The sequence below is a fragment of the Pseudomonas sp. UF-293 genome, assembly GCF_058245595.1.
The window spans coordinates 54,591-167,647 of record NZ_JBSICA010000008.1; the positions used below are offsets into that span (position 1 = coordinate 54,591).

Sequence of the window (113,057 nt, forward strand, 5' to 3'; positions counted from 1 at the left end):
TGCGGCGGGGACGGGAAAGTTTCGGTGGCGTTACGGACGGTCGCGATTGGCGATTGCCGCCGATTCATTGTGGGAGCGAGCCTGCTCGCGAATGCGGACTGTCAGTAGACGATCCATCGACTGACCCAGCGCTTTCGCGAGCAGGCTCGCTTCCAGTGGATGTGTGTGGGCCTGATAGCTGAACTTGCCGCGCAATTACCGATCAGTTCCTTACCAGGGTCAGCCACGGGAGATCGGAGTTTTGCGCCATTTCAGGATCGCCATTTTGCTGGGAGCGCTGCTGTGCTTCGGCGTCAACACATCGCAAGCCGCCGCGCTACCGGGCGTTCCGGCTGCCGCTGAGACGACGGAAAAACCCGCCGAACCGGAACCGCTGGTGCAGGGCGGTCTGCTCGGGGCGATCAGTACGAGCATTGACGATGTGCAGGAAAAACTCGATCTCAATGAACACTTGGTCGACGCTTGGCGGCTGCGTGCCGATCGCGCGGCGGATGAGGTCGACAGGCTGGTCAAGCAGCCGTCGAACCGCTCGGGCTGGAGCGTGGCCGGGGATTTCCTCACGTTGTCGGGCGTATGGCTGGGCAGTTTCGCCCTGCTGACCGTGCTCGGCAGTTTGCTGGCCAAGCGTCTGCGTGAGGGGCGCTGGTTGCGCACCCGCCAGCGCAGTCAGGATCTGCTCGGCTACGTGTTGCCGTACACCGTGCCGGCGCTGATCTGCCTGCCGCTGACGCTGTATGTCAGTCATTTTCTGCAAGCTTCGGTGGGCCGTGCGCTGGCGCTGTGCCTGGCCTACGCCACCAGCAGCGGCATTTTTTCCACCTCGATGTTGTTGTGCGTGGTGGTGATGTTCAACGTCGGCCACAAGCGCACCGCTGCGCGAATCATCCGTGAGTACTGCCCGCGCCCGCTGTTCCTGATCGGCTTTCTCGCCGCCCTCAGCGATGCCCTGACCAGCCCGCAGATCGCCCGGCAACTGGGCGGCAATATCACCAGCAGCATCGCCGTGTTCACCGGGCTGATTGCCTCGGTGATTTTCGGTTTGCTGGTGATTCGCCTGCGCCGGCCGGTGGCGCACCTGATCCGCAATCGCCCGCTCAGTCAGCGTTTGAAACAACCGTCGCTGCAGGAGTCGCTGCGGATATTTTCCGGGCTGTGGTACTGGCCGATCGTGCTGATGGTGCTGGTTTCGGCGGTCAGTCTGATTGGCATCGGCGAGGACAATCAGAAAGCCTTGCGCTGTGCCTTGTTGACCACCGTGCTGCTGATCGCCACGGTGTTTCTCAGCACTGTGTTGCAGCACCTGTTCAAGTCGCGCAAAGTCGAGGCAATCCAGCGCAGCAGTGCCTACAAGGAACGTTTCCTCAGCCTGTTGCATGCATTGTTGCGTATCGTCATGGCGATTGTGTTCATCGATATTCTCGGGCGGATCTGGGGCGTGTCGTTGCTCGATTTTGCCCAGAGCAGCACCGTCGGTCGAGCGATCAGCAATGCCTTGAGCAGCATCGGTCTGATCTTCCTGGTGACGTGGCTGCTGTGGGTGGTGCTCGACACGGCGATTCAGGAAGCGCTGAAACCGCCGCTGAGCAAACGCGCGGCACGCCAGCCGAGCACGCGGGTGAAAACCATCCTGCCGCTGCTGCGCAACGCGATCAAAATCATCCTCGTGGTGATCTGCGCGATTACCACCATGGCCAACCTCGGCATCAACGTCGCGCCGCTACTGGCCGGTGCGGGCGTGGTCGGTCTGGCGATCGGTTTCGGTTCGCAGCAACTGGTGCAGGACGTCATCACCGGGCTGTTCATCATCATCGAAGACACTTTGTCGATCGGCGACTGGGTGGTGCTCGACTCCGGCCACGCCGGCACGGTAGAGGGTTTGACCATCCGCACCTTGCGTCTGCGCGACGGCAAGGGTTTTGTGCACTCGGTGCCGTTCGGTCAGATCAAGGCTGTGACCAACCAATCACGCCAGTTCGCCTTCGCGTTTTTCTCGGTGCAGTTCACTTACGACACCGACGTCGACAAGGCCATCGAGCTGATCCGCGAGGCCGGCGATTCGATCCGCGAAGACCCGTTCCTCAAATACAACCTGCAAGGGCCGCTGGATGTGTTTGGCGTGGACAAAATGGATCTCAACGGCGTGGTGCTGACGGCGCAATTTCGCACGGTGTCCGGCGGGCAGTATGCGGTGAGCCGCGCGTTCAACCAGCGCTTGAAGAAGCTTGTGGATAACACAGCGAATGTGCATTTTGCGCAGACTTATCCACAGCAGGTTCTGTTGCCGAAGCGACAGGAGGAGGGGGCGGTGGTTACGGGTGAGGTGCCGCAGGAGTCGCGGACCTGAAGCATGATTTTGGGGTGCAGGGCCGGCCATTCGCGAGCAGGCTCGCTCCCACAGGGGAAACGGGATTGAACTGTGGGAGCGAGCCTGCTCGCGAAGACGCCGGTGCGAACACTCTCAATGCCGGATCAGCTTGGCATGCAGTTGTCCCATGGCTATCGGATCCAGCTCTACCCAAACCTGCTGCTTGCCGGCAATCACCGCCGCCACCGGCACCCCATCGCGATACACCAGCCGATTGCTCACCAGCGCCGGCACTTTCACCCCGGGCAACAACGTCCCGGCCAGATTCAATGGATCAACCCCACACACCGCCACCAGGCTGCCGTCCTGCGGGCGTCGGCGTACTTCGCGCAGCAAGGGAATGGCTTCGGGCAGGGCAAACTGCTCGCCTGCCAGACCACTGACAAACCGCCCGCCACGAATCTCGCCCCGCGCCTCCAGACGATGAAAGGTGCGCAGCAATTCCCGCCAGCTCGGCAACCAGTCCGCTTCGCGTTCCAGCAGACGCCAGAACACCACACCGTAGCGGCGCAGCAGGGTCATGGCCACATGTTCGAGCGTCTCGCCCGCATCCACGGTCGATCCACGGCGCAGCAATGCCCAGCGTCCGGCATCGTCCATGCCGCCGATAAACGCCCCGCGTCCGCGTCGACTGCTGCGCTGCTGGCGCTTGCTTGCGGGAGTGATCAGCGCGCGCAGACCGGCGAAGCTGTCGGCGTTCACCAAACCTGCGGCGACCAGTTCCTGCAAGGCGATTTCCAGTTCGCTGCGCAGCAGGCGCGCTTCATGAATCAACTCATCGAAAAACAGCGCGCCATGCTGACTCAGCGCCTCGAAGACTTTCTGTGTTTTGGGCGATAACTCACTCACCGGCGTCTGTTCTGCCAATGCACTCCACAAACCCACCTGGCTACGCGGCAGCAGCACAATCGGTGTACTGCGCAATGCCGAGCCGCTGACCTTCTGCCGCGCACTGATGCGCGTCCACACCAGTTTGCCGTTGCGACATAGCTCGTCCAGCCAGCTCGGCGAATAGTCCTTGAGGCGGGCCGGCAGGATGTCGCTGTCCCACGCCGAAGCTGCCGCCGGGTAGCCTTCGAACTGGCCGACAATCGCCGGCAACACCGCGCTGCCCTGGCCTTGGGTGGCTGGCGTCAGATGCTGCCAGTCGAACAGAAAGCGCATGAAGTCCTGCAATGCCACCGGTTCGATTTCCCGGCGCAGGCGCTTGACCGTGTAGCGATGGATGCGCGCCAGCAGATGGCGTTCGCACCATTCTTCAATCGCGCTGTTCGGCGTGAACTGGCCGCGCAACACATAGCCTTCGCGTTCCAGTTGCGCGAGGGCCTGATTGACTTGTGCGACTGGCAGGGCGAGCGGTTCGGCGATGGCGGGCAACGGGATTGGCCCAAAGGCGCCGAGGCGGGTGCGGATCACTTCGACCAGTGCCTCATCGAATGCCCATGCGTCGTCGAAACCGGTCAGCGTCACCGCTTCAGTCAGCAACGTGGCCTGTGGATAAAGTGCCTGCAGACAACTCAGGCGTTCGCGAGCCAGCCATAACTGATGCTCGGCGTCGATCTGCAACCGGCAGGCGCGCCCGCTGGTCATCAGTGTTTGCAGCCAGTCCGGCCAGCCCGCGTTGGCGCGCGCTTCGGTGTCGCTGATGCAGGCGAGGCTCATCAGCGCCTCGTGCATTTCATCCATCGAATTGGGCGACGGCCAGGCTTCTTCGCGCACTGCGGTGATCGCGCCGGCATCGAGCGCGCCGAGGTCATCGGTCGACTGCGGATCGCTCCAGCGCCGGTTGATCACCGCTTGCGTGCGGCGTTCCTCCAGCGGCGCGTCGTCGAGAAACGTGTACGGCCGGGCGCTGAGAATTTCTGCCGCCAGCGGCGACGGCGCCGGCAAATCCCGGGCGATCAGGCGCACCTCGCCACGCTCCATGCGCCGCAGCAGGGTCAGCCAGCCTTCGCTGTCCATCGCTTCGTGCAGGCAATCGTCGAGGGTCTGTTCCACCAGCGGATGTTCGGGGACTTCGCGCTCGCCGGCGAGGTTTTCCAGGCAGGCGATCTGGTCGGGAAACACACTGGCGATGAGGTCTTCGCTTTTCATCCGTTGCAGTTGCGGAGCGACTTTGCGCCCGCCGGTGAAGCGCGGCAACGCCAGCGCCACCCCGGCATTCCAGCGCCAGCGCACGCCGAACAGTGGCGCATCGAGCACCGCTTGAATGAGCGTGTGTTCAGCGCTGTTGCTGTGCAGATAACGCCAGACCTCGTCGAGCTCGAAGCTGTGACTGGTGGACAGCGACAGCACGATCGCGTCTTCGCTGGCGGCGGCCTGCAACTCGAAGTTGAAGGTGCGGCAGAAACGCTTGCGCAAGGCCAACCCCCAGGCGCGGTTGATGCGACTGCCGAACGGTGTGTGGATGATCAGTTGGGTGCCGCCGGACTCGTCGAAAAACCGCTCCATCAACAGCGTGTCCTGCGAGGGCAGGGCGCCGAGGGTCTGCCGCGCGCGTGCGAGATATTCGACCAGTTGCTCGGCGCTGGCGAGGTTGAGGCCGAGTGTGGCGGTCAGCCAGTCGAGCGCCGGTTGCAGATTCCCGGGGCTGGCGCTGAGCAGCTCATCGAGTTGCGCTTGCAGGCGCGCGACGGCCGCCGACAGTTCATCACTGCGCCCCGGCGCTTCGCCGAGCCAGAACGGAATGGTCGGCGGCATGCCCTGCGCATCCTCGACGCGCACTTTGCCGCTTTCCACCCGCAGGATGCGGTACGAGGTATTGCCGAGCTGGAACACGTCGCCGGCGATACTTTCCACGGCGAAGTCTTCGTTGACGCTGCCGATGTTCAAGCCCTGGGGTTCGAGCAGCACGCTGTAGTCGGCGTTGTCCGGAATCGTGCCGCCACTGGTCACGGCGGTCAGTTGCGCGCCACGCCGGCCACGCAAGGTGCGACTGACGGCATCGCGGTGCAGGTAGGCGCTGCGGATGCCCTGGCGACCGTTGTAGCCTTCGGCGAGCATGCTCAGCAGGGCCTGATAGTGTTTTTCGTCGAGATCGCGATACGGCCAGGCTCGGCGGAACATCGCCAGCAACGCGTCCTTCGACCATTCCTGGCAACTGACCTCGGCAATGATCTGCTGCGCCAGCACGTCCAGCGGTTTTTCCGGAATGTGCAGCGTATCGAGCTCGCCCCGTCGCACGCAGTCGAGCAGGGCGGCGCACTCGATCAGGTCGTCGCGGGTGGTGGCGAACAAACGACCCTTGGGCGTGCCGCCGACCTGGTGTCCGGAGCGACCGACTCTTTGCAGAAACGCGGCGATCGAGCGCGGCGAACTGATCTGGCAGACCAGGTCGACTTCACCGATATCGATGCCCAGTTCCAGTGATGCAGTGGCGATCAGCACCTGCAGCTCGCCGCGCTTGAGCCGTTGTTCCGCATCGAGGCGAAACTCTTTGGCCAGGCTGCCGTGGTGCGCCGCCACCGCCTGCTTGCCGAGGCGTTCGCTCAGATGCCGGCTAAGGCGTTCAGCAAGGCGTCGGGTGTTGACGAAAATCAGCGTGGTGCGATGCTCGCGGGCGAGTTCGGCGAGGCGCTCGTACACAAGTTCCCAGACATCGTTGGCCATCACTGCCGACAACGGCACCGGCGGCACTTCGATACCCAGGTCTCGTGGGCGGGCGTGGCCAATGTCGACGATTTCGCAGGGGCGGGCATGACCGACCAGAAACCGCGCCACGGCTTCCACCGGTTTCTGCGTGGCGGACAGGCCGATGCGGGTCAGCGGTTCGGCGCACAACGCTTGCAGCCGTTCAAGGCTCAAGGACAGATGACTGCCACGCTTGCCGGCGGCCATCGCGTGGATTTCATCGATGATCACCGTGCGCGTGGTGCCGAGCATCCTGCGCCCGGATTCCGAGCCAAGCAGCACGTACAGCGATTCCGGCGTGGTGACCAGAATGTGCGGCGCGATCTTGCGCATGGCGGCGCGGTCTTTCTGCGGGGTGTCGCCCGTGCGCACGGCGGTGGTGATGGTCAGCTCCGGCAGGCCCATTTCGCGCAGTTGCCCAGTGATGCCGGCCAGCGGATTCTGCAGGTTGATCTGAATGTCGTTGGACAGTGCCTTCAACGGCGAGACATAGACCACCAGGGTTTCGGCGGGCAAACCGTCAGGATGCTCCACACCTCGGTGCACCAGCTCATCGAGCACGGCGAGGAACGCGGTCAGGGTTTTCCCCGAGCCGGTGGGCGCGGCGATCAGCGTCGAACGGCGCTGGCGGATCAACGGCCACGCACGGGCCTGAGCGGCGGTGACCGCCGGGAAAGTCTTGTTGAACCAGGCGCTGACGGCGGGGTGAAAGCCTGCCAGCGCGCTGTTGGCGGGGAGGGGCAGATTCATGACTGAAGTTATGCGGGCGGGGGCGGGAAGATGCAAGTACCGTTCGGACGCCTTCGCGAGCAGGCTCGCTCCCACCTTGGAACCCGGTCCCCTGTGGGAGCGAGCCTGCTCGCGAAGGGGCCGGTCAAGACGCCGCAAATTCGCGGATCTACACTTTACGGATGACGGTTGCGCACTAAACCCGCAAAATGCAACGATTCCGGCAATTATCGACGACGGTTCCACGAGATCCGTCGCCAAAGCCATCGTTCCAATCAGACTGGGCCTGCTGACTCTATGCGAATGCGCCTTATGTTACTGGGCGGCGGAAATGCCCTTGGGCAGGCGCTGATTCGCCTCGGTGCGGAAGAAGACATCGGTTTTCTCGCCCCCCGCCCGCCCGAAAACGGCTGGGATGCCGCGAGCCTCACCCAATTGCTCGACGACACCCGTCCCGATGCGTTGATCAACCTCGCCTACTATTTCGACTGGTTCCAGGCCGAGAGCGTCAGCGAAAGTCGCATGAGCGGCCAGGAGCGCGCCATCGAGCGTCTGGCCGAACTGTGCCAGCACCACAACATTGTCCTCGTGCAGCCGTCGAGCTATCGCGTGTTCGACGGCTCGCGGGCCACGGCCTACAGCGAAAAAGACGAACCGGTGCCGCTGGGCCTGCGCGGTCAGGCCTTGTGGCGTATCGAGCAAAGTGTGCGCGCGACCTGCCCGCAACATGTATTGCTGCGCTTTGGCTGGCTGCTCGACGACAGCCCGGACGGCACCCTCGGGCGCTTCCTCGCCCGTGCGGAAAAACCCGAAGAGTTGTTGCTGGCCGATGATCGTCGCGGCAATCCGACTCCGGTCGATGACGCCGCGCGAGTGATCATCTCCGTGCTCAAGCAACTCGACTGCGCCGCGCCGCTGTGGGGCACTTACCATTACGCCGGCCACGAAGCGACCACACCGCTGGCGCTGGGCCAGGCGATTCTCACCGAAGCACGCAGCCTGCATCCGCTGGCGATCGAAGCACCGACCGCGCAGGCCCACGCCGCGCGCCCGGACGCTGCCGAAGAACCGCAACACGCGGTGCTGGCCTGCAAGAAAATTCTCCACACTTTCGGGATCAAGCCGCGCGCCTGGCGTGCCGCACTCCCAGGCTTACTGGACAGGTTCTATCGACATGGCTGAAGAAACGGTTCTAATCACTGGCGGCGCGGGATTCATCGGCTCGCACCTGACCGACGCGTTGCTCGCCAAGGGCTACGCAGTGCGCGTGCTCGACGACCTGTCGACCGGCAAGCGCAGCAACCTGCCGCTGGACAATCCCAAGGTTGAACTGGTGGTCGGCGATGTCGCCGATGCCGCTTTGGTCGCCCGCGCCATGCAAGGTTGCAACGCTGTCGCGCATCTGGCGGCCGTGGCCTCGGTGCAAGCCTCGGTGGATGATCCGGTGAAAACCCACCAGAGCAATTTCATCGGCACCCTGAACGTCTGCGAAGCCATGCGCCTGACCGGGGTCAAGCGTGTGGTGTACGCCTCCAGCGCGGCGGTGTACGGCAACAATGGCGAGGGCGAGTCGATCGACGAAGACACGCCGAAAGCCCCGCTGACACCCTATGCCTCGGACAAACTCGCCGGTGAGCAGTACTTCGATTTCTACCGTCGCCAGCATGGCCTGGAACCGGCGATTTTTCGCTTCTTCAACATCTTCGGCCCCCGCCAGGATCCGTCCTCGCCGTATTCCGGGGTGATCAGTATCTTCAGCGAACGCGCGTCAAAAGGTTTGCCGATCACCGTGTTTGGCGATGGCGAGCAGACCCGCGATTTTCTCTATGTCGGTGAACTGGTCGATTTGTTGGTGCAGGCGCTTGAAAAACCCGAAGTGCAGGAAGGCGCGGTCAACGTTGGCTGGAATCAGGCGATGAGCCTGAAGCAGATGCTCGAAGCATTGAAGTCAGTGGTCGGTGAACTGCCGCCCGTGAGTTACGGGCCTGCGCGTTCGGGTGATATCCGCCATTCGCGAGCGGATAACCGACGCTTGCTGCAGCGCTTCGAAATGCCGCCGCAGACGCCGATGAGTGTGGGCTTGGCGCGCTTGCTCGGGCGAGGATGAAACAAGCTTTCCTCCGAAACCTTCTTCCGAACGGTCGGACAGCGGACATGAAAAAGGCGCCCTTCATCAGGCGCCTTTTTCACGGCCGGAATATCGCTATCCCTGTGGCGAGGGAATGTTATCCCCCGGATCAACTGCGTACGGTCGTCGTCAGGTCTGTGCCTGCCCGCCACCACGCCTCATTCACCACCACGTGAACGTTCGGAAAAAATCAGCTTAGAACTTATAGCCCAAACCAACCATGTAGATGAACGGGTCGACGTCCACATTCACCCGCGCACGAGTGCCGGGGGCGACGGCGTTGTTCTCGACGGTCGCGCGGGTGTCGATATCGATGTAGCGCACCTGGGCGTTGAGCATGATGTTGTCGGTGATCATGTAGTCGGCGCCGACCTGCCAGGCCAGGCCCCAGGAGTTTTTCGCCTTGAAGTTGCTGAAGCCGTTGGCGCTGGCTTCGCTGCCAACGTGTTCGTCGTAGATCCAGGTGTAGTTGATGCCGCCGCCGACATAGGGCTGGAAAGCCGATTTCGAATCCAGCGGGTAGTAGACGACGCTGAGGGTCGGCGGCAGGTGTTTCAGGGTGCCGAGCTTGCCATTGGCGGCGGGCAGGGCGGTGCCCTTGAGCTTGACGTCATGCTCGAACGGCGTGGCTGCCAGCAGTTCGATACCGATGTTGTTGGTGAGCATGTAGGCGAAGTTCAGACCCAGTTGGGTGTCGCTGCTCATGGTCGTCTTGCCGCCCAGATTGGTGCCGCTCAGCGGACCCTGATCGACCTTGACGCTGGAGCTGTCGGCCTTCGGGTTGACGGTGATCGCGCCAGCGCGCACGAGAATGTCACCGGCTTCGTGGGCGTGGGTGAGCGGGGCTGCAAGCGCGAGGGCAAACAGCGAGGCGCTGAGCAAGGACTTGTTCATGGGGGCTCCGAAAGGACATAAAAATTCGATGTCCTAGGGTACGAAGCCGTCTGATACGGTGTTTTGACTCAGCTCAATGAAACAGTGATGAGAGGTCTGTGCCGGCCTATCCGCGAGCAGGCTCGCTCCCACCTTGGAATGTGATCACCTGTGGGAGCGAGCCTGCTCGCGAAGACGATAGATCAGCCAATACAAAACTACCAGGACTCACTCCGGCAGTTCATACGCATAAATCTTCTCCGCCTCCATCTGATACCCGGCATCGGCCAGCTCACTGCTGGAGGCTTTCACCTGCAACGGTCCTTCAACCCAATACGGCTGATACAGCTCATCGAGCTTCACGCCCAGTTCGCTTTTGACATGGACGATCTGGTTCGACGGCGGTGGCGGTACGTGGATGCAGGCGCCGAAATACGGCACCAGCAAAAAGTCCGTGGTGCGCCCCTCTTCACTGACTTCCAGCGGCACGATGTAACCCGGCAGGCGAATGTTCTGCCCATCGAGGCTCTTCACTACCGGCGCATTCGGCATGTCCTGCTTGGCCGCTGGTGCGGACTCGGCGGAAAGTGCGTCGCCCATCTTCGACAGATCGTGCAGCGGCGTCATGTTTGGCACTTCCGGCGCGGCGTCCGGCGGGATCATTTCCGACCAGGTCAGGTCTTTTGGCGCCGCCGCCCACACGGGCAGGGCGACCAGCATCAGCAGCGCAAGCAGGGCGCGGGGCATGGTGAGCATCCTCATAAACGGATCGACAGGCCATCGGCCAATGATTGGCGATACGCGCGCCAGGCCGGCACGCTGCCCATCAGCAGCGCGGCCGCCAGAATGCCACCGAGCAGCGTCCATTCATACTCGCTCGGCCATGCCAGTGGCAGGTACAAACCGTAATTGGCCTGCACGTACCCTTGCGCAGCGGCGATGCCGACGTACAGCAACGCCAGCCCGGCAATCACCCCGGTCAGCGCCAGGGCGAAGGCTTCCAGCACCAGCAGGCTTGCGATGTGCCACGGTCGTGCGCCTACCGAACGCAGAATCGCCATCTCGCGGCGACGCTCGTTGAGGCTGGTGAGAATCGCTGTGAGCATGCCGATCAACCCGGTCAGCACGACGAACAGCGAGACCACGAACAGCGCTTTTTCGGCGGTGCTCATCAGGCTCCACAATTCCTGCAAGGCCACGCCCGGCAGAATCGCCAGCATCGGTTCGCCACGGTATTCGTTGATCTCGCGCTGCAAGGCGAAGGTGGAAATCTTGCTGTTGAGGCCGAGCATGAACGCAGTGATCGCTTGCGGCGTGAGGTCCATGTTGCGCGCCTGATCGGCGCTGATCCGCCCGTTGCCGCGTGCTGGCACACCGTTGTGCCAATCAATGTGAATCGCCTCCATGCCGCCGAGGCTGATGTGCAGCGTGCGGTCCACCGGGGTGCCGGTGCGCTGGAGGATGCCGACCACGGTGAACGGTTTGTCGTCGTGCTTGACCAGGCTGATCGCCGCCACACCGTGGGCCAGCACCAGTTTGTCGCCGAGCTTGTAGTGCAGCGCTTCGGCGACTTCGGCGCCGAGCACCACTTCGAAAGGATCGGTCGCGAACGCGCGACCGTCGGCCAGCGCCAGGTGTTGCTGGCGCCCATATTGATAGTGCTCGAAATAGGCTTCGGTGGTGCCCATCACGCGGTAACCGCGATGGGAATCGCCGAGGGACATCGGGATCGCCCACTTCACTTTCGGGTTGTTGGCGAAGTGTTCAAAGCTGTCCCAGCGAATGTTGTTGGTAGCGTTGCCGATGCGGAAAACCGAATACAGCAGCAGGTTCACCGACCCCGAACGAGCGCCGACGATCAGGTCAGTGCCGCTGATGGTGCTGGCGAAACTGGCCCTGGCTTCGGTGCGCACGCGCTCGACGGCGAGCAGCAGGCACACCGAAAGAGCAATGGCGAAAGCAGTGAGCAATGCAGTGAAACGGCGGTTGGCCAGGCTGGCCATGGCCAGACGAAACAGATACATCTCAGACCTCGGCGGACGTAGCGGCGCGATTGAGTTCGGCCAGGGACAGATGACGGTCGAACAGCGGTGCCAGGCTCTGATCGTGGCTGACGAACAACAGACTCGATCCAGCCTCGCGGCACTCGGCAAACAGCAGGCGAATAAAGTTCTCGCGTGCGTCGTAATCCAGCGCCGAGGTCGGTTCGTCGGCGATCACCAGTTCCGGTTGGCCGATCAACGCACGGGCGGCAGCGACCCGTTGTTGCTGGCCGATGGACAAGGAGTCGGCGCGGCGACCGAGCAGGCTTTCATCCTTCAAACCCAAGTGCGCGAGCAGGGTGGCGGCGGCTTGATCGACGCTGCCGTGGCGCTGTTTCGCCCGTTGCGCACGCAGTTTCGAGAAGTGACACGGCAACTCAACGTTCTCGCGCACCGAGAGAAACGGCAGCAGGTTGAATTGCTGGAATATGTAGCCGGTGTGATCGACACGAAACGTATCGCGCTTGCCGGCAGACAGTTCGGTCAGCTCCTGACCGAGCAGGCGAATGCTGCCGCGAGCAGGTTTCTGCACTCCGCCGAGCAGGCCGAGCAGGGTGGTCTTGCCGCTGCCGCTGGGGCCTTTGAGAAACAGGGTTTCGCCGGGTTCCAGACGAAACGCCGGGATGTCCAGCAGCGTCGGGTGACCGGGCCAGTTGAAGCCAAGGTCGGAAAGTTCGATGAGTGCTTGGGTCATGGCACCGATTTCATGGTTGGACACGGACCCCTGTAGGAGCTGCCGAAGGCTGCGATCTTTTGATCTTGATCTGCACAATCAAAAGATCGCAGCCTTCGGCAGCTCCTACAGGGGATCTTCATTCGCTTCAGAATTTCAGCGCAGCCGATTTCGCCGTCACTTCGGTACCTTGCTGGCCGCTGGCGCTGATCAGTTGTACCTGAATCTTCTGCGTCGCCGGGAAGGTCTTGAAGATGTTGGCCAGGTTCAGCGTGTTCAGCGCCCCCGGTGTGGCGCAGTTGAACTGGTAATGCGCATGGATTTCGCTGTGGTCGTGGTGATGCTCGTGACCGTCCTTGTCCGCTTCAGCTTCGTCGTGATCGTCGGCGTCCGGTTTGTCGCCGAACAGCGGGCTTTCCAGTTCCTGGCTGACCACCTTGCAGCCGGCCGCTGCGGGCAGGCTGAACAGGGCCAATGGTTTTTCCAGCTGCGCACGAGCGGCAGCGACTTTGGCCTTGTCGGCATCCGACGTGGCGGCGTGTTCAAAACCGACCAGATTCATCGCCGGGCTTTCCAGCTCCAGCTCAAGGGTCTGACCATCGAGCGCGGCGTTCAGCCGACCCACACCATGTTCGTGAGCGCCGAGGCTGCCGTGCTCATGATCATGATCGTGCTCATCAACCGCATGGGCAGCGGCCAGCGGCAACAGGGCAAACGGCAAAGCGAGCAACAGACGACGCATGACGAACTCCGAGAAAAATGAAAGGTTTGTTATGTAATCTTATAACGAAAGTGCGCAGAGTGTGCCCGTGCGCTTGAGATTGCGCAAGACATGGCTAAGCACCGCCCGGGATGAGTTCGCGGGCGGTGCTGGGATTGGATGTCATGCTTGCAGAATCAGAAGCCTGCGCCGGGATAGTCGAACCAATAGTGTCCCGAAAGAACATCGTTGATCAGATTTGCGTCGAGCACGCTCGGGGCATCGCGACTGAAACGCTGTCGCCAAGCCGGAAGCCACCAGTAGTTGATGGCTGTTCCGCGCGGAAATACCACCAGAGTCAGCACCTCCTTATCCATTTTGCCCTGCGTGTAGAGTTGATGACTGCGATCCATCAGGGCCATGTACTGGTCGATTGGCAGTCTGAACATAAGTGCCATGGTGAAGATTTTTTCACTCTGACTGAACGCCGGACTCTGCAGTACCCGCAATGCTTCGCAAGTGTGTGAATTCGGTTGACTCGCTATGCTCTGGCCTTCGGGGGTTGAAAGTATGTCGAAACGATCATCCATGTCTCGCCAGTCGGTCCGGCTATTGCGCTCAAAGTAATCACGAATAACAAGGGTCAGTGGACCTGCAGTTTCCCCGTCAGCGGGACAAGCCGAAAGATCGGCAGGCAACCAGATGCGCCATGCCACGATGAGCAAAAACGGAATTATGAGGAGGAGCGAATAAGGGCGTTTCATTGTGGCGTGCTGTGTTTGTAGCGTCGGAAAATAGTGAAGTCATGGTCGCTGGGATTTGCATTACCGGTCGCATGGCGAAAACCTGCGTCGTTAACTTCAACTTTTTCCCACCCTGCAGAAATGCATACGCCCTTCGTTAGAACGAAGCCGACATGGCCGCTGGCGTCGGAATAATTCATTGCGTAAGCGCCGACGTCCCCGGGCAACGGCGTGCGCTCGACTTTCCAGCTGTTGAGCAATCGTTGTCCATTCGCCCATTCACCCGCGAGCGGAGGACTAACCTTGGAGAAATATGGCAGGTATTTCGATTTGCCATGTTCAATCAACGCCACGTTGACCCCAATTGCGGTCAGCACGTCGTAGACGAACAGATTGCATTTATTTGTGTTTGGTGGAAATTCCACGCTCTGCCTGAGAGTAGGGTGTGGCAGCGACTTTTTGCTTTTATTCCCTGCCCACTGTGTTGATCCCCGGTGTGACAGCGCCTCCATCAGTATCTTGCGCGGCATGTCCTGAATGACGACTTTCACCGTTCGGGTTTCATTTGTACGTTTCACACCATATTCGACTTCGTAGAACGCGTCGTTCGAGACAGCGCCGCTGGTCGTTAGCGGGACTTTTACCCACGGTGATATCGCTACGATCGAAAGAGACTTCCCTGGATTCAACGTAGCAGTGTGCATACCTTTTTTTGTACCGGAGTTCCCCACAATCTGAACCGTCACTTCGTGGGTGTCTCGGGTTTTGATCGACGGTAGTTCCTTGCCCGCGAGCGTTATAGCGATCTGGCCGTTTTTGGATATCAATGAATAAATGCGAGGCCTGTCATCGTTTTGAACGATGTTGTCATCTACGACCTGACCGTCGATAAGCAGCTGAAATTTTACGCCTGGCGGTGGCTGCATCAGAAAGTCTTTAAAGATGAGTTTGATTTCCGATTTCATGACAAATCCTGTGTCAGGGGCTCTTCATAGGCATAGAAAGTCCATTCGGAATCTTCCCCTACCAACAGGGTGTCGTAATCCGAAGCGTTTTTTACCGGGTGTTCGCAGCCTTCGCCTGTGAGGTTGCAAGTGCTGTCTTGTAAAACGGCAACCTTCGCCTTGTCCTTGAGTTTGTAAGCCAAACCTGGCTTTTCCGTGTCATCAAGGCGTTCGATGATGACCTGCAAGTAGCGATAAGAGGTCAGGGCAGCAATCGGTGGCCCCATGTCAATTGGAGCGGGCCGGCCAATTCCTGCGAAACCACTGTGTTGCTGAGTGAGCAGCTTATTGGTCATGGGCGGACAACCGCAGGCGACGTAGTCACCCTCTAGCGCAGCTGGTCCGGCAGGTAAAATCAGCGTTCTTTCACCCACTGCTACGATGGGGCCTTTGCCAGGCCCACAGACCGGACAACTGGCGAGTTGTCCAATGGAAGCGATTATTCTTCCTTCGATATTGAGGTTCTCATTTCCTTCAAGTATCACGCCACCTGTAGAGGTCGGGCCTCCTTTAGAGGCCAGTTTTCGTCCTGAAGACATTGGGAATCCTTCCCGCAAAAAGAGATTAATTTAGCCGATTAACCGGGAATTACCAGATGTGTTTGGCGCCCTTTACTTGGCGTTGCACAAGTCCCGTGGGAGCATGCAGGTCAGAAAAATGCAGGAGCGAACTTGATGTTGCGGATACGCGGAACGGTCGGCGAGTTGCCGGTGGATTTGACGGTGGAGCTGGATGACAGCGATTGGGCGAGGCTGGGTTCGGCGCTGAGCGGGCAGGCGCCGGTCGCGCAGTCTGAGGCAGTGGCGTCGGCCCCGGCGGCGAAGCCGGTGAATCAGGACGATGCGCTGTGGCAGGTGGCCAAAGACTTATTGCGCAACGCCGGGCAACTTAGCGGGCCGGATCTGCTCGATCAGCTGGAGGCGCTCACCGGCAGTGCGGCGGCGGGCAAGCGTTTGCTGGTGCGTCTGCGCCATAGTTCCGATGTGAAAGTGGCGAGCGGCGGGGATACGCCGCTCTATAGCTGGATCGGGTGAACCGCTAAAGATCGCAGCCTGCGGCAGCTCCTACATTGGAATGGAGTACACCCCTGTAGGAGCTGCCGAAGGCTGCGATCTTTTGATCTTAATAAAGCGCAGCAAACATCTTGCGGCGATACACCGTCACCAACGGATGATCATTACCCAGCAGTTCGAACACCTGCAGCAGGGTCTTGTGCGGCAAGCCTTCGCCGTAGCTGCGGTTGCGGATGAACAGTTTGAGCAAGGCGTCCAGCGCCGCTTCGTATTGCTGGCGCGCCAGTTGCTGGATCGCCAGTTGGTACACCGCTTCATCATCCTGCGGATTTTGCGCCAGGCGGCTCTTCAGGTCGGCGGCGTCCGGCAGATCCCGGGCGAGGCCGAGGAACTGGATCTGCGCCTTGGCGCCGGCGAGTGCGGCCTTGTGCTCATCGCTCTTGACCGCGTCGAGCACAGTTTGCGCTTCGCCCAGCTCACCGCGCTCGGTCAGGCAGCGTGCGTAAAGGATCAGCGCCTTGGTGTTGGTATTGTCTTCATTGAGCAGGGTCACCAGCACCGCTTCCGCCTCGGCGAAGTGTCCTTCGTCGAACATCGCCTGGGCCTGTTCGAACGGGTCGGCAGCGGCCGGTGGCGGCATCTGCACATGCGGTTCCAGCAGCGCGCGCACGGCGGATTCCGGTTGTGCCCCGGCAAAGCCGTCGACCGGCTGACCATCCTTAAACAGCACCACGGTCGGCAGGCTGCGAATGCCGAAGCGGGCGACGATGTCCTGCTCGATGTCGCAGTTGACCTTGGCCAGCAGCAACTCGCCCTGATAGCTCTCGGCAATGCCCTGCAGCATCGGCATCAACGCCTTGCACGGCGCACACCATTCGGCCCAGAAATCCACCAGCACCGGTTTGTTGAAGGAGGCTTCGATCACCGACTGGTCGAAATCGGCAGTCGTGGCGTCGAAGATATACGGCGTTTGCTGACTCATGGGGGATCTCTCTAAGCGTCAATGAACGCACTATAAGGGGTGGCGCAAAAGATCGCAGCCTTCGGCAGCTCCTACAGGGGAACGCGATCCAGAGTAGGAGCCGCCGAAGGCTGCGATCTTTTGGCGGCGTCAATCACGCCGCGCATGATAGAGGCTGACATGTCTGAACTCCTCAGGCTCGGCCAGATCCGGCAAGGTCATCGCCTCGAGCATTTCAATCCGCTCATACAACGGATGACGAAAATCCCGCACCCGCGAATCCGCCACCAGCGCTTCGCGTCCGCGAGTGAGAAACGCGTCGAGCAGCGGCAAGTTCGCCCGGTCATACAACACGTCCGCCACCAGAATCAGATCGAAGCGATCGGCCTCGGCAAAGAAATCCGTCGAGTAGCTCATCTGCACAGCATTGAGCTCGGCATTTGCCCGGCAAGCGGCGATCGCCAACGGATCAAGATCGCAGGCCACCACTTCCAGCGCCCCGGCCCTCACCGCCGCGATCCCGGCAATCCCGGAACCCGCGCCGAAATCCAGCACGCGCTTGCCGCGTACCCACTCTGGAAACTGCGCCAGATAACGCGCCACGGCCAAGCCGCTGGCCCAGCAAAAACTCCAATAGGGCGGTTCATGCAGGATGCGCTGGGTTTCTTCCTGGCTGAATTCGCGGGCCATGTTGTCGCCGTCGATCAACCACAGCTGCAAATCAGTGCCGGGCAACGCGCAGGCTTTCAGTCTGGCGTCGCCGAGCAATTCCCCCAAGGCCTGTTGCAGGTCGAGCGGTGCTGTCATGGCGCTTTGACGAATTGCAGCTGGCCCAACGCCTGAGTGGTTGGTTGAGTGATGGTCTGCGACGGCAGGTGCAGGATCAGTTGCCCGGACTGGCTGGCGCGACCGCGCAGCTCAACCCGTGCGCCGGCCGGAAATGCCTCGGGGTTGAAGCGCAGGTGAAACGGCAGGATCTGGTTGTTGCCGATCAGGCTGGAGCTGGCGAGCAATTGTTGCGGGCGATCCTTTTCATCGATCACCAGCAGCGCCAGTTCGACTTCGGCGCCGGCCGGCACGCCTTGCAGGGTGCCGCTCAGTTCGCGCTGATGCGCCGGCAGCGGGCCGAGTTCGGCGGCCTCTTTGGCTTTTTTCTGCGCCTGCTGCGGCGCGGGGCCTGGGGTCGGCGGTTGCGGCTTGGGTGCGTCGCTGCCACAGGCCACCAGCAGGCTGAAAAGACTGAGCAGAACGAGCGGACGTAACGGCATTGGAGGCTCCGGCAGAATGAATTCCATGGATCAGACGATCATGCCGTTCTGTATACCGCAAAGCCTATGGCTTGTCTTGCCACGGGGATGCGCTACCATGACCCTCCCATTTTTTGTTGCCAGCCACCATGCACTGTCCCTTCTGCGGTGCCAACGACACCAAGGTCATCGACTCGCGTCTGGTCGCCGAGGGCGAACAGGTGCGCCGCCGGCGTGAATGCCTGGCCTGCGGCGAACGTTTCACGACGTTCGAGACGGCCGAACTGGTGTTGCCGCGCCTGATCAAAACCGACGGCAGCCGCCAACCGTTCGACGAAGAAAAACTCCGCGCCGGCATGCAACGCGCGCTGGAGAAACGTCCGGTCAGCGTCGAGCGCCTCGAATCCTCTCTGGTCCACATCAAGCACAAGCTGCGCGCCACCGGCGAGCGCGAGGTCAAGTCCCTCGTGGTCGGCGAACTGGTGATGGCCGAGCTGCAAAAGCTTGATGAAGTCGCCTATATCCGTTTTGCCTCGGTGTACAAGCGCTTTCAGGACCTCAATGAATTCCGCGAAGAGATCGACCGCCTCGCCCGCGAACCGGTGAAAGAATGACCACCGCCGCCGAGCAGGCGATCCTCGACGCGCATTTCATGGCCCGCGCGCTGGAACTGGCGCGCAAGGGCCACTACACCACCCATCCCAATCCGCGAGTCGGTTGCGTGGTGGTGCGGGACGGGCAGATTATCGGCGAAGGCTGGCATGAGCGCGCCGGCGAACCCCATGCCGAAGTCCACGCCCTGCGCGCCGCCGGCGAGCAGGCCCGGGGCGCCACGGCGTACGTGACCCTCGAGCCTTGCAGCCATCACGGGCGCACGCCGCCGTGCGCCGACGCCTTGGTGACCGCTGGCGTTGCCCGGGTCGTGGCGGCGATGCGTGATCCCAATCCGCAAGTCGCCGGGCGCGGTTTGCAGCGCCTGGCTGACGCCGGTATCGCCACTGAAAGCGGGGTGCTGGAAGCAGAGGCACGCAAGCTCAATCAAGGTTTTCTGAAACGGATGGAACACGGCTTGCCGTTCGTGCGGGTCAAATTGGCCATGAGCCTCGACGGTCGCACAGCGATGGAAAGCGGCGAGAGCCAGTGGATTACCGGCCCGGCGGCGCGTTCTGCGGTACAGCGTTTGCGCGCTGAGGCGGCGGTGGTGCTGACTGGCGCCGACACGGTGCTGGCCGACGGCGCGCGGTTGACCGTGCGCGCGGACGAATTGGGCCTGGACACCGAGCAAACAGCACTGGCCATGAGTCGCCCGCCATTGCGCGTGTTGATCGATGGGCGCCTGCGGGTGCCGCTGGATGCACCGTTTTTCAAGGCCGGGCCGGCGCTGGTCGCCACCTGCGTCGCGGTCGAAGAGCAATACGCCAATGGCCCGGAATGCCTGATCGTGCCGGGTGACGATGGCCAGGTCGATCTGCATCAATTGCTCATCGAACTGGCTCACCGTGGCACCAACGAGGTGCTGGTCGAGGCCGGCCCGCGTCTGGCCGGAGCCTTTGCGCAACTGGGGCTGGTCGACGAGTTCGTGATCTTCATTGCCGGCAAGTTCCTCGGCTCCACGGCGCGTCCGCTGCTCGACTGGCCGCTGGCGCAGATGAAAGATGCGCCGGAACTGAAAATCACTGAAATCCGCGCGGTGGGCGATGACTGGCGAGTCACTGCGATCCCTGTCCCTTCGGCCCGCGTATAATTCCCGGCCATTGCGTAAGCGCTGGCCCTGTTCTCAAGGAGAACCCCATGTTCACCGGCATCATCGAATCCATCGGCAGTATCCGCGCACTGACCCCAAAGGGCGGTGATGTGCGGGTCCACGTCGACACCGGCAAGCTCGACCTGAGCGACGTCAAACTCGGCGACAGCATCGCGGTCAATGGCGTTTGCCTGACTGCTGTCGAGTTGCCGGGTGACGGCTTTGCCGCCGACGTCAGCCGCGAAACCCTTGATTGCACCGCCATGAATGACCTGAAAAGCGGCAGCCCGGTCAATCTGGAAAAAGCCCTGACCCCGACCACTCGCCTCGGCGGGCATCTGGTCAGTGGCCACGTCGATGGCGTCGGTGAAGTGGTATCGCGCAGCGACAATGCCCGTGCCGTGGAATTTCGCATCCGCGCGCCGAAAGAGCTGGCCAAGTACATCGCCCACAAAGGCTCGATCACCGTCGACGGCACCAGCCTGACGGTGAACGAAGTCGATGGCGCCGAATTCATGCTGACGATCATTCCGCATACCCTCAGCGAAACCATCATGGCTTCCTACAAGCCGGGCCGCCGGGTGAATCTGGAAGTCGACCTGCTGGCGCGTTATCTGGAGCGTTTGCTGCTGGGTGACAAGGCTGCAGAAAAGACCGCCGGCAGCACCATCACCGAAAGCTTTCTGGCCCAAAACGGCTACCTCAAATAATTCAAAAGAAGGGGGTGCCTTGTGGCGCTCAATAGCATCGAAGAACTGGTTGAAGACATCCGCCAAGGCAAGATGGTCATCCTCATGGATGACGAAGACCGCGAGAATGAAGGCGACCTGATCATGGCCGCCGAATGCTGCCAGGCCGAACACATCAACTTCATGGCCAAGCACGCCCGTGGCCTGATCTGCATGCCGATGAGCCGCGAGCGCTGCGAACTGTTGAAGCTGCCGCTGATGGCGCCGCGCAACGGTTCCGGTTTCGGCACCAAGTTCACCGTTTCGATCGAAGCTGCCGAAGGCGTGACCACCGGCATCTCCGCCGCCGATCGCGCGCGCACCGTGCAAGCGGCTGCCGCCAAAGACGCCAAGGCTGAAGACATCGTCAGTCCGGGCCATATTTTTCCGCTGATGGCCCAGGCCGGCGGCACCCTCGCTCGCGCCGGCCACACCGAAGCCGCTTGCGACCTGGCGCGCATGGCCGGTTTCGAGCCGAGCGGGGTGATCTGCGAAGTGATGAACGACGACGGCACCATGTCCCGTCGCGCTGAACTCGAAGCTTTCGCCGCTGAACACAACATCAAGATCGGCACCATCGCCGACCTGATTCACTACCGGATGATCCACGAACGTACCGTTCAGCGGATTGCCGAGCAGCCGCTGGACAGCGAACTGGGCCAATTCAACCTGGTGACCTATCGTGATTCGGTGGAAGGCGACGTGCACATGGCCCTGACGCTGGGCACTGTCTGCGCTGAGGAGCCGACGCTGGTTCGCGTGCACAACATGGATCCGCTGCGCGACCTGCTGATGGTCAAGCAACCGGGCCGCTGGAGCCTGCGCGCCGCCATGGCTGCGGTCGCCGAGGCCGGCAGCGGTGTGGTGCTGCTGCTCGGTCACCCGCTTGATGGTGACGTGCTGCTGGCGCATATCCGTGAAACCGGCGAGCAGGCAGCGCCGAAAAAACCGACCACTTACAGCATTGTCGGTGCCGGTTCGCAGATCCTGCGTGACCTCGGCGTGCGCAAAATGCGCTTGATGTCGGCACCAATGAAGTTCAATGCGATATCCGGTTTCGATCTGGAAGTTGTAGAATACGTGCCCTCCGAATAATGACCGGCTGTTTCCGGACTCCGATTCGCGGCAAATAATCACTGAGGGACGCGTAGCAGACGCGTCCCGGCTCTTTAAGAGAACTGACGAATGACCCTGAAGACCATCGAAGGTACCTTCATCGCCCCTAAAGGCCGCTACGCTCTGGTAGTGGGCCGCTTCAACAGCTTCGTGGTTGAAAGCCTGGTCAGCGGTGCCGTTGATGCCCTGGTTCGCCACGGCGTGAGCGAAAGCGACATCACCATCATCCGCGCACCGGGCGCCTTCGAAATCCCGCTGGTTGCGCAGAAAGTCGCCCAGAAAGGCGAGTTCGCTGCAATCATCGCCCTTGGCGCGGTCATTCGTGGCGGTACTCCGCACTTCGAATACGTGGCTGGCGAGTGCACCAAAGGCCTGGCCCAGGTCTCCATGGAGTTCGGCGTACCGGTTGCATTCGGCGTGCTGACCGTCGATTCCATTGAGCAAGCCATCGAACGTTCCGGCACCAAGGCCGGTAACAAAGGTGCCGAAGCTGCCCTGTCCGCTCTGGAAATGGTCAGCCTGCTGGCGCAGTTGGAGGCCAAGTGATTAGCGACGAAAGCGATCGTTTCAACCCGCGCGATCCGAAACCTGCGGATGCCGGCAAGCCGTCGAAGAGCGCCAAGCGTCGCGAAGCCCGTCAGCTCGCGACTCAAGCGCTGTACCAGTGGCACATGGCCCGGCAGTCGCTGAACGAGATCGAAGCGCAGTTTCGCGTTGATAACGATTTCACCGATGTCGACGGCGCCTACTTCCGTGAAATCCTTCACGGGGTTCCGCAGTTCAAGACCGAAATCGACACGGCCCTGACGCCTTGCCTGGATCTGGCGATCGAAGAGCTGGACCCGGTTGAACTGGCGGTACTGCGCCTGTCGACCTGGGAACTGCTCAAGCGCGTCGACGTGCCTTACCGCGTTGTGATCAACGAAGGTATCGAGCTGGCCAAAGTGTTCGGTTCGACCGACGGCCACAAGTTCGTCAACGGCGTGCTCGACAAGCTGGCCCCGCGCCTGCGTGAAGCTGAAGTGAAGGCGTTCAAGCGCTGATCGGCGCTTGAATACTTTTTCTCAGCCATGGGCGAGTTTGAGCTGATCCGCAATTTCTTCGCCGCCGCGCCTTGTGCGCAGGGCGGCGAAGGCGTTGCTCTGGGGATCGGCGACGACTGCGCCTTGCTGGCGGTTCCCGCAGGGGAACAGCTGGCGGTTTCCACCGATACGCTGGTGGCCGGTGTGCATTTCGCCGACCCCTGCGATCCGTTTCTGCTCGGTCAGCGCTCGCTGGCCGTCGCGGTCAGTGACCTGGCCGCCATGGGCGCCGCGCCCGTTGCCTTTACCCTTGCCCTGACTCTACCGACGGTGACTGCCGATTGGCTGCAAGCCTATGCCCGGGGTTTGAATCGCATGGCGCAAAGCTGCGGCGTCGCACTGGTCGGCGGCGATACCACGCGCGGGCCGTTGAGCCTGACGGTCACCGTGTTCGGCCGCGTACCCGCTGGCCAGGCCTTGACCCGTAGCGGTGCGCGGCCCGGTGATCTGCTCTGTGTCGGCGGCGAATTGGGCAATGCCGCCGGCGCCTTGCCGCTGGTGCTGGCTCAACGTGATGCCGAAGCGCATATCGCCCAGCCGCTGCTCGAGCATTACTGGTCGCCGCAGCCGCAACTGGCCCTCGGTCAGGCCCTGCGCGGCAAGGCCACGGCGGCACTGGACATCTCCGACGGCCTGCTCGCCGATTGCGGGCATATCGCGCTGGCGTCGAAGGTGCGACTTGAGATTGAACGCGAGCGTGTACCGTTGTCGGATGCTTTAGTCGCGTTTCTCGGTCAGCGCGGTGCCGAGCGCGCGGCCTTGAGCGGTGGGGATGACTACGTACTGGCCTTCACCTTGCCGTCCGCCGAGTTGCCGGCACTGCTGGCCGACGGCTGGCCGATCCATGTGATCGGGCGAGTGCTGCCGGGCCAGGGCGTGGTGCTGCTGGACCGCGACCGACGCGACATCACTCCGCAGATTCGCGGCTACCAACATTTTCAGGAGACACCGTGACAGATCACCCGAAACAGGTCCCTGCCGAATTCGTGCCTCCTTCGGTCTGGCGCAATCCGTGGCATTTCCTCGCGTTCGGCTTCGGCTCTGGCACCTTGCCAAAAGCGCCGGGCACGTGGGGCTCGCTGGTGGCGCTGCCGTTCATTCCGTTGTGGCAGATGCTGCCCGACTGGGGCTACTGGCTGATGCTCGGCATCACCATGCTGTTCGGCTTCTGGCTGTGCGGCAAAGTCGCTGACGATTTGCGTGTGCACGACCACGAAGGCATCGTCTGGGACGAAATGGTCGGCATGTGGATCACCCTGTGGCTGGTGCCGGAAGGCTGGTACTGGTTGCTCGCGGGTTTTCTGGTGTTCCGCTTCTTCGATATTCTCAAGCCGTGGCCGATCCGCTGGATCGACAAGCATGTGCATGGCGGCGTCGGCATCATGCTCGACGACGTGCTGGCCGGTGTGTTCGCCTGGCTGGCGATGCAGGGGCTGGTCTGGGTTTTCGCCTGATTCGACTCACGTGAGGAAACACGCAATGCTGCGACGCGGGTTGGCGCTGCTGCTTCTGGCTCTGCTGGGCACGTTCGCCCATGCGCAGGCCACCGCGCCTGTGCCTGCGGTCATCCATCTGGCCAGCGAAGACTGGGAGGATTACACCGCCGCCGATGGCCATGGTCTGGCCTGGGACGTGTTGCGCAAAGTGTTCGAGCCGGCCGGGGTGAAACTGGATATCCGCACGGTGCCGTATACCCGTTCGATCGGTCTGGTGCAGTTGAAGGAAGTCGACGCGCTGGTCGGCTCCTACCGCGACGAAGCCGAGCATGTGCTGTACCCGCAATTGAAGTTCGATTCTGATCACATCTACGCGCTGGGCCTGGCGAGCAGCCCGCCGCCGACCCAGGCGACCCTGGGCAAATACCGTCTGGCCTGGGTGCGCGGCTACCGCTACGAGAACTACTTGCCGAACATCCAGCGCTTCAACCAGATCGAGCGGCGCACCGGCATTCTGCTGATGCTCAAGCAGGGCCGGGCGGATTACTACATCGATGCGCTGACCGAGATTGAAGCGGTCGTGCGCGATGCTGCGGATCCGGCGCAATATCGCTATTCGCATCTGGCCGAACTGCCGCTGTTTCTCGGCTTCGCTGATACCCCACAGGCTCGCGCGTTGATGGCGCTGTATGACCGGCGCATGGCGGAATTGGTCAAGAGCGGGGAGTTGAAGCCGGTCTTCCAGAAGTGGCAGCAGCCGTATCCGTTCAACCCGAACTGAAGCCCAACGCAAATCCCTGTAGGAGCTGCGGCACGCTGCGATCTTTTGATCCTGATATCAAGCCAGATCAAAAGATCGCAGCCTCGTTGCACTCGACAGCTCCTACAGGGAGCGCCGGTGCTGGCGCCAGTGTCATCAAACTTTTTGATGGTTATGCCCGATAATTCAGCCTAAGCGTCCACAGGAACCTGCTGTTACAATGCCGGCCTGCGAATTTTCAGTCTTCTAGATCAGGAGCACATCGGTGCCTGTCGTCTTCGTCGCCGCTTCCAAGCTGCCAACGCCTTTTGCGCAATTCACCATGCACGGCTTTCTCGATGAGAGCACCGGGCGTGAGCACGTCGTGCTCAGCCTCGGTGAAATTGCCGATGGCGCCCCGGTACTTGGTCGCCTGCATTCCGAATGCCTGACCGGTGATGCCTTGTTCAGCCAGCGTTGCGACTGCGGCTCGCAACTGGAAGCTGCGCTGCAGGCGATTGCCCGCGAAGGCCGTGGCGTGCTGCTGTATCTGCGTCAGGAAGGGCGTGGCATCGGGCTGCTGAACAAGATTCGCGCCTACGAGTTGCAAGACGGCGGCGCCGACACCGTGGAAGCCAACGAGCGTCTGGGCTTCGCCGCCGATCAGCGCGACTACGCCATGTGCCTGCCGATGCTCGAACACCTGGGCGTGAAATCCCTGCGCTTGATGACCAACAACCCGCGCAAGGTCAAAGCGCTGACCGACATGGGCATCGTCGTCGCCGAGCGCGTGCCGCTGCACACCGGCCACAATCCGCACAACAAACTCTACTTGGCGACCAAGGCCAGCAAGCTCGACCACATGATGGGCAACGAACATCAGGGCGAGGTCGACCGCTCGTGACCCGTGGCCAGGTGCGGCGGCGGTTGGCGGTGGCCTGGTGGCAATACCTGGCGCTGGCGCTGTTGCCGCTGTTCGTGCTCAACGCACTGTTCGGCGAAGGCCAGGGCCTCTTGCCAGTGCTGGCGATGCCTTTGTTCATCGCCGGCGTCGCCTCGATGTTTGTCAGCCTGAAGTATTTTTCTCGCTACAAACATGCACTGATCGCCACGCAAAAAGCCCTCGATACCGCCGATGAACCCGCCGCCTGGATTGCCCTTGCGGCGCGTCGGCGTGCGGCGTTGCTGGTGGCGTCTTTGCCGGCCTGGATTGGCGCACTGGCGGTATTCGTCGGCCTCGAAGCCGTGCCGTTGATGCTGCTGGCGCTGTCCACCGCCGTGCTGTTCTACCTCTACCGTATTCCGCGTCAACTCGGTTGATGCCTCGCCTGTGGCTGGCGGTTGTGCTGCTCGCCCTGAGCGGCCCGGTGCTGGCTGCATTGCGGGTGGTCAGCCTCGCCCCCTCGCTGTCTGAAATCGTTGTTGAACTGGATTCCGCTGACCTGCTGGTCGGCGTGCTGGATGCGGGCGAGCGGCCGGCGGCGATTGCCGATGTTCCATCAGTGGGGCGCTACGGCCAGCTCGACATGGAGCGCTTGCTCAGCCTGAAACCGGATTTGCTGCTGCTCTGGCCCGGCAGCGTCGGCGCGGGGCAGCGCGATCAGCTCAAGCGCCTGAACATTCCTACCTTCGTCGCCGAGCCGCATACGTTGGCGCAACTGGCGACGCAAATTGAAGCGATCAGCAAACAGCTCGGGCGTTCTGAACGTGGGGCGAAACGAGCGGCCGAATTGCGCGAGCAACTGAATGATCTGCGCCAGCGTTATAGCCGTGACGAACCGCTGCGGGTTTTCTATCAAGTCTGGGACAAACCGCTATACACCGTCGGTGGCGGGCAGATCATCAGCGATGCACTTGAAGTGTGCGGTGCGCGCAATGTGTTTGCCGAGCTGAATCTGCCGGCACCGCAGGTGAGTATCGAGGCGGTGTTGCAGCGTGATCCGGAAGTGATTGTCGCCGGTGATCAGGCCCAGCTAGCGGCGTGGAAGGCTTGGCCGCAGGTGGCGGCGGTCAGGCAGGGGCGGTTGTTGCTGGTCAGTGACAAAGGTCTGGAAAGGCCCAGTGGTCAGATGATCAGTGCGACCACCAAGCTCTGCCAATTGATCGCGCCGGACATGTAGGAGCTGCCGAAGGCTGCGATCTTTTGATCTTGATCTTCAGCGCTCTTGGCACCTTCAAAAGCAAGGTCAAAAGATCGCAGCCTTCGGCAGCTCCTACAGGGAATCAGTGAACTTCAGGGGTCCACGTCACCCCGAACATCCACGCCCGACCTTCCTCGCGATAGCCATACTGCGCGCCGTCATAGCTGTAATTCGCCCGGCTGTAGCCCTTGTCCAGCAAGTTATCCACCTTCAGATCCAGCTTGATCTCCCGATTCAGCGCCCAACTGCTGCGCAGCCCGAGCGTGCCATAGCCGCCCAGCGACTGGGTATTGTTCAAGTCATCGTAACTGCCGCTGACCAATTGCCAACTGGCGCCGAGCCCCAAGCGATCAAACTGCCGGTCGACATCCCAACTGGCCGTGCGCCGCGCCCGTCGCGCCAGCGTATGCCCGGTATCGCGATCACGTGGATCGATGATTGCCACGCCAAGATTGCTCTGCCAGCCAAGCAGCTCCTGCTTCAGCGCTGCTTCAAAACCGTTGATGCGCGCTGACGCAACGTTCTGCGGGCGTGAGTTGCTGCCGAAGATGATCGCGTCTTCCAGGTCGGTGCGGTAAATCGAGGCTTCCAGGCGCGCGCTGTCGCTCAACTGGCTGCGCCATTGCAGTTCGTAGCTTTTCGAAGTTTCCGGTTTCAGGTCGGGATTGCTGAAATCCGGGTAGTACAGGTCGTTGAAGGTCGGCGCGCGGAAACCTTCGCTGTAGCTCAGCAGCACGTCGTTATCCGGATTGAGCGGCAGGGTGAAAGTGCCGCTCCAGGTGTTCTGGCTGCCGAACTGCTGATTGTCGTCGTGGCGCAGGCCGATCTCGGTGGAGAAGCTGTCGGCCTGATAGCGATGCTGGATGAACGCTGCGCGGTTCCAGCGGCTGTCCTCGTCGAATGCAGTGCTGCTGTTGACCCGGTCTTCGTACCAGTCACCGCCCACGATCAAGCTGTTGCGCGCATTGAGCGTCAGGTCGTTCTGCCAGTTCACCGAGTCGCGATAGGTGTTGAACACCGTGCGCTCGTCGCTGAGCTTGTCGAAAGTCTTCTCGCGGTTTTCGCTGTGGCCGAATTCGACACGGGTTTTCCAGCTTTCATTGACCCGCGCATCGACATAACTGCTGACGCTGCTGACATTGAAAGCACTGTAGGGCTGCTGTTGCACCGACTCGAAGGTGTTCATGTCGAAGCGGCCGAACGGGTTGTCGAATTCGCTCCTGCCACGGTTATCCAGCAGATTGGCGCCGATTTCGATGTCTTCGGTCAGCGCGTGGCTGAGGCTCAGGCTCAGGGATTTGTTGCGGTAGGCGTCATGGTCGCCGTCGCTTGGATACGACTCGTGGGTGCGGTCGATCCCGGCAGTTTCATCAAGGCTGGCGCCGAGGTTGAAGCGGGTTTTCTCGTCGCCGCCGGACAAGCCGAGGCTGCGTTCCCAGGTCTGCTGACTGCCGAAGCCCAGATGCAGGCGTGGCTGCAAGCCTTGCTCGCTGCCGCGCCGAGTGAAAATCTGGATCACCCCGCCAATCGCGTCGCTGCCGTAAATCACCGAGCGCGAACCGCGCAGCACTTCGACGCGCTCGATCTGCTCGATGTTCAGGTGCTGCAGGTTGCTGTCGCCGGAAGTCGAGTTGCCGATGCGCTGGCCATCGACCAGCACCAGGCTCTGCGCCGACTGCGTGCCGCGAATATAGATCCCCGGCAGGCTGCCGCGCCCGCCAGTCTGCGCCACTTGCACGCCCGGCACGCGCCGCAGCAGATCGGGCACGTCGCTTGGTTGCAGGCGATCGATGTCTTCGCGAGTGAATACAGTGTTGGCGGCGCTGCTGTCGTTGCGCGCCTCGACCTGACGATTGGCGCTGATCAGCGTGTCCGGCAGCTTCAGCGCCTGATCACGTTCGAATGTATCGGCAAGGGCGCTGGCGGTTGGTAGCAGGAGGAAGGGCAGGGCGAGGCGCGAGAGGTTCATGGCAATCTATGGTCTTTGCAAAACCCTGTAGGAGCTGCCGAAGGCTGCGATCTTTTGATTTTGCTTTTTAAAGGTTCCGGAGCTGCCGAAGAGCAAGATCAAAAGATCGCAGCCTTCGGCAGCTCCTACAAGGGATTGCGTCAGCTGTTGAGCAAATCCAGCCGCTGGCGAATCGATGCTTCGATCCCGGCCTCATCGAGCCCGCATTCGGCGAGCATCTGCGCCGGCTTCGCATGCTCGACATAGATATCCGGCAAGCCCAGATGCAGCATCGACTTGAGGATGTTCTCGCGGGCGAGGAATTCGCTGACCGCGCCGCCGGCGCCGCCCATGATCGCGTTCTCTTCGATGGTCACCAGCAACTCGTGGCCACCGGCGATCTCGCGCACCAGCGCTTCATCCAGCGGTTTGACGAAACGCATGTCGACCACAGTGGCGTCGAGCTTCTCGGCGACTTTCAAGGCTTCGCTCAGTTGCACGCCGAACACCAACATGGCGATTTTGCTGCCCTGACGACGGACGATGCCCTTGCCGATTTCGATCGCTTCGAGATCTTTTTCGATGACTGCATTCGGCCCGCTGCCGCGTGGGTAGCGCACTGCCGCCGGGCCGTTGTAGAGGTGGCCGGTGGTGAGCATCTTGCGCAGTTCGTTTTCATCGCTCGGGGTCATGATGACCATGCCCGGGATGCAGCGCAGGTACGAAAGGTCGTAGCTGCCAGCGTGGGTCGGGCCGTCTTCGCCGACCAGACCGGCGCGGTCGATGGCGAACAGCACGTCGAGGTTCTGCACGGCGACGTCGTGCACCAACTGGTCGTAACCGCGTTGCAGGAACGTCGAGTAGATCGCCACTACCGGTTTCGCGCCTTCGCAGGCCATGCCGGCAGCGAATGTCACGGCGTGCTGCTCGGCAATCGCCACGTCGAAATAACGCTCGGGGAAGCGCTCGCTGAACGCCACCAGATCCGAGCCTTCCTTCATCGCCGGGGTGATCCCGACCAGACGCGGATCGGACGCTGCCATGTCGCACAGCCACTCGCCAAACACCGCCGAATACTTCGGCCCGCTGGCGGCTTTCGGCGCAGCGGCCGGAGCGTCCAGAGGTTCGAGTTTGGTGATGGCGTGGTAACCGATCGGGTCGACTTCCGCCGGGGCGAAGCCTTTGCCTTTCTTGGTGACGATGTGCAGGAACTGCGGGCCTTTGAGATCGCGCATGTTGCGCAGCGTGGCGATCAGGGTTGGCAGGTCGTGGCCGTCGATCGGGCCGATATAGTTCCAGCCCAGCTCTTCGAAGAGGGTGCCAGGGACCAGCATGCCCTTGGCATATTCTTCGGTGCGACGGGCGATTTCCCAAGCGCCGGGCAGGCGCGAAAGGACTTTCTTGCTGCCCTCGCGCATGCTCGCGTAGGTGCGGCTGGAAAGGATCTTCGCCAGATAATTCGACAGCCCGCCGACGTTGCGCGAGATCGACATGTCGTTGTCGTTGAGGATCACCAGCATGTTGGCGTTGACTTCCGGCGCATGGTTGAGCGCCTCGAAAGCCATGCCGGCGGTCAGCGCGCCGTCGCCAATCACGGCGATGGCCTTGCGATCGCTGTCCTGCAGACGGGCGGCAATGGCCATGCCCAGCGCGGCACTGATCGAGGTGCTGGAGTGGCCGACGCCAAAAGTGTCGTACTCGCTCTCGGAGCGGCGCGGGAACGCGGCAATGCCGTCCTTCTGACGCAGGCTGGCCATGCGCTCGCGGCGACCGGTGAGGATCTTGTGCGGATACGCCTGATGCCCGACATCCCACAGCAGACGGTCGTCCGGGGTGTCAAAGACGTAATGCAGCGCGATGGTCAGCTCGATCACGCCCAGGCCGGCACCGAAATGCCCACCGGTCTGGCCGACCGTGTAGAGCAATTCCAGGCGCAACTCATCGGCCAGGGTTTCCAGCTCGGCTTCGCCTAACCGGCGCAGGCCGTCCGGCGTGTTCGCGCGGTCGAGCAGGGGCGTGGTCGGGCGCTTGCGGGGAATCTCATGAAACGTCGTGGGCATCAGGCGAATCGTTATAGGTATAAAAGATGCGGCAGTTTACCTGATGCATCGGCCCCTGCCCACGCGTTGGTCTTTTTTGGCCGATACGCCGTCAGTTGCGCCGCTCGACGATATACCGCGCCAGCTCGCGCAACGGCTCGGCAGCCGCGTCAAACGGTCGCAGCGCCTGCAAGGCCTGATCGCGCATTTCCAAAGCGTAGGCCTTGGCCGCGTCGAGGCCGAGCAGGGCCGGGTAGGTCGGTTTGTCGCGGGCAATGTCGGCGCCCTGGCGTTTGCCGAGGGTAGCGGTATCGCTTTCCACGTCGAGGATGTCGTCCTGCACCTGAAAGGCCAGGCCGATGGCCTGTGCATAAGTCTGCAATGCCTGCAGTTGATCAGACTGGGCGCGGCCGCTGGCCAGGGCACCAAGCTTGACGCTGACTTCAATCAGCGCGCCGGTCTTGTGCCGGTGCATCTGTTCGAGAGCTGCTTGATCGAGTTTGAGACCGACCGAACCCAGATCAATGGCCTGACCACCGACCATGCCCGCCGGACCGGCGGCGTGGGCCAGCGCAGTCACCATCTGCAGACGGATTTCGCTGCTGCAATCGCTCAGGCGCGGGTCGAGCAGGGCGCTGAAGGCCAGGCTCTGCAAGCCGTCACCGGCGAGGATCGCGCAGGCTTCGTCGAATTTCTTGTGGGTAGTCGGCTGGCCGCGACGAAGGTCGTCGTCGTCCATCGCTGGCAAATCGTCATGCACCAGCGAATAGGCATGGATCAACTCGACCGCACAGGCCGCGCCGCTGGCCTGTTCAGCCTGGCCACCGAGGGCTTCGCACGCGGCGTATGCCAGCAACGGGCGCACGCGTTTGCCGCCGTTCATCACGCTGTAGCGCATCGCTTCGTAGAGCCGCGCCAGTTCCGGCAGCGGCGCATTGAACAGAGTCTCCAGCGCCGCGTTGACCCGGGCCTGACTGCTCGCCGAATACGCCGCGATCATTCTGGCTCATCCGCGTCGAAGGGTTCCTCGGCGAGCTCGCCATCGCGCTCCAGCAGCACCTGCACTTTCTGCTCGGCCTGGGCCAGCGCCGCCTGGCAGTCACGGGTCAGACCGATGCCCTGCTCGAAAGCGGTCAGCGAGTCTTCCAGCGACAATTCACCGTTCTCCAGACGCTCGACCAGTGTTTGCAGGTCGGCGAGGGATTGTTCGAAATCCAGTGCAGCTTTTTTGCGGGCCATGGCGGCAATTTCCGGTAGACGTTAAACCGGCGCGACACTAGCAGATAGGGGGGGTATGGGCAAATGAGACGCCCCACCCAAAGCCGCGCACATGACCCCGTGGCGAGGGGATTTATCCCCGCTGGGTTGCGTAGCAACCCTAAAACCAGACAACCGATACTCTCAGGAAAATCGAAGTCGCCGGTTTACGACTGCTGCGCAGCCGAGCTGGGATAAATCCCCTTGTCACAAAGTTAATGTGAAGTTTCGGGGCTGAGGCTTATTCGGCTCACTTTATGAGCCGAATAACTTCGCTATTCGGCTCACGCCCTCTCGAAAGCGCGATTCCTACAGCAATCACACATGTATCCGATTGTTAAAAAACTGCCGAATCGCTAATCTTCGCCGCTTCTACGGCCCCGACAGTTGCGGGGCATTCAGACGAAACGCAGTTCACCGCTGTGAAGTACCGAGGATCGGGTGCAAGGTTTCGTTCAAGGCATGGCAGGAGGCGTCACATGCGTTCATTTCTTTTGCTGTTGATCGGCCTCGCCTGCGCGCCTGCGCTGTGGGCGGCGCCGACTGCGCAGTTGTCCGAGCCAGTCGGCGGCTGGCGTTATCACGGCTTGCTCGATCGCTCGGAAAATCCGCAGGTCGCCTACCCGACGCCGCCGATCGATCGCGGCATCCAGCGCAATCGCACGATGATCCAGGGCCAGCTCAAGGCTCTGGGGCACATGCGTGCGCCGCACAGCCTCGCCGTCAACGGCAATCCATTGAATCTGTACACCGATGATCAGGGACGTTTTGCCCGACCCTATGCATTCGGTGCGGGCTCCAACAGCGTCGAAGTGATCAGCGCCGAAGGCCAGTCGCTCAAGCGTGTGCAATTTTATGAAGCAAATAATCTGCGCACGCCGGCGAAGATTCGTCTTGTCTTGGGATGGGACGACCCGAAAGCCGAACTGGATCTGCATATTGTCACCCCCGACGGTCAGCATGCGTTCTGGGCGCGGCCGGCGCTGAGCAATGGCGGCGGCCTCGACCCGGATGGTGTCGACGGCCCCGGCCCGGAAATGTTCACCATGACCGCGCCGCTGCACGGCACCTATCTGGTCTACGTCAACTATTGGGGCAACTACGGCGATGGTGGCTATAACTTCGAGGAGACCAGCAATGAGAACGAGGTGATCACCTCGCAAATCACCCTGGTGCTCAACGAAAACACCGTCGACGAAAAACGCGAAACCTTCATCGTGCCCCTGCGGGCGATCGGTGATCTGCTGCTGGTCAAGACTTTCAACTATTAAGCATCCCGCCACGGATGAACTCGGATGTTGTGAACATGAGCGATAACACTGTGACTCCAACTGCCGCGACACCGGCGGCCAAACCTTCGCGGCGCTGGCCGCTGGTCGTGCTCGGCCTGTGCCTGGTGGCCGGCGTGGCGGGCGGTTTCGGCTGGCTGCTGCTCAAGCCCAAAGCGCCGCCGGCGACACTTGCCAGTGACAAGCTCGGCCTCGGCCGTCCGGACGCCTTGCTCGAAACCCGTTCGCTGAGCCAGTTGCCCAAGGATCTGCTGACGGTGCCGTTCCTCAAGGCCACGCTCACCGAGGATTTCGTCTTCTATTACGAAACCCACGCCGATCGCCTCGGCCTGATCGGCAGCCTGCGCCGGATCATCTACGAGCATGACCTGAAGTTGCAGGACAGACTGATCGAGCAGCTTTTCGATCAGCCGGCCGATGTTGCGCTGTGGCGTGGCGCCGATGGTCGCTTGAAGGATTTCCTGCTGGTGATGGATCGCGGCGGGTTGGCCAAGCTGCTCGAGCCATTGGCCAAAGTGGCGCTGGATGACACCCAGCTCAGCGTCTTCGGCAATCTCAAGGTCGGCAGCGACGAAGTGCCGCTGTATCAACTCAGCTACAACGCCAGCAAATCGCTGCTGTTTGCATCGCGCGGCGACAAACTGGTGGTGTTGTCCAATCCAGCGAAGTACTACGACCCGGAAAGTGGCGTCTCGGAAGAATCGGGCCGCGTCTCCGCGCAAGCGCTGGCGGCGTTGCTCAACGGTGAAAAACTTTTCCCCGAAGCGTTCGGCTTGCCGGCGAAAAGCCCGGAAACCAAGCAGCGTCTGTCGGTCAATTCCAGCGTCCTCGCCATGGGCTATCAGCGCTTCATCCCGAATTTCGCCGGGCTGCGTTTCGACATGGACGACAAGGGCTGGCACAGCTATCTGGCCATGGACGAACTGGAAAACCAGCCGGATTTCGATTTCAAACCGGTCTGGCAAGCGATGCCGCTGGGGGCGAGCGCTTGCGTGACACTGCCGGTGGCGGCCGAACCGCAGAAGCCGATCCTGATCAAACTCGGCGCCGACGAAGCGGTGGCGCAGACCCTCACCGAACACGTCGCCGGTGCGGCGGGCCTGTGCTGGTACGCCGATTCGCGGCTGTACACGCCATTGCTGGTCGCCAGCCTGAAAGACGAAGACAGCAGCAAACTCGACGCTGATCTGGGCAAGTTGTTCGGTTCGATGGTTGGCGCGTTCGAAGCCAACGTCGCCGAAAGCGTATTCCCGGTGATCGACAAGCAGGAAGGCCGGAGCCACGTGTGGCAGCGTCAGGTCAGTTCCAATTTTGGTCCGTACGCGGCGAAGACCGCTGAAACACCGGAGGCGATTTCCGGCAAGGCCTTCATGAAAGTCAGCCTCGCCCGTCACGGCTCGACGCTGCTGTTTTCCCTCGACGACAAACTCGTCGATAAAGCCCTCGGCACCCTCGACAAGCGCTTCCCGCCGATGGCCGACGTTTTGCCAAAAGATGTACTGATGCCGATCTACTTCGGCCCGGACGCGATGGCGCAACTGATGCAGCGCGAAACCCTCGACAGCCTGCCGCAGGACATGGAGCCGGTGTTTTATAACGCTGCGCAAACCTACCTGATGCCGAAACTGCGCACCCTCGGCGGCTACGGCAAATATGCTCTGACCCTGCCCGAAGGCAGCGAGCCTGACGGCCACTGGCAATGGCTGCCGCTGGAATGGAAAGCGCTGTGAGCGCACTGATCCGCAGCCTCGGCCTGCTCGCGTTGCTGCTGAGTGCAGGCGCCCGTGCGGTTGAAGCGCCAGCGCTTGATCCGGCGCAATCCCAGGTATTCCGCGCCTGGTTTGTGCGCATCGCTCAAGAGCAGCTCAGCCAAGGCCCGAGCCCGCGCTGGTATCAGCAGGACTGCGCCGGGCTGGTGCGCTTTGCCGCCAACGAAGCGCTGAAAGTCCACGACGACAAATGGCTGCGCAGCAATGGCCTGTCCAATCGTTATCTGCCGCCGGAACTGGTGCTGAGCGACGCGCAACGCAAGCTCGCGCAACAGTGGCAGCAGGGCGGCGGCAAGGTCGGGCCGTACGTCAACGCGATCAAACTGATTCAGTTCAACAGCCATCTGGTCGGCCGCGATGTGTCGCAGGCGCGGCCCGGTGACCTGATGTTTTTCGATCAGGGCGACGACCAGCACCTGATGATCTGGATGGGCCGTTACATCGCCTATCACACCGGCACCACCACCCCCACTGACAACGGCATGCGTTCGGCAAGCCTGCAGCAACTCATGACATGGAAGGACACCCGATGGATACCCGACGCAGCCAACCCCAACTTCATCGGCGTCTATCGACTGAACTTTCTCTCCCAATGACCGGAGCCCGCATGTTGCGAATCTGCTCTCGAATTGCATTGATGCTGGCGTTGTTCCTGCCGTTTACCTGCGTCAACGCCGAAGACTCGGTGGAGCCGAGCAATTACACGCCGGTCGCTGGTGAGAGTTTCTTTCTGCTCGCCGACAGCAGTTTTGCCAGCGACGAGCCGGCGATGGTCCGCCTCGAAGCCCCGGGGCGTGACTACCGGCGTTTCCGCATGGGACCGTACGGTGGCGCCGACATCCGCGTGTATCGCATCGACAAGCCGCTGGACTTCCTCAAGCGCCAGAAGAACCTGCACCGCGTCGTCAGTGACGGCCAGTTCAAGGGCGAAGGTTTGTCCAACACTCTCGCCTATCTGTGGGACAACTGGTATCGCAAATCCCGGCGGGTGATGCAGCGTGCGTTCTCTTACGAGTCGCGCAAGCAGGTCACCGAAGAAGTGCCGGAGCTGAAAATGGGCGAGGCCATGGTGGCGCCGACGCCGTACGACGCGCAGCCACAATTCGCGCTGATTCCGGGTCTGCCGGTGGTCAGCCAGTTCCGTTATCCGCTGTGGCAAGCAAAACCGATCCAGCCACCGGCCGGGGTCAATTTGGCCGGCTCGTCCAGCGACTTCGTCAGCGTCGCACCGGGCAATGTGTACATCCCGCTGGGTAACCTGAAGCCAGGGCTGTATCTGGTTGAAGCACTGATCGGCAAGTACCGCGCAACTACCATGGTTTTCGTCTCCAACACCGTCGCGGTAAGCAAGATTGCCGGCGACGAATTGCTGGTCTGGGCCGCGCGCAAACACGAAGGCAGCTCGGTGCCGAAGGTCAATGTGCTATGGACCGATGGCCTCGGCGTGATGAGCAGCGGAGCTACCGATGCCGACGGTCTGCTGCGTCTGAAGCACGTCAGCCCGGAGCGCTCGTTCGTCATCGGCGAGGACGAAGAGGGCGGCGTGTTCGTCTCGGAAAACTTCTACTACGACAGCGAAATCTACGACACCAAACTTTACGCCTTCACCGACCGGCCGCTGTATCGTCCGGGCGATTGGGTGTCGCTGAAAATCGTCGGTCGCGAGTTCAAGAATGCCCGGGATTCGGTGCTGCCGGGCGCAGCGGATGTCAGTGTCAGTGTGTTTGATGCCACGGGGACCGAACTGCAAACCCTCGCTCTGAAACTGGATTCCAGAGCCGGTACTCAGGGCCGTTTCCAGTTGCCGGATAACGCCGTGGCCGGCGGCTACGAGATCCGTTTCAACTACAAGGATCAGGCCTACAGCAGCGCCTTTCGTGTGGCTGAGTACATCAAGCCGCACTTCGAGATCTCGCTGAATCTGGCCAAGCAGGATTACCGTACCGGCGAACCGGTCAAAGGCAGTCTGGTGCTGTTGTACCCGGACGGCAAACCGGTGGCCAACGCGAAATTGAGCCTGAGCCTGCGCGCGCAGCAACTGTCGATGGTCGACAACGAGCTGCAATACCTCGGGCAATTCCCGGTGGAGCTGACCAGCACCGAACTGACCACCGACAGCAAGGGCAACGCAACCCTCGACCTGCCAGCCGCCGACAAGCCAAGCCGCTACATGCTCACCGTGTTTGCCAGCGACGGCGCGGCTTATCGGGTCAAGACCACCAAGGAAATCCTCATCGACCGTGGCGCGGCGAGCTTCCGCCTGAACGCGCCGCAACGCTTCAGTGCAGTCGGTGACAAGGTTGCGTTCAGCTACGCCAACGAGGGCGGCACCGAGCAAAGCAAAGCGGTGACCCCAATCACGTATGGTTGGGTACGTCTGGAAGACCAGAGCACAGGCGAGGGCAAACTCGCGGCGAATGACAAAGGCTTCAGCATGGCCTTCGAACGCCCGGGCACTTACAACCTGACCTTGAAAGATCAACACGGTCGCGTCCTCGGCGCCACCGGCCATTCGGTCACCGGCGACGGTGTGAAAGCAGTGCCGGGTACGGTGGAAATCGTCCTCGACAAGCCCGAGTACAAGGCGGGCGAAGAAGCGCTGGCGCTGATCACCTTCCCTGAGCCGGTCAGCGATGCGCTGCTCTCGCTGGAGCGCGACAAGGTCGAAGCAACCGCGTTGCTGGCCAAGGGCGGCGACTGGCTGAAGCTGGAAAAACTCAGCGACACTCAGTACCGCGCGCGCATTGCGGTGAAAGACAACTTCGCGCCGAACCTGACCTTCTCCGTGCTCTACACCAAGAGCGGTCAGTACAGCTTTCAGAACGCCGGGATCAAAGTGGTCGCGCCGCAAATCGACGTGGTGATCAGCACCGACAAAGCGGTGTACCTGCCGGGCGATACGGTCACGGTCGACTTGACCACGCAGTTCGCCGGCAAAGCGGTTCCGGCACACTTGACGGTCAGCGTGGTCGACGAAATGGTCTACGCGCTGCAACCGGAAGTCGCGCCGAGCATCGACCAGTTCTTCTATCACCCTCGGCGCAACAACGTGCGCACCAGTGCCAGCCTGTCGTTCATCAGCTACGACGTGGCGTTGCCGGGCAGCCCCGGCGCACCGGGTAAAGCCAATCGCAGCGAGCGCGGGGTGAAAGTGCTTGAGCGTCCGCGCCGTGAAGACGTCGATACCGCGGCGTGGCAGCCGGAGTTGCTGACCGGTGCTGATGGCAAAACCCGTTTCACCTTCAAAATGCCGGACTCGCTGACCCGCTGGCGCATCACCGCGCGGGCGATTGCCGATGACGGTCAGGTCGGGCAGAAGAAGCAGTTTGTCCGTTCGGAAAAACCGCTGTACCTGAAGTGGAGCGGGCCGAGCAAATTCCGCAAAGGCGATCAGCCGCAGCTTGGCGTGTTTGCGTTCAGTCAGGCCGAAAAAACGGTCAAGGCTGAACTGGTGACTCACTATGCCGGCACCGAACAACGTCTGCCGGTGACCCTGAACAGCGGCATCAATTACTTGCCGCTGCCGGCGTTTGCCCTGGCCTCTGGCGAGTGGACAGCGGAGCTGGTGCAGGACGGCAAAGTCGCCGATGCCCTGGCTGTGCGCTTGAGTGCAACCGGAGAAGGTTGGCAGGTTACCCAGACACAAAGCCTCGAAGTGGTCAGCGGCGATACGCCATTGAGTTTGCCGGCGGATGCTACGGATATTCGCCTGCGTCTGGACGACAGTCCCCAAGCGCTGTTCCGTTCCGCCCTCGATGATCTGCTCAGCTACCCGTACGGCGGCGTCGAGCAGACCGCCAGTCGCTTGTTGCCATTGAGCATCGCTTATCCGTCGCTGGCCTCGAACCCGCAGATTCGCGATCGCTTGCGCCTGATCATGCAGAACAGTCGTCTGCGTCTGGTGCAAATGGCCGGGCCGTCGGCCAGCTTCACCTGGTGGGGCTACGACGGCGAGCCGGATGCATTTCTCACCGCCTATGCCTATTACGCCGACTGGAACGCCAGCCGCGTACTCGACCTGACCCTGCCGCCGGAGCACTGGCAGCGCGTACTCGAGGTGTACGCCAAGCAAGCGCCGAATACGCCGGTGCTGCAACGGGCGCTGATTCTGTCATTCGCCAAACAGATGCAGTTGCCCGTGAACACGCTGCTCAGCGGTTTGATCGAGGATCTGGTCAAGGCCGGTGAAGGCGCTGCCGAAACCGTGCTCGACGACGGCCAGGACAGCCTGGTGATGAGCGATCCGGATTCGGCACTCGGTCTGGCGGCGGCGCGGGTACTCACTGCATCGTTGGCCACGCAGGCGAAAGTCGCTTTGCCTGAGGCGTTCAATCGTCAACTGGGCGCAGCACAACAACGTCTGGCGACCAGTTCGCAGCCTTTTGTCGAAGCACTGAACCTGTCGCTGCAACCGTTTGATCAGGCTCGTGCGACAGCGTTGTTGCAACGCCTGTTGCCGCAGCAATCGACGCTGGAGCGTGCGCTGGCGCTGACCTGGCTGCAACGCAGCATCGCTCAGGCCTCACCAACCATCGCGTTGATGCCGGGTGAGGGCTGGAAGAAAAACTACGGCGCCAGCGGCGAGATGTACTGGACATGGCAAGGCGCGACGCCGCTGCCGAGCGTGCTGAGCGTGTCCGGCACGCAAGAGCGGCCGTTGCGTGCAGCGCTGAGCTTCCAGACGCAACAGCCGCAGGTCGATCCGATGGCCGTGACCATCACCCGGCGCCTGTCGCGTCTGGTGCCGGGCGACGAAGCGTTCACCTTCAAACTCGAGCCGGTCGGCACTAAACCGCTGTCCAGCGACAGCCTGTACCTGGACGAGGTGATCCTCACCAGCAAGGCACCCAAACCGCTGCGCTACGGCATGCTCGAAGTACCCCTGCCACCGGGCGCGGATGTCGAGCGTACGACGTGGGGAATCAAGTTGCAGGGCAAGGACGGCACCGAACCGACCGCGCTGGAGAAGGCGCGTTTCGAACCGGGTCAGTTGGCTTACGCGGTGCCGGTCGACGCGCTGAGTGGCGAGTTGCGCCTGCGTCATCTGGTGCGCTTCTCGCAGAAGGGCCAGTTCAACCTGCCGCCGGTACGCTTCAAGCATGTGTATGCGCCGCAGCATCAGGCCCAGGAGGCGAAAGCCGCCCTCGGTCAGGTCACGGTCAACTGACATGCGCCGGCCGCTGTTGTGGCTGCTGATGTGTGTGATGCCTGCGCTGGCGACAGCGCAGGACGAACCGTTGCGCGTGGCCTATCAGGGCGAGTTGTTGTCGTTGAGTCAGACGCAACTGATCAAGCGCGAACCGTTGCCAGCGTCGCTGGATGCGCCGCTGGGCAGTCTGTGGAAATTATTCGTTTACGCGTGGCTGGTGGATACCGATGCACGGGAGCCGGCTTATGAATGTCGCGGGCAGTCCAAAGAAGAAGTTTATTGCTGCTCGGCGGGCGGCAGGATCGAACGGGATCAGGCGTTGGTGAAATCCTGCGGTCTGTATTTCGAACCGACGCGGTTGGGCATTGCAGCGACGGATTGGCGAGCGTATTGGCAGGCGCGGCAGGCGCCGTCGTGGTTGCTGGATTTGCCAGCCGTGCAACCGGCAACAAGGGTTTCGGTTGCTGAGTTATTGAGCGTTCTGGCGTTGCTGCCAGCGCAGGATCAGACGCGCCGAGTGCTGCTCGATGTCGTACTGAACGCGGCAGACGGCAATGTCGTCGGCGAGTTGGGCGGGCGCCTGCGGGTGAAGACCTGGAGCTGGCTCGGCGATCAGGATGCACAATCGCGGCAGGGTGGATTCGCCGGCTGGACCGCCGACGGCGCGCCGCTCTGGGCGGGCGGGCGCGGCACCAGTCAAATGGTTCTGCGTCATTACGGTCAGGCGCTGGCCAGCGTATTACCGACGGCTTGGCCAGCGGACGCGGGGCGTTGTGTGGAAGTCGGGCTGTTCTCGAAATACCCGGTTTCGAAAGTTCTGGCCGGCGATCGTGTTGCCACGTCCGGGCCATTGCGCGGCGACTATCGCGTCGAATTCGCCAACGGCAACGCGCTGGACATCCATAGCGATGGCGAATTGTTTCTGCTCAACGACAAACTCGTCGCAAGGCTTGATCGCGAAGAATATGTCGCCCGCGTCCTTGAGCGCGAAGCCAAACCGCAACCCGCCGAAGCCGCCAAGGCGCTGGCCGTAGCGATCCGCACTTATCTGCTGCAAAACGCCACGCGCAACGGCGAATGCCTGAGCATCGACGACAGCAGCAACCGCCAGCGCGTCGCCCCGCGCCCGGCTTCCGCCGAGTCGCGCAACATTGCGGCGTGGACGGCTGATCTGGTGCTGGCCGGCAGCACCGTCACCTATCACTCCGACCAGCCGGGCCCGGACAAACTGGCCTGGCAGCAAGCCGTCGAGCAAGCGAACGCCGGCCAGCGCTACGACGCGATTCTGCTGCACGCCTATCCGCGCGCCAGCCTCAGCCGCTGGGACAACCCGGTCGCCTCCTGCGAGGCGCTGACCGCCGCGCAAGACTGGCTGCAAAAGCAGCGACGCGGCTGGCGTCCGAGGCTTGAAAGCGAAACCGGCTACAACGAAGTCAGCACTTTCGCTGTATGCAAACTCGCCTTCGGCCGGCCCTTCGTCGACCGCGAACGCCAGCGGATTTACGTGCGCGGCGTGCTGAACCTACAGGATCGCCTCGACCTGACTCATGAATATCTGCACCTGGCCTTCGAAGCACACCCCAACGGCCAGGATGAAACCTACATCGAAGGGCTCGCCCGTCACCTTTTGCTGGAATAGACCATGACACTCCGTTATCCACAGGTCTTGCTGCTGCTCTGTGCCCTCAACGTACTGCCGCAAGCGTTCGCCGCCGATGGCGTCAAACTCGACACCCCGATCGGCGGCTGGCGCAGCGGCGCGCCAGAAGGCGAGGGCGAGAGCTTTCGCCAGACCGTCAACTACCCGGCCTCGTCGGTCAACACACCGCTCGGCCAGGCCAATACCGCCAGAATCAGCGGCCAGATCAAAGCCGTGCCGAAGAACAACGAACCCGGCCGCCTGATCGTCAACGGCGTCAGCATGCCGCTGAAAATCGACCGCACCGGCGGCTTTGATCGGCCGTTCTCCTTCCCCAATGGCAGCAACAGCGTCGAAGTGCGCAGTGCCGACGGCCAGCAACGCCACCGCACGCAATTCCTCAACGCCCGCGGCGGCGCCACCCCGGCCAAGTTGCGCGTCCTGCTGGCCTGGGACAGCGACGGCACCGACCTTGACCTGCACCTGATCACCCCTGACGGCGCCCACATCTGGTACGGCAACCGCGTCGCACCCAACGGCGCCGCCCTCGATGTCGACGTCACCACCGGCTACGGCCCGGAAATCGCCGCCATGCCCGCGCCGATCAAAGGGCAGTATCTGATCTATGTGAATTATTACGGCGGCGGGTATCGCGGGGATGACGAAGGTGGGGATGAAGCGGTGCAGGCGCTGACCACGGCGCAGGTGACGGTCATCACCGAAGAGGGCACGCCGAGCGAGAAGATGGAAACGTTTGTAGTGCCGATGCGGACGGCGGGGGAACTGACGTTGGTGAAGTCGTTCAGTTATCCGTGACGGAAATTGGGCAGCAGGTTGCTGCCCAATTTATCGAGCGTCTTTCAGGCCGCTAATCCAGGCCGGAGAGTACTGGATGTCAGGCGCTTGAGCGCAATATCAAGAGCCTGATCATCTAACAGTTTGCTCTTGCGAGCCGCAGCACCGGCGCCACCTTCCCAATGCTTCAATGCTTCGCGTAGCGCTGGAACAGTCGCAGATACCCCTTCCTGGCTCAACAACCAATCGACCGTGGCTAATAACTCCATACCGAATGGCGATTCAAAACCGTCAATCAGTTGAGCCGTACGTTCCAACGCTTGCGAATATGCCTTGGCCTCAGTCTTGAGATACGTTTGTAAAAACGCTTTGCGATCTTGATTAAACCAGATCACATCATTAATGCCTGCGTCGCTGATGCGCTTGTCACAGTGCAGATAGCTGCCATCGAGGTTATCAAGCAGGTGTTCAAGCCGGTTGGCGTATGGGCCATATTTATGTGCGACGAACTTCAGGTTCAGAGGGTTCTCGGTATCTGGCAGCTGCTCGATAGCGCGCTCAAGAAACCAGGCGAGCTTCTGAATCTCCAGCAGGCTGCACTCCATGCCTAAAACCCAGTAGCGACGAACCAGTTCGGCGATAAGCGCCCGGGCTGGCGTGAGCTTTTCTACGCCCGCGCGTTTGGCGACATTCAGGTACTGATTGGACGGCTCGAACACCAAGACATCAGCATCGAGATCTCCCAACACTTCGACAATCTGTTCACGGACTTCAGGCCACTTCAAACCGCCGTTACCAGCACCTAACGGTGGAACCGCAACGGATTTCACATCGTTTTCAAGCAGGAACCGCCGCAGGTCATGCAAACCTTCGGTGATCCATGCCATCTGCGACGGCGACCGCCAGTGTCGCTTGGTGGGGAAATTCACGATCCAGCGAGGGCCGTCGAGTTCGTTGGTGGCAGTCACATGCATTTTGCCGGTTTCTACTTCCCCGGCCTTACACGCCGCTGCATACACGCGGTAATTCTGCGCAAAGCGCTCTTTGAACATCAATGCGATGCCCTTGCCCATCACGCCTACGGTATTCACCGTGTTGACGAGGGCTTCTGTTTTGGCTTCCAGCAGGTTGCCTTGGGTGAATCTCATCATTGGAAATACCATTTGGGACGCGCATGGACAGGCAACGTCAGGCTCTGGGTGCGACGTCTGCTTCTGAGGGTGTACGCGTTGTACTTTTTACAAATGATCAGCACTTGCACCTCGGCGGTGTGCGTCCGGCAAATGGGATGTTTCGAAATCAGGTCCGGGATGGCAAGCGATCTTGCGCAACCTCGTAGGCTGCCTCCCGCTCACGTTTGCCTATGGCGACCACGAACACCAGGATTTCGTGATCAAGTACCTGATAGATCAAGCGATAACCGGCGCTTTTCAATTTCACTTTATAGCAGTCTGGTAGCTCGCGAAGCCGATTGGCTTCGATTCGAGGATTCTCCAAGACCTCAGCCAGTTTTTTTTTGAACTGTTGGCGAACCGTATCGCCCAGCTTGTTCCACTCTTTTAACGCACGCGATCAAACTCAAGCTCATAAGTCATCCAGACTCACCTTGACCCGCTGAGGGGATGCGAGACGTTCGGTGACTACGGCAATCAGCGCTTCATCTTCTTCACTGAGCAGCGCCGCTTTGAAGGGTAACTTGCCTCGCTCTGCTACATATTGGAGGGTTTGGCGCAGAAGCTCCGACGGCGTGACGCCGAGCTTTTCGAGTTCGGCGAATGAGCGCTGTTTCAGATCATCATCGATGCGGATGTTGATGGAAGCCATGATGGGATACCTGTAATGACGGTTGTCGTTACGGTAACAAGGGGATCGCGCTCTCGACAAGTGAGAATTCAAGTTCCGGACGGTAGGCGTAGCCTTTTTGCAGGCATTAAAAAGCCGGCTTGTGGCCGGCTTCTCGGGGACTGGCTTGGTTTATTTTTGGTAAACCGCGCCAGCCTTCAAAACGTACATCCGGATCTTGCGTCCGGCTGTGGGACTTGGTCAGACTTTGGTCTGCCGCGTCGGGCGTCATTCGAGCCGCTGGGCGGGTCGATGCGCGAATGTGGGGCGCAGGATACTGAGTTTTGCTCTGGATTCCCAGCCTCAAGTGCGGTTTAGAGCGACTGAAGCGGTACAAACTCGGGATTTGTACCGGTTGTCAGGGCCTCTTCGCGGGCAAGCCCGCTCCCACAGGTTCGAGTGAACTGTCATAGAAACGGCACCACCGGCCGGCGCTTGCCCAGTGTCGACCACCAGAACACCCACCCAAGAATGTGAATCCGCTGCTCTTCGATCTGCGCCGGCCGGAAAACCTCGTCGGGGTATTCGGCGCTGTTGTGGCTGCGCATGCGCAGGCCGTTGCCGGGCATGCGGTGCAGGTATTTGATGCGCAGCATGCCGTCGTGTTCGATGGCGTAGATTTCGCCGTCGACGACCTGGGTCAGGCCGCGGTCGATGGCGACGATGGAGCCGTCTTCGATGCGTTCGGCCATGCTGTTGCCGATCATGTGCGCGCAAATGGCGTTGGCGTGCTGGATGTCGAGTTGATCGAGGTGGGCGCGAGGCAGGCGCAGGGATTGGTCGGGGTCGAGAATGACGTGGGTTTTGCCATCGCCGTTGGCGATCGGGGTTTCCTTGAAGAAGGCCAGATCGATGTCGTTGGGGTTGATGACGGTGTAGACGCCGCAGATCGACTGGGCGTCGAACGTGTCGCCATTGCTGGCGGGAGGGTGCAGGCGCGGGACCTCCTTGACGCCTTCCCCGGTTTTCAGCCATTCACTATTGACCGACAACAGGCGTGAGACTTCTTCCATGCGATACGCCGGGACGCCCCGGGTGTACCAGTTATGAACGTTTTGGGCTTCCGTGCCCCAGAACCTTGCGAAATCCGTGGTGCTGATGTTCGCTGCTTCCAGGAGTGCCTTGAATCGAGGACCGCTAGTGTTCTTTCTCATAAACACGGAGTCTACGGCCGGACTAGAGCGGTTTGAATAAACCGGGCGTTCAAAAAAAGCCTGTATTTTGCGACGGGATGTAAGACGTGCTTGTGGGAAATTAAACAGATTAAAACTGCATGTAGGAATTTAAACGCTTTGTTTATTCGAAGCTCGCAGACACAAAAAACCCCGGATGTCCGGGGTTTTTTTCAAGCGTCACGCAAAGCGCAATTGCTTAGCCCTTGTAGGCGGCAACCGACTTGGTGATTGCTTCGCGGGCGGCGTCTGCGCCGGCCCAGCCTTCGATCTTGACCCACTTGCCCTTCTCGAGATCCTTGTAGTTCGCGAAGAAGTGCTCGATCTGCTGGATCAGCAGTGGCGGCAGGTCGGTGTATTCCTTCACGTCGACGTACAGCTGCGACAGCTTGTCGTGGGGCACTGCGATGACTTTGGCATCGCCGCCGCCGTCGTCGGTCATGTTCAGGATGCCGACCGGACGGGCGCGGATTACCGAGCCTGGCGCTACCGGATAAGGAGTCACGACCAGCACGTCGAGGGGATCACCGTCGTCAGCCAGAGTGTTCGGGATGTAACCGTAGTTGGCCGGGTAGAACATTGGGGTGGCCATGAAACGGTCAACGAACAGGCAATCGCTGTCTTTGTCGATTTCGTATTTGATCGGCGCGTGGTTGGCCGGGATCTCGATCGCGACGTAGATGTCGTTCGGCAGGTCTTTGCCAGCCGGAATCTTGCTGTAGCTCATTGGGCGTTGCCCCCGTAGTTGACCAAAAACACTTGGCCGGATTGACCAAAAAGTGGCGGCGATTATAGGCACATTCCTACGTCGACGCCACGTACCAGAAGTCGTGCAGAGCTTACTCGTGCGCCTGATAGACCGGGTCTGTGGCTTGAAGTTGCCGCAGTCTGCCCAACGGATCCTGCCGGTAGAAAAGCTGCAGTTGCAAGTAGACCTGTGGATAAGCCTCGTGCAGCAGATCCGGGGCGCTGAAGAAGTATTCGCTGGTGACGGCGAAGAACTCGGCCGGGTTCTCGGCGGCGTAGGGATCGATGGCGGTTTCAGCCTCGGGATCGTGATCGAGCTGGCGGTTGAGGTCGTCGTAGGCGGCCTGCATCACCGTGGCCCAGTCGCTGACACGCATGTCGGCATGCAGCGGCGGCAGGCCGTTGGCGTCGCCGTTGAGCATGTCGAGCTTGTGCGCCAGTTCGTGGATCACCAGGTTGTAGCCTTCCCAGCCACCGCTGGCCTGTACGCCGGGCCAGGCGAGAATCACCGGCCCCTGCTGCCAGGCTTCGCCGCTGTGTTCGCCGTCCCACTCATGCTCGACGCCGCTGGCATCGCGATGACGTTGCGGGCTGAGGAAGTCATCCGGGTACAGCACGATCTCGTGGAAACCCTGGTACCAGTTCAGATCACCGAGATGCAGCAACGGCAACTGCGCCTGGGCGGCGAGCAGCAGGCGTTGTTCCTGATGCAGTTCGACGCCGGGCAGGGCCGTCAGGTGTTTGTCTTTGAGAAACAGTACACAGGCTTCGCGCAGCCACTGGTCTTCAGCCGCGCTGATGCCGTCGAGGAAGGAGAGCTGATGGCGCACCCGTTGCCACAGGTCGTCGGCAATCGGGTGGCTGGCCAGGATGCGCCGGCGACGCCAGGCGCTCAGGGACCACATCGGATCAGTGCGATTGCACTTTGGTGCCGCCGAAACGGCTGCGCACCACGCCGATGATCATCGGCACCAGCGACAGCAGGATGATTGCCACCACCAGTAGCGAGAGGTTTTTCTTGATGAACGGCACGTTGCCGAAGAAATAACCCAGGGTGACCAGACCGCCGACCCAGAGGATGGTACCGAGCACGCTGAAACCGAAGAAACGCGGGTACGGCATCCGCGCCACACCGGCAACGAACGGCGCGAAGGTACGGATGATCGGCAGGAAGCGCGCCATGGTCACGGTCTTGCCGCCGTGCTTGTCATAGAAGTCATGGGTTTTTTGCAGGTAGTCGCGACGGAAGATTTTCGAGTTCGGGTTGCTGAACAGCTTCTCCCCGGCCGTGCGTCCGATCACATAGTTGGTGCTGTCGCCCATGATCGCCGCCAGCATCAGCAGGCCGCCGAGCAACACCGGATCCATGCCGCCGCCGGCCGCCACCGCCCCGGCAATGAACAGCAGCGAGTCACCCGGCAGGAACGGCATCACCACCAGGCCGGTTTCACAGAAGATCACCAGAAACAGGATGGCGTAGATCCATGGCCCATAGTTGTTCACCAGCAAATCGAGGTACACATCGAGATGCAGGATAAGGTCGAGCGGGTTGAAATCCATGGGGGCACCTGTATGACGGCCCGACTCGGCAGGCCTGTGCGGATGACTTCGTGTAAGCCTACAGCGGGGTGTAGTTTTTCTTACAAGCCGGAAAGATCGGGATTATACGGTCTGACCGCTGAAAAGCGCGCCGGTTTTGTAGCGGGGAGTGTCGTGGTGTGAACAATTGTCAGCCCTCAAAAGATCGCAGCCTTCGGCAGCTCCTGCAATTGGAACGCGTTCCGCTGCAGGCGCTGCCGAAGGCTGCGATCTTTTGGGTTCAGAGCTCGTCGCTGATCGGCAGTACGTAGTTCTTGAACTCGGTGTCTTCCTTGAAACCGATCGATTCGTAGGTTTTCTGTGCCACTTCGTTGTCCGCGCTGGTCGAGACGCGCATGCGCACGGCCTGGGTTTCCTTGGCCATTTTCTTCGCGGTGCGGATCAGGTTGTCGGCGACCAATTGGCGGCGCGCGTCTTCGGCGACGTAGATATCGTTGAGGATCCACACGCGTTTGAGCGACAGCGACGAGAAGCTCGGATACAGCTGGCAGAAACCCATGAGTTTTTTGTCGTCATCGTCGGCCAGAGCCAGATAGATCACCGACTCTTTGCGGCGCAGGCGTTTTTCGAGGAACGCGCGGGAGGAGTCCGGGTAAGGCAGGGAGCCGTAGAACTCGCGATATTTGACGAACAAAGGAGTCAGCAAATCCAGATGTTCGAGGGTCGCTTGAATAATCCGCATGATAGGTCTCGTCTTCAAGTGGCTGTCTTCAACTGCTCTGACGGCGATGGGAAACCCGGGCGGCCGTGCGTCGATCCTGCCTGAAAGCAGCGCAGAAAGGCAATGCGGAAACGGTTCAGGCTGGTGGCGGATCGAGCAGGAAATTGCCTTTCATGTCGACAGCGTCGTCCGCCTCCAATGTGTGCAGCTGAGCTTCGTCCTTCAGATTGACCCCCGACAGCTGCCGCCGACAGGCTTCGCGCATCAGATACAGCAAGCGATGCGCCGCCATGCCGTAGCTCAAACCTTCAAGCCGGACATTGGAAATGCAGTTGCGATACGCGTCGGTCAGGCCGACCTTCGGCGCATAGGTGAAATACAGCCCAAGGCTGTCCGGCGAACTCAGGCCCGGGCGTTCGCCGATCAGCATCACCACCATTTTCGCCCCGAGCAACTGGCCGATCTCGTCTCCGATGGCGACGCGACCCTGTTCCACCAGCACCACCGGCGCCACGGACCAGCCGTCGCCGCTCATCTGTTCTTCCAGCCGCGTCAGGAATGGCAGGGTGTGGCGATGCACCGCCAGTGCCGACAGGCCATCAGCGACGACCATGACCAGGTCGACCCCGCCTGGGTGGGCGCTGGCGTAGTCGCGCAAGGTCTGCGCCGATTCATCGCTAAGCTTGCGCCCCAGATCCGGGCGTTGCAGATAGGTGTGTCGGTCCGGCGCGGCGCTTTGCAGTGCCAGGGTTTCCCGCCCGCGCTCGCTCAGTTGTGCGCTGATTTCGCTGTGATCGAAGGCCAGGTGCACAGCATCGCGGGCCTGGGCGTGGGCAAACTGAAAATCCAGCTGCGCCCGCGTCGGCAGGCTGGTGCCGGTGCGGCCCAGGGCAATCCGCGCCGGGGTCAGGCGGCGCAGTTCCAGCCAGGGGTTTTGCGGATCGACCGGTGGTTTTTCCATAAGACTTATCCCAAGTGCGCCAAGGCCTGGCGGAACGCCGGCGGCAGGTTGTTGCCGAAGCGAACCTTGCCGTCCGCCTGGGTGAAGATGCCCATGTTCGCCAGCCACTGTTCGAACTCCGGCGCCGGTTTCAGGCCCAGGGTCTGGCGGGCGTACAAGGCGTCGTGAAACGAAGTGGTCTGGTAATTGAGCATGATGTCGTCGGAGCCGGGGATGCCCATGATGAAGTTGATGCCGGCAACGCCGAGCAACGTCAGCAGGGTGTCCATATCGTCCTGATCGGCTTCGGCGTGGTTGGTGTAGCAGATGTCGCAACCCATCGGCACGCCGAGCAACTTGCCGCAGAAATGATCTTCAAGACCGGCGCGGATGATCTGCTTGCCGTTGTAGAGGTATTCCGGGCCGATAAATCCTACGACGGTGTTCACCAGGAACGGCTTGAAATGTCGCGCCACGGCGTAGGCCCTTGTCTCGCAGGTCTGTTGATCGACGCCGTGGTGGGCGTTGGCCGACAGCGCGCTGCCCTGACCGGTTTCGAAATACATCAGGTTCTGCCCGAGGGTGCCGCGCTTGAGACTGAGCCCGGCGTCGTAGCCTTCCTGCAAAACATTGAGGTTGATGCCGAAACTGGCATTGGCTGCTTCAGTGCCGGCAATCGACTGGAACACCAGATCCAGCGGCACGCCACGGTTGATCGCCTCGATCGAGGTGGTGACGTGGGTCAGCACGCAGGCCTGGGTGGGAATGTCGTAGCGCTGGATGATCGCGTCGAGCATCTCCAGCATCGCGCAGATCGAAGCAATGCTGTCGGTGGCCGGGTTGACCCCGATCATTGCATCGCCGTTGCCGTAGAGCAGGCCGTCGAGAATGCTCGCGGCAATGCCGGACGGCTCGTCGGTCGGGTGGTTGGGTTGCAGGCGGGTCGACAGGCGCCCGCGCAAACCGAGGGTGCCGCGAAATTGGGTGACCACGCGGATTTTCTGCGCGACCAGCACCAGATCCTGCACGCGCATGATCTTCGACACGGCGGCGACCATTTCCGGGGTCAGGCCCGGGGCGAGGGCGCGCAGGCTGGTTTCGTCCGCCGCATCACTGAGCAGCCAGTCGCGAAAGCCGCCAACGGTGAGGTGGCTGACCACGGCGAAGGCTTGTTTGTCGTGGGTGTCGATGATCAGCCGGGTGACTTCGTCGGCTTCGTAGGGGATCAGCGCTTCCTGCAGGAAGTGCGTGAGCGGGATGTCCGCCAGGGCCATTTGCGCGGCTACCCGCTCGCCGTCGTTGAGCGCGGCGATCTCGGCGAGAAAATCCCCCGAGCGGGCGGGGCTGGCCTTGGCCATGACGTCTTTGAGGCTGTCGAAGCGGTAAGTCTGCGCGCCGACCGTGTGAGCAAAACTGGCCATTCAGCGTTCTCCGTGACGGCGCAGAATGCCTCTGCGCCGTGGTTTTCGACAATCAGTGCAAGGCTTGTTCAGCTTTTTGAATCGCCGCGAATTCTTCTTCCGGCGTGCCTGCTACCAAGTGATGCCGACTGTAGAAAGCAAAGTAAGCAATTAACACTCCATAGATGATCGCGGCGCCGATCACCACCCGTGGATCGACGAGGAAACCCGCCACCACGGCGATGCAGGCCAACACCAGCGCCACGCCCGAAGTGAAAATGCCGCCCGGCGTGCGGTACGGCCGGTCCATTTTGGGGCGACGGATGCGCAGGGTGATGTGCGCGGCCATCATCAGCACATAGGAAATGGTAGCGCCGAACACCGCGACCAGAATCAGCAAATCGCCCTGGCCGGTCAGCGACAGACCAAAGCCGATGACGCCGGGAATCACCAGTGCCAGCACCGGCGCCTTGCTCTTGTTGGTCTGCGACAGTTTGCGCGGCAGGTAACCGGCCCGCGACAGCGCAAAGATCTGCCGCGAGTAGGCGTAGATGATCGAGAAGAAACTGGCGATCAGTCCGGCCAGACCGACGAGGTTGACGAAGCTGCCCATCCACGTCGAGCCGCCGTAGGCTTTGCTCAGTGCTTCGACCAGCGGGTTGCCGGAGGTCAGCAGCGAATTGGCGCCCGCGCCGCCGGGGCCAACGATCAGGATCAGCAGGGCGAACATCAGCAGCACCAGCATCGCCCCGATCAGGCCACGCGGCAGATCGCGCTTGGGATTCTTGGTTTCTTCAGCGGCCAGCGGCACGCCTTCGACGGCGAGGAAAAACCAGATCGCATAGGGAATCGCCGCCCATACGCCGACATAGCCGAACGGCAGAAACGGACTGGCGCCGACCGCAGTGGTCACCGGGATGTCGAGCAGGTTGGCGACGTCGAAGTGCGGCACCATCGCCACCAGAAACACCCCCAGCGCCAGCGCGGCGACGGCGGTAATGATGAACATCAGCTTGAGCGCTTCGCCGACCCCGAAAATGTGGATGGCGATGAAGACGATGTAGAACGCCAGATAAATCATCCAGCCGCCAATGCCGAACAGCGACTCGCAATAGGCACCGATGAACACCGCGATGGCAGCGGGGGCGATGGCATATTCGATCAGAATCGCCGTGCCGGTGAGAAACCCGCCCCAGGGCCCGAAAGCACTGCGGGCGAAACCGTAGCCGCCGCCGGCGGTGGGAATCATCGAGGACAGTTCGGCGAGGGAAAAGCACATGCACAGGTACATGGTCGCCATCAGCAGCGTGGCCAGAAACATGCCGCCCCAGCCACCCTGGGCGAGGCCGAAGTTCCAGCCGGCGTAGTCGCCGGAGATCACGTAGGCAACGCCGAGGCCGACCAGCAGGACCCAGCCGGCGGCACCTTTTTTCAGTTCGCGTTGTTGGAAGTAGTCGGAGCCGACTTTTTCGAAGTCGACGGAAGACGTTGCCGGTTGCGGATTTGCATGATCGCTTGGCATAAGCAGTTACCTGTTTTTATTGTTTTTATCCAACCTGTTCGCTGGAGTGACGCATTACCCCGGTGGGAGCGGGCTTGCTCGCGAAAGCGGTGTGTCGGTGACTTGGATATTGAAGGTATGACCGCCTTCGCGAGCAAGCCCGCTTCCACAGGGGGATTGCGTACGTCCATGAATCACCTGTGGGAGCGAGCCTGCTCGCGAAGACAACCCAGAGGGCGAAGCAGGAAACACCTGCCTCACCCCGTCCGGATCAGAAGAATCCCAGCGGATTGATGTCGTAGCTCACCAGCAGGTTCTTGGTCTGCTGGTAATGGTCGAGCATCATCTTGTGGGTTTCACGCCCGACGCCGGACTTCTTGTAACCGCCGAACGCGGCATGCGCCGGATAGAGGTGGTAGCAGTTGGTCCACACGCGACCGGCCTTGATCGCCCGGCCCATGCGGTAGGCGCGGTTGATGTCGCGGGTCCACAGACCGGCGCCGAGGCCGAACTCGGTGTCGTTGGCAATCGCCAGGGCTTCGGCTTCGTCCTTGAAGGTGGTGATGCTCACTACCGGGCCGAAGATTTCTTCCTGGAACACGCGCATCTTGTTGGTGCCCTTGAGCAGGGTCGGCTGGATGTAATAACCGGTGGCCAGGCTGCCCTCGAGTTTTTCCACCTTGCCACCGGTCAGCAACTCCGCGCCTTCGCCCTTGGCGATTTCCAGGTACGAGAGGATCTTGTCGAATTGCTGCTCGGATGCCTGGGCACCGACCATGGTGTCGGTGTCCAGCGGGTCGCCACGTTTGATCTGGCTGACTTTCTTCATCACAGCCTGCATGAATTCGTCGTAGATCGATTCTTGCACCAGTGCGCGGGAAGGGCAGGTGCACACTTCGCCCTGGTTGAAGAACGCCAGCACCAGACCTTCGGCAGCCTTTTCGATAAAGCTCGGCTCGGCCTGCATGATGTCTTCGAAGAAGATGTTCGGCGACTTGCCGCCCAGTTCCACGGTCGATGGAATGATGTTTTCCGCCGCGCATTTCATGATGTGCGAGCCGACCGGGGTCGAGCCGGTGAAGGCAATTTTGGCGATGCGTTTGCTGGTCGCCAGTGCTTCGCCGGCTTCTTTGCCGAAGCCCTGCACGACGTTGAGCACGCCCGGCGGCAGCAGGTCGCCGATCAGCTCCATCAGCACGCAGATGCCCAGTGGCGTTTGCTCGGCAGGTTTGAGCACCACGCAGTTACCGGCGGCCAGTGCTGGCGCGAGTTTCCACGCGGCCATCAGCAGCGGGAAGTTCCACGGGATGATCTGGCCGACCACGCCCAGCGGTTCATGAATGTGGTAGGCCACGGTGTTGCCATCGATTTCCGCAGCACTGCCTTCCTGGGCGCGCAGGCAGCCGGCGAAGTAGCGAAAATGGTCAGCGGCCAGCGGGATGTCGGCGTTGAGGGTTTCGCGGATGGCTTTGCCGTTGTCCCAGGTTTCGGTGATCGCCAGCAGTTCGAGGTTTTCTTCGATGCGGTCGGCGATTTTCAGCAGGATCAGCGAGCGTGCCTGCACGGAAGTGGCGCCCCACGCATCGGCGGCGGCGTGAGCAGCGTCCAGCGCCTTATCGATGTCTTCGGCGGTGGAGCGGGGGAATTCGGCGATTGGCTGGCCATTCACTGGCGAGGTATTGGTGAAGTACTGACCTTTGACCGGCGCGACGAACTCGCCGCCAATGTAGTTGCCGTACTTGCTCTTGAACGAGACTTTGGCGCCGTCAGTACCGGGGTGGGCGTAACGCATGATGATGTTCTCCTTGGCTTTGTACTTATTAGAGAAACGCGCAAGTGCGCTTGCTATAAGCGTAGAGCAAGGGCCGGGCCACTGCCGTGCAGCGCAGGCAAATCAAGGGCTTGGCCGGTTTGTCTCGGACGAATGGAGTGGCGCTGTGACGGTTTCGGTACAGCCTGCGTGACAATTTGTACCGCTTGCGGGACAGCCCGTGACCGGACGGTCTTGCCAGCATTGCAATGCGCGGGCGGCTGAGGGATCCTCAGCCAACAGCAATCCTTGTAGGAGCTGCCGCGTAGGAGCTGCCGCAGGCTGCGATCTTTTGATTTTGTTTTCAAGATCAAGATCAAAAGATCGCGGCCCGAGCCTTAGGCAGCCCCTACACGGGATTGCGTCGACCTCTCGGGGAGAACAATAAGAAATGCACGACAACCATTTGAGTCGCCATGCCCGCCAGGTTCTCACCGTCACCCAGGGCAAACCGCACGTGCACGGCCCCGGCGCCGATCCATCGATCGCCCGTTCGTGGCTGCGTTGCCTTGAGGACTATCACCTCGATCCTTCTGTGACCATGGCGCCGACCGTGCTCGAGCATGGCCGGGTGCTGGAAAGTCGCGAACGTCTGCAACAAGTGCTGCAAATCGCCGGCACCGAGATGAGCAGCCTGCATCAGCAACTCTCCGGCGCCGGCCACGCGGTGCTGCTGACTGACGCGCGCGGTGTGATCCTCAATTGCGTCACCGCGCCGGCCGAACGGAAGATTTTCGAGCGCGCTGGGCTCTGGCTCGGCGCCGACTGGAGCGAAGCCTGCGAAGGCACCAACGGCATCGGCACCTGCCTGGTCGAGCGTCAGGCGCTGACCATTCACCAGGACGAACACTTTCGCGGCCGCCATACCGGGCTGACCTGCTCGGCGAGCCCGGTGTTCGACCCGCACGGTGAGTTGCTGGCGGTACTTGATGTGTCCTCGGCACGGCCGGACGTCTCACGGCAGAGCCAGTTCCACACCATGGCACTGGTCAATCTGTCGGCGAAGATGATCGAGAGTTGCTACTTCCTGCGCTGTTTCGACAATCAATGGCTGCTGCGTTTTCACCTGCAGGCCGAGTCCGTTGGCCTGTTCAGCGAAGGGCTGCTGGCGTTCGACGGCGAAGGGCGGATCAGCGCAGTCAACCAGAGCGCGTTGAACCTGCTCGGGCATATTCGCGGTGGTTTGCTCGGTAAACCGGTAGAAGCGTTTTTCGATTGTTCGCTGGATGACCTGCTAGGGCGGGCGAGTGCCAACGCCAGCGCCAGTTGGCCGCTGCGCACCCGTGATGGCCGGCATCTGTTTGCCGTGTTGCGCGGCGAATCACGCAAGCCGACAGCCATTGCTCCAACGCCAATCGCTGCTCCAGCGCCACGCCTGTCCGGCATCTGCCTCGGCGATGAGGCGTTGCAGGCGGAATTTCGCAAAGCAGTGCGCGTGTTCGAGCGTGACGTGCCGCTGTTGATCAACGGCGAAACCGGCTCGGGCAAGGAAGCGTTCGCCAAGGCTGTGCACCACGCCAGCCAGCGCTCCGGCAACGCTTTCGTCGCACTCAATTGCGCGGCCATTCCGGAAAGCCTGATCGAGAGCGAACTGTTCGGCTATCGCGGCGGCAGCTTCACCGGCGCGCGCAAGGACGGCATGCGCGGCAAGCTGCAACAGGCCGATGGCGGGACTTTGTTCCTCGACGAAATCGGTGACATGCCACTGGCGTTGCAGACGCGCTTGCTGCGTGTGCTGGAAGATCGGCAAGTGGTGCCGATTGGCGGCGAGCCGCAAGCGGTGGACGTGCGCATCATCAGTGCGACGCACCGCAATTTGCTCGAGCGGGTCGAGGACGGCAGCTTTCGCGAGGACCTCTATTACCGCTTGAACGGCTTGGAAGTGGCGCTGCCGGCGTTGCGTGAGCGCAGTGATAAATCGCAGTTGCTGGATTTTCTGCTGGCCGAGGAGGCTGGAGGCGAAACCATCCTGATCGAAGAACCGGCGAGGGGCGCATTGCTGGCGTTCAATTGGCCGGGCAACGTGCGGCAGTTGCGCAATGTCCTGCGTACGCTGGCGGCGTTGTGTGATGACGGCCGGATCGGGATTGAGGATTTGCCTGTGATGATTCGACAGGCGCGGCCGGCGGCTGCGCCTGCGCAGATTGCCGCGCAGCCGTTGGACGATGCCGAGCGTGTCGCATTGCTCAATGCGCTTAAGCAGACGCGCTGGCATATGACCCATACCGCGCAGCAACTTGGCGTAAGCCGCAACACCCTTTATAGAAAGTTGCGCAAACACGGGATCGCCCGCTGAACCGCGTCACACCATTCGCGAGCAGGCTCGCTCCCACAGGGTTGACGTCAACCATGTGGGAGCGAGCCTGCTCGCGAAGACTTCGGTAAAGTCGAAACACAAGGTGCCATTTCCCCCTCCCTACGCTAACCTGCGGCGATGTTTTACGAGGTCGACTATGCACATTCATATTCTGGGTATCTGCGGGACTTTCATGGGCTCGATGGCGGTGTTGGCCAAAGAGCTGGGCCATCACGTCACCGGCTCCGACGCCAACGTCTATCCGCCGATGAGCACGCAGCTCGAGGCCCAGGGCATTCAGCTGACGCAGGGTTATGACCCGGCGCAGCTCGATCCGGCGCCGGATCTGGTGGTGATCGGCAATGCCATGTCCCGTGGCAACCCGGCAGTGGAATATGTGCTGAACAAAGGCCTGCCGTACGTCTCCGGCCCGCAGTGGCTGGCTGACCATGTGCTGCAAGGTCGCTGGGTGCTGGCCGTGGCCGGTACGCACGGCAAGACCACCACCAGCAGCATGCTCGCCTGGGTGCTGGAACATGCCGGCATGAGCCCGGGCTTCCTGATCGGCGGCGTGCCGCAGAATTTCTCGGTGTCGGCGCGCCTGGGCGGCACGCCGTTCTTTGTCATCGAGGCTGACGAATACGACAGCGCCTTTTTCGACAAGCGCTCGAAGTTTGTCCACTACCGTCCGCGCACCGCGATCCTGAATAACCTTGAGTTTGATCACGCTGACATCTTCCCCGATCTGCCAGCCATCGAGCGTCAGTTTCACCACTTGGTGCGAACCATCCCGAGCGAAGGGCTGGTCATCCACCCGACCACCGAGCCAGCGTTGCAGCGCGTGATCGAGATGGGTTGCTGGACCCCGGTGCAAACCACCGGCGCCGGCGGTCAGTGGCAGGTCAAGCTGCTGAGCGAGGACGGCTCGGCGTTCGAAGTCATGTTCGAAGGCGTGTCCCAGGGCACCGTCGAGTGGGAATTGACCGGTCAACACAACGTCGCCAATGCCTTGGCCGCGCTGGCCGCCGCGCGTCACGTTGGCGTGGTGCCGTCGATGGGCATCGCTGGGTTGAGCGCGTTCAAGAACGTCAAACGCCGTATGGAGAAGGTCGCTGAAGTGCGCGGCATCACCATTTATGACGACTTCGCCCACCACCCGACCGCCATCGCCACTACCCTCGATGGCCTGCGCAAACGCATCGGCGACGCACCACTGATTGCGATCATCGAGCCGCGCTCCAATTCGATGAAACTCGGCGCCCACCGTGACGGTTTGCCGGACAGCGTGGTCGATGCCGATCAGGTGATCTGGTATGCCCCGGCCAATCTCGGTTGGGACCTTGGCGCCACTGCTGCGTTGTGCACGGTGCCGTCGATTGTCAGCGATTCGCTGGAAGGCATCATTGAACGGGTGAAGAGCCAGGCACAACCCGGCACGCACGTAGTGATCATGAGCAACGGCGGCTTCGGCGGCCTGCACGGCAAGCTTGCCGAGGCGCTGCAATGAACGCTTTTCCCCAGGCCGGCGGCCCGGAACGCATTACACTGGCGATGACCGGCGCCTCCGGCGCGCAGTACGGCCTGCGCCTGCTCGATTGCCTGGTGCGCGAAGATCGCGAAGTGCACTTCCTGATTTCCAAAGCCGCGCAATTGGTGATGGCCACCGAGACTGACGTTTCCCTGCCGAACAAGCCGCAGATGATGCAGGCGTTCTTGACCGAGTACACCAGCGCCGCCGCCGGACAGATTCGCGTGTACGGCAAGGAAGACTGGATGTCGCCGGTGGCTTCGGGTTCCGGCGCGCCTGCAGCCATGGTGGTGGTGCCGTGTTCGACCGGCACGCTGTCGGCGATTGCCACCGGCGCCTGCAACAACCTGATCGAACGCGCGGCCGATGTCACGCTGAAGGAGCGCCGCCAGTTGATTCTGGTGCCGCGCGAGGCACCGTATTCGAGCATTCATCTGGAGCACATGCTCAAGCTGTCGAATCTGGGCGTGACCATTTTGCCGGCCTCTCCGGGCTTCTATCACCAACCGCAGACCATTGATGATCTGATCGACTTTGTCGTGGCGCGGATTCTCAATCTGCTCGGTATCCCGCAGGACATGCTGCCGCGATGGGGCGAGCACCACCTGAGCAGCGATGAATAAGCTGCTGGTGATTGTGCTGGCGCTGCAATTGAGCGGGTGTGCCACCGCGCGCACTCTGGATGCGGCGAAACCCGGCGCACCGGTGGTGTATGCCGGCACGCGGCTGGATTTGTATGCACTGAATGGCGGGTGCTGTGCGATGGACCGATTTGGTGCCGAGGCGCCGAGCTATCCCGGAGTAGACCTGCCGGCCAGTGCGCTGCTCGATACGTTGTTGTTGCCGTTGTCGTTGCTCACCGTGATTGGCGTCGGATTCCAGGCAACTGGTGGATTGTAAAGGTCAAAAGATCGCAGCCTTCGGCAGCTGCTACAGGGGAATAGGGTCTTCTGTAGGAGCTGCCGAAGGCTGCGATCTTTTGGTTCTGAAAGTCCCGGAGTTATTTGCCTAACTTGCGCAGCTCATCCGATTCGATCACCCGCACGCCATCCTGTTCTTCCAGCGCCAGGCGCCACATCGCTCGTGCCAGTTGGCACGCTTCGATGCCGTGGTATTTCCCCGGAATCAGCTTCGACAAGGGCCCTGCCAGTTGCTCGACCAGACGCGGTTCGGTGCGTTCGCCGAGCAGCAGCGAAGGCCGGCAGATGGTCAGTTGCGGCCAGTCCTGCGCGCGCAATGCCTGTTCCATTTCGCCTTTGATGCGGTTGTAGAACACCGAGGAGTTCGGATCGGCGCCAATCGCACTGATCACGATCAGGTGTCGCGCGCCCATCTCCCGTGCGCGTTTGGCAAACGCCACGACCATGTCCAGATCGACTGCGCGAAAGGCTTCTTCGGAGCCGGCCTGCTTGATCGTCGTGCCGAGGCAGCAGTAGGCAATATCGACCCGGCCGCTGAGTTGCGGCAGAAACGCCTGCGGGTCGCCGACCGGGTTTTCCAGATGCGGATGCTCGGCCAGCGGCCGGCGTGAAGGGGCGAGGACACGGGTAATGGTTGGCTCGTTGAGCAAACGGTCGAGCAGATGTTCACCGGTCAGTCCGGTGGCTCCGGCAAGCAATACGTGCTGAGGCGTCAAGTACATAGTGTCTCTCCCTTGATACTGTTCAGCTTAGTTGCCTTTTTTCGCCGCGTCGTTCAATGCACTACTTTGCAACGCTTTGCGCGCTTGCTGTTTACGCAGCAGTTGCCAGTGCGAGAGTACGGTTTTCGGCGCCCAGATCTGCGGCTCCGAGGCTTCGAAGCCGTCGGCCAGTTCACGTTCGGCGACGGTGGCTTTGGCCAGTTTGAAAGCCTGCTCCAGATCATCAGTCTGGTTCAGCGCCTGGGCGAACAGCGCGTCGCCAAAGTAAGTGAAGTTGGCTTCTTCCGAGCAACCGAACGACACCCGATCAGCGCGCGAGGCGGTCATGATCAGTGTGCGTTCGTCCTTCAGCGCCGGGATGAAACCGCCGGAATAGCACGAAGAAATCACGATGACCTTGTCGCGATGCTTCAGCGGCGCGAGCACGGCGGCGAGTTCATCGGCCGGCAGATCGGCCAGTTCCATGCGCGGCTGATCGAGCACCAGTTCATGCTCGGCGGTGCCGTGGCTGGTCAGATAAATGAACAGCAGGTCTTCCGGCCCGCTGCGTTCGGCAAGGGCTTGCGCGGCGCGGCGCAGGTTTTCCCGGGTGGCCATCGGCCGGTCGCCGAGATGATCACGATGATTGACCAGACGAATCTGCCCGAAGGCGCCGAAGCGCGTATTGAGCATGTTGGCGACGTAGTCGGATTCGCGCAGGAACACGCTTTGCTTGCCGTCGCCGCCGAGGGTCAGGGTGTACAACTCGACTGCCGGAGTCGAAGCGGGGATCGCCGCCAGTGCGTCGTCCAGCAATCGACCTTGGGCGAGCAAACCGAGTTCGAGGGTGTCGGGGAGCAATTTGCCGTCTGCGTCGCGTACGCGTTGGCCGTTGATCCAGGTGCCGCTGAGCACGCTGCCATCGGTCAGCACCAAAGTACCGCGTCCTGAATAGCTGTCGTTGTCGAAGCCGCCGATGTAGAAGCTGCCATCGGCGAGGTTCAAGCGGCCCTGACCGGTGAAGCGCCAGTCATTGAACACACCGATGTAATGGCTGCCGTCGGCGCCGATCAGTTCGCCCTTGCCGGTCAGCGCGCCTTCCTTGAACTGGCCGAGCCAGACATCGCCGTCGGCGTTCTCGTAGCGGCCCTTGCCGTGCAGTTGATTGTTCTTGAAACCGCCGACGTAGATATCGCCGTCGGCGCTGTTGTAAGTGCCGTTGCCTTCCAGTTGACCATTGACGAAATGGCCGGTGAACGAATTGCCGCTGGCATCGCCGCGCTGGCCTTCACCGTTGGGTTTGCCGTGGGCGAACTGGCCTTGATAGGAGCTGCCGTCGTCCATTTCCAGACGGCCGAGGCCGGAATACTGGTCAGCCTTGAACTCGCCGCGATAGGTCATGCCGTTTTCTTTCAGCGTGCCTTCGCCATCGCGCCGGCCCTGCTTGAAACCACCGGTGTAACTGCTGGCGTTGGTGCTCAGGCTGCCCTGGCCATCAAACAGACCTTGCTGGAACTGGCCGCGATAGACCTCGCCATTGCTGCCGTGCCATTCGCCTTGGCCGTGCCATTGCCCCTTGTCGAACTGCCCGGCGTACCAGCTGCCGTTGGGGTAGTCGACGCGGCCCTGACCTTGCAGCAAGCCGTCGACCAGTTCACCGCGATAGCGGCCGCCATCGGGCAGGCGCGCATCCGGCGGCAACAGCGATTCGCCGTCGCCGCAAGCGGTGAGCATCAGGGTCAGGGCAAGGGGTGCAAGTCGAGCGATTGAGCGCATAGCGGGATCCGGGCAATTAGGCGACCGAGTATGCCGCAGCTATGCGTCGCATATATACAGACGTGACGCGAAACAGCGTGCGCTGCTTCGCATCCGGGATGATCAGACGAAGCAGAGTGACAGCGGCTCAGCGATGTAGGCCGGTTTGTCCGAGCCTTCTATCTCCAGTGTCGCGGTAGCCTTGAGCAACCACTGGCCGGGTTTTTTCTCGGTGACTTCGACCATGTCGACCTTCAGTCGGACTTTCGAGTTGACCTTGACCGGCTGGATGAAACGCACGCTGTCCAGGCCATAGTTGACGACCATCTTCACGCCTTCGGGCAGCACGAGGATGTCTTCCATCAGCTTCGGCATCAGCGACAGCGACAGGAAACCATGGGCGATCGTGCTGCCAAACGGGGTTTGCGCGGCCTTGACCGGATCGACGTGAATGAACTGAAAATCACCGGTGGCTTCGGCGAACAGGTTGATGCGCTCTTGGTCGATGGTGAGCCATTGGGAACGTCCAAGTTCCTTGCCGACATAATCTTTGAGCTCTGCAACGGGAACATAGGGCATTGAGACTCTCCTTGGGTTCATCGGTTTTATAGTTTTTCAGGGGGCGGATTTGACCGGCCTGCGAACCACTGTAGATCATCATGGCGATTTGCTCAGGTCAACCGACCATGCTTTTGGCGAATGCCGGTCCATAGCGCCGGCATGCTTATAATGCCGAGCCCCTGCTGGGTGAAATACAAGACGGAGATGTCAGATGTTGTTACGTGGCCTGACCCTGCTGGTGCTGTTCCAATTGCTCGGCACGGCGCTCAATCATTTGCTGTTGCCGATATTGCCGGGGCCGATCATCGGGCTGCTGCTGTTGCTGGTGTTCCTGATCATTCGCGGTGAAGTCGGCGAGCCGCTGAATCAGGCGGCGGGCAGTCTGCTGCGTTATCTGCCGTTGCTGCTGGTGCCGCCAGCGGTGGGCGTGATGGTGTATGCCACGGCGATTGCTGCGGATTTCTGGGCGATCGTCGGCGCGCTGGTGGTCTCGCTGATCCTGTCGATGGCCTTTGCCGGCGTGCTCATGCAGCGGCTGGTCAAACGTCACGCGCCGCCGGCGGAGGAGTCCTGATGCTGTTCGATTGGCAAGGCGCGTGGGCGTCGGTGATTCATCATCCGCTATTCGGCATTGGTATCACCCTCGGTGCCTATCAACTGGTGCTGGCGGCGTTCGAGAAAACCCGCTGGATCTTTCTGCAACCGGTGCTGGTCTCCATGTTGTTGGTGATCGGTGTGCTGGTCGGCTGCGGCCTGACCTACGCGGAGTACCGCAAGAGCACCGAAATCCTGAGCATTCTGCTCGGTCCGGCCACGGTGGCGCTGGCGGTGCCGCTGTATTTGAATCTGCGGCGCATCCGCCAATTGTTCTGGCCGATTTTTACTACGCTGGTGATAGGCGGGGTGGTCGCAACGGGCATGGGCGTGGCGCTGGGCTGGTGGTTCGGTGCCGATCACATGATCCTGATGACCATGGCGCCTAAATCGGTGACGTCACCGATCGCCATGCTGGTTGCCGAGCAGATCGGCGGTGTGGCGGCGCTGGCAGCGGTATTTGTATTGATCACCGGGGTGATTGGCGCGATCTTCGGCCCGGCGCTGCTGACGCGCCTCGGCGTGCACAGCCCCGAAGCGCGCGGCATGGCACTGGGCATGACAGCGCATGCGGTCGGCACGGCGGTGGCGATGCAGGAAAACGATGAGTGCGGCGCGTTCGCCGCGCTGGCGATGAGTCTGATGGGCGTGGCCACGGCGGTGTTCCTGCCGTTGGCGGTGTCGATGGTGGTGTAAGGAAATGTCTATGAGTCTGCCGCTTTTTCCGCTGAACACGGTGCTGTTCCCTGGCTGCAACCTCGATCTGCAGATCTTCGAGGCGCGCTACCTCGACATGATCGGCCGCTGCATGAAACAAGGCGTCGGCTTCGGTGTGGTGTGCATTCTGGAGGGCAGCGAAGTCGGTGTGGCACCAGAAGGTTTCGCAATGGTCGGCTGCGAGGCGCGGATCACCGATTTCCAGCAACAGGACAACGGCCTGCTCGGCATTCGTGTGCAGGGCGGGCGCCGTTTCACGGTGGTGCGCACCGAAGTACAGCGCGATCAGTTGATTGTCGCCGATGTCGAGTGGCTCGACGACGAGCCCGAGCAACCGTTGCAGGATGAGGACGCCGATCTGGTCGCGCTGCTCAAGGCACTGGCCGAACACCCGATGGTCGAAGCGTTGAATATGGGCACCGAAGCCGCCGGGCAACAGGCGCTGGCCAATCAACTTGCCTATCTCTTGCCCTTCGCCGAAGAAGACAAGATCGATTTGTTACAACTCGACGATCCGCAGCAGCGGCTGGATGCGATTCAGGCATTGCTCGATGAGTTGCAGGGTGAGTTGTTCGCCTAGTTTAACTTTGAAGCAACTACTACGGTCTGCCAGCATTGTTTTGCTTTTGTCTTTGTCTTACTTTCGAGTTGCCCGCAGGAGTCGGGTAACTCGATAACAACAAGGATGAAATCATGACTTTATATGAAGATGAACGGGGTTTCTGGGACGATATTGCCGGCAAGTATATTTTGAAGCACGCCGGCGCCGATCAAAACGTCAGTAAGCATATCGATGCAGCAACAACTTATGCCGACCGGATGGTCATCGCGCGACGTAAACGAAAAATAGAAAAGGTGCCGGCCAGCGACATTCCGCAGATGTCGGCTACTGCCACCAAGTGAGTAACCGCGAATGCGGTTTGATGACTTGTCTTTTTCAATATTTACCGGTAGGCGATTCCATGTCTTCAGCAACAATCAATAATAAAGCATTTACGGCCAACCTTTATCTGGATGGCCGGCCAGTGATACTCAATGAACAACGATTACGAGAAATTCTGCGCGCCCCGCGGATTACTCAAGGCGAAAAGCTCGACGCTGAAGTAGGGCTGGCGGATTTACGTGTCGCCAGCCACATCACACTGGCCGACCACGAGGATCATCAACCGCTGCTGTTGAACTTCGTTCCTCACGGGGAAAATTATGCGATCAGTGTGGTGTATTCAGGAGCGTTCGATGGCGCACGGTTATTCATCGAAGATAAAACCCATAAGCTGCTGGCCAGTACCAGTGCGCCGATACACTACTTTTCAATGAGTACATTTGGCGTGAACAAGGCCTCTCTCAGTCATATCGAGGCTGGGCCGGTCTATGCTGGATTGAATAGCGAGCCAGGTTACAAAGGCATATATCGTGACAGTAGTGAAGGCATGAGCACCTTTATGGACGTCGATCCTAATACCACCGGGCACAACGCATTCAATAACAAATATGCGCGATTTGTCATCAAGGTAATCAAGCCGAGTCCTGCGGCTGTTTGATCAGAGGCGCCATTCACTCTGGAGTGAATGGCGCCTTGTGTCAGGGCCTGTAATGTTCGGGTACTGGCCAGACGATGTCGTTGGCGTCGGTGTCCCTGCCTTTAGGCAGCGTCAATACCACCCCGCCCGAATGGGACACGCCTGCGATGAGTCCATCATAGGGGGGCGATCGAGACCACATATCGAGATCGGTGCCTTCCCAGGTCGACGTCTCGATATCCACAGCATCCTCACCAGCTTGTCGAAACACATCCTCGACGCGCGCCGCGAGGCTATGGTCCGAATTCACCAGCCAGATCCTTTCTGCACTGATCCCATGGGTCGGCATGGAAATCCGGCCCTCCAGATTGTCTCCATCAAAATCCCTGTTGTTGAAGTAAAGATTTTCCACGCGAGGGACCACTTCGATATCGCGGGTATCGATGATGTAGAGGAAGCCGGTTACCTGTTTGCGCCGCCGCAACGGATAGTCGCGCGAGTTATCCATTTCAAACGATGTATCCGATTCTCCGTCGGTACTGTGCCGGTCCCCGCCGGAGGAGTCACTGTCGGAAAAGTGCCCGGGATAGCGATTGGCCTGACTGTTGTAATGCCGTGGGTTGGAATAGTAATCGAACCCCATGTAGTTCAAGGCGTCGGACAGGGCGAACGTCGCGCTGAATGCGCGTTTGCTGGTGGAATCCGAAGGGTTGCCGCGAAGTTTTACAAGCCGTTTGTCGCGGGCCAATTCAAAAGGTGTGCGCAAGTCGGCGCGAAACATGGCGGGAATGTCCGTGCGATAAAGATAGTCATGTCTGTTGCGTTTATAACCGGCATGCTCCAGATAACTTTGCAGAAAATCATCTTCGTAACGCTGATTGACAGGCGGTAAGTCACCCTCATGGCCCTCGCCGTGATTGCGCAGTTTGAGAGCGAAAGGGCCGAGCTCCTCGGCGATATGCTCGAACCGTTTGGTGTCCAGCACGTTCCGAGACAGGCTTTTGTGCGCTTCGGCCCATGCGGGGAAGCCGTTTTCCATATCCGTGCGCAGGCGTTTCTGCTGAGCAACGCTCAGGTTGTAGCTGCGTAGAAGTTCGGCACATTCGCTGCGGGATTTCTGCGGGTGAGACCACTTCATGGAGTCCAGAAGGAATTTATGGTGATCCTCGGTAGTTCTGCGTCTTGCCCAGTGCGGCGGACCGCCTCGGGCCTCGGCCTCGGCGCGAAAGGTGAGGATTTCTGCATCGCGCAGGTTGTACACATCCCACAGTTCGCCATCCGTCCAGTGCGCCAGCTTCAATGGCACTGAAGTGTCCCCGCGAGCTTCGCTCGGGTCGACTTTGATCATGTGGCCGGACTTGCCCATGAATGCGAAGCCGACATTCATTCGTGTGGTCAAACGCTCATGAGACGGCAATTGCTTCCATTCATGTACCGCGTAATAACCTTGTGCATTCGCGACAGGTGCGGAATAGGACCCGGCGGCCCACTGGTGCAGGGCGTAGCGATCCGCTGGGTACATCTCGACGGGCTTGTTCAAACTCCACAAATCGGTGCCGGCGAGTCGATAAAGAGGAGGTCCGGAGGGGCCTCGCTCGCCGGGCAATCTGGCCCGGTAGGCCTTGATCAGATCGTGGTAGGCAACCATCACCGTCAGCCCGGCGGCAGAACCGCCATCGTCGGCAATGTCGGCGAACTGTCGACCCTTGTGAGTTTTGAGACCCTGCGCATCGTGGCTCAAGTCCGCACTGACGTTTTGTACATAAGGTTCAAGGGGCGATTTTGCAGGACCGCGCGGCGGCATCTGCATGTCGGGCATGTGGGTGACAGTTATGCCGGGTCGCAATGCCGCAGTGCTGGCGGCTGGAACAATGGTATCGATGCCCGACAACTCGTTCGAGCCATCCGCTCGAATGTGACCGGGCAGGCGCAGGTCCAGGTCCAGACCCATCGGACGATCAGGGGACGCCGGCCGGGTTGTCGAGGTGGCGGGCGTTTCGGTGTTCGGTGAGGGGCGCAAAGGTCCGGGTTTTTGTCGCATGAATAAACTCCTTCTTTATGAATCAGCCTGTCCATCGGCTGAGGCGATCGAGAGCCCGCGCGATCTCTGTCCGCGCGGGCATCGGGTTGCAAGCGCTGAACGCACTCAAATATCTGTGGTGATGTTCAAATCGTCTGGATTGATTCGCACCTGCGGGTCGTCAGTCAGTCCCCAATACCGACGTATCGAGTGATACACCACCGTTCCGACGGTGTCGGGCTTGTATCCGATGTGAGTCACGTAAATCCGTGCCGCCAGTTCATTGCGCTGTCTGTGTTGTTCGATGTCGCTGTGCAGAGCCGAGAGGCTGGCGTAACGGCGAGCGTCGATGACGTACAACTGCAATACCTCAAACAGCAGCGAAACCTCATATATATGGCCGGCCGAGGTCACCACGCTCACGGACTCCACCGGCGTGTCCTCGTCCATATCCGGCAACTCGACCGTGACGCTGGCGATGCGCAGACGATTGCCATCGAGCTGGATATCTTCGCGCGTCACCGTTTCGCTCAGGGCCTGAGTGAACAGGTTCCAGGTAGAGGCGTTGGCGGTTTTCGCCGCCGCACCGGGTGTCGACAGGCGAACGATGCAGTTGCTGACCAGATGAATATCGTAAGTCGAGCTTTTGCCTTCCAGCAGATAAATTCCTGTGTGGGGCCTGGACTCGATCAGCACTTTGCTGGGCCGGTCGGTCAGCTCCGGCTTTTCGCTGACCAGTGGCCGCGTGAAGGGATACCTTCCATTGCGCTGTTTCAGCCAGCTTCGGCTACTGACCTGCCGGGAGCCAGGGGCCTTTGCATCGGCTGCATAATCCAGCTGCGGCAACTGCAAGCGATAGGAGACTTCGTCCTGCATGATCAGCACAAGGTCTTGCGCCAGCAGTGGCGTGGTCACTTTCAAGCTGTTTCGACCGCCATAACCGGTGGCTGCGGCGATCGTCTTGATCACACCTTTAAAGACAACCTTTTTGGACGACAGCAGCAGCGCCAGGCAGATATTTTTGTAGGTCAGGTGCGTATTGCCCGACACGCCTTGGCGAGCTTCGACGTCATAACTGATCTCGACCTCTGCCATCTCGCTGGCCTTGTAATCGAGGTGGATACTGCATTCAGTGGCTGCTGCGCTGGACCCGACGACGAATTCGACCCTGTGCGGCGTGCGTGCCACAAAGTGTCGCGACAGCGCCTGGGCGTCCAGAGTAACCGTACCGCGATTGACGATGGCCGGCGCCTGGGCTGGCTGACCATTGAGGGTGACGGCGACCTCGATATCCTGACTCAGCGCTTGACCAGGCTGTTTGGGCAGCAGAGCCAGCAATTCATAGCCATCCTGAGTGCGAAACAGCCACTGGGCATTTTTCAAATGGCGTTGGCCGTCAGTTGTCTGGTAGACGTTCTCCAGGGTCAGCACGTGATCGGGGTCGTTGCCATCCCTGCCGCGCAGCGAGGTGATCACCAGTGACGTGCCGATGATTTGCCAGCGTTGAATGAGGGCGCGCGGCCAACCGAACTCGACGCGGCTGGAGTGCTCGGCGTTTTCGATGATCGTCGCGCGGGCGTTGGTATTGGCGATGTAATAACGGTCTTCACCGCTGCCGCCATCCACCTCGCATTCAGTCCCGAAAACAGCAATGGTGTCGTTGCCGCCACCGGCGCTGATGCGGTCGTAGCCATTGGCGGAAATCTGTTCGGCCGCGTCGGTGCCGGTAACGCGGCTGGTGCCCTTGCGCAGCGTCGAAGCGTTCTCGATCGAAGTCAGATGGGCGATTTCCAGTCCTTCGGCCGCCGGATCCAGACCGCGCAACGAGACCTTGCCGGTCTGCAGATTGATGTCATGACCGACGTGGCGAGTGTCTTCGTTCGGGCGGCTGCCTTCGAACGCCACGGTATCGGCGCCAGCGCCGCCGTCCAGAATGTTGATGTGCGCGGGTTTGGCGCAGCGGTCGAGCTCCTGAGTCGTGACTTCCTGGTAGAACGCATCGGTGTGGTCACCGCCGGTCAAGGCTTTGTGTCCCTCGCGGTAAGTGAACAGATTGGACTGGGCCTTGACCCCGACAACCCGGTCATCGCCATCCCCCAGGCGCCAGAACACGCCCTTGCCATCGCCGGCGCTGCCGCTGACCTTGCCTTTGAGGTCTGCCGGCAAGCCATCGGCGGCATCGATTACATCGTCCGCACCAACGATCACCGCCTGGCTGTCGAGTTTGAACGGCTTCTGCCCGGCGCTTTCATCCCACTGATAGCGCCACAGTTCGACGGACTGCAGCTTGGTGCGGAAGGCGCCGTTGACCACGTGTTCGATGGAGTTCTTATAAGCGCCTTCAAGCATTTCTCTGGCCGACAGCTCGAGGCGTTTTTCATGATCGCCGTAGCCTTTGCTCAGTTTGAAGCGATCCATCACTTCGGTGTCCAGCTCCTGACCGGTGAAGGCGAACCAGCCCGAGCGCAAACGTTCCAGCGTGGTCAGTTCGATGTAGTCATCGATATCGTCAACAACTCGCGCAGCCTGATAGATCATCGAACCGGCAATCAATACGGCCGCCGCCGCGAGCCCGACCGGCCCGGCGACGCTGCCGAAACCGGCCAGCGCGGCGACACCGAGCACCAGGCTGATGCCCGCCCCCGCCACGCTCAGGGCCCCACTGACATAATGATCCTGCGCCACTTTCCCCGATGAGGCGGCGGCTGCGTTGAACGATTTGACCGCATCGATGATGTCGAACGGCAGGGTAATCGCGCTGGCGAACATCCCGGCGCCCCGGCTCATGAATTTGCCCACCGAGGTCAGCGGAAAATACTTGAACAGCTTGCCGCCGTTGGTGAGCATCGCTTGCCCCGTCTTCGTCAGACCTTGTTCGATGATCAGCGAGCCGAACTCGGCGGCAATGGAGCCGCCCTGGAACAGCGCTTCGAGTTTGTCGCCCTTTCTGATCGCATCGATCATGGCCATGTAACCGCTGTAGATGCCGAAGGCTTGCAGGCCGACGCCGGCACCGCTCATCAAATAACTTTTGCTCTTGTTGACCCAGCCGGGTGCGTTTTCAAACGCGTCTACCCGGTGAATGTCCAGTTTCTGCGCGGCTTTGCCCAGTTGGTTGAGGCGCTCCACTGCACTGCCAGGATCGATTGCGGTACTGCTGACAAACATCGCTCCCGCATCGATCGAGCGCTGGCATGCTATTTCGTAGAACAGCATTGCGGCCGTGGCGCTGTCGGGAATGTCGACGGACATCAATCGGGTTTCGACTTTCGCCGAGTCGAAATTGAGCCCATCGAGCAATGTCTGATCCGCAACCTTCATTCCGGCGTTCGCTGGGCTGATCGGTTGACCGTTGACCGTTGCGCCCATCGCCTGCAGCTCGGCGCGGCTGACCATGGCCTCGCCGATGCGTAGGGGCCCGAAGTGCTTGTCGAGCGATTCCAGTGTCTGTCGATGCGAGGCGTCCGCGCCGTTCCTGATTGCCGCAGAAGGCAATTCCTGGAGGTTGCCTGGCGACGGTGCGTGGGCATTGGCCGAGGCGTCAATCGGTATGACTTGAAGCAGGCGCACATTGGAAACATGTGCGGAAGGTACGATGAGTTTCGACACGTCTTAATCCTTTAACGTTGTGTATGAAAAACCGGCTTCCTTACCGGTGGTGCGGGCAATGCCCGGGTTTACGGCCAGACGATGTCATGACCGAATTCGTTCTTGTTGCCGGACAGTCTGAGGATGGGCAGGGCCGCCGCTTCGACCTTGTCGATCAGCGCGTCGTATTGGAAATGATTGGCCTGCCCGGCATGGGTCGCGGCTTCGATGCGTGCGGCACTGGCTCCGGCCATGTCGTTTATGTCCGTCACTCTGGCGCCTTTGGTCTGATCAGCGTTGAGCAACCAGATGCGTTCGGCGTCCAGGCCGCTGCGGGTGACCGAAATCAACCCTTCAAAATCGTCTGAGGGGAACCAGGTTGGCGGCGTTGCACGGGCGGCGGAATTGAACATCATGTTTTCTTCGTGGGGGACTACCTCCAGGTGACGTGTGTCCAGCGCGTACAGGAACATGACCGTCTGCCGAGTGCGCTCGGATCGATAGCCGCGCTCGTGATCCCACGCTATCGGCTTGTCGCCATCCGACCAGTCGGAGGAAGCGCTGCTGCTGGAGTCGCTGGCGTCGCTCGCGCCGCTCTCCGAACTGCTGTCACTCGCGTCGCGCCCGGGATACTTGTGGGTCTGACTGTTGAACCGCAGGTATTCGGGATCGGGCGCGCTGGCGTACATCTGGCCTTCATTGAGACTGAACGTCGCGCTGATGGGTTTGTGCGTAGTGGCGCCGGGTTCATGGTGATAGCGCGGCAGCATGGTGCCGTCGCTGGCCAACTCGAACGGTGTGCGTTCGTCACCGCGAAACAGCGCCGGAATGTCGGTGCGGTACAGGCAATTGTTCTTGTTGCGCCGATAACCGAGTTTTTTCAGCAGGGCTTCACGCACCTCGAACGCCAGGCTGTTTTCGGGGTGATACCAATCATGGCGGGCGTTGCGCTTGAGGTTGAGTTGCTCGACTGCGTCCCTGGCAAATTGCTCGAGGCGTAGCGGGTTGTCGACATCGTCGAGCAGACGCTTGTGCGCCTGTACCCAAGAGGGGATCGCCAACTGGGTTTGCAGGTCCCGGCGCAAACGTGTCAGCTGATTCGGTAGCAGGTTGAAAGACTGCAGAAACGTCTCGCGTTCCTTCAGCGTCATTGCCGGGTGCAGCCAGCGCAGGAAATTGCGCAGCAAATCGGTGAACGGGTTATTCGTGTTTGCGGGGCTGGCCCATGGCGGAGGGAGGCCAGAGGCTTGCGCTTCGGCCCGGAAGCGGGTGATGTCCTGGCCATGCAAGCCATAGAGTTGCCAGATCTGTTGATCGGTCCATTGCCTCAAGTGAGCCGGCTGCGCGCCGAATCCGTCCACTGGTGCATCGACCTGCATCAGATTGCCAAACTCATCGCGCAGGGCAAATCGAATAGCGGTATCCGTCGCACCGGGCAGCGGTGTCATCTCGTGGTAGCCCTGGGAGTCCGGGGAGCGCCACGAAGGGCGGTAAGCGCGTTGATCCACAGGCACCGGCACAGAAACCGCTCGCGGGCGTTTGGCTGCAGATGCCTGGTCGGGCTGTTCGCTTGCGCTCACGGCGGGGCGTTTCGGCGCGACCTGTTCTGTCAGGCGCCATGTCGGGCTGTCGGTGTTTTTGTACAGGCGTGGGCCTGAGGGGAACCGTTCGGTCAGTAGTTTGCTGCGCCAGGCACCGGATTCATCCTGGCCGATATGGGTGGTTTGCAGCGCACCCTCAACGTCTACGTCGGCGAATTTTCTGCCAACGACCCAGCGAAATCCGTCGACGTCGGCCGGTTTCATGCCCTGTAGAAAAGCCTCGGACAGCCAGTAGTTGTTCACTCTCTCAGCCTGCGGCAGAACGGCGCCTGTTGCGGGCATCTGCGAGATTTCCACTGCCGGTAACTGCGCCGCTTGACCGGGCAAGTGCATATCGACGGTGCGGTTTGGCGTTGCCAGGTCAGCAAGGTCGGTATTGCGAAAAAAGTCGGGAACGCCGTCAAGATACAAGGTTTCGTTACGGCGCGGCGCAGTGTTGCTCAATTCAGACGGGTGAGTCGTTGTCGCGGTTGGTTTACGGGGTATTTTGGGGCTCATTGAATAGCTCTGAACTAACGAAGTTTCAAGATTTTAATTTCAGCGTCCGTTTGTAACTGTGCTGGAACAACATGGAAATTAATTGGTTAGTTCAATCTAACGGTTTTCAAACAATATGAAAGGCACTATCTGCGGGATTGCAGATGTTTGTGTAACGTCAGTTTTGTATTTGTTGCAGGCGGGGAGTTGTGCCGGTTTAGTAATGGAAGTTTTACCGGGCAGGGGAAAGAGTAAGTAGGCAACTAACGCCGCTCTTGTCGGAGTTTTCCGAAAGAGCGGCGCGAAACAAACAGTGCTTGCATGTCGATGTTTAGTAGGCGTAGCGCAACAGTGTATGAGGCAAATGACGCAGCACGAAGAAACCGAACAGCGCGATCATCGATGGCAGGATCAGCCACCAGATCTTGAATGGCATCGGGTTGAGGGACGTCTGCCGTTGGCTCAACCACAACATCCCGGCGCAGACGCAACTGGCGAGCATCGCGCCGGCGAGGATATCGGTCGGCCAGTGCGCGCCGAGATAGACCCGCGACAAAGCGATAGAGAGTGCCGGGATGCAGGCTATCAACAGCCAGGTCAGGCGCATGCGCGGCGGCTGCCCACGACCGGCGAGCACGCCCAGGGTCAGGAACAAGGCAAACGCGCCGGAGGCATGGCCGCTTGGCATGCTGTAAGTGGTCAATGGGTCGCTGAGCACTTCCGGGCGCACTCGGGCGAAAAAGTATTTGGTTCCGGTGTTGGCCATGGCGGTGATCAGCATGGTGGCGCCGGCGAACACTGCCTGGCGCCACTGCTTGCACAGCAACAACAGCACGACGAGCAGGGCACTGAACAAAAGCATGTTGCGGAATTCGCCGATCAGGGTCAGCGTCACGGCGATTTCGTCCAGCGCTGGCTGGCGATGCTCCTGCACCAGAGTCATCACACCGTTGTCGAGCGCGGTGAGGTAGGGATAGCCGATGAACAGCCCGATCAGGATCAACAGGCTCATGCTGCCGATCCAGATCGTCGCGCGACGATGGCGACGCACACTGCTGTTGACGCTCAGGCCGACCATTACCGCGATGCTGGCGGCGACGATCCCGGCCTCCAGCCAGAACCCTTCAGGCAATGGCAAGCGGAACGCTGCGCCCGTGGCCCAGCCCGGCAACAGATAAGCCAGACTCCAGCCAGCAGCTGCCAGCAGACTGACGGCGAAGAAACGCGGGAAGGGCATGTCGCACATCCCGGCGACCATCGGCAGCATCGGCCGCAGTGGGCCGATGAAACGCCCGACCAGCAGACTGGCGATGCCATAGCGCTGGAAGTACGACTCGGCGCCGGCCATCCATTCCGGATGATGGCGTAGCCCGGGGAGGCGGCGGATGTTCTGGTGGAAATGGCGGCCGAGGAAATACGAAATCAGATCACCGAGGATGCCGCCGAGAAAGCCCAGCAGCAGCGTTTCGCTCAATGACAGCGCGCCGCTGCCGGCGAGCACTGCCACGGCAAACAACAGCACCGTGCCCGGCACGATCAGCCCGGCAATCGCCAGGCACTCTACGCACGCCACGATGAATACCGCTGCGGCCAGCCACTGCGGATTGGCGCCGAGCCATCCGGTGATGCTATCGAGCCATGGGCCCATACAGAAAAACTCCATTCATTCTTTAAGTAATTGTTACGCGTTGCACGGCAGGCCCGTGGGAGCGAGCCTGCTCGCGAATACGCTGTGTCAGACGAGAGAAGCGTTGGCTGGCACGACCCCTTCGCGAGCAGGCTCGCTCCCACAGGGGGACATCATTTATTTGCGGATTCGCCGTCAGCTCCGGGAAGCAGGAGATAATCCCGGCCTTCGACCTGACCCCGTCGCAGCGGGTTCCGCGTGCACCATTGCGCATGCGCGGCGTCAACGAAGCGGTACATCAGGTGTTCATCGCGACCCAGCGGAATCCCCAATCGGGTAGTTTGAATAATCTGCGAGGGCGCCGGTCCTGCGTCCTCGACCAGCAACAATTCATGATCGAAACGCTTGGCGTCCCACATCGGTACTTTCAAACCGAGTGCCTTGCACAGCAGCGTCTGCCCGGCGCACAACTTCTGCGTCGGACGCGGCCGGCCCTGGGCATCGGGATTGTTCACCAGCATCTGCGCCAGACTCGCCGGGCCGCTGACTTCATCGACCCACGGATAGGCAGATTTGATCAGCACCGCGTTGCCCGGACCTTGCGCACTGAAGTTCAGCGAATCACCGCCACGGGCGTAGTACATATAGATGTGGCCGCCATCCAGAAACAAAGCCTTACGTTTTTCTGTATAGCCGAGCGAGGCGTGGCTGCCTTTTTCCGCGAAGTAATAGGCTTCGGTCTCGATAATTCGCGCGCTCAACCATAGGTCGCCGACGCGATGACGGATGACTTTGCCGAGCAGCGCCTGCGCCAGCACCTGTGCGTCGCGGTCGAAAAAACTGTCCGGCAGGCCCACGGGCAGGCGTGCGGACTCGGGGCAAAGGGGCACGTTGGTCATGATGGGCAAGGTTTATCCAGGCTCAAGAGGTCGTGATGATAACAACGCTGAGCTTAATTACGTCTGAACGAGGGGCAAACGCAGCTCATTTCGACCATCCGCCTGTCACCGCTGTTAGTCCCGGGACGCGACAGCTATAATCTGCCGCTTTCCTCTTTGCCAAGACCCCAGCAGACCATGACTGAGTCCGTTCTTGACTATATGACCCGATTGGGTCGCGCCGCCCGCGCTGCCTCCCGGGTCATCGGTCGCGCCAGCACCGCGCAGAAAAACCGCGCCTTGCAGGCTGCCGCCAATGCTCTGGATGCTGCGCGCGCCGAGCTTGCCGCAGCCAATGAGCTGGATCTGGCTGCCGGTCGCGCCAGCGGTCTGGAACCGGCGCTGCTGGAACGTCTCGAACTGACCCCGGCGCGCATCGACGGAATGATCGTCGGCTTGCGTCAGGTCGCTGCCTTGGCGGATCCGGTTGGTGCGATCCGCGACATGAGCTTCCGTCCGTCGGGCATTCAGGTCGGCAAGATGCGTGTACCGCTGGGCGTGATCGGGATCATTTACGAGTCCCGTCCGAACGTGACCATCGATGCCGCCAGCCTGTGCCTGAAGTCGGGTAACGCGACCATTCTGCGTGGTGGCTCCGAGGCGATTCACTCCAATCGCGCGATTGCCGCGTGCATTCAGCGCGGTCTGGCCGAGGCCGAACTGCCCGCCGCCGTGGTGCAAGTGGTCGAAACCACTGACCGCGCCGCCGTCGGCGCGATGATCAGCATGCCTGAGTACGTCGACGTCATCGTTCCCCGTGGCGGTCGTGGCCTGATCGAACGCATCAGCCGCGATGCCCGCGTGCCGGTGATCAAGCACCTGGACGGCATCTGCCACGTCTACGTCAGCGAGCACGCCGATCTGGCAAAAGCCCAGCGCATCGCCTTCAACGCCAAGACTTACCGTTATGGCATCTGCGGCGCGATGGAAACGCTGCTGGTCGACCAGGCTGTTGCCAGGGATTTCCTGCCTTCGATGGCCGCGCAGTTCCGCGAAAAAGGCGTCGAGCTGCGTGGTTGCGAACGCACCCAGGCAATCGTCGAAACCGTGGCGGCCACCGAGGACGACTGGAGCACCGAGTATCTGGCGCCGATCCTGTCGATTCGCGTGGTCGACGGTCTGGAGCAGGCGATCGAACACATTAACCATTACGGCTCCCATCACACCGACTCGATCGTCAGCGAAAACCTCGCCGACACCCGCCGGTTCGTGGCGGAAGTCGACTCGGCCTCGGTGATGATCAACACGCCGACCTGCTTTGCCGATGGATTTGAATACGGATTGGGTGCCGAGATCGGCATTTCTACTGATAAGCTGCACGCCCGCGGCCCGGTAGGGCTTGAGGGGCTGACCTGCGAGAAGTACATCGTGGTCGGCGATGGCCAGCTGCGCGGCCAGGCGACGGTCTGACTTGACCGACCTCGACCTGACAGCGCCGCACACCGGCAGCGAGTCGCGCCCGCAGCGCATTGGCGTGCTGGGCGGTACGTTCGACCCGGTGCATATCGGCCATTTGCGTGGCGCGCTGGAAGTCGTCGAAGCGCTGGCGCTGGACGAGTTGCGCCTGATGCCGAACGCGCGCCCGCCACATCGCGGTACGCCGCAGGTGTCGGCGCAGGATCGGCTGGCGATGGTCGAGTGCGCGGTGGCCGGATTGCCGCCGCTGGTGGTGGACGCCCGCGAATTGCAGCGGGACAAACCGTCCTGGACCATCGATACCCTGGAGTCGCTGCGCGCAGAGATGCCCGCCGAGACCCAGGTTTTTCTGCTTTTGGGCTGGGACGCATTTTGCGGCCTGCCCACTTGGCACCGCTGGGAAGAGTTGCTCCAGCATTGCCACATCCTGGTGCTACAGCGCCCGGACGCCGACAGCGAACCGCCGGATGCCTTGCGCAACCTGCTGGCAGCGCGTTCGGTGAGCGACCCGCTGGCCCTGAAAGGGCCGAGCGGACAGATTGCATTCGTCTGGCAGACACCGCTCGCGGTTTCCGCCACCCAGATCCGTCAACTGCTGGCCAGCGGTAAGTCGGTACGTTTCCTGGTGCCCGACGCGGTCCTGGCCTACATCGATGCGCACGGTCTGTATCGTGCGTCGAACTGAACAAGGCGTGCTTCACTGATACGAATCACCGTATCCCCAAGCCGCCGAATACATGAGCAAAACGAGTTTCATATGACTGATAAAGATCTACCGAAAGTAAAGCGCAAAGGCACGTTCAAGAGCGCACCACTGCCGGAAGCCGTCAACACCAACGAGCCGCTCAAGGGCGACGAACTGGTCAAGATTGCCGTCGCTGCGCTGGAAGACGTCAAGGCCCAGGACATCCAGATCATCGATGTGCGCGACAAGCAGAGCATCACTGACTACATGATCATCGCCACCGGTACCTCCAATCGCCAGATCAACGCGATGCTGGACAAGGTCCGCGAGGAAGTGAAAAAGCAGGGCGCCAAGCCGCTGGGCGAAGAAGGCAAGGGCGACAGCGACTGGGTACTGCTCGACCTCGATCTGGTGATCGTGCACATGATGACCGCCTCGGCGCGTCAGTTCTACGACCTGGAGCGTCTGTGGGCCGGTGCCGAGCAAAGCCGTGCGGCCGATGCCAAGCACCACAGTCCGGAGAACACCCACGAGCATTTCACCAAGCTCAACAAAGACCAGTTCTAAGGGATTGCTGTGCGACTGCGCCTGATCGCCGTCGGTTCACGCATGCCCAAATGGGTGGAAGAAGGCTGGCATGAATATGCCAAGCGTCTTCCATCCGAACTGGCGCTGGAACTGGTGGAAATTCCGCTCAACACCCGTGGCAAGAATGCCGACGTGGCCCGTTTCATCCGCCAGGAAGGCGAAGCCATGCTGGCCAAGGTCGGGCACAACGAGCGGATCGTCACGCTGGAGGTTCACGGCAAGCCGTGGAGCACCGAGCAACTGGCGGTTGAACTCGATCGCTGGCGCCTGGATTCGCGCACGGTCAACTTCATGGTGGGCGGCCCGGAAGGGCTGGCACCGGAAGTCTGTGCCCGCGCTGACCAGCGCTGGTCGTTGTCGCCGCTGACCTTGCCGCACCCGCTGGTGCGGATCCTGATCGGCGAACAGTTGTACCGTGCCTGGACCGTGTTGTCCGGTCACCCTTACCACAAGTAAGCCTGCCCTCATGTCTCAGCCGATCCGCATCAAGGACCACGAAAAGGACGCCCGTCTGGTGCGCAGCCGTGTCGTGTTCGGTGCGATCGTGATCGTGGCGCTGATCTGCGTGCTGATCGCGCGTTTGTATTACCTGCAGGTGATCCAGTACGAGTACCACTCGACCCTGTCGGAAAACAACCGCGTGCATGTGCAGCCGATTCCGCCGACGCGCGGGCTGATTTTCGACCGCAACGGCGTGGTCGTGGCCGACAACCGGCCGAGCTTCAGCCTGAGCATGACCCGCGAGCGCTCCGGCGACTGGCAACAGGTGCTCGACGTCATCGTCGAGGTGCTGGAACTGACGCCCGAGGATCGGGTGATCTTCGAGAAACGCATGCGTCAGGGGCGCCGGCCGTTCGAGCCGGTGCCGATCCTGTTCGAGCTGACCGAAGAGCAGATCGCCCGCATTGCCGTGAACCAGTTCCGCCTGCCCGGGGTGGAAGTGGTCGCGCAATTGGTCCGGCATTACCCGCAGGGCGCGCACTTTGCGCATTCGGTGGGCTACATGGGGCGGATCAACGAGAAAGAGCTGAAAAGCCTCGATCCGGTCAACTACAGCGGCACCCACCACATCGGCAAGACCGGCATCGAGCGTTTCTACGAGCCGGAACTGCACGGTCAGGTCGGTTACGAGGAAGTCGAGACCAACGCCCGTGGCCGCGTGTTGCGGGTGCTCAAGCGCACCGATCCGATTCCCGGCAAGGACATCGTCCTGAGCCTCGACATCAAGTTGCAGGAAGCCGCCGAGGCCGCGCTGGGCGGGCGACGTGGTGCGGTGGTGGCGCTCGATCCGAAAACCGGCGAAGTGTTGGCGATGGTCAGTCAGCCGAGTTTCGACCCGAACCTGTTCGTCACCGGCATCAGCTTCAAGGCCTACGCCGAGTTGCGTGATTCCATCGACCGGCCGCTGTTCAATCGCGTGCTGCGCGGTCTGTACCCGCCGGGCTCGACGATCAAACCGGCGGTGGCGATTGCCGGTCTCGACGCCGGCGTAGTCACGGCTTCGAGCCGGGTGTTCGACCCGGGCTATTACATGCTGCCCAACTACGACCACAAATACCGCAACTGGAACCGTACCGGTGACGGCTTCGTCGACCTCGACACGGCGATCATGCGGTCCAACGACACGTACTTCTATGACCTGGCGCACAAGCTCGGCATCGATCGGCTGTCGACCTATATGAACAAGTTCGGCATCGGCCAGAAGGTCTCGCTGGACATGTTCGAAGAATCCCCCGGCCTGATGCCGTCCCGCGAATGGAAGCGGGCGACGCGCAAACAGGCGTGGTTCCCCGGCGAAACCCTGATTCTCGGGATCGGCCAGGGCTACATGCAATCGACGCCGCTGCAATTGGCCCAGGCCACGGCGTTGGTGGCCAACAAGGGCATCTGGAATCGTCCGCACCTGGCCAAGTCCCTCGACGGGGTGAAGCCAGTGGATGAAAACCCGATGCCGAACATCGTCCTGCGCGACCCGTCCGACTGGAACAAGGTCAACCACGGCATGCAGCAGGTAATGCACGGCGCCCGTGGTACCGCGCGCAAAGCGGCGATCGGCGCGCAGTACCGCATCGCCGGCAAGTCCGGTACCGCGCAGGTGGTGGCAATCAAGCAGGGCGAGAAATACGACCGCTCCAAGGTCCAGGAACGCCATCGCGACCACGCCTTGTTCGTCGGCTTCGCCCCGGCCGATGATCCGAAAATCGTCGTGTCGGTAATGGTCGAGAACGGTGAGTCCGGTTCCGGCGTTGCCGCGCCAGTGGTGCGCCAGGTCATGGACGCATGGCTGCTCGACCAGGATGGCCACCTGAAAGCCGAGTACGCCAGCCCTATCACTGCGGAGGCCCCGGCCCGTGATGAATAACTTCGATCGCATGCTCTCCAGCGAGGATGTGATGCGTCGCCGCGCGACGTTGCTGCAAAGACTGCATATCGATGGCCCGCTGTTGATCCTGTTGCTGATCCTCGCCGCCGGCAGCCTGTTCGTGCTGTATTCGGCCAGCGGCAAGAGCTGGGATCTGCTCGGCAAGCAGGCCACATCCTTCGGCATCGGTCTGGTGGCAATGATCGTCATCGCCCAGTTCGAGCCGCGTTTCATGGCGCGTTGGGTGCCGCTCGGTTACGTGATCGGCGTGGTCTTGCTGATCGTCGTCGACATCATGGGCCACAACGCCATGGGCGCCACGCGCTGGATCAACATCCCCGGGGTGATCCGCTTCCAGCCCTCGGAATTCATGAAGATCCTGATGCCGGCGACCATCGCCTGGTATCTGTCCAAACGCACCTTGCCGCCGCAGCTCAAGCACGTCGGCATCAGCCTGATGCTGATTGGCGTGCCGTTCATTCTGATCGTGCGCCAGCCGGATCTCGGTACTTCGCTGCTGATTCTCGCCGGTGGCGCCTTCGTCCTGTTCATGGGCGGCTTGCGCTGGCGCTGGATTCTCAGCGTGCTGGCGGCGGCGGTGCCGGTGTCGGTGGCGATGTGGTTTTTCGTCATGCACGACTATCAGAAGCAACGGGTCCTGACTTTCCTCGACCCGGAAAGCGATCCGCTCGGTACCGGCTGGAACATCATTCAGTCGAAGGCGGCGATCGGTTCCGGTGGCGTATTCGGCAAAGGCTGGCTGCTCGGCACTCAGTCGCACCTGGATTTTCTCCCGGAAAGCCACACCGACTTCATCATTGCCGTACTCGGTGAAGAATTCGGTCTCGTGGGGATTTGCGCGCTGCTGCTGATCTATCTGCTGTTGATCGGTCGCGGGCTGGTAATCACTGCCCAGGCGCAAACGCTGTTCGGCAAATTGCTCGCCGGCGCGTTGACCATGACTTTTTTTGTTTACGTTTTCGTCAACATCGGTATGGTCAGTGGCCTGTTGCCGGTCGTGGGGGTGCCGTTGCCGTTCATTAGCTACGGAGGAACTTCGCTGGTGACGCTGCTGTCAGCGTTTGGGGTTTTGATGTCGATCCATACCCATCGTAAGTGGATCGCACAGGTTTGAATAAGGTGAAGAGTGCAATGCAAGTAATGCGTGGCTGGGCGACTCGATGCGCGCCGCTGGTTGGCCTGATGGGCCTGCTGGGGAGCGTGCAGGAAGCGCTGGCCGGCGACTATGAAGGCTCGCCGCAGGTGGCCGAATTCGTTGGCGAAATGACCCGCGACTACGGTTTCGCCGGTGAACAACTGATGGGTGTGTTCCGCGAGGCGCAACGCAAGCAGTCGATTCTCGACGCCATCTCCAAACCCGCCGAACGCGTCAAGCAGTGGAATGAATATCGCCCGATGTTCATCACTGATGCGCGCATCGCCCGTGGCGTCGACTTCTGGCGTCAGCACGAGGCGATCCTGGCCCGTGCCGAGCAGGAATACGGCGTGCCGGCACAAGTCATCGTGTCGATCATCGGCGTCGAGACCTTTTTCGGACGTAATACCGGCAATTTCCGCGTGATCGATGCTTTATCGACCCTCGGCTTCGACTATCCTCCCCGTGCCGAATTTTTCCGCAAGGAACTGCGTGAGTTCCTCCTGCTGGCCCGTGAAGAGCAGGTCGATCCACTGACCCTCAAAGGCTCGTACGCCGGGGCCATGGGCCTGCCGCAGTTCATGCCGAGCAGCTTTCGCGCCTACGCGGTGGACTTCGACGGTGACGGCCACATCAATATCTGGAACAACCCGGACGATGCCATTGGCAGCGTCGCCAGCTACTTCAAGCGTCACGGCTGGGTCGCCGGTGAGCCGGTGGTCAGCCGCGCCGATGTGCGCGGCGAGCAGGTCGATGAAGGCCTGACCACCGGTATCGAGCCAGTGAAAACGGTCGCAGAGTTGCGGGCGCTGGGCTGGTCGAGTCATGATGCGCTGCGCGATGATATGCCGGTTACCGCATTTCGCCTCGAAGGCGACAACGGCCCTGAATACTGGATGGGCCTGCAGAATTTCTACGCGATCACGCGTTATAACCGCAGCGTGATGTACGCCATGGCCGTACATCAACTGTCTGAACAGCTGGTACAAGCACGGGGCGTCAAGTAATGCAGGCATTGCCTAACAATAAACCCCTGAAGCTGGTGGCTTTCGCTGCGTTGGCAGTCCTGGTCGCCAGTTGCACGACCAGCCGCACGCCGACGCAGAAAACCCCGTCCACCGCTGTCCGCGCCCAACCGGGCCTGGACATCAACCGCGCGCACAAAGACGGCGCGCCGTGGTGGGACGTCGATGTTTCGCGCATCCCTGATGCGACACCGACCCTGCACACCGGCCCGTACAAGGCCAACCCGTACACCGTGCTGGGCAAGACCTATTTTCCGTTGCAGGAATCCAAGACCTACGTGGCTTCGGGCACAGCGTCCTGGTACGGCACCAAGTTCCATGGCCAGAACACCGCCAATGGCGAAGTGTATGACCTGTACGGCATGAGCGCCGCGCACAAGACCTTGCCGCTGCCAAGTTACGTCCGGGTGACCAACCTGGACAACAACAAGACCGTGATCCTGCGCGTCAACGATCGTGGGCCGTTCTACTCCGATCGCATCATCGACTTGTCTTATGCTGCGGCGAAGAAACTCGGCTATGCCGAAACCGGCACCGCGCGGGTCAAGGTCGAGGGCATCGATCCGCAGCAGTGGTGGGCGGCCAAGGGCCGTCCGGCGCCGCTGATGCTCAACGAGCCGCAAGTGGCGCAGAATAGCGCGCCAGTGATTACGGCTTCGGCCGGCACCGTCGAGCAATGGACGCCGCCGCCGCAGCAACACGCCGCGGCCGTGGTGCCCGTGCAGATCGATGCAAAAAAAAACGCTTCTGCACCAGCGTCTGGCCAGTATCTGCAGGTGGGCGCGTTCGCCAACCCGGACGCTGCCGAACTGCTGAGGTCGAAGCTCAGCGGGATGGTGAGCGCGCCGGTGTTCATCAGTTCGATCGTGCGCAATCAGCAGACCCTGCACAGGGTACGCCTGGGGCCGATCGGCTCGCCGGGTGAAATCGCCCAGGTGCAGAACAGTGTGCGTCTGGCCAATCTGGGTTCGCCCAGCGTGGTCAGCGAGTAATACGTAGACCTTGATTGACGGTTCACTTGCGGTATTCGGGGGGTGAACCAGGTTGTTGGCTCGTCGAAGAACAAAAGCCCGGCAAGGGTGACTGGAGTGAGCAACTGAACACGCGATGGCCCGTTAGAAGGCTGTCTGAATAAGTTTTGCCTTCGGGCAAGTTTCCATTAGCGATTTCGAGAGACGGATGAACATCACCACCTTTGCCAAACGCCTGTGTCTGCTAGTCCCGCTGCTCCTCTCGCCAGCCGCCTTCGCGGCCGAGATGATGCCGTCGCCACCACAACTGGCCGCCAAGGCCTACGTTCTGATGGATGCCAGCAGCGGCAACGTGCTGGTCGAAAACAACGGCGACCAGCGTCTGCCACCGGCCAGCCTGACCAAGCTGATGACCGCGTACATCGCGACCCTGGAAATCCGTCGCGGCCAGATCGGTGAAAACGATCCGGTGACCGTCAGCGAAAACGCCTGGCGCACCGGCGGCTCGCGGATGTTCATCAAGGTCGGTTCGCAAGTCACCGTCAGCGACCTGCTGCACGGCATCATCATCCAGTCCGGTAACGACGCCAGCGTCGCCCTGGCCGAGCACATCGCCGGCAGCGAAGACGCCTTCGCCGACTTGATGAACAAGACCGTCACCGAACTGGGCATGACCAATACCCACTTCATGAACCCGACCGGTCTGCCGAACCCTGAGCACTACTCGTCGGCGCATGACATGGCGATTCTGGCCCGTGCGATCATCCACGAAGACCCGGCTCACTATGCGATCTACTCGCAGAAAGAGTTCTTCTGGAACGGCATCAAGCAGCCTAACCGCAACCTGCTGCTGTGGCGCGACAAGACCGTTGACGGTCTGAAAACCGGCCACACCGACGAAGCCGGCTACTGCATGGTGTCTTCGGCTGTACGTGACGGCCAGCGTCTGATCGCCGTGGTGTTCGGCACCAACAGCGAAGTAGCCCGCGCCGCTGAAACCCAGAAGCTGCTGACCTACGGCTTCCGCTTTTTCGAAACCCAGACCTTCTATCAGAAGGGCACTGAGCTGGCGCAGGCGCCGGTATGGAAAGGCACCACCAGCCAGGTCAAGGCCGGCCTGGCACAAGATCTGACCATGACCCTGCCGAAAGGCCAGCTGAAGAAGCTCGCTGCCAGCATGACCATGAACCCGCAACTGGTTGCGCCAATCGCCAAGGGCGACGTGATCGGTAAAGTCGAAGTCAAACTGGAAGACAAGGTGGTGCACAGCGCCGACCTGATCGCTCTGGATGGCGTCGAGGAGGGTGGTATCTTCCGCCGCATGTGGGATAGCATCCGTCTATTCTTCTACGGCTTGTTCAACTGATTCAGTGTTGACCTGCATGGCCCCGCCCCGATCCGGTGCGGGGCCATGTGCGTTACCACGGCTTGCACTCTAGAGGCCGTTACGCCATGACCGATACCGAAGTACAGGCGCCAAAGATCGAATTTCCCCAAACTGATTACCCGATCAAGGTAATCAGCGATACGGGCGTCGGCCGCAAAGACCAGATCATCGAGATCGTCAAGAAACACGCGACCATCAATGACGAGCGCATCGACGAGCGTCAAAGCAGCACCGGCAAGTACACCACCATCCAGCTGCACATCGTCGCCACCGACCAGGATCAGCTGTACAACATCAACAGCGAACTGCGGGCGACCGGCTTCGTGCACATGGTGTTGTGATGCACGGCACGCTGGGCTTTCGCGAGCTGGGCCAGATGGCTTACGAGCCGGTCTGGCATGCCATGCAGCGCTTTACCAACGAACGCGGCAATGCTGCCGCCGACGAAATCTGGCTCGTCGAACACCCGCCGGTGTTCACCCAGGGCCAGGCTGGCAAGGCCGAACACCTGTTGCTGCCGGGAGATATTCCGGTGGTGCAGGTCGATCGTGGCGGCCAAGTGACTTATCATGGCCCAGGGCAACTGGTGGCTTATCTGTTACTGGATGTGCGCAAGCTGGGTTTCGGCGTGCGTGATCTGGTCAGCCGCATGGAAGCCTGCCTGATCGAACTGCTGGCCAGCTACGGCGTCACCGCCGCCGCCAAGCCAGATGCTCCCGGCGTATACGTCGATGGAGCAAAAATCGCTTCTCTGGGTTTGCGCATTCGCCACGGTTGTTCCTTTCATGGCCTGGCCCTGAACGTGGATATGAACCTGGAACCGTTTCGACGGATTAATCCCTGCGGCTACGCCGGGCTGGCCATGACCCAGCTGAGCGATCACGCAGGATCGATTGAATTTGCCGAGGTAAGTGCCCGGCTGCGCGCGCAGCTCGTCAAACACCTCGACTATGCTGAGCAGACGACCCTCACGGGCGGAATCGACTGATATGACTACTGATGCAGTGCAAACCATGATCCCGACGCTCGACGTGACCGAGCGCCCGGCCCCGCGTCCCAAGGTTGAAGCCGGCGTCAAGCTGCGCGGCGCCGAGAAGGTTGCACGCATCCCGGTCAAGATCATCCCGACCACCGAACTGCCAAAGAAACCCGACTGGATCCGCGTGCGCATCCCGGTTTCGCCGGAAGTCGACCGCATCAAGAGCCTGCTGCGCAAGCACAAGCTGCACAGCGTCTGCGAAGAAGCGTCCTGCCCGAACCTCGGCGAATGCTTCTCCGGCGGCACCGCAACCTTCATGATCATGGGCGACATCTGCACCCGTCGCTGCCCGTTCTGCGACGTTGGCCACGGTCGTCCGAAGCCACTGGACGTCAACGAGCCGGAAAGCCTGGCCATCGCCATCGCCGACCTCAAGCTCAAATACGTAGTGATTACCTCGGTTGACCGTGATGACCTGCGTGACGGCGGTGCCCAGCACTTCGCCGACTGTATCCGCGAAATCCGCAAACTGTCGCCGAACGTGCAGCTCGAGACCCTGGTCCCGGACTATCGCGGCCGCATGGACATCGCTCTGGAAATCACCGCCGCCGAGCCGCCGGATGTGTTCAACCACAACCTGGAAACCGTGCCACGCCTGTACAAGGCTGCGCGTCCGGGTTCGGATTACCAGTGGTCGCTGACCCTGTTGCAACGCTTCAAGCAGATGATGCCGCACATTCCGACCAAGTCCGGCCTGATGCTGGGTCTGGGCGAGACCGACGAGGAAGTCATCGAAGTCATGAAGCGCATGCGCGAACACGACATTGACATGCTGACCCTCGGTCAATACCTGCAACCGTCGCGCAGCCACCTGCCGGTGCAGCGTTTCGTCCATCCGGACACCTTCGCCTGGTTCGCCGAGGAAGGGTACAAGATGGGCTTCAAGAACGTCGCTTCGGGCCCGCTGGTACGTTCCTCGTACCATGCCGACGAGCAGGCGAAGCTGGTCAAGGCCGAGCTGCTGGGTTCCTGATTCAGCGCCGATGCAAAAATGCCCGCCGAGGACTGTCCTTCGGCGGGCATTTTTTTGCCTGAGACAAGGGGCTTTTGTTTGCCTCTTCAGCTGACTACTGTGTGTGCATGACTTTACCGCTGGAGCCCATGGATGACCGTTCGACCGAGCCACACCCTGATTGCCCACCGAGCCGTACCGGCGCTGCCCTGCGAGGGCACGATCGGCGTCATCGCGCCTGCCGGTCCCGGCGCCCTCGACACTGAGAAAGCGCTGCAATGGATGCGCGCGCGCGGCCATGGGCTGAAGGTGTTTCCGGGCGTCTACGAGAAGGACGGCTATCTGGCCGGCAGCGACGACGTACGCCTGCGCGATCTGCATGCGGCATTCGCTGATCCCGAAGTCGACGCGATCATTTGCCTGCGCGGCGGCTACGGCACGCCGCGCCTGCTCGACCGAATCGATTACGACCTGCTCAGCCGGCATGCCAAGCCGTTTGTCGGCTATAGCGACATCACCGCGCTGCACCTGGCCATCAGTCGCTACGCCGGGTTTGTGACCTTCCACGGGCCGCTGCTCAATGCCGACCTGCTCGGCGACAAGGAGCCGCCGACCGTCACGTCATTCTTCGCCATGCTGCGCGGGCAAATGAAGTCAGGGAGTGTGCTGAGCCATCCGGCGGCGTATCCGCTCTCAACCGTTGAACCAGGCGTTGCCCACGGGCGCTTGCTTGGCGGCAATCTGGCGATGATTGCTGCAACCCTCGGCACGCCTTACGAGATTGATGTCGAAGGGGTGATTCTGTTTATCGAAGACATCAACGAGCCGCTGTATCGCATTGATCGGCTGCTGACCCAGATGCGTCTGGCCGGCAAGCTGGCCCGACTGCGCGGTGTGCTGGTCGGTGATATCGCCGGGGTGGAGGTCGACGCGCTGAATCGGCTGCTCAAGCAAACCTTTGAGCCGTTGCGGATTCCGGTGTTGTCGGGTTGGCGCAGTGGCCATTGCGACCCGAATCTGACACTGCCGTTGGGCGCGCTGGTGCGCCTGGATGCGGGAAAGCAGGAGTTGCTGCTGGAGCAGGATGTGGTGATCAAGGCGGAAACGGTTATTGCCTGACAGTCAGTCTTCGCGAGCAAGCTCGCTCCCACAGGTTTTGAGTCGAATACACAATTGTGTTTCAACCAGAACCCCTGTGGGAGCGGGCTTGCCCGCGATGCTTTTATTGGGCGCGCAGGCTCTCAAGCAACTTGTGCGTCGGATACCCATCCGCCGGCCACCCCAGTGCCTGCTGGGCGCTGCGAATGGCCTTGCGCGTATTGGCGCCGATAATGCCGTCCGCCGTGCCGGCGTCATAATTACGCGCGGTCAACAGCGTTTGCAGTTCGATGCGCTCGGTGCGACTCAGCGGTAGATCATCTTTCGGCCAGTCGCCATTGATCAAGCCTGCGCCTTCAAAGCGCTCGGACAGCAGGCTCACCGCCAGCGCATATGACGACGAATTGTTGTACTTGAGAATCGCCCGGAAGTTGTCGAGGATCAGAAACGCCGGGCCGCGATAACCGGCCGGCAGTAGCAGGGCAGCGGAAAGCTGCTCGGAGCCGGCTGGCACCTGCGCGCCATTGGGCAGGCTCACGCCCAGTTGCCGCCATTCGGCGACGCTTTTGCGAATCGCGCCATCGGCCAGGGTGTAGTTGAAACCGCTGGGCAGTTGCACTTCGAAGCCCCACGGCTGGCCACGCTGCCAGCCTGAGCTCTGCAGATAATGCGCGGTCGAGGCCAGCGCATCGGCCGGGCTGCCCCAGATGTCGCGGCGACCGTCACCGTCAAAGTCCACGGCGTGGGTGTTGTAAGTGGTCGGAATGAACTGGGTCTGGCCCATTGCGCCGGCCCAGGAGCCGAGCATTTTCTCCGGGGTGATATCGCCCTGCTGCAGTATCTGCAGGGCGGCGATCAATTGCGCATGAGCAAAGCCCGGACGACGGCCTTCGTAGGCGAGGGTGGCCAGCGAGTTGATTACCGACTTGCTGCCCTGAAACTGACCGAAATTGCTTTCCATGCCCCACACCGAGACCAGTGCCTGGCGATCAACGCCATATCGCTGCTCGATGCTTTGCAGAATGTCGGCGTACTGGCTGATCAACGCCTGGCCTTTGCGTACGCGCAGTGGCGACAGCGCGCCATCGAGGTATTCCCACACCGGGCGGGAAAATTCCGGCTGACTGCGATCGGCGCGGATCACGCTGGCGTCGAAGCTGACGTTGGCAAATGCCTGATCGAACAGCTCGGGGCGAATCCCGGCGGCAAGGGCATCTTTGCGAAAACCGGACTGCCATTCGGCGAAGGTTTGAGTCGGCTGAATATCGAGCGGATCGGCGGACGGCACTACCGGCGGGATGATCGCTGGGGCCGTGGCAACGGGGGCGGCTTGAAGCGGTTGTGCATCGGCGGCGGTGGGTTTTTCCGCGCAGGCAACAAGCAGGATGAAGCTGGAGGCAGCGATCAATTGGCGCACGGGCCAACGACGGGAAAGACTTGGGGGCATGCACAGTTCCAGGGGAAACGAATCAGGTGCAGACCTTAACATGAGCGGGGGGTAGTGCGCTTCAGGCAGCCAGAAAGTAAAAAGCCTCCCGGTTGTCAGACCGGAAGGCTTCGCGGCGGTAGCTGCCTTTGCCCTTGGCTGGTCGTTCCTGACGGCTGCGGAACAAGGGCTGGGCGACGATGGATTTGGCCTTGTTGGGGCCATGCTTTGCAGGCTTTTTGCTCATGGGGATTCTCTCGGTGTGGTGGTTTTGCGCCGGGAATAATCTGCCGATGTGGCGCATCTGTCCAGTAGCTCATGCGTAGGAATATTCTGGCGCTTTCGCGAGCAGGCTCGCTGCCACATTGGTAAGCGGTCACTGTGGGAGCGAGCCTGCTCGCGAATGGACGCTACGCGGTCGGCTGCCTTACTCGGCAGGCAAAGACAGTCGCTGGCCTGCCATCAATAGAGCCAACCGACTCAGGCTCATCCACGGCGAACCCGCTGCCTGACCTTTGATCTGCGCATCGATACGCTGCGCTTCGAGCAGCAATTGCGCCCAGCGTTGCGCCGAGTAGCGTTGCAGCGCCTTGCTCATCAGCGGCTTGCGCTTGTCCCAGACGGGCGGTTTCGACTGGCTGAAGCACTTGTCCAGTGGCGTGCCCTGGCTGTATTGCAATGAGATATTGGCCAACAGGCGCAACTCCCGCGCCAGTGCCCAGAGAATCACTGGCGGCTCGACGCCTTCGCCGCGCAGACCCTCGAGCATGCGCAAGGCGTGGGCCGGTTCGCCGTTGAGCACCGCGTCGGTCAGGCCGAACACGTCGAACCGCGCACTGTCGGCCACGGCGGCTTGCACGGTTTCGACGGTGATCTGCCCACTCTCGGCCATCAACTTGAGCTTTTCGATTTCCTGCGCGGCGGCGAGCAGGTTGCCTTCGACACGCGCGGCAATCAATTCGACGGCGTCCTGGCTGGCCGACAGACCGGCCTGGGACAGGCGCTGACGAATCCAGCTGGGCAGTTGATTGGCATCCACCGGCCAGATCTGTACGAACTGGGTCTGTTGGCCTTCGACCAGCGCCTTGCCCCACTTGGTTTTCTGCGCGCTGCCATCGAGCTTGGGCAAGCTGATCAGCAGGACGGTATCTTCAGCGGGACGTGAGCAATATTCGATCAGCGCCGCCGCACCTTTGTCGCCGGGTTTGCCTGATGGCAGGCGCAGCTCGAGCAGGCGTTTTTCGGCGAACAGCGACATGCTCGCGCCGGCCTGCAACAACGTACCCCAATCGAAATTGGCGTCGGCGGCGAAGACCTGACGTTCGTCGAAACCTTGCTGGCGAGCAGTCGTGCGGATGGCGTCGGCGGCTTCCTGACACAGCAACGGGTCATCGCCGCTGATGATGTAGACCGGCGCGAGTGCGCCTTGCAGGTGTTTGCCGAGTTGCGCGGGAGCGAGCTTCATAAGGAAGGGCGAGCGGGGCGCCAGAGCGCCCCGGCCGTCTTACTGCTGCGGGATTTCGAGCGGCGACTGACGCGGAGTTTCCGCCTCAGCCTTCTGCGCCGCTTCCAGCGCATCGGCTTCAGCCTTGGCGCGGTCATTGGCGGTTTGCTGCAGTTGCTGCAACTGGCCCGGGGTCAGCTGTGACAGGCGCAGCATCATGCGCTGAACCAGTTCGCGACGGATTTCATGACGGGCGTCGTTGGCTTCCTGATCGGAGCCGACGAGGTTGTTGCCGTCGTGAATGAACACCTTCTGCACTTCGAGCTTGTCGCTGATCAGCGACAGGTTTTTCTCGCCGCGGATGTCATAACTCAGCACGGTGTTGACCTGATACTCGCCTGTGCGCCCGGCACCGGCATAGCTGAGGATGCGCTGGCTTTCCTGCTCGTCAGCCAAGTAGAGCTTGTACGGCGCGCCGCTGTAAACCTTGACGCCGCTGGACTCGAGCGTCTGACGCAGTTGTGTCACGGTTTCGCCGTAAGCGTTACGCGCGCTCAGGTCGATTTCCTTGATCGACAGCTCGTTTGTGCCGGTACCACGCAACTGGAAACCGCAGGCGCTCAGCAGAACGGCGAGGCCCATCACCAGCAGATTGCGTTTGATCATTGTGTTGCTCCCCTTGAAACCAGGTGAGCCGACTCTGCGGCCCGAAAGGTTTTACTGGGTGCCAGGCGAGCCCGGCACCCGATCCAATTTAGCTGGCGACGATGTTGACCAGTTTGCCCGGCACCACGATCACTTTGCGAATGGTCAGGCCGTCGACGAAACGCAGCACGTTTTCGTTGATGCGCGCGGCGGCTTCGATCTCTTCGCGGGTGGCGCTGGCCGGCATTTCGATCTGCCCGCGCAGCTTGCCGTTGACCTGAATGACCAGGGTCAGGTTGTCCTGCACCAGCGCACTTTCGTCGACGGCCGGCCAGCCTGCATCGATCACCGCATCGGCGTGACCCAACTGCTTCCACAGTTCATGGCTGATGTGCGGGGTAATCGGCGCCAGCAGCAAGGTGACCGCTTCCAGGCCTTCGTGCAGCAGCGCGCGGTCCTGTTCGGTGGCTTGCGCGGCTTTTTCCAGCACGTTCATCAGCGTCATCACCTGAGCGATGGCGGTGTTGAATTTATGGTTCTGACCGACGTCATGGCTGGCCTGCTTGATCGCCAGGTGAATCGCACGACGCACGGTTTTCTGCTCGTCGTTCAAGCCGGCAATATCGAGCTTGCCCGGCAAGCCCTGGGTGACGTGGGCTTGCGCCAGACGCCAGACGCGCTTGAGGAAACGGTGCGAACCTTCAACGCCGGAGTCGGACCATTCCGCGCTCATGTCAGGCGGCGAGGCGAACATCATGAACAGGCGGCAGGTGTCGGCGCCGAACTGATCGATCATCGACTGTGGGTCGACGCCGTTGTTCTTCGACTTGGCCATCTTCTCGGTACCGCCGATTTCCACCGGCAGGCCGTCGGATTTCAGCTTGGCGCTGATCACCTTGGCTTTGCTGTCACGCTCAAGTTCCACGTCTGCCGGGTTGAACCAGGTGTAAGCACCGTTGGCTTCGCGACGATAGTAAGTCTCGGCGATCACCATGCCCTGGGTCAGCAGGTTCTTGAACGGCTCATTGGAGCTGACCAGACCTTCGTCACGCATCAACTTGTGGAAGAAACGCGCATACAGCAGGTGCAGAATGGCGTGTTCGATACCACCGATGTACTGATCCACCGGCAGCCAGTGATCGGCCGCGGATTTTTCCACCAGACCGCCTTCGAAGTGCGGCGAGGCATAGCGTGCGTAGTACCACGACGACTCGACGAAGGTGTCCATGGTGTCGGTTTCACGCTTGGCCGGAGCGCCGCATTTCGGGCAGCTGCATTCGTAGAACTCGGGCATGCGCGCAAGCGGCGAACCGGCGCCGTCCGGCACCACGTCTTCCGGCAATACCACGGGCAGTTGATCTTCCGGCACCGGCACGTCACCGCACGCGGCGCAGTGGATGATCGGGATCGGGCAGCCCCAGTAGCGCTGGCGGCTGATGCCCCAGTCGCGCAGGCGGAACTGGGTACGCGAGGCGCCCAGTTGTTTCTTGATCAGGGCGACTTCCATGGCGTCGAACGCGCCGGCGAAATCGAGGCCGTCGAACTCGCCGGAGTTGATCAGCGTGCCGTGCTCGCCGTAGGCGTCTTGCCACGGCGCCGGGTTGCTGTCACCGGAGCTGGTGCGCACCACGGATTTAACCGGCAGGTTGTACTTGTGGGCGAATTCGAAATCGCGCTCATCGTGCGCCGGCACCGCCATGACCGCGCCGTCGCCGTAGTGCATCAGCACGTAGTTGGCGACCCACACCGGCAGCTTCTCGCCGGTCAGCGGGTGCTCGACGAACAGGCCGGTCGGCAGGCCTTTCTTTTCCTGGGTGGCGACATCGGCTTCAGCGACGCTGCCGCCCTTGCATTCAGCGATGAATGCTTGCAGCTCAGGGTTGTTCTGCGCGGCCAGGGTGGCCAGCGGGTGCTCGGCAGCGACGGCGACGTAGGTCGCGCCCATCAGGGTGTCCGGACGGGTGGTGAAGACTTTCAGAGTGCCGGCTTCGCCGATCGAGTCGACGTTGTACGGGAACTGCACTTCCATGCCACGGGACTTGCCGATCCAGTTGCGCTGCATGGTCTTGACCTGTTCCGGCCAGCCAGTCAGTTCGTCGAGGCTTTCCAGCAGCTCGTCGGCGTAAGCGGTGATCTTGAAGTAGTACATCGGGATTTCGCGCTTTTCGATCAGCGCGCCGGAGCGCCAGCCACGGCCGTCGATGACTTGCTCGTTGGCCAGCACGGTCTGGTCGACCGGGTCCCAGTTCACGGTACCGTTCTTGCGGTAGATGACGCCTTTTTCGAACAGGCGCGTGAACAGCCATTGTTCCCAGCGGTAGTAGTCCGGCTTGCAGGTGGTCACTTCACGGGACCAGTCCACCGCGAGGCCGAGGCTGCGCAGCTGCGACTTCATGTAGGCGATGTTCTCGTAGGTCCACTTGGCGGGCGCTACGTTGTTTTTCATTGCGGCGTTTTCCGCCGGCATGCCGAACGCATCCCAACCCATTGGCTGCAGAACATTCTTGCCCTGCATACGCTGGTAGCGCGAGATCACGTCGCCGATGGTGTAGTTGCGCACGTGGCCCATGTGCAGCTTGCCGCTGGGGTAAGGGAACATCGACAGGCAGTAGTAGGTTTCCTTGCCTGGCTGTTCACTGACTTCAAAGGACTTTTGCTCATCCCAGAACGACTGGGCGGCGGCTTCGATCTCACGGGGCTGATATTGTTCGTGCATGGCTACTTTTGTACTGGATAGGGGTGGCCTAATCCTCTTCGACGGCGGCATCAGGGATGGCCCGAATGCGCTGGAAGTGGAATGACAGGAAGCGCCGTAGCATACATGACCGCGCTTGGCCGAGGGAAACCCTGATTACAGCTGATTGCCAGACGTTTTGGGCAACGAGGGCCGTTGGTCGCGGCGTGTAGCCGGTTCGTGCAGCGAAGCTAAGCTCTAACTGGGGAGTGAGTCTTATCTTCAATGAGGTGAGGGATGGTGGAGCAACGGAAAAAAAACGTAACGAAACCCGAGTTGTACGAAAGGTTGATCGATCGTCTGGGCATGGCGCTGGACGCCGTGAAAACCGCTGACCGGCTGCGCGACGAGCGCCCCCTGGAACTGGAATTGCGTGGCTTGAGCCCCGCCGAGTTCAAACTGGTCAAGGCCTATCTGGATCGCAGTGAACGTGAAACGCAGGGATGCCTGTCTCAAGCAGTGAAGCAGCTCGATGCGGCACATTCGGCCAAGGTCATCTGGCTCAAGGACAAGGCGCCGCGCAGAGACACCGGCAAGGTGCGTTCTGTGCAGGCCAAGTAAGCGCATGGCAGGTCATGAAACGGATCTTTCGCAACCGGATCCGGCCTACTGGTTGTAACGCGTAATCAACACTCTTAGGCTTCGGGCATCTTTGGAGATGCCCGATGCCCTTTCGCTATTTCATCAAACAACTTTTACTGCCGCCCGGCATTCTTTTGCTGCTGTTGCTAGCCGCCTGGTGGCTGCGCCGCTCGCGGCCGCGTCTGGCCGGCGTGTGTTTTGCCCTCGGCTTTGGCGGCCTGTGGCTGATGAGCCTGCCGGTAGTGGTGCAGTGGAGTGCCAAAGCGCTGGAGCGCGAGCCGCCACTGGCCCGCCAGGAATGGACGACGCTGGCACAACGCGCGGATGCGATTGTGGTGTTGGGCTCGGGGCGCGAGCGCGGTGATCTGGCCTGGGGCGAAGACCAGCCGACCGGCGTGGGACTCGAGCGTCAGCGTTACGCGGCGCGCCTGGCCAAGGCTTCCGGCCTGCCGATCCTGACCAGCGGCGGCCTGCATTACGGCACACCACCGACCGAGGCCAGGTTGATGGCGGATTCGTTGCGTGATGATTTCGACGTAACGGTGCGCTGGCAAGAAGGCGCGAGCCGCACCACGTGGGAAAATGCCAGGATGACGGCGGATATCCTCTTGCCGCAGGGGATCAAGCGGGTCGTCGTGGTGACGCAGGCGTGGCACATGCCGCGGGCGGTGTGGAGCTTTGAACAGGCGGGATTCGACGTGGTGCCGGCACCGGTGGGTTTCCTCGGTGCGGATAACGCTCGCCCGTTTGGCGGCTGGTTGCCGGAATTCAAATCGATCTGGCAGAGCGGGCAGTTGCTTAATGAAGCGGTGGGGCAGGTGGGGTATTCGTTGTTTTACCAAGGTGATGCCAACCACGATTGACTTGGTGGTGCTTATGCCCTCTTCGCGAGCAGGCTCGCTCCCACATTGAAATGCATGCCAGATGTGGGAGCGAGCCTGCTCGCGAAGCTTTTAAAGGGTTTTTGACATCCGGCTGGCCATCAGCGCCCAGCCGAACAGCAGCAGGCACAACACGATCAGCGGCCACGAACGCCATTGCAGATACGGCGTCAGGTCGTGCATCGGTACCACTTCGCCGTACAGCACGCCTTGTTCGAACTGCGGAATCTGCTCGGTAATCTGCCCGAACGGGTTGATCAGGCCAGTAACGCCGTTGTTGGTCGCGCGGATCATCCAGCGTCCAGCCTCCAACGCGCGCATCTGCGCCATCTGCAAATGTTGCAGCGGGCCGATGGAAGTGCCGAACCAGGTGTCGTTGCTGATAGTCAGCAGCAGGTCGCTGCGTGCCGACAGGCCAGCGGCGAACTCCGGATAGACCACCTCGTAGCAGATAAACGGTGCGATCTGGTAACCCTTGGCCTGTAGCAGTGCCTGATCGGACGGGCCGCGCGCGAAGTCCGACATCGGCAAGTCGAAGAATGCGATCAAGCCGCGCAACACGTCCTGCAACGGCACGTACTCGCCGAACGGCACCAGTTTCTGCTTCAGGTAAGTACCATCGCCTTCGCCCACCACGGTGATGCCGTTGAAAAAGCGCCGTTCGTGATGCACGGTCTGGCGAATCGGCACACCAGTGATCAACGCTGATTTACGCTCGGCGGCGAAGTTGCCCATCATCGTCAGGTAGCCCTCGGCGGACTCCTTCAACACCGGCACGGCGGTTTCTGGCCAGATCAGCAGATCGACCGGCTTGGAGCGGAAACTCAGATCACGGTACAGCGCCAGTTGCGCATTGAGCTCGGCCGGGTCCCATTTCATGCTTTGCGCGACGTTACCCTGAATTGCGGCAACACTCAGTGGTGCGCCGGACGGGCTGGTCCAAGCGTGGCCCTTAAGTGCGATGCCGGCCACCCAAGGTCCAGCCAACAGCACCAGACCGGCCACGACAAAGGTTTTGCGTCCGCTTTGCAGCAAGCGCCGCGCGTTGTAGATCAGCGCTGCGGTCAACGCTAGAACGAACGACACCAGCCACATGCCACCGACCGGCGCAAGCCCGGCCAATGGCCCATCAAGCTGACTGTAACCGGAGTACAACCAAGGAAAGCCAGTGAGGAACCAGCCGCGGAACGCTTCCTGCCCGACCCACAACGCCGCAAACGCCAACGCGTCGGCCACCGGTGCTTCGTTACGGCGCAACCAGCGCGCCCATAACGAGGCCGGCAAGGCGAAGAACCAGGCAATCGCGGCGGTAAACAGCAACATCAGGAACCCGGCCAGCAACACCGAAGCGCCGCCGAAATGGTGAATGCTGTAATAGATCCAGCTGGTGCCAGCGCCGAACAGGCCAAAGCCGAAGCACCAGCCACGGCCCAGCGCCTGACGCGGACTCAGTTCACGCAAGCCGGCATAGAACAGACCGACCGCCAGCAACGCCAGCGGCCAGATGTTGAACGGGGCAAGAGCAAACGTGGTGATTGCACCGGCCGCCACGGCCAGCAGATTACCGGGCCAGCCGGGGCGGGTTGTCCAGCGCATTTCAGTCCTTAGATTTCTTACCGGGCGATTGGGGTCAGTCGCAGCAAATGAATCCGACGGCTGTCGGCGTTCAGGATGCGGAAACGATAGGCGCCGATTTCAGTGATTTCGTTGCGTTTTGGCAAGTGGCCGAACGCGCTCATCACCAGGCCGCCGACGGTGTCGAACTCGTCGTCGGAGAATTCGCTGTCGAAGAACTCGTTGAAGTTCTCGATTGGCGTCAGCGCCTTGATCAGGAAATCACCGCTGGGCAGCGGCTTGATGTAGCTGTCTTCTTCGACGTCGTGCTCGTCTTCGATATCGCCGACGATCTGTTCGAGGACGTCTTCGATGGTCACCAGACCGGCCACGCCGCCATATTCGTCGATGACGATGGCCATGTGGTTGTGGTTGGCGCGGAATTCACGCAGCAACACGTTCAGGCGCTTGGACTCCGGCACGAAGGTGGCCGGGCGCAGCAGGTCCTTGATGTTGAAGCTGTCGCCGTTCTCCTTGAGGATCAGCGGCAGCAGGTCCTTGGCCAGCAGCACGCCCATTACGTCGTCATGGCTTTCGCCGATGACCGGGTAGCGCGAGTGGGCCGAGTCGACCACGGCAGGGAGGAATTCGCGAGGTGTCTGGGTCGCCTTGATGCTGATCATCTGCGAGCGCGGCACCATGATGTCGCGTACTTGCAGGTCAGCCACCTGGATGGCGCCTTCGACGATGGCCAGCGCTTCGCTGTCCAGCAGTTTGTTCTGATGTGCATCACGCAGCAGCTCGAGAAGCTCCTGACGGTTCTTCGGCTCGTGGGCAAAAGCCTGGGTCAGTTTACCCAGCCATGACTTCTGCCCGTTGCTCGATCGATCTTCGCTCATAGCGATTACTCTGAATCCTTTGTTGTAACGATGGGGGAGTGTTCGGTTTCGTCGTCCGCGTACGGATCGGGATAGCCCAGTTCGGCAAGCAACTCGCGTTCCAGTGCTTCCATTTCTTCGGCTTCGTCATCATCTATATGGTCGTAACCGAGCAGATGCAAGCAGCCGTGAATGACCAGATGTGCCCAGTGTGCCTTTAGTTCCTTGCCCTGCTCGGCGGCTTCGCGTTCGACCACGGCCACGCAGATCACCAGATCGCCGAGCAGCGGGATATCGAGAAACTCGTCAGGCACTTCGGCCGGGAACGACAACACGTTGGTCGCGTAATCCTTGTGGCGCCAGGTGTGATTGAGCTCGCGGCCTTCTTCCTCGTCGACCAGACGAATGGTCATTTCCGAATCAGCGCTGCGCTGGCGCAGGGCCAGTTCGCACCACTGGCGGAACTCGGCTTCACTCGGCGCGCTGGCCTCGGTGGCGATTTGCAGATCCAGCTCAAGCATCGCGCGAGGCTTCCTTCGCGGCTTCGGCACGGGTCTCGAAGCGCTCGTAGGCCTCGACAATCCGCTGCACCAACGGGTGGCGCACGACGTCTTTGGGCTGGAAGTGGGTAAAGCTGATGCCTGGCACGTCCTTCAGCACTTCGATCACATGGTGCAGGCCGGATTTGGTGCCGCGCGGCAGGTCGACCTGAGTGATGTCGCCCGTGATCACAGCGGTGGAACCGAAGCCGATGCGCGTGAGGAACATCTTCATCTGTTCGACCGTGGTGTTCTGGCTTTCGTCGAGAATGATGAAGCTGTTGTTCAGCGTACGACCGCGCATGTAGGCCAGCGGCGCGACTTCAATCACTTGTTTCTCGATTAGCTTGGCGACGTATTCGAAACCGAGCATTTCGTACAGTGCGTCATACAGCGGGCGCAGGTACGGGTCGATCTTCTGCGACAGGTCGCCGGGCAGGAAGCCGAGTTTTTCACCCGCTTCGACCGCCGGACGCACCAGCAGGATGCGGCGGATCTGCTCGCGCTCCAGCGCATCTACCGCACAGGCTACGGCCAGATAGGTCTTGCCGGTACCGGCCGGGCCGATGCCGAAATTGATGTCGTTGCCGAGGATTTCCTTCACGTAGCGCTGCTGATTCAAGCCGCGTGGGCGAATCATGCCTTTCTTGGTGCGCAAGGCGACGGTCGGTTCGGCGGGGGCTGGATTGTCCAGATCATCGCCGGCCGATTCCTGGATGAACAGGTGCACCAGATCGGGCGACAGCTCGGTACCCTTGGTTTCCCGGTACAGGCGGCGCAGCAGGTTTTCCGCGGACGTGGTGAGTTTAGGATCGCCAATCAACTCGAACTGGTTTCCGCGATTGCGGATCTCGATGGCCAGGCGCTGTTCGATCAAGCGCAAATGCTCGTCGAATTGCCCGCACAGATTGGCGAAGCGGCGAGCCTCAAAAGGCTCGAGGAGAAAACGATGTGGTTCGATGGGTGCGTTCAAGGTCGTATTTAGCCGCCCTGGGGCAATTAGGATGAAATCAAGGATAACGCCAGTGGCGTGGGTGCGAAAGCTCTTAAATATCTCAGCCGATCAGCGCCGCTGCGCTTTACCTGTGGGAGCGAGCCTGCTCGCGAAGGCGGCGACACATTCAAAATTGATGTGTCTGACAGACCGCCTTCGCGAGCAGGCTTGCTCCCACAGGAGAATGCGGCGTTATTGAATTAAAGAACCACGCAGTGAGTGCGGTTGCGCGGCGTCGATGCGCACGTCAGCGAACTGGCCGATCAGCGTGGGATTGTCGCAGCGGAAGTTGACGATACGGTTATTCTCGGTGCGGCCTTGCAGCTCGCCCGGGTCTTTCTTCGAATAATCGGTCACCAGGATGCGCTGGATCGATCCGACCATTTGTCGGCTGATTTCGAAACCCTGCTGATTCAAACGGTGTTGCAGCGCGTTCAGGCGTTCTTTCTTCAATTCCTCCGGGGTGTCGTCGGCCAGATCGGCAGCGGGCGTGCCCGGGCGCTGGCTATAAACGAACGAGTAGGAGAAATCGAAGCCGACATCGGCGATTAATTTCATGGTCTGTTCGAAGTCTTTCTCAGTCTCGCCGGGGAAACCGACGATAAAGTCCGAACTGATGCAGATCCCCGGTACGGCGGCGCGCAATTTGCGCAGCTTGGATTTGTACTCAAGCGCCGTGTGGTTGCGCTTCATCGCCGCGAGAATCCGGTCGGAGCCCGACTGCACAGGCAAGTGCAGGTGCTTGACCAGTTCAGGGACTTCGGCGTGGGCCTGGATCAGGCTGTCGGAGAACTCCAGCGGATGCGACGTGGTGTAGCGGATGCGGTCGATGCCGTCGACGGCGGCGACCACGCGAATCAGCTCGGCCAGATCGGCCAGACGACCGTCGTGGGTCTGGCCGCGATAGCCGTTGACGTTCTGCCCCAGCAGCGTGACTTCACGCACACCGTGTTCGGCGAGGTGAATGATTTCCGCGATCACGTCGTCGAACGGCCGGCTGACTTCTTCGCCACGGGTGTACGGCACCACGCAGAACGTGCAGTACTTGCTGCAACCTTCCATCACCGACACATACGCGCTCGGGCCATCGATGCGCGGCTCGGGCAGGTGATCGAATTTTTCGATTTCCGGGAACGAGACGTCGACCTGCGGCAGCTTGCTGCTGCGCGCGGCGTCGATCATCTCCGGCAAACGGTGCAGGGTCTGCGGGCCGAACACCACGTCGACGTACGGAGCGCGATCGCGGATCGCTGCGCCTTCCTGACTGGCCACGCAACCGCCGACGGCGATGACCATGTCCGGGTTGGCCAACTTCAGTTCGCGCCAGCGGCCGAGCTGCGAATACACGCGGTCTTGCGCGCGTTCGCGGATCGAGCAGGTGTTGAGCAGAATCACGTCGGCGTCTTCCGCGCGGGCGGTGACTTCCAGGGCCTGATGTTCGCCCAGCAGATCGACCATGCGCGAGCTGTCGTACTCGTTCATCTGGCAACCGTGGGTTTCGATGTAAAGCTTCTTGGCCATGGATTCGGGTCGTCACGTGATTCAAAGAACCGCGCATTATAGGGAACAAGCCGTCAGGTTCCTACCGCTGTGCGTCCGGTGGCTATGCTATAGTTCGCGCCCTCATTTTTACCCCGATGTTGTCCGCCCGCCATGACCAAACGCGAAGCTCCAATCTACAAGGTGATTTTCCTCAACCAGGGCCAGGTGTTCGAAATGTACGCCAAGCAGATCTATCAAAGTGATCTGTGGGGTTTCCTGGAAGTTGAAGAATTCGTCTTTGGCGAGCGCACGCAAATGGTCGTCGATCCGAGCGAAGAAAAGCTCAAGGCGCAGTTCGAAGGCGTGGTGCGCAGTTTTGTGCCGATGCATTCGATCGTGCGCATCGATGAAGTGGAACGTCTGGGCACACCGAAAATCAGCGAAGCCCGTGGCGCGGTCGGCAATGTCATGCCGTTTCCGATGCCGATGCCTGAGAAGTAAGCTTCAAGACCGTGTCGCCCCCATTCGCGAGCAGGCTCGCTCCCACAGTAGATCTCCAGTGTTCAGAAGATCCTCTGTGGGAGCGAGCCTGCTCGCGAAGAGGCCAAAAAGGTCGGCGCAAAAATCAGGGCAGCGGTGAAAACGGCGTACGCCCATCGGCGCTCTGCAGTTCCATCAGGTATTTGCGGAAAATCTGCCCCAGCACCTGAGTGGCGGTTTCGAGATCTTCGCGGGACATCTTTTCCGAGACTTCGTCAGCCGTGTCCAGCGCCTCTTCGGCCCCGTTGACCGCTGCCATCTTCAGCACGATGTAGGCCTGGATATTGTTGGCCTGCACGCCTTCACCGTGGAAGAACATGCTGCCGAGCTTGAATTGCGCCTGGGCGTGGCCTTGCAGCGAGGCCTTTTCGAAATAGCTCAGGGCTTGATTGAGGTCGCGCGGCGCGTTCTTGCCGTCGTAGTAGAACTCACCCAACTCGTATTGCGCTTGCGCGTCCCCTTCGTCCGCCGCTTTCTGGCAGGCGGCCAATGCCTGCGTGACGTCTTGCGGCTGAGTATTGAGGGTGCAACGACCCATCGCCGGGATCAACAACGAGTTGCCGCCTGCTTGTGCATGCGCGAGCAGGGGCTGAAGGAGCAACAGGCAGCCCAATGCAAGGGTGCGGCCGGTGCGGTTCATGGGAATCGACTTACCTCTGAAGGGCACGCGGACCCGTCGAGGGATCCAATAAGCGCGCATTATGAAATAAGCGAGGCCAACCTTACAAAGTCTTTACTCGTTTTTCTGCTGCGTGGGGAATATATCGCCCGATTCAGGCAGGATTTCCGCAGGCACGTCGGAAAAACCGAGCGAATGTAGGCGATAGCTGACGCTGGCTATAGCCAACGTCAGCGGTACGGCAATTATTTCAATGCGGCGAAGGCGCGCTCGGCGGCGTCCAGCGTCAGTTGCAGCTCGGCCTCGCCGTGGGCGATCGAGGTGAAACCGGCTTCGAAAGCGCTCGGCGCCAGGTACACACCACCTTCCAGCATCAAATGGAAGAAGCGACCGAACATTGCCGCGTCGCTGGCCATCACGTCGTCGAAGGTGACGATGTCGTCGGCGCCGCTGAAATACAGACCGAACATGCCGCCAGCCTGGGTGGTCACGAATGGAATGCCCGCAGCATCGGCGCGCTGTTGCAGGCCGTCGAGCATGCGCGCGGTGTAGTCGGTCAGTTCGGCGTGGAAACCCGGGCGGCTGATCAGGCGCAACGTCGTCAGGCCGGCAGCCATCGCCAGCGGATTACCCGACAAAGTACCGGCCTGATACACCGGGCCCAGCGGGGCGATGCGCTGCATGATCTCGCGCTTGCCACCGAAGCAACCCACCGGCATGCCGCCGCCGATGATCTTGCCGAACGTGGTCAGGTCCGGCGTCACACCGTAGTGCGCCTGGGCACCGCCGAGGGCGACGCGGAAACCGGTCATCACTTCGTCAAAAATCAGCACCACACCATGTTTGTCGCACAGCGCGCGCAGGCCTTCGAGAAAGCCCGGTGCTGGCGGCACGCAGTTCATGTTGCCGGCGACCGGCTCGACAATGATGCATGCCACGTCTTCGCCCACTTCAGCGAGCATCGTTTCAACTGCGTCGATGTCGTTGAACGGCAGGGTCAGGGTGTGTTTGGCAAATGCCGCTGGCACGCCGGCCGAGCTCGGTACGCCCTGGGTCAGAGCGCCGGAACCGGCCTTGACCAACAGGCTGTCGGAGTGGCCGTGGTAGCAGCCTTCGAATTTGATGATGCTGTCGCGACCGGTGTAACCACGGGCCAGACGAATTGCACTCATGGTCGCTTCGGTGCCGGAGCTGACCATGCGCACCATGTCCATCGACGGCACCAGCGAGCAGACCAGGTCGGCCATCTCGGTTTCCATCGACGTCGGTGCGCCGTAGGACAGACCGTGTTGCAGCTGATTGCGTACCGCGTCGAGCACGTCCGGATGGCTGTGGCCGAGGATCATCGGGCCCCACGAACCGACGTAATCGACATAACGCTTGTCATCTTCGTCGGTGACGTAAGCGCCTTCGGCGTGTTTGAAGAACAGCGGGGTGCCGCCGACGCTCTTGAACGCGCGAACCGGCGAGTTGACGCCGCCGGGAATGTGTTTCTGAGCGTTGGCAAACAGGGTTTCGGAACGAGACATGATCGGGCTCTCAAATCAGATTTTCAGAAGTTCGTTGAAGGCGCGGGCGCGGCGGGTCACTTCGGCGCTGCTCTCGGCGCCGAACAAACCGTGGATCACGGCGAGCAGATCGACACCGTGCTCGACCAGCGGCGCGGCGTTATCGAGGGTGATGCCGCCAATCGCGCAGATCGGCAAGTGCAGCGTGCGTTTGGCTTCGTCGAGCAAGTCGAGGCTGCAACTCGGCGCACCGGGTTTGGTGGTGGAATTGAAGAAGCGGCCGAAGGCGACATAGCTCGCACCTTCTTTGGCGGCCTGTTCGGCCAGGGCGATCTGCCCGTGACAGGTCGAACCGATGATCGCTTTCGAGCCGAGCAGGGCGCGGGTCGGCGACAGCGGGCCGTCAGTCTGGCCCAAGTGCACGCCGACATTGAGGCGCGCGGCCAGTTCGGCGTCATCGTTGATGATCAGCTGCGTCTTGTAGCGCTCGCACAAGTTGCGCAGCGCTTCGGCCTCGCGCAGACGGCGGGCCTCGTCGCTGCTCTTGTCGCGGTATTGCAGCAGGGTGACGCCACCTTCCAGCGCCGCCTCCACGTAAGACAGAAACTTGCCGGCCAGCAACTGGCTGTCGGTGATGGCATACAGGCCACGTAGTTTCATCGGGCAGACCTCACGAGGTTACGAGCAGAAATCCAGCGGCAGGCGACGCGGCACGAACTGGCCTTTGCCCAGTTGTTCGGCATCGCGCAGGGTCCGCCAGGTGTAATCCAGCGCACTGCGCACAGCACTGGCCAGGTGTTCGCCCTGAGCGAGTCGCCCGGCCAAAGCGCTGGCCAGCGTACAACCGGAGCCGTGATAGCTGCCCGGCAGACGCTGGCAGATGAATGTTTCGCGCAGGCCGTCGCGGCTGTACACGCGGTTGTGGATTTCAGTTTCGTCGCCGTGGCCGCCGGTGATCAGCAGGTTTTTGATGAACGGCAGAAGTTTGTCTGCGCACTCGTCGGCCGTACCTTCCGGCAGTTCAGCGAGAATGCGCGCTTCAGGAAGATTGGGGGTGGCGATAATCGACAGCGGCAGCAGACGCTGGCGCATCGCATAGCCGACCTCGTCTTTGCCCAGGCGTCCGCCGCCGCCGGCACGCAGCACCGGGTCGCAGACCACCGGCAGATGCGGGTGCGCCGAGAGCAGTTCGACGACCGTGTCGACCATCTCCAGCGAGCCGAGCATGCCCAGTTTCACTGCGGCGACTTCGGAGTCGTTGAGCACGGCGTTGGCCTGGGCCAGCACCCACTCACGGTCGAGGACGCGAAAGTCAGTGACGTTGACGGTGTCTTGCACGGTCAGGGCGGTGACGGCCGGAGCCGCATGGCAACCCTGCGCGAGCAAGGCTTCGATATCTGCCTGCAAGCCGGCGCCACCACTGGGGTCGTGGCCGGAGAGACAGAGGACAACGGGGCGGGAGCTGTAGATATTCATGGTGCGCGAGCTTACCACCAAAGCTGATTTTGGGGGGTGGGTGGCAGCGCAAGATCAAAAGATCGCAGCCTTTGACAGCTCCTGCATCGGACCGCATTCCCCTATAGGACCTGCCGAAGGCTGCGATCTTTTGATCTTCCTGACCAATGCAACATCTCTAGGCCGCTGCTTTGCCCTGGAACGCCCGTTCTAGAGCCGTTGTAGGAAAAATTTCCATGGTGCTCAATGGCCATCAACGGCTATGCTAGGCTGGATCCAAACAATCACAGGTAATACCGGTTTTACGTCTACTCAAAGGGAATGGGGGGCTTCCTGACACAACCGGACGAGCCACGCTGGGGCTTCAATGCGCTATTTGCTGATGTTGCTGTTCTGCTTGCCACTCATGGCGAGCGCTGTCGAATTCGACGAATTCACCCAGAGCCTGCCGCTGGGCCGATCGCTGCAAGTGTTCGAAGACCCGAGCGGTCAGGCGACCATTGCCGACGTCCGCGCGCAAGATACCGCCGGCCAGTTCAAAGCCCACGACAAGGCCACGCTCAATGCCGGTTACTCGCGTTCGGCGTTCTGGCTGAAGATCGACCTGCATTACCGCCCGAGCAACCCGGTCGCCCAGCGCACCTGGTTGCTGGAGCTGGCGTATCCGCCGCTTGATCACCTCGACCTTTACTTGCCCGACGCCAGTGGCGACTACCGACTGGTGCGCCAGACCGGCGACGCCTTGCCCTTCGCCAGCCGCGAGATTCGTCAGAACAATTACCTGTTCGACTTGCCATTCAAACCGAATCAGCAGCAGACGCTGTACCTGCGCCTGGCCAGCGAAGGCTCGATCCAGGCGCCAGTGACGTTGTGGTCGAGCACCGCCTACCTCGAAGACCAACCGGTGCGCCTGTATGTGCTCGGTATCATTTATGGCGTGCTGCTGGGGATGCTGGTCTACAACCTGTTCATCTACCTGAGCGTGCGCGACACCAGTTACCTCTATTACATCTTCTACATCGGCTCGTTCGGCCTTTATCAATTGTCGGTGAACGGTGCAGCGGTCGAATATTTCTGGCCGGACAACCCATGGTGGGCCAACGCCGCGACGCCGTTCTTCATCGGTTGCGCCGGACTGTTCGGCAGCCAGTTCGCCCGCAGTTTCCTGCAGACCAAGACCCACAGCCCCTGGCTGGATCGTTTGCTGATCGGCCTGATTGCCTTCAGTGCACTGGTGATCGGCCTGTCGCTGATGACCAGTTACGCCCTGGCCCTGCGCCTGGCGACCACACTGGCGCTGACCTTCACCGTGGTGATCTTTGCCGCCGGGATTCTTGCCTGGTGGCGCGGCCTGCGGGTGGCCCGTTACTTCATCATCGCCTGGTCGGCATTCCTGCTCGGCGGCATCGTCAACACGCTGATGGTGCTGGGCCTGCTGCCCAATGTGTTCCTGACCATGTACGCCAGCCAGATCGGCTCGGCCATCGAAGTGGCGCTGCTGTCGCTGGCGCTGGCCGATCGCATCAACGCCATGCGCGAACAACAGGCGCAGACCTTGTTCGACGCCGGGCAGAAACTCGAAGTGCTCAACCAGCAACTGGCCCACAGCAACAAACTCAAGGACGAATTTCTCGCCACCCTGACCCACGAATTGCGCACGCCGATGAACGGCGTGATTGGTTCGCTGGAGCTGATGCAGACCGTCGACCTCGATCCCGAGCTTGAGCAATATCAACAGACCGCTGCCGGTTCCGCCCGCGACATGATGCGCATGGTCAATGGCATCCTTACCCTCACCGAATTGCAGGCCGGCAAGCTCAAGGCGACGCCGGGCAGTTTCAGCCTGCGCGCAGTGGTCGAGGCGTTGCGCGTGCAGTTCGAAGGTAATGCAGCGAGCAAGTCGCTGGACTTCAAGGTTGAAGTGCTGCCGACCCTGCCGGATCGCCTGCACGGCGACAGCGCGAAACTGGCGCAGTGCCTGGAATGCCTGCTCGACAATGCGATCAAGTTCACCCGCGTCGGCGGCCTGGCGCTGCGCGTTACCGGGCGGCCGTCGACGGATAACCGCATGGCGCTGTCGTTTGCGGTGATCGACACCGGCATCGGTTTCACTGATCTGGGCGAGGCCACGCTGTATCAGCGTTTCTTCCAGCTCGACGGTTCGATGACTCGCGAATACGGCGGCCTGGGGGTGGGTCTGGCGATCTGTCGGCAACTGGTTGAATTGCTCGGCGGCAAACTCACCCATCGCTCCGAGCCGGGACGCGGCAGCCGCTTCCAGCTCGATGTCGAATTCGAACTGCCGGTGATCGAAGCGCCTGCGCATCAGCCGACTCGCGATTGCACGCGTGCGCCGCAGGACTGCACGGTGCTGCTGGTGGACGACAACAGCGTCAACCAATTGGTGATGCGTGGCATGTTGCTCAAGCTCGGTTTCCGCGTACGCAGCGTCGACAACGGCGCCGCTGCGCTGGACTGCCTGCAACGGGAAAGCTTCGATGCGGTGCTGGTCGATTGCCAGTTGCCCAGCCACGAAGGCGCATCGCTGTGCTGCCAGATCCATGCCCTGCCAGGCTGCGCGCACTTGCCGGTGTTCATGCTGGCCTTGAGCGCTGACCGCGAACAATGCGCCCCGGGCGCGGCCATCGACTACCTGCACAAACCGGTAAAATTCGAGGATCTGCAGGCTGCGTTGCAGCGCCGTGTGCTCAGTTGCTGATGGGGTAAAAGCGCCGCAAAAACGGCGCCTATGACACTTTGTTCAAAAAAGCACCAGTGCTTAACTGGTGCCATTGCTGAACACGGAGCGCCGTCATGAACCTGCATCAGTTCGCCGAAACCCACGAAGTCACCAATCAGCCGCCGTCGCTGGACGGCACCAACCTGTACCGCATCGACCTGCCGTTGCAGGAGTGGTCGCGGCGTTTTGGCGCCGGTTGGGCCGAGTCGCGCATAGATGCCTATGGCGCACTGGCGGGCGGGCCGCTGATGGAGGCGGGGTTTCTCGCCAACCAGAACAAACCGGTATTTGCCAGCCATGATCGCTACGGTCATCGCATCGATCTGGTCGAATTTCACCCGGCCTACCACGAGCTCATGCGCACGGCGATCGAGCATGGCCTGACCTCGCTGCCGTGGGCGCACCCGCAGGATGGTGCGCATGTTGCCCGCGCTTCGATGACCTATCTGCACAGCCAGGCCGAAGCCGGCAGCGGTTGCCCGTTGACCATGACCTTCGCCAGCGTGCCGGCCCTGCGCTTGCAGCCGGACCTGGCCGAACAGTGGCTGCCGAAAGTCCTCGCCACCGAATACGATCCGCGCAATGTCGGCATGGCGTACAAGGCGGGCGTGACCATCGGCATGGCGATGACCGAGAAGCAGGGCGGCACCGATGTCCGCGCCAACACCACCAAGGCTTACCCGGTCGGCGCCAGCGGCCCGGGTCAGGCGTATGAATTGGTCGGCCACAAGTGGTTCTGCTCGGCGCCGATGTGCGACGCCTTCCTTACGTTGGCGCAAACCGACAAGGGCTTGAGTTGCTTCCTGCTGCCGCGCCATCGCCCGGACGACACGCGCAATCAGTTCTATATCCAGCGTCTTAAAAACAAACTCGGCAACCAGTCCAACGCCTCCAGCGAAGTGGAATTTCGTGGCGCGCTGGCCTGGATGATCGGTGAAGAAGGGCGCGGCGTGCCGACCATTATCGAGATGGTGGCGATGACCCGTTTCGATTGCATGGTCGGCTCCAGCTCGCTGATGCGCCAGGCGCTGACCCAGGCCAGCCATCACTGCGCGCACCGCAAGGTCGGCGGCAAATTGCTCAGCGAGCAGCCGCTGATGCAAAACGTGCTGGCCGATCTGGCCCTGGAAAGCGAAGCGGCGCTGGCCCTGAGTCTGCGCATGGGCAAGGCGCTGGATCATCTGGATGATCGCCACGAAGCGCAGTTCGCGCGGCTGGTGACGGCGGTGGGCAAATACTGGATCTGCAAACGTGCGCCAGGAATGATCAACGAAGCCGCCGAATGCATGGGCGGCGCCGGCTACGTTGAAGACAGCATCCTGCCGCGCCTGTATCGCGAGGCGCCGGTGAACTCGACGTGGGAAGGTTCGGGGAATGTGCAATGTCTCGACGTGCTGCGCGCTCTTTCGAAGGAGCCGGGCGTGCTCGATGTGCTGTTCAGCGAATTGGGCGATGGCCATGGCGACAAGCGTCTGGCCGCGCATATCCAGCAATTGCAGGCGCAGTTCAAGGACACCAGTGATATTCAGTATCGGGCGCGGCAACTGACCGAAGACATTGCCCTTGGATTGCAGGCCAAACTGTTGCTGGAGGCTGGCAACTCAGTGGTCAGTGATGCCTTCATTGCCAGCCGCCTCGGCAGCGGTGGCCGCGTCTATGGTGCGCTGCCGCGTGGGCTGGACGTCGAAGCCATCGTCGCCCGCTCGACGCCACAGCTTTTCTGACCCACCTCAAATCCCCCCCCCTGTGGGAGCGAGCCTGCTCGCGAAAGCGGTGTGTCAGTCGACATCTTTATTGGATGATCCACCGCATTCGCGAGCAGGCTCGCTCCCACAGGGGACATCATTGGTCTGCAGATTTAAGTGTCGCCACAACGCCACTGTTCCCGTGCGTCCACGATGCAGGCAAGATGAAGCCCTGCAAGTCAGAACACAGGAAGCTGATCGTGACCGAAGCGTTTATTGTCGTTCAAACCGCCGAACAAGCCGTGGATCGTCTGGCCGAGCTGCATGAGCGGGCCACCACTGCGCTGAATTCAGCCCTCAAGCGTTACCTCAAGGACCGCGTCGAGCCCGACGCCGAACAGCGTGCTCTGTTTCGTTATCCCGAACTGCGTCTGACCTACCACTGCCAGGGCGAAGTGCCGCAGACCACCCGCGCTTACGCCAAGGTGCAGTTGCCGGGCACTTACAGCGTCACCGTCACCCACCCGGCGGCGTTTCGCAAATACCTGCTCGAACAGCTGACGCCGTTGATGCACGACTTCACCGTGACCGTGGAAGTCGGCGTCAGCCAGCAGAACATTCCGTATCCGTACGTGGTCGAGCAGGGCGATGAACTGGCCGGTTCCGGCGTCACTGCGGCGGTGCTGGCGCGGGTGTTCCCGAGCACGGATCTGTCCGCCGCCACCGATGGCATCGCCGACGGTCTCTACGACTGGGAAAATACCGATCCGCTGCCGCTGGCCTTGTTCGACGCCGCGCGCGTGGACTTCTCCCTGCGCCGTCTGGTGCATTACACCGGCAGTGACTGGCGCCATGTGCAGCCGTGGATTCTGCTGACCAACTATCACCGCTACGTCGACCAGTTCATCGTTCATGGCCTGGAGCAACTGCGCAACGACCCGCGTTTCGTGCGCATGGTCCTGCCGGGCAACGTGATCATCGAGAAGAGCATGGACCACGGCGAAGCCTCGGCAATTGCCGCCGGTGTGGTCTGGCACCGTTACCAGATGCCGGCCTATCACCTGATCGCCAGCGATGGCCACGGCGTGACGCTGGTCAACATCGGTGTCGGCCCGTCCAACGCCAAGAACATCACCGATCACCTGGCCGTACTGCGCCCGCATTGCTGGCTGATGATCGGCCACTGCGGCGGCCTGCGTCAGTCGCAGACCATCGGCGACTACGTGCTGGCCCACGCCTACATGCGCCGCGACGGCATTCTTGATCGTGTGGTGCCGCCGAATATTCCCATCCCGGCTCTGGCCGAAGTGCAGCTTGCGCTGCAGCAGGCGGCGGCGAATGTCACTGGCGAGAAGGGCGACGATCTGAAGAAGCGCCTGCGCACCGGCACGGTTCTGACCTATGACGACCGTAACTGGGAACTGCGCTGGGCTCAGGAACGGCCACTCATCAACTTGTCCCGCGCGGTGGCGGTGGACATGGAAAGCGGCACGATCGCCGCGCAAGGTTATCGCCTGCGGGTGCCTTACGGCACGTTGCTCTGTGTTTCGGACAAGCCGCTGCACAGCGAAATCAAACTGCCGGGCTCGGCCAACGCCTTCTACGAACGCGCGGTCAGCCAGCATTTGAAAATCGGCATTGAAGCGGTGGATCTGCTGCGCACCGAACTCAACTCGCTGCACTCGCGCAAACTGCGCAGCTTCGACGAGCCGCCGTTCCGTTAACGGTTAGTCGTGGTCATTTGGTGGTCGGGGCACTAGCATTGTCAGCCCTGACCGCTAAATGTTTTCTCTCTTATGTCCCGTCCCTCGCGTCCACCTTCCCGCCGCCCCGGCGCGAAGCCTCAGTCTTCTACCCCGCGCCGCGTCGCCAAGGCTCCACCGGCCGAGCCGAAGTTGATCCTGTTCAACAAACCCTTCGATGTGCTGACGCAGTTCAGCGACGGTGAAGGGCGGGCGACGCTCAAGGATTACATCGATGTGCCGGGAATTTACCCCGCCGGACGTCTGGATCGCGACAGCGAAGGTTTGTTGCTGCTGACCAATGACGGCCAGTTGCAGGCGCGCATCGCCGATCCGAAACACAAATTGGCGAAGACCTATTGGGTGCAGGTGGAAGGCGAGCCGACGGCCGAGCAGTTGCAGCGCCTGCGTGATGGTGTCGAGCTGAATGACGGCATGACCCTGCCCGCCAAAGCGCGGCAACTGGCTGAACCGCAGTTGTGGCCGCGCAATCCGCCGGTACGCTTTCGCGCGACCATACCGACTTCATGGCTGGAACTGGTGATTCGCGAAGGGCGCAACCGTCAGGTGCGGCGCATGACGGCGGCGGTCGGGTTGCCGACGTTGCGGCTGGTGCGGGTCAGGATAGGCGACTGGACCCTTGAAGGGCTCGATCAGGGCCAGTGGCGGGAAGTGCCGGCGCGCTTATAAGGCGCCGGATTCGATCAGGCCGATCACCACACTCTTAATGATGAATGCGGCCACACCCAGGCCCAGCACGAAAAACAGAATGAACGAGCCGAACCGCCCCGCCTTGGACTTCTTCGCCAGATCCCAGACGATGAAACCCATGAAAATGATCAGGATGCTGACCAGACCGGTCATCATCCACTCTTCGAACAGTGCTGGATCCATTGGCGATCTCCGGCGCGGACAGGGCTGAAAGGGCGGCGGCGAGTATACGCCATGGTCGGATGGCGGGGCATTGATCTGCGTCGCCTGTGCCGGCCCCTTCGCGAGCAGGCTCGCTCCCACTGGTTGGAATGCATCCCCCTGTGGGAGCGAGCCTGCTCGCGAAAGCGATTTCAGCTACGCAAATGAGTCAGCGGCAGTTCGGTGCTGTTGAGCACCTGATTCAGCACGAAACTCGAGCGCACGCTGGTGACCCCCTCGATCCGGGTCAGATGCCCCAGCAGCAACTTCTGGTAGTGATCCATATCCGGTACCACCACTTTCAACTGATAGTCGGCATCCACCCCGGTCACCAGGCTGCACTCAAGCACCTGCGGCAATGTGCGGATCGCCGCTTCGAAATTCTCGAAGCGCTCCGGGGTGTGCCGGTCCATGCCGATCAGCACATACGCCGTCAGGCTCAAGCCGAGCATCTTGCGATCGAGCAGGGCAACCTGGCGCGAGATATAGCCATCGTCTTCCAGCTGCTTGACCCGGCGCGAGCA

The 113,057-nt window shown here is 61.1% G+C and carries 103 protein-coding genes and 1 pseudogene (1 of these 104 only partly in view); 51 read left to right on the plus strand and 53 right to left on the minus strand.

Features of this window, described 5'->3' with window-relative positions; all coding sequences use genetic code 11:
• Positions 1-30: 30 nt before the first annotated feature.
• Positions 31-195: a hypothetical protein gene (locus AC4IHP_RS11405; RefSeq protein ID WP_490831713.1), complete on the minus strand. Its 165-nt coding sequence runs from the start codon at positions 193-195 to the stop codon at positions 31-33.
• A 46-nt stretch (positions 196-241) separates the two neighbouring features.
• Here AC4IHP_RS11405 and AC4IHP_RS11410 point away from each other — a divergent pair, with 46 nt between their 5' ends.
• Entirely contained in the window at positions 242-2,344 is a 2,103-nt protein-coding gene (locus AC4IHP_RS11410; RefSeq protein WP_490831714.1) for a mechanosensitive ion channel domain-containing protein, read from the plus strand.
• A gap of 114 nt (positions 2,345-2,458) precedes the next feature.
• On the opposite strand, the gene AC4IHP_RS11415 is transcribed toward AC4IHP_RS11410, so the two are convergent.
• A complete protein-coding gene (locus AC4IHP_RS11415; protein WP_490831715.1) occupies positions 2,459-6,745 on the minus strand; it encodes a DEAD/DEAH box helicase in 4,287 nt (1,428 codons plus the stop codon).
• A 276-nt stretch (positions 6,746-7,021) separates the two neighbouring features.
• On the opposite strand from AC4IHP_RS11415, the gene AC4IHP_RS11420 reads away from it, so the two are divergent.
• Together AC4IHP_RS11420 and AC4IHP_RS11425 are read left to right on the plus strand one after the other, a co-directional pair.
• The gene (locus AC4IHP_RS11420; protein ID WP_137215697.1) at positions 7,022-7,906 is read left to right on the plus strand and encodes a sugar nucleotide-binding protein; all 885 of its coding nucleotides are present in this window, start codon (positions 7,022-7,024) and stop codon (positions 7,904-7,906) included.
• On the plus strand, positions 7,899-8,831 hold the full coding sequence (locus tag AC4IHP_RS11425; protein WP_490831716.1) for an NAD-dependent epimerase/dehydratase family protein: 933 nt from the start codon (positions 7,899-7,901) through the stop codon (positions 8,829-8,831). The genes AC4IHP_RS11420 and AC4IHP_RS11425 overlap by 8 nt, the downstream gene beginning before the upstream one ends.
• 216 nt (positions 8,832-9,047) lie before the next feature.
• Here AC4IHP_RS11425 and AC4IHP_RS11430 read toward each other — a convergent pair whose 3' ends face one another.
• From AC4IHP_RS11430 to AC4IHP_RS11465, 8 genes are all read right to left on the minus strand, one after another.
• A complete protein-coding gene (locus AC4IHP_RS11430; RefSeq protein ID WP_490831717.1) occupies positions 9,048-9,746 on the minus strand; it encodes an OmpW/AlkL family protein in 699 nt (232 codons plus the stop codon).
• A 207-nt stretch (positions 9,747-9,953) separates the two neighbouring features.
• A complete protein-coding gene (locus AC4IHP_RS11435; protein WP_024014502.1) occupies positions 9,954-10,472 on the minus strand; it encodes a DUF3299 domain-containing protein in 519 nt (172 codons plus the stop codon).
• Between the two features lie 11 nt (positions 10,473-10,483).
• On the minus strand, positions 10,484-11,749 hold the full coding sequence (locus tag AC4IHP_RS11440) for an ABC transporter permease (protein WP_490831718.1): 1,266 nt from the start codon (positions 11,747-11,749) through the stop codon (positions 10,484-10,486).
• 1 nt (position 11,750) lies between these two features.
• Positions 11,751-12,461 (minus strand): ABC transporter ATP-binding protein, encoded by a 711-nt coding sequence (locus AC4IHP_RS11445; RefSeq protein WP_460121762.1) that lies wholly within the window; start codon positions 12,459-12,461, stop codon positions 11,751-11,753.
• 127 nt (positions 12,462-12,588) lie between these two features.
• Positions 12,589-13,182, minus strand: coding sequence for a DUF2796 domain-containing protein (locus AC4IHP_RS11450; protein WP_490831719.1), 594 nt, complete (start codon positions 13,180-13,182; stop codon positions 12,589-12,591).
• Positions 13,183-13,337: 155 nt separating this feature from the next.
• Entirely contained in the window at positions 13,338-13,904 is a 567-nt protein-coding gene (locus AC4IHP_RS11455) for a hypothetical protein (RefSeq protein WP_024014498.1), read from the minus strand.
• Positions 13,901-14,848: a CHAP domain-containing protein gene (locus AC4IHP_RS11460; RefSeq protein ID WP_490831720.1), complete on the minus strand. Its 948-nt coding sequence runs from the start codon at positions 14,846-14,848 to the stop codon at positions 13,901-13,903. The genes AC4IHP_RS11455 and AC4IHP_RS11460 overlap by 4 nt, the downstream gene beginning before the upstream one ends.
• Complete coding sequence (locus tag AC4IHP_RS11465; protein WP_225930982.1) at positions 14,845-15,426, minus strand: PAAR domain-containing protein; 582 nt, start codon at positions 15,424-15,426, stop codon at positions 14,845-14,847. Before AC4IHP_RS11465 ends, AC4IHP_RS11460 begins: the two co-directional genes overlap by 4 nt.
• 135 nt (positions 15,427-15,561) lie before the next feature.
• Here AC4IHP_RS11465 and AC4IHP_RS11470 point away from each other — a divergent pair, with 135 nt between their 5' ends.
• The gene (locus AC4IHP_RS11470; RefSeq protein WP_490831721.1) at positions 15,562-15,921 is read left to right on the plus strand and encodes a hypothetical protein; all 360 of its coding nucleotides are present in this window, start codon (positions 15,562-15,564) and stop codon (positions 15,919-15,921) included.
• Positions 15,922-16,009: 88 nt separating this feature from the next.
• Here the strand turns inward: AC4IHP_RS11470 and trxA are convergent, their stop codons facing one another.
• From trxA to AC4IHP_RS11485, 3 genes are all read right to left on the minus strand, one after another.
• The gene (gene trxA / locus AC4IHP_RS11475; RefSeq protein WP_490831722.1) at positions 16,010-16,882 is read right to left on the minus strand and encodes a thioredoxin; all 873 of its coding nucleotides are present in this window, start codon (positions 16,880-16,882) and stop codon (positions 16,010-16,012) included.
• 129 nt (positions 16,883-17,011) lie between these two features.
• Positions 17,012-17,668, minus strand: a complete 657-nt coding sequence (locus AC4IHP_RS11480) for a class I SAM-dependent methyltransferase (RefSeq protein WP_460121754.1) — start codon at positions 17,666-17,668, stop codon at positions 17,012-17,014.
• Positions 17,665-18,129, minus strand: coding sequence for a YbaY family lipoprotein (locus AC4IHP_RS11485; protein WP_042610623.1), 465 nt, complete (start codon positions 18,127-18,129; stop codon positions 17,665-17,667). The genes AC4IHP_RS11480 and AC4IHP_RS11485 overlap by 4 nt, the downstream gene beginning before the upstream one ends.
• Before the next feature lie 128 nt (positions 18,130-18,257).
• Between AC4IHP_RS11485 and nrdR the strand changes: the two genes are divergently transcribed.
• The 12 genes from nrdR to AC4IHP_RS11545 all read left to right on the plus strand — a co-directional run bounded on the left by nrdR (position 18,258) and on the right by AC4IHP_RS11545 (position 27,073).
• Positions 18,258-18,722: a transcriptional regulator NrdR gene (nrdR, locus tag AC4IHP_RS11490; RefSeq protein ID WP_007910946.1), complete on the plus strand. Its 465-nt coding sequence runs from the start codon at positions 18,258-18,260 to the stop codon at positions 18,720-18,722.
• A complete protein-coding gene (ribD, locus tag AC4IHP_RS11495; RefSeq protein WP_490831723.1) occupies positions 18,719-19,852 on the plus strand; it encodes a bifunctional diaminohydroxyphosphoribosylaminopyrimidine deaminase/5-amino-6-(5-phosphoribosylamino)uracil reductase RibD in 1,134 nt (377 codons plus the stop codon). The genes nrdR and ribD overlap by 4 nt, the downstream gene beginning before the upstream one ends.
• Positions 19,853-19,899: 47 nt before the next feature.
• On the plus strand, positions 19,900-20,562 hold the full coding sequence (locus tag AC4IHP_RS11500) for a riboflavin synthase (RefSeq protein WP_151550988.1): 663 nt from the start codon (positions 19,900-19,902) through the stop codon (positions 20,560-20,562).
• A 21-nt stretch (positions 20,563-20,583) separates the two neighbouring features.
• On the plus strand, positions 20,584-21,675 hold the full coding sequence (ribBA, locus tag AC4IHP_RS11505; RefSeq protein ID WP_039761895.1) for a bifunctional 3,4-dihydroxy-2-butanone-4-phosphate synthase/GTP cyclohydrolase II: 1,092 nt from the start codon (positions 20,584-20,586) through the stop codon (positions 21,673-21,675).
• 90 nt (positions 21,676-21,765) lie between these two features.
• Complete coding sequence (ribH, locus tag AC4IHP_RS11510; protein ID WP_003228649.1) at positions 21,766-22,242, plus strand: 6,7-dimethyl-8-ribityllumazine synthase; 477 nt, start codon at positions 21,766-21,768, stop codon at positions 22,240-22,242.
• The gene (gene nusB, locus AC4IHP_RS11515) at positions 22,239-22,739 is read left to right on the plus strand and encodes a transcription antitermination factor NusB (RefSeq protein ID WP_024014489.1); all 501 of its coding nucleotides are present in this window, start codon (positions 22,239-22,241) and stop codon (positions 22,737-22,739) included. Before ribH ends, nusB begins: the two co-directional genes overlap by 4 nt.
• 27 nt (positions 22,740-22,766) lie before the next feature.
• Positions 22,767-23,732, plus strand: a complete 966-nt coding sequence (thiL, locus tag AC4IHP_RS11520) for a thiamine-phosphate kinase (protein ID WP_460121751.1) — start codon at positions 22,767-22,769, stop codon at positions 23,730-23,732.
• Positions 23,729-24,232 carry a phosphatidylglycerophosphatase A family protein gene (locus tag AC4IHP_RS11525; RefSeq protein ID WP_039761886.1) on the plus strand — a complete coding sequence of 168 codons (504 nt, stop codon included), beginning with the start codon at positions 23,729-23,731 and terminating at the stop codon, positions 24,230-24,232. The genes thiL and AC4IHP_RS11525 overlap by 4 nt, the downstream gene beginning before the upstream one ends.
• A 25-nt stretch (positions 24,233-24,257) precedes the next feature.
• A complete protein-coding gene (locus AC4IHP_RS11530; RefSeq protein WP_490831724.1) occupies positions 24,258-24,995 on the plus strand; it encodes a substrate-binding periplasmic protein in 738 nt (245 codons plus the stop codon).
• Positions 24,996-25,239: 244 nt separating this feature from the next.
• Entirely contained in the window at positions 25,240-25,857 is a 618-nt protein-coding gene (ribA, locus tag AC4IHP_RS11535; RefSeq protein ID WP_490831725.1) for a GTP cyclohydrolase II, read from the plus strand.
• The gene (locus AC4IHP_RS11540; protein WP_434766858.1) at positions 25,854-26,273 is read left to right on the plus strand and encodes an MFS transporter; all 420 of its coding nucleotides are present in this window, start codon (positions 25,854-25,856) and stop codon (positions 26,271-26,273) included. The genes ribA and AC4IHP_RS11540 overlap by 4 nt, the downstream gene beginning before the upstream one ends.
• On the plus strand, positions 26,273-27,073 hold the full coding sequence (locus AC4IHP_RS11545) for a cobalamin-binding protein (RefSeq protein WP_490831726.1): 801 nt from the start codon (positions 26,273-26,275) through the stop codon (positions 27,071-27,073). Before AC4IHP_RS11540 ends, AC4IHP_RS11545 begins: the two co-directional genes overlap by 1 nt.
• A gap of 103 nt (positions 27,074-27,176) precedes the next feature.
• Here the strand turns inward: AC4IHP_RS11545 and AC4IHP_RS11550 are convergent, their stop codons facing one another.
• The 4 genes from AC4IHP_RS11550 to AC4IHP_RS11565 all read right to left on the minus strand — a co-directional run bounded on the left by AC4IHP_RS11550 (position 27,177) and on the right by AC4IHP_RS11565 (position 32,320).
• Positions 27,177-29,063, minus strand: a complete 1,887-nt coding sequence (locus tag AC4IHP_RS11550) for a TonB-dependent receptor domain-containing protein (protein WP_490831727.1) — start codon at positions 29,061-29,063, stop codon at positions 27,177-27,179.
• A 140-nt stretch (positions 29,064-29,203) separates the two neighbouring features.
• Positions 29,204-31,102, minus strand: coding sequence for a 1-deoxy-D-xylulose-5-phosphate synthase (dxs, locus tag AC4IHP_RS11555; RefSeq protein ID WP_460121742.1), 1,899 nt, complete (start codon positions 31,100-31,102; stop codon positions 29,204-29,206).
• 91 nt (positions 31,103-31,193) lie between these two features.
• Positions 31,194-32,081, minus strand: a complete 888-nt coding sequence (ispA, locus tag AC4IHP_RS11560) for a (2E,6E)-farnesyl diphosphate synthase (protein ID WP_490831728.1) — start codon at positions 32,079-32,081, stop codon at positions 31,194-31,196.
• Positions 32,078-32,320, minus strand: a complete 243-nt coding sequence (locus AC4IHP_RS11565) for an exodeoxyribonuclease VII small subunit (RefSeq protein ID WP_016772991.1) — start codon at positions 32,318-32,320, stop codon at positions 32,078-32,080. Before AC4IHP_RS11565 ends, ispA begins: the two co-directional genes overlap by 4 nt.
• A gap of 497 nt (positions 32,321-32,817) precedes the next feature.
• On the opposite strand from AC4IHP_RS11565, the gene AC4IHP_RS11570 reads away from it, so the two are divergent.
• The 6 genes from AC4IHP_RS11570 to AC4IHP_RS11595 are packed head-to-tail and all read left to right on the plus strand — an operon-like array spanning position 32,818 to position 43,000.
• Positions 32,818-33,609 carry a YfaP family protein gene (locus AC4IHP_RS11570; protein WP_490831729.1) on the plus strand — a complete coding sequence of 264 codons (792 nt, stop codon included), beginning with the start codon at positions 32,818-32,820 and terminating at the stop codon, positions 33,607-33,609.
• A 35-nt stretch (positions 33,610-33,644) separates the two neighbouring features.
• Complete coding sequence (locus tag AC4IHP_RS11575; protein ID WP_490831730.1) at positions 33,645-35,357, plus strand: DUF2138 domain-containing protein; 1,713 nt, start codon at positions 33,645-33,647, stop codon at positions 35,355-35,357.
• Entirely contained in the window at positions 35,342-35,992 is a 651-nt protein-coding gene (locus AC4IHP_RS11580) for a DUF1175 domain-containing protein (protein ID WP_460121734.1), read from the plus strand. Before AC4IHP_RS11575 ends, AC4IHP_RS11580 begins: the two co-directional genes overlap by 16 nt.
• Complete coding sequence (locus tag AC4IHP_RS11585) at positions 35,989-40,563, plus strand: alpha-2-macroglobulin family protein (protein ID WP_490831731.1); 4,575 nt, start codon at positions 35,989-35,991, stop codon at positions 40,561-40,563. Before AC4IHP_RS11580 ends, AC4IHP_RS11585 begins: the two co-directional genes overlap by 4 nt.
• 1 nt (position 40,564) lies before the next feature.
• Positions 40,565-42,184: a DUF2300 domain-containing protein gene (locus tag AC4IHP_RS11590; protein ID WP_490831732.1), complete on the plus strand. Its 1,620-nt coding sequence runs from the start codon at positions 40,565-40,567 to the stop codon at positions 42,182-42,184.
• Positions 42,185-42,187: 3 nt separating this feature from the next.
• Positions 42,188-43,000: a YfaP family protein gene (locus AC4IHP_RS11595; protein ID WP_490831733.1), complete on the plus strand. Its 813-nt coding sequence runs from the start codon at positions 42,188-42,190 to the stop codon at positions 42,998-43,000.
• A gap of 44 nt (positions 43,001-43,044) precedes the next feature.
• On the opposite strand, the gene darG is transcribed toward AC4IHP_RS11595, so the two are convergent.
• The 12 genes and pseudogenes from darG to exaC all read right to left on the minus strand — a co-directional run bounded on the left by darG (position 43,045) and on the right by exaC (position 54,633).
• On the minus strand, positions 43,045-44,130 hold the full coding sequence (gene darG / locus AC4IHP_RS11600; RefSeq protein ID WP_490831734.1) for a type II toxin-antitoxin system antitoxin DNA ADP-ribosyl glycohydrolase DarG: 1,086 nt from the start codon (positions 44,128-44,130) through the stop codon (positions 43,045-43,047).
• A 148-nt stretch (positions 44,131-44,278) separates the two neighbouring features.
• Positions 44,279-44,574 (minus strand): annotated as a pseudogene (locus AC4IHP_RS11605) (type II toxin-antitoxin system RelE family toxin).
• Positions 44,564-44,803 carry a type II toxin-antitoxin system RelB/DinJ family antitoxin gene (locus tag AC4IHP_RS11610; protein WP_039761862.1) on the minus strand — a complete coding sequence of 80 codons (240 nt, stop codon included), beginning with the start codon at positions 44,801-44,803 and terminating at the stop codon, positions 44,564-44,566. Before AC4IHP_RS11610 ends, AC4IHP_RS11605 begins: the two are co-directional and overlap by 11 nt.
• Positions 44,804-45,228: 425 nt before the next feature.
• Positions 45,229-45,975, minus strand: coding sequence for a S24 family peptidase (locus tag AC4IHP_RS11615; protein ID WP_460121719.1), 747 nt, complete (start codon positions 45,973-45,975; stop codon positions 45,229-45,231).
• A gap of 217 nt (positions 45,976-46,192) precedes the next feature.
• Positions 46,193-46,720, minus strand: coding sequence for an inorganic diphosphatase (ppa, locus tag AC4IHP_RS11620; protein WP_003205933.1), 528 nt, complete (start codon positions 46,718-46,720; stop codon positions 46,193-46,195).
• A 112-nt stretch (positions 46,721-46,832) separates the two neighbouring features.
• A complete protein-coding gene (locus AC4IHP_RS11625; protein ID WP_490831735.1) occupies positions 46,833-47,645 on the minus strand; it encodes a M90 family metallopeptidase in 813 nt (270 codons plus the stop codon).
• A 4-nt stretch (positions 47,646-47,649) separates the two neighbouring features.
• Positions 47,650-48,300, minus strand: coding sequence for a DedA family protein (locus AC4IHP_RS11630; RefSeq protein ID WP_016773001.1), 651 nt, complete (start codon positions 48,298-48,300; stop codon positions 47,650-47,652).
• 259 nt (positions 48,301-48,559) lie between these two features.
• Positions 48,560-49,021 carry a GNAT family N-acetyltransferase gene (locus AC4IHP_RS11635; protein ID WP_007958617.1) on the minus strand — a complete coding sequence of 154 codons (462 nt, stop codon included), beginning with the start codon at positions 49,019-49,021 and terminating at the stop codon, positions 48,560-48,562.
• Positions 49,022-49,136: 115 nt separating this feature from the next.
• Positions 49,137-49,961 (minus strand): ethanolamine ammonia-lyase subunit EutC, encoded by an 825-nt coding sequence (gene eutC / locus AC4IHP_RS11640; RefSeq protein ID WP_460121714.1) that lies wholly within the window; start codon positions 49,959-49,961, stop codon positions 49,137-49,139.
• A 5-nt stretch (positions 49,962-49,966) separates the two neighbouring features.
• Positions 49,967-51,361, minus strand: a complete 1,395-nt coding sequence (locus AC4IHP_RS11645) for an ethanolamine ammonia-lyase subunit EutB (RefSeq protein ID WP_039761855.1) — start codon at positions 51,359-51,361, stop codon at positions 49,967-49,969.
• A gap of 52 nt (positions 51,362-51,413) precedes the next feature.
• Positions 51,414-52,862: an ethanolamine permease gene (gene eat, locus AC4IHP_RS11650; RefSeq protein ID WP_490831736.1), complete on the minus strand. Its 1,449-nt coding sequence runs from the start codon at positions 52,860-52,862 to the stop codon at positions 51,414-51,416.
• A 250-nt stretch (positions 52,863-53,112) separates the two neighbouring features.
• Positions 53,113-54,633, minus strand: coding sequence for an acetaldehyde dehydrogenase ExaC (exaC, locus tag AC4IHP_RS11655; protein ID WP_024014465.1), 1,521 nt, complete (start codon positions 54,631-54,633; stop codon positions 53,113-53,115).
• Positions 54,634-55,042: 409 nt separating this feature from the next.
• On the opposite strand from exaC, the gene AC4IHP_RS11660 reads away from it, so the two are divergent.
• The 4 genes from AC4IHP_RS11660 to AC4IHP_RS11675 all read left to right on the plus strand — a co-directional run bounded on the left by AC4IHP_RS11660 (position 55,043) and on the right by AC4IHP_RS11675 (position 59,375).
• Positions 55,043-56,947: a sigma-54-dependent Fis family transcriptional regulator gene (locus AC4IHP_RS11660; RefSeq protein WP_490831737.1), complete on the plus strand. Its 1,905-nt coding sequence runs from the start codon at positions 55,043-55,045 to the stop codon at positions 56,945-56,947.
• A gap of 157 nt (positions 56,948-57,104) precedes the next feature.
• Positions 57,105-58,454: a UDP-N-acetylmuramate:L-alanyl-gamma-D-glutamyl-meso-diaminopimelate ligase gene (mpl, locus tag AC4IHP_RS11665; RefSeq protein WP_016773007.1), complete on the plus strand. Its 1,350-nt coding sequence runs from the start codon at positions 57,105-57,107 to the stop codon at positions 58,452-58,454.
• On the plus strand, positions 58,451-59,098 hold the full coding sequence (ubiX, locus tag AC4IHP_RS11670; RefSeq protein WP_490831738.1) for a flavin prenyltransferase UbiX: 648 nt from the start codon (positions 58,451-58,453) through the stop codon (positions 59,096-59,098). Before mpl ends, ubiX begins: the two co-directional genes overlap by 4 nt.
• Entirely contained in the window at positions 59,091-59,375 is a 285-nt protein-coding gene (locus AC4IHP_RS11675; RefSeq protein WP_460121702.1) for a YceK/YidQ family lipoprotein, read from the plus strand. Before ubiX ends, AC4IHP_RS11675 begins: the two co-directional genes overlap by 8 nt.
• 100 nt (positions 59,376-59,475) lie before the next feature.
• Here AC4IHP_RS11675 and AC4IHP_RS11680 read toward each other — a convergent pair whose 3' ends face one another.
• The 3 genes from AC4IHP_RS11680 to AC4IHP_RS11690 all read right to left on the minus strand — a co-directional run bounded on the left by AC4IHP_RS11680 (position 59,476) and on the right by AC4IHP_RS11690 (position 62,430).
• Entirely contained in the window at positions 59,476-60,117 is a 642-nt protein-coding gene (locus AC4IHP_RS11680) for an oxidoreductase (RefSeq protein ID WP_460121700.1), read from the minus strand.
• A 27-nt stretch (positions 60,118-60,144) separates the two neighbouring features.
• Positions 60,145-61,872, minus strand: a complete 1,728-nt coding sequence (locus AC4IHP_RS11685; RefSeq protein WP_490831739.1) for a C13 family peptidase — start codon at positions 61,870-61,872, stop codon at positions 60,145-60,147.
• Positions 61,873-61,974: 102 nt separating this feature from the next.
• On the minus strand, positions 61,975-62,430 hold the full coding sequence (locus tag AC4IHP_RS11690; RefSeq protein WP_150638401.1) for a MaoC family dehydratase: 456 nt from the start codon (positions 62,428-62,430) through the stop codon (positions 61,975-61,977).
• Between the two features lie 193 nt (positions 62,431-62,623).
• On the opposite strand from AC4IHP_RS11690, the gene AC4IHP_RS11695 reads away from it, so the two are divergent.
• From AC4IHP_RS11695 to AC4IHP_RS11715, 5 genes are all read left to right on the plus strand, one after another.
• Entirely contained in the window at positions 62,624-62,986 is a 363-nt protein-coding gene (locus tag AC4IHP_RS11695) for a CidA/LrgA family protein (protein WP_016773012.1), read from the plus strand.
• Complete coding sequence (locus AC4IHP_RS11700) at positions 62,986-63,702, plus strand: LrgB family protein (protein WP_016773013.1); 717 nt, start codon at positions 62,986-62,988, stop codon at positions 63,700-63,702. The genes AC4IHP_RS11695 and AC4IHP_RS11700 overlap by 1 nt, the downstream gene beginning before the upstream one ends.
• Positions 63,703-63,712: 10 nt before the next feature.
• Entirely contained in the window at positions 63,713-64,303 is a 591-nt protein-coding gene (locus tag AC4IHP_RS11705; protein WP_460121695.1) for an LON peptidase substrate-binding domain-containing protein, read from the plus strand.
• A 113-nt stretch (positions 64,304-64,416) separates the two neighbouring features.
• Positions 64,417-64,626, plus strand: coding sequence for a hypothetical protein (locus AC4IHP_RS11710; protein WP_490831740.1), 210 nt, complete (start codon positions 64,417-64,419; stop codon positions 64,624-64,626).
• Positions 64,627-64,685: 59 nt separating this feature from the next.
• Positions 64,686-65,264 carry a hypothetical protein gene (locus AC4IHP_RS11715; RefSeq protein WP_490831741.1) on the plus strand — a complete coding sequence of 193 codons (579 nt, stop codon included), beginning with the start codon at positions 64,686-64,688 and terminating at the stop codon, positions 65,262-65,264.
• A 40-nt stretch (positions 65,265-65,304) separates the two neighbouring features.
• On the opposite strand, the gene AC4IHP_RS11720 is transcribed toward AC4IHP_RS11715, so the two are convergent.
• The 5 genes from AC4IHP_RS11720 to AC4IHP_RS11740 form a co-directional block, all read right to left on the minus strand.
• Complete coding sequence (locus AC4IHP_RS11720) at positions 65,305-67,284, minus strand: hypothetical protein (RefSeq protein ID WP_490831742.1); 1,980 nt, start codon at positions 67,282-67,284, stop codon at positions 65,305-65,307.
• Between the two features lie 105 nt (positions 67,285-67,389).
• A complete protein-coding gene (locus AC4IHP_RS11725; RefSeq protein WP_490831743.1) occupies positions 67,390-70,872 on the minus strand; it encodes a calcium-binding protein in 3,483 nt (1,160 codons plus the stop codon).
• A 68-nt stretch (positions 70,873-70,940) separates the two neighbouring features.
• On the minus strand, positions 70,941-72,950 hold the full coding sequence (locus AC4IHP_RS11730) for a hypothetical protein (protein ID WP_490831744.1): 2,010 nt from the start codon (positions 72,948-72,950) through the stop codon (positions 70,941-70,943).
• A gap of 310 nt (positions 72,951-73,260) precedes the next feature.
• A complete protein-coding gene (locus tag AC4IHP_RS11735) occupies positions 73,261-74,577 on the minus strand; it encodes a bifunctional DedA family/phosphatase PAP2 family protein (RefSeq protein ID WP_460121683.1) in 1,317 nt (438 codons plus the stop codon).
• A 152-nt stretch (positions 74,578-74,729) separates the two neighbouring features.
• Entirely contained in the window at positions 74,730-75,455 is a 726-nt protein-coding gene (locus AC4IHP_RS11740) for a DNA-3-methyladenine glycosylase (RefSeq protein WP_490831745.1), read from the minus strand.
• Between the two features lie 177 nt (positions 75,456-75,632).
• Here AC4IHP_RS11740 and AC4IHP_RS11745 point away from each other — a divergent pair, with 177 nt between their 5' ends.
• The 13 genes from AC4IHP_RS11745 to AC4IHP_RS11805 all read left to right on the plus strand — a co-directional run bounded on the left by AC4IHP_RS11745 (position 75,633) and on the right by AC4IHP_RS11805 (position 88,194).
• Complete coding sequence (locus tag AC4IHP_RS11745; protein ID WP_490831746.1) at positions 75,633-76,904, plus strand: glutamate-5-semialdehyde dehydrogenase; 1,272 nt, start codon at positions 75,633-75,635, stop codon at positions 76,902-76,904.
• On the plus strand, positions 76,873-77,595 hold the full coding sequence (gene nadD / locus AC4IHP_RS11750; protein ID WP_024014451.1) for a nicotinate-nucleotide adenylyltransferase: 723 nt from the start codon (positions 76,873-76,875) through the stop codon (positions 77,593-77,595). The genes AC4IHP_RS11745 and nadD overlap by 32 nt, the downstream gene beginning before the upstream one ends.
• Before the next feature lie 72 nt (positions 77,596-77,667).
• Positions 77,668-78,162: a ribosome silencing factor gene (gene rsfS / locus AC4IHP_RS11755; RefSeq protein ID WP_016773024.1), complete on the plus strand. Its 495-nt coding sequence runs from the start codon at positions 77,668-77,670 to the stop codon at positions 78,160-78,162.
• A gap of 9 nt (positions 78,163-78,171) precedes the next feature.
• Positions 78,172-78,639, plus strand: a complete 468-nt coding sequence (gene rlmH / locus AC4IHP_RS11760; RefSeq protein ID WP_011063671.1) for a 23S rRNA (pseudouridine(1915)-N(3))-methyltransferase RlmH — start codon at positions 78,172-78,174, stop codon at positions 78,637-78,639.
• A 10-nt stretch (positions 78,640-78,649) separates the two neighbouring features.
• Entirely contained in the window at positions 78,650-80,545 is a 1,896-nt protein-coding gene (mrdA, locus tag AC4IHP_RS11765; RefSeq protein ID WP_071173699.1) for a penicillin-binding protein 2, read from the plus strand.
• A gap of 31 nt (positions 80,546-80,576) precedes the next feature.
• The gene (gene rodA, locus AC4IHP_RS11770) at positions 80,577-81,680 is read left to right on the plus strand and encodes a rod shape-determining protein RodA (RefSeq protein ID WP_051600793.1); all 1,104 of its coding nucleotides are present in this window, start codon (positions 80,577-80,579) and stop codon (positions 81,678-81,680) included.
• Positions 81,681-81,697: 17 nt separating this feature from the next.
• Positions 81,698-82,708, plus strand: coding sequence for a lytic murein transglycosylase B (gene mltB, locus AC4IHP_RS11775; RefSeq protein WP_490831747.1), 1,011 nt, complete (start codon positions 81,698-81,700; stop codon positions 82,706-82,708).
• On the plus strand, positions 82,708-83,718 hold the full coding sequence (locus AC4IHP_RS11780) for a septal ring lytic transglycosylase RlpA family protein (protein WP_471814369.1): 1,011 nt from the start codon (positions 82,708-82,710) through the stop codon (positions 83,716-83,718). The genes mltB and AC4IHP_RS11780 overlap by 1 nt, the downstream gene beginning before the upstream one ends.
• 187 nt (positions 83,719-83,905) lie before the next feature.
• Entirely contained in the window at positions 83,906-85,063 is a 1,158-nt protein-coding gene (locus tag AC4IHP_RS11785; protein ID WP_016773028.1) for a D-alanyl-D-alanine carboxypeptidase family protein, read from the plus strand.
• 86 nt (positions 85,064-85,149) lie between these two features.
• Positions 85,150-85,425 (plus strand): DUF493 domain-containing protein, encoded by a 276-nt coding sequence (locus AC4IHP_RS11790; protein WP_016773029.1) that lies wholly within the window; start codon positions 85,150-85,152, stop codon positions 85,423-85,425.
• The gene (gene lipB, locus AC4IHP_RS11795; RefSeq protein ID WP_024014445.1) at positions 85,425-86,072 is read left to right on the plus strand and encodes a lipoyl(octanoyl) transferase LipB; all 648 of its coding nucleotides are present in this window, start codon (positions 85,425-85,427) and stop codon (positions 86,070-86,072) included. Before AC4IHP_RS11790 ends, lipB begins: the two co-directional genes overlap by 1 nt.
• 25 nt (positions 86,073-86,097) lie before the next feature.
• A complete protein-coding gene (gene lipA, locus AC4IHP_RS11800; protein WP_160768663.1) occupies positions 86,098-87,096 on the plus strand; it encodes a lipoyl synthase in 999 nt (332 codons plus the stop codon).
• Positions 87,097-87,228: 132 nt separating this feature from the next.
• A complete protein-coding gene (locus AC4IHP_RS11805; RefSeq protein ID WP_490831748.1) occupies positions 87,229-88,194 on the plus strand; it encodes a S66 peptidase family protein in 966 nt (321 codons plus the stop codon).
• A 103-nt stretch (positions 88,195-88,297) separates the two neighbouring features.
• Here the strand turns inward: AC4IHP_RS11805 and AC4IHP_RS11810 are convergent, their stop codons facing one another.
• The 5 genes from AC4IHP_RS11810 to leuS form a co-directional block, all read right to left on the minus strand.
• Positions 88,298-89,620, minus strand: a complete 1,323-nt coding sequence (locus AC4IHP_RS11810; protein ID WP_490831749.1) for a lytic murein transglycosylase — start codon at positions 89,618-89,620, stop codon at positions 88,298-88,300.
• Between the two features lie 61 nt (positions 89,621-89,681).
• Entirely contained in the window at positions 89,682-89,846 is a 165-nt protein-coding gene (gene arfA / locus AC4IHP_RS11815) for an alternative ribosome rescue factor ArfA (protein WP_016773035.1), read from the minus strand.
• A gap of 180 nt (positions 89,847-90,026) precedes the next feature.
• Positions 90,027-91,064, minus strand: coding sequence for a DNA polymerase III subunit delta (gene holA / locus AC4IHP_RS11820; RefSeq protein ID WP_490831750.1), 1,038 nt, complete (start codon positions 91,062-91,064; stop codon positions 90,027-90,029).
• Between the two features lie 39 nt (positions 91,065-91,103).
• Positions 91,104-91,709, minus strand: a complete 606-nt coding sequence (locus AC4IHP_RS11825; RefSeq protein ID WP_071173693.1) for an LPS-assembly lipoprotein LptE — start codon at positions 91,707-91,709, stop codon at positions 91,104-91,106.
• Positions 91,710-91,797: 88 nt separating this feature from the next.
• Positions 91,798-94,404, minus strand: coding sequence for a leucine--tRNA ligase (gene leuS / locus AC4IHP_RS11830; protein WP_460121665.1), 2,607 nt, complete (start codon positions 94,402-94,404; stop codon positions 91,798-91,800).
• Between the two features lie 255 nt (positions 94,405-94,659).
• Between leuS and AC4IHP_RS11835 the strand changes: the two genes are divergently transcribed.
• Both AC4IHP_RS11835 and AC4IHP_RS11840 read left to right on the plus strand, forming a co-directional pair.
• Entirely contained in the window at positions 94,660-94,983 is a 324-nt protein-coding gene (locus tag AC4IHP_RS11835; RefSeq protein ID WP_024014441.1) for a hypothetical protein, read from the plus strand.
• Between the two features lie 104 nt (positions 94,984-95,087).
• On the plus strand, positions 95,088-95,867 hold the full coding sequence (locus AC4IHP_RS11840) for a YdcF family protein (RefSeq protein WP_490831751.1): 780 nt from the start codon (positions 95,088-95,090) through the stop codon (positions 95,865-95,867).
• Between the two features lie 90 nt (positions 95,868-95,957).
• Here the strand turns inward: AC4IHP_RS11840 and lnt are convergent, their stop codons facing one another.
• The 5 genes from lnt to miaB all read right to left on the minus strand — a co-directional run bounded on the left by lnt (position 95,958) and on the right by miaB (position 101,371).
• Positions 95,958-97,481: an apolipoprotein N-acyltransferase gene (gene lnt / locus AC4IHP_RS11845; protein ID WP_490831752.1), complete on the minus strand. Its 1,524-nt coding sequence runs from the start codon at positions 97,479-97,481 to the stop codon at positions 95,958-95,960.
• 17 nt (positions 97,482-97,498) lie between these two features.
• Entirely contained in the window at positions 97,499-98,338 is an 840-nt protein-coding gene (locus AC4IHP_RS11850; RefSeq protein ID WP_007909641.1) for a CorC family transporter, read from the minus strand.
• A gap of 5 nt (positions 98,339-98,343) precedes the next feature.
• Positions 98,344-98,838 carry an rRNA maturation RNase YbeY gene (ybeY, locus tag AC4IHP_RS11855; RefSeq protein ID WP_016773042.1) on the minus strand — a complete coding sequence of 165 codons (495 nt, stop codon included), beginning with the start codon at positions 98,836-98,838 and terminating at the stop codon, positions 98,344-98,346.
• Complete coding sequence (locus tag AC4IHP_RS11860; protein WP_039761794.1) at positions 98,831-99,829, minus strand: PhoH family protein; 999 nt, start codon at positions 99,827-99,829, stop codon at positions 98,831-98,833. Before AC4IHP_RS11860 ends, ybeY begins: the two co-directional genes overlap by 8 nt.
• A gap of 213 nt (positions 99,830-100,042) precedes the next feature.
• A complete protein-coding gene (miaB, locus tag AC4IHP_RS11865; protein ID WP_460121655.1) occupies positions 100,043-101,371 on the minus strand; it encodes a tRNA (N6-isopentenyl adenosine(37)-C2)-methylthiotransferase MiaB in 1,329 nt (442 codons plus the stop codon).
• A gap of 132 nt (positions 101,372-101,503) precedes the next feature.
• On the opposite strand from miaB, the gene AC4IHP_RS11870 reads away from it, so the two are divergent.
• Complete coding sequence (locus tag AC4IHP_RS11870) at positions 101,504-101,833, plus strand: DUF1820 family protein (protein WP_016773045.1); 330 nt, start codon at positions 101,504-101,506, stop codon at positions 101,831-101,833.
• A gap of 124 nt (positions 101,834-101,957) precedes the next feature.
• On the opposite strand, the gene AC4IHP_RS11875 is transcribed toward AC4IHP_RS11870, so the two are convergent.
• From AC4IHP_RS11875 to AC4IHP_RS11890, 4 genes are all read right to left on the minus strand, one after another.
• On the minus strand, positions 101,958-102,512 hold the full coding sequence (locus AC4IHP_RS11875) for a tetratricopeptide repeat protein (RefSeq protein ID WP_064364065.1): 555 nt from the start codon (positions 102,510-102,512) through the stop codon (positions 101,958-101,960).
• Positions 102,513-102,736: 224 nt separating this feature from the next.
• Positions 102,737-104,020, minus strand: a complete 1,284-nt coding sequence (hemL, locus tag AC4IHP_RS11880) for a glutamate-1-semialdehyde 2,1-aminomutase (RefSeq protein ID WP_460121651.1) — start codon at positions 104,018-104,020, stop codon at positions 102,737-102,739.
• 15 nt (positions 104,021-104,035) lie between these two features.
• Positions 104,036-104,659, minus strand: a complete 624-nt coding sequence (thiE, locus tag AC4IHP_RS11885; RefSeq protein WP_186568855.1) for a thiamine phosphate synthase — start codon at positions 104,657-104,659, stop codon at positions 104,036-104,038.
• 18 nt (positions 104,660-104,677) lie between these two features.
• The gene (locus AC4IHP_RS11890; protein ID WP_490831753.1) at positions 104,678-105,475 is read right to left on the minus strand and encodes a hydroxymethylpyrimidine/phosphomethylpyrimidine kinase; all 798 of its coding nucleotides are present in this window, start codon (positions 105,473-105,475) and stop codon (positions 104,678-104,680) included.
• Between the two features lie 346 nt (positions 105,476-105,821).
• Between AC4IHP_RS11890 and AC4IHP_RS11895 the strand changes: the two genes are divergently transcribed.
• The 4 genes from AC4IHP_RS11895 (at position 105,822) to AC4IHP_RS11910 (ending at position 112,311) form a co-directional block, all read left to right on the plus strand.
• Positions 105,822-108,173 (plus strand): 7TM diverse intracellular signaling domain-containing protein, encoded by a 2,352-nt coding sequence (locus AC4IHP_RS11895; protein ID WP_490831754.1) that lies wholly within the window; start codon positions 105,822-105,824, stop codon positions 108,171-108,173.
• A gap of 95 nt (positions 108,174-108,268) precedes the next feature.
• Positions 108,269-109,918, plus strand: coding sequence for an acyl-CoA dehydrogenase family protein (locus AC4IHP_RS11900; RefSeq protein WP_490831755.1), 1,650 nt, complete (start codon positions 108,269-108,271; stop codon positions 109,916-109,918).
• A gap of 185 nt (positions 109,919-110,103) precedes the next feature.
• Positions 110,104-111,603, plus strand: a complete 1,500-nt coding sequence (gene amn, locus AC4IHP_RS11905; RefSeq protein ID WP_200890480.1) for an AMP nucleosidase — start codon at positions 110,104-110,106, stop codon at positions 111,601-111,603.
• Between the two features lie 72 nt (positions 111,604-111,675).
• Positions 111,676-112,311, plus strand: coding sequence for a pseudouridine synthase (locus AC4IHP_RS11910; RefSeq protein WP_490831756.1), 636 nt, complete (start codon positions 111,676-111,678; stop codon positions 112,309-112,311).
• Here the strand turns inward: AC4IHP_RS11910 and AC4IHP_RS11915 are convergent.
• Both AC4IHP_RS11915 and AC4IHP_RS11920 read right to left on the minus strand, forming a co-directional pair.
• On the minus strand, positions 112,306-112,515 hold the full coding sequence (locus AC4IHP_RS11915) for a DUF2788 domain-containing protein (RefSeq protein WP_016773053.1): 210 nt from the start codon (positions 112,513-112,515) through the stop codon (positions 112,306-112,308). The two genes, AC4IHP_RS11910 and AC4IHP_RS11915, sit on opposite strands and share 6 nt — an antisense overlap.
• Before the next feature lie 170 nt (positions 112,516-112,685).
• Positions 112,686-113,057, minus strand: partial view of an Lrp/AsnC family transcriptional regulator gene (locus AC4IHP_RS11920; RefSeq protein WP_007909658.1) — the 3' portion only. Its footprint extends 108 nt past the window's final position; the window shows 372 of its 480 coding nt (coding positions 109-480); its start codon lies beyond the right edge, outside the window; its stop codon occupies positions 112,686-112,688.

Bases quoted from the DNA above. Each gene is read 5' to 3' on its own strand.
- AC4IHP_RS11415 (WP_490831715.1), bottom strand. From the start codon at position 6,745: ATGAATCTGCCCCTCCCCGCCAACAGCGCGCTGGCAGGCTTTCACCCC.
- AC4IHP_RS11420 (WP_137215697.1), top strand. From the start codon at position 7,022: ATGCGAATGCGCCTTATGTTACTGGGCGGCGGAAATGCCCTTGGGCAG.
- AC4IHP_RS11425 (WP_490831716.1), top strand. From the start codon at position 7,899: ATGGCTGAAGAAACGGTTCTAATCACTGGCGGCGCGGGATTCATCGGC.
- AC4IHP_RS11430 (WP_490831717.1), bottom strand. From the start codon at position 9,746: ATGAACAAGTCCTTGCTCAGCGCCTCGCTGTTTGCCCTCGCGCTTGCA.
- AC4IHP_RS11435 (WP_024014502.1), bottom strand. From the start codon at position 10,472: ATGCCCCGCGCCCTGCTTGCGCTGCTGATGCTGGTCGCCCTGCCCGTG.
- AC4IHP_RS11440 (WP_490831718.1), bottom strand. From the start codon at position 11,749: ATGTATCTGTTTCGTCTGGCCATGGCCAGCCTGGCCAACCGCCGTTTC.
- AC4IHP_RS11445 (WP_460121762.1), bottom strand. From the start codon at position 12,461: ATGACCCAAGCACTCATCGAACTTTCCGACCTTGGCTTCAACTGGCCC.
- AC4IHP_RS11450 (WP_490831719.1), bottom strand. From the start codon at position 13,182: ATGCGTCGTCTGTTGCTCGCTTTGCCGTTTGCCCTGTTGCCGCTGGCC.
- AC4IHP_RS11455 (WP_024014498.1), bottom strand. From the start codon at position 13,904: ATGAAACGCCCTTATTCGCTCCTCCTCATAATTCCGTTTTTGCTCATC.
- AC4IHP_RS11460 (WP_490831720.1), bottom strand. From the start codon at position 14,848: ATGAAATCGGAAATCAAACTCATCTTTAAAGACTTTCTGATGCAGCCA.
- AC4IHP_RS11465 (WP_225930982.1), bottom strand. From the start codon at position 15,426: ATGTCTTCAGGACGAAAACTGGCCTCTAAAGGAGGCCCGACCTCTACA.
- AC4IHP_RS11470 (WP_490831721.1), top strand. From the start codon at position 15,562: ATGTTGCGGATACGCGGAACGGTCGGCGAGTTGCCGGTGGATTTGACG.
- trxA (WP_490831722.1), bottom strand. From the start codon at position 16,882: ATGAGTCAGCAAACGCCGTATATCTTCGACGCCACGACTGCCGATTTC.
- AC4IHP_RS11480 (WP_460121754.1), bottom strand. From the start codon at position 17,668: ATGACAGCACCGCTCGACCTGCAACAGGCCTTGGGGGAATTGCTCGGC.
- AC4IHP_RS11485 (WP_042610623.1), bottom strand. From the start codon at position 18,129: ATGCCGTTACGTCCGCTCGTTCTGCTCAGTCTTTTCAGCCTGCTGGTG.
- nrdR (WP_007910946.1), top strand. From the start codon at position 18,258: ATGCACTGTCCCTTCTGCGGTGCCAACGACACCAAGGTCATCGACTCG.
- ribD (WP_490831723.1), top strand. From the start codon at position 18,719: ATGACCACCGCCGCCGAGCAGGCGATCCTCGACGCGCATTTCATGGCC.
- AC4IHP_RS11500 (WP_151550988.1), top strand. From the start codon at position 19,900: ATGTTCACCGGCATCATCGAATCCATCGGCAGTATCCGCGCACTGACC.
- ribH (WP_003228649.1), top strand. From the start codon at position 21,766: ATGACCCTGAAGACCATCGAAGGTACCTTCATCGCCCCTAAAGGCCGC.
- thiL (WP_460121751.1), top strand. From the start codon at position 22,767: ATGGGCGAGTTTGAGCTGATCCGCAATTTCTTCGCCGCCGCGCCTTGT.
- AC4IHP_RS11530 (WP_490831724.1), top strand. From the start codon at position 24,258: ATGCTGCGACGCGGGTTGGCGCTGCTGCTTCTGGCTCTGCTGGGCACG.
- AC4IHP_RS11545 (WP_490831726.1), top strand. From the start codon at position 26,273: ATGCCTCGCCTGTGGCTGGCGGTTGTGCTGCTCGCCCTGAGCGGCCCG.
- AC4IHP_RS11550 (WP_490831727.1), bottom strand. From the start codon at position 29,063: ATGAACCTCTCGCGCCTCGCCCTGCCCTTCCTCCTGCTACCAACCGCC.
- dxs (WP_460121742.1), bottom strand. From the start codon at position 31,102: ATGCCCACGACGTTTCATGAGATTCCCCGCAAGCGCCCGACCACGCCC.
- ispA (WP_490831728.1), bottom strand. From the start codon at position 32,081: ATGATCGCGGCGTATTCGGCGAGCAGTCAGGCCCGGGTCAACGCGGCG.
- AC4IHP_RS11565 (WP_016772991.1), bottom strand. From the start codon at position 32,320: ATGGCCCGCAAAAAAGCTGCACTGGATTTCGAACAATCCCTCGCCGAC.
- AC4IHP_RS11570 (WP_490831729.1), top strand. From the start codon at position 32,818: ATGCGTTCATTTCTTTTGCTGTTGATCGGCCTCGCCTGCGCGCCTGCG.
- AC4IHP_RS11575 (WP_490831730.1), top strand. From the start codon at position 33,645: ATGAGCGATAACACTGTGACTCCAACTGCCGCGACACCGGCGGCCAAA.
- AC4IHP_RS11580 (WP_460121734.1), top strand. From the start codon at position 35,342: ATGGAAAGCGCTGTGAGCGCACTGATCCGCAGCCTCGGCCTGCTCGCG.
- AC4IHP_RS11585 (WP_490831731.1), top strand. From the start codon at position 35,989: ATGACCGGAGCCCGCATGTTGCGAATCTGCTCTCGAATTGCATTGATG.
- AC4IHP_RS11590 (WP_490831732.1), top strand. From the start codon at position 40,565: ATGCGCCGGCCGCTGTTGTGGCTGCTGATGTGTGTGATGCCTGCGCTG.
- AC4IHP_RS11595 (WP_490831733.1), top strand. From the start codon at position 42,188: ATGACACTCCGTTATCCACAGGTCTTGCTGCTGCTCTGTGCCCTCAAC.
- darG (WP_490831734.1), bottom strand. From the start codon at position 44,130: ATGATGAGATTCACCCAAGGCAACCTGCTGGAAGCCAAAACAGAAGCC.
- AC4IHP_RS11610 (WP_039761862.1), bottom strand. From the start codon at position 44,803: ATGGCTTCCATCAACATCCGCATCGATGATGATCTGAAACAGCGCTCA.
- AC4IHP_RS11615 (WP_460121719.1), bottom strand. From the start codon at position 45,975: ATGAGAAAGAACACTAGCGGTCCTCGATTCAAGGCACTCCTGGAAGCA.
- ppa (WP_003205933.1), bottom strand. From the start codon at position 46,720: ATGAGCTACAGCAAGATTCCGGCTGGCAAAGACCTGCCGAACGACATC.
- AC4IHP_RS11625 (WP_490831735.1), bottom strand. From the start codon at position 47,645: ATGTGGTCCCTGAGCGCCTGGCGTCGCCGGCGCATCCTGGCCAGCCAC.
- AC4IHP_RS11630 (WP_016773001.1), bottom strand. From the start codon at position 48,300: ATGGATTTCAACCCGCTCGACCTTATCCTGCATCTCGATGTGTACCTC.
- AC4IHP_RS11635 (WP_007958617.1), bottom strand. From the start codon at position 49,021: ATGCGGATTATTCAAGCGACCCTCGAACATCTGGATTTGCTGACTCCT.
- eutC (WP_460121714.1), bottom strand. From the start codon at position 49,961: ATGGAAAAACCACCGGTCGATCCGCAAAACCCCTGGCTGGAACTGCGC.
- AC4IHP_RS11645 (WP_039761855.1), bottom strand. From the start codon at position 51,361: ATGGCCAGTTTTGCTCACACGGTCGGCGCGCAGACTTACCGCTTCGAC.
- eat (WP_490831736.1), bottom strand. From the start codon at position 52,862: ATGCCAAGCGATCATGCAAATCCGCAACCGGCAACGTCTTCCGTCGAC.
- exaC (WP_024014465.1), bottom strand. From the start codon at position 54,633: ATGCGTTACGCCCACCCCGGTACTGACGGCGCCAAAGTCTCGTTCAAG.
- AC4IHP_RS11660 (WP_490831737.1), top strand. From the start codon at position 55,043: ATGCACGACAACCATTTGAGTCGCCATGCCCGCCAGGTTCTCACCGTC.
- mpl (WP_016773007.1), top strand. From the start codon at position 57,105: ATGCACATTCATATTCTGGGTATCTGCGGGACTTTCATGGGCTCGATG.
- ubiX (WP_490831738.1), top strand. From the start codon at position 58,451: ATGAACGCTTTTCCCCAGGCCGGCGGCCCGGAACGCATTACACTGGCG.
- AC4IHP_RS11675 (WP_460121702.1), top strand. From the start codon at position 59,091: ATGAATAAGCTGCTGGTGATTGTGCTGGCGCTGCAATTGAGCGGGTGT.
- AC4IHP_RS11680 (WP_460121700.1), bottom strand. From the start codon at position 60,117: ATGTACTTGACGCCTCAGCACGTATTGCTTGCCGGAGCCACCGGACTG.
- AC4IHP_RS11685 (WP_490831739.1), bottom strand. From the start codon at position 61,872: ATGCGCTCAATCGCTCGACTTGCACCCCTTGCCCTGACCCTGATGCTC.
- AC4IHP_RS11690 (WP_150638401.1), bottom strand. From the start codon at position 62,430: ATGCCCTATGTTCCCGTTGCAGAGCTCAAAGATTATGTCGGCAAGGAA.
- AC4IHP_RS11695 (WP_016773012.1), top strand. From the start codon at position 62,624: ATGTTGTTACGTGGCCTGACCCTGCTGGTGCTGTTCCAATTGCTCGGC.
- AC4IHP_RS11700 (WP_016773013.1), top strand. From the start codon at position 62,986: ATGCTGTTCGATTGGCAAGGCGCGTGGGCGTCGGTGATTCATCATCCG.
- AC4IHP_RS11705 (WP_460121695.1), top strand. From the start codon at position 63,713: ATGAGTCTGCCGCTTTTTCCGCTGAACACGGTGCTGTTCCCTGGCTGC.
- AC4IHP_RS11710 (WP_490831740.1), top strand. From the start codon at position 64,417: ATGACTTTATATGAAGATGAACGGGGTTTCTGGGACGATATTGCCGGC.
- AC4IHP_RS11715 (WP_490831741.1), top strand. From the start codon at position 64,686: ATGTCTTCAGCAACAATCAATAATAAAGCATTTACGGCCAACCTTTAT.
- AC4IHP_RS11720 (WP_490831742.1), bottom strand. From the start codon at position 67,284: ATGCGACAAAAACCCGGACCTTTGCGCCCCTCACCGAACACCGAAACG.
- AC4IHP_RS11730 (WP_490831744.1), bottom strand. From the start codon at position 72,950: ATGAGCCCCAAAATACCCCGTAAACCAACCGCGACAACGACTCACCCG.
- AC4IHP_RS11735 (WP_460121683.1), bottom strand. From the start codon at position 74,577: ATGGGCCCATGGCTCGATAGCATCACCGGATGGCTCGGCGCCAATCCG.
- AC4IHP_RS11740 (WP_490831745.1), bottom strand. From the start codon at position 75,455: ATGACCAACGTGCCCCTTTGCCCCGAGTCCGCACGCCTGCCCGTGGGC.
- AC4IHP_RS11745 (WP_490831746.1), top strand. From the start codon at position 75,633: ATGACTGAGTCCGTTCTTGACTATATGACCCGATTGGGTCGCGCCGCC.
- nadD (WP_024014451.1), top strand. From the start codon at position 76,873: ATGGCCAGCTGCGCGGCCAGGCGACGGTCTGACTTGACCGACCTCGAC.
- rsfS (WP_016773024.1), top strand. From the start codon at position 77,668: ATGACTGATAAAGATCTACCGAAAGTAAAGCGCAAAGGCACGTTCAAG.
- mrdA (WP_071173699.1), top strand. From the start codon at position 78,650: ATGTCTCAGCCGATCCGCATCAAGGACCACGAAAAGGACGCCCGTCTG.
- rodA (WP_051600793.1), top strand. From the start codon at position 80,577: ATGCGTCGCCGCGCGACGTTGCTGCAAAGACTGCATATCGATGGCCCG.
- mltB (WP_490831747.1), top strand. From the start codon at position 81,698: ATGCAAGTAATGCGTGGCTGGGCGACTCGATGCGCGCCGCTGGTTGGC.
- AC4IHP_RS11780 (WP_471814369.1), top strand. From the start codon at position 82,708: ATGCAGGCATTGCCTAACAATAAACCCCTGAAGCTGGTGGCTTTCGCT.
- AC4IHP_RS11785 (WP_016773028.1), top strand. From the start codon at position 83,906: ATGAACATCACCACCTTTGCCAAACGCCTGTGTCTGCTAGTCCCGCTG.
- AC4IHP_RS11790 (WP_016773029.1), top strand. From the start codon at position 85,150: ATGACCGATACCGAAGTACAGGCGCCAAAGATCGAATTTCCCCAAACT.
- lipB (WP_024014445.1), top strand. From the start codon at position 85,425: ATGCACGGCACGCTGGGCTTTCGCGAGCTGGGCCAGATGGCTTACGAG.
- lipA (WP_160768663.1), top strand. From the start codon at position 86,098: ATGATCCCGACGCTCGACGTGACCGAGCGCCCGGCCCCGCGTCCCAAG.
- AC4IHP_RS11805 (WP_490831748.1), top strand. From the start codon at position 87,229: ATGACCGTTCGACCGAGCCACACCCTGATTGCCCACCGAGCCGTACCG.
- AC4IHP_RS11810 (WP_490831749.1), bottom strand. From the start codon at position 89,620: ATGCCCCCAAGTCTTTCCCGTCGTTGGCCCGTGCGCCAATTGATCGCT.
- arfA (WP_016773035.1), bottom strand. From the start codon at position 89,846: ATGAGCAAAAAGCCTGCAAAGCATGGCCCCAACAAGGCCAAATCCATC.
- holA (WP_490831750.1), bottom strand. From the start codon at position 91,064: ATGAAGCTCGCTCCCGCGCAACTCGGCAAACACCTGCAAGGCGCACTC.
- AC4IHP_RS11825 (WP_071173693.1), bottom strand. From the start codon at position 91,709: ATGATCAAACGCAATCTGCTGGTGATGGGCCTCGCCGTTCTGCTGAGC.
- leuS (WP_460121665.1), bottom strand. From the start codon at position 94,404: ATGCACGAACAATATCAGCCCCGTGAGATCGAAGCCGCCGCCCAGTCG.
- AC4IHP_RS11835 (WP_024014441.1), top strand. From the start codon at position 94,660: ATGGTGGAGCAACGGAAAAAAAACGTAACGAAACCCGAGTTGTACGAA.
- AC4IHP_RS11840 (WP_490831751.1), top strand. From the start codon at position 95,088: ATGCCCTTTCGCTATTTCATCAAACAACTTTTACTGCCGCCCGGCATT.
- lnt (WP_490831752.1), bottom strand. From the start codon at position 97,481: ATGCGCTGGACAACCCGCCCCGGCTGGCCCGGTAATCTGCTGGCCGTG.
- AC4IHP_RS11850 (WP_007909641.1), bottom strand. From the start codon at position 98,338: ATGAGCGAAGATCGATCGAGCAACGGGCAGAAGTCATGGCTGGGTAAA.
- ybeY (WP_016773042.1), bottom strand. From the start codon at position 98,838: ATGCTTGAGCTGGATCTGCAAATCGCCACCGAGGCCAGCGCGCCGAGT.
- miaB (WP_460121655.1), bottom strand. From the start codon at position 101,371: ATGGCCAAGAAGCTTTACATCGAAACCCACGGTTGCCAGATGAACGAG.
- AC4IHP_RS11870 (WP_016773045.1), top strand. From the start codon at position 101,504: ATGACCAAACGCGAAGCTCCAATCTACAAGGTGATTTTCCTCAACCAG.
- AC4IHP_RS11875 (WP_064364065.1), bottom strand. From the start codon at position 102,512: ATGAACCGCACCGGCCGCACCCTTGCATTGGGCTGCCTGTTGCTCCTT.
- hemL (WP_460121651.1), bottom strand. From the start codon at position 104,020: ATGTCTCGTTCCGAAACCCTGTTTGCCAACGCTCAGAAACACATTCCC.
- thiE (WP_186568855.1), bottom strand. From the start codon at position 104,659: ATGAAACTACGTGGCCTGTATGCCATCACCGACAGCCAGTTGCTGGCC.
- AC4IHP_RS11890 (WP_490831753.1), bottom strand. From the start codon at position 105,475: ATGAATATCTACAGCTCCCGCCCCGTTGTCCTCTGTCTCTCCGGCCAC.
- AC4IHP_RS11895 (WP_490831754.1), top strand. From the start codon at position 105,822: ATGCGCTATTTGCTGATGTTGCTGTTCTGCTTGCCACTCATGGCGAGC.
- AC4IHP_RS11900 (WP_490831755.1), top strand. From the start codon at position 108,269: ATGAACCTGCATCAGTTCGCCGAAACCCACGAAGTCACCAATCAGCCG.
- amn (WP_200890480.1), top strand. From the start codon at position 110,104: ATGAAGCCCTGCAAGTCAGAACACAGGAAGCTGATCGTGACCGAAGCG.
- AC4IHP_RS11910 (WP_490831756.1), top strand. From the start codon at position 111,676: ATGTCCCGTCCCTCGCGTCCACCTTCCCGCCGCCCCGGCGCGAAGCCT.
- AC4IHP_RS11915 (WP_016773053.1), bottom strand. From the start codon at position 112,515: ATGGATCCAGCACTGTTCGAAGAGTGGATGATGACCGGTCTGGTCAGC.